The following is a 115,343-nucleotide window of genomic DNA, read 5'->3' on the forward strand; positions in this document are numbered from 1 at the left end:
CGGGCGGTTCAGGGAGAATCCGGCGTGGGGACCCAAGCTACTTCTCGGTCGCAAGACCTGGATCCACACGGTCGCCCACGCCGGGCTCTCGGCACCCAAGGTGCCAGATCGGCAAGAGATAAGATCCACGCCATGCGTGGAGGGCGGATCTACGGTTCCTCCAGCGCCTCGAAGCGTTCGGCGAGGTAGTCGATCAGCGCACGCACCGCAGGCAACAGGCCGCGTCGCGACGGGAACACTGCGTGCACGATGCCATGCTTTGGCGCCCACTCCGGCAGCACCGGCACCAGCGCACCGCTGGCCAGCTCGTCGCTGATCATCATCCGCGGCAGCATCAGCAGGCCCACCCCGGCCACCGCAGCGGTGCGCAGCGCGATCATGTCATCGCTGACCAGCCGGGGACGATGGTGCACACTCGCCTGCACGTCCTCCGGCCCGGTGTACTCCCATACATGCTGCTGGCTGGGCGATGCCAGATCCACCGTCGGCATCATCGCCAGGTCAGCCGGCACCTGCGGCGTACCGAGCCGCTGCAGCAGCACCGGACTTGCACTGGTGCACCAGACCCGCCGCGCCAGAACCCGCACCACCAGGTCGCTGTCTTCCAGTGGAGGTGGCCGCACCCGGATCGCCAGGTCCATGCCCTCGCCCACCACGTCCACGCGGCGGTTGGTGGCATCCAGCTGCACCGTCACCTGCGGGTGCAGGGCCAGGAAGTCGGCCAGCATCGTGCCGATGCGCGCATGCAGGATCGCGATCGGGCACGCCAGACGGATGGTGCCGCGTGGTTCGGCGCGTGACATCGCAATCGCTTCTTCGGCCGCTTCTGCCTCGACCAGCATCGCCTTGCAGTGGCGGTAGTAGTCCTGGCCGACCTCGGTGACCGAAAAACGCCGGGTCGAGCGCTGGATCAGGCGCACCCCCAGCCGTTCCTCCAGCAGCGCGATGCGCCGGCTCAGCTTCGACTTCGGCATGGCCAGTGCCCGGCCTGCCTGGGAGAAGCCGCCGTGCTCGACCACCATGGCGAAGTAGAACAGGTCGTTGAGGTCGCAACGGCGGATGTCAGCGATGAACACGGGGCGATCTCCTACGGCGCAAGGCCCCGCCCATTGTTCACCAGATAGGACTATGACGGCAAATACTGGCGTCTACCGGGCCAATTGTCACGACGATATCGTCTTCGCAACGAAGAACAGCGGCCGGCAGCCCCGGCCAGGAGATCGCCATGAAGCGTGTTACCGGTACCTACAGCGCGCCCCGCCCGCACTGGGTGGGCGACGGATTCCCCGCCCGCTCGATGTTTTCCTACAACACCCACGGCCAGCACCTGAGCCCGTTCCTGCTGCTGGACTATGCCGGCCCCTACAACTTCGCGCCCAGCGATACGCCGCGTGGCGTCGGCCAGCATCCGCACCGCGGTTTCGAAACCGTCACCATCGTCTATGAGGGCGAGGTCGCCCACCGCGACTCGACCGGTGCCGGCGGCACCATCGGCCCGGGTGACGTGCAGTGGATGACCGCCGCCTCCGGCATCCTCCACGAAGAATTCCATACACCGGAATTCAGCCGGCGTGGAGGCACCCTGGACATGGTCCAGCTGTGGGTGAACCTGCCGGCGCGCGACAAGATGGGCGCACCTGGCTACCAGACCCTGCTCGACGCAGAGATCCCCTCGGTTGAACTGCCTGAAGGCGCCGGCCGCGTGCGTGTCATCGCCGGTCGATTCGACAGCCACGCCGGTCCAGCGCGTACCCACACGCCGATGGATGTCTGGGACATCCGCCTGCAGCAGGGCCACCACGCCGAGCTGCCGGTGGCCGACGGCCGCACGCTGGCGCTGGTGGTGCTGAAGGGCGTGGTCCGGATCAACGGGGGCCAGCCGGTCGGCGAGGCACAGCTGGTCACCTTCGACCGCAGCGGTGAAGACGTGTTCGTCGACGCCGACAGTGACGCCACCGTGCTGCTGCTCAGCGGTGAGCCGATCGATGAGCCGGTGGTGGGCTATGGCCCGTTCGTGATGAACAGCCAGGCCGAGATCGCGCAGGCGGTCAACGACTTCAACAGCGGCCGCTTCGGCCAGATCGCGCACTGATCGTTTCAAAGCGGCGGGCACTGGCCCGCCGCACCCTCCGGGCCATCGCCCACTTTTTCCAGGAGACTGACCATGAGTACCCCCGCCAACTTCAACGGTGCCCGCCCGGTGATCGATCCGGACAACGCTGCGATGCTGTTGATCGACCATCAGAGCGGCCTGTTCCAGACCATTGGTGACATGCCGTTCACCAGCGTGCGCGCCCACGCCACCGCGCTGGCGAAGATGGCCACGCTGGCCAGGATGCCGGTGATCACCACTGCCTCGGTTCCGCAGGGACCGAACGGCCCGCTGATCCCTGAGATCCACGACGCGGCCCCGCATGCGCAGTACGTGGCGCGCAAAGGTGAGATCAACGCCTGGGACAACCCGGAATTCGTTGCTGCGGTGAAGGCCACCGGCCGCAGGCAGCTGATCATTGCCGGCACCATCACCAGCGTGTGCATGGCCTTCCCGTCGATCGCCGCCGTCGCCGATGGCTACCAGGTGTTCGCGGTCATCGACGCGTCGGGCACTTACTCGAAGATGGCCGAGGAAATCACCCTGGCCCGCGTGGTGCAGGCCGGCGTGGTGCCGATGGACACCGCTGCGGTGGCCTCGGAGATCCAGCGCAGCTGGAACCGCGACGATGCCCAGCAGTGGGCCGAGGTCTACACGAAGATCTTCCCGAACTACCAGCTGCTGATCGAAAGCTACCTGAAGGCCCAGGACGTGCAGAAGAACCAGGAGCAGCTGGATTCGCAGCGCAGCTGAGCTGCCCCCCGGGGGTGCCGGCCCGCTGCCGGCGCTCCTTCCAACCGGAGACCTACCATGTCCAGTGAACCGATCCGCGACCCGGCCAGCGACCACCTGCTGACCCCGCAGAACTCCGCTTTCATCATCATCGACTACCAGCCGGTGCAGGTGAACTCCATCGCCTCGATGGACCGCCAGCTGCTGGTCAACAACATCGTCGGCACCGCCAGGGCTGCGGTGGCTTACGGGCTGCCGATCGTGCATTCGACGGTCAACGTCAAGACCGGCCTGAACAAACCGCCGATTCCGCAGCTGCGCAAGGTGCTGGGCGACCATCCCACCTACGACCGCACCACCATCAACTCCTGGGAGGACGTCGAGTTCCGCAAGGCGGTGGAAGCCACCGGGCGCCGCAAGCTGATCATGACCGCGCTGTGGACCGAGGCGTGCCTGACCTTCCCCGCCCTGGACGCACTGAAGGAAGGCTACGAGGTGTACGTGGTGGTCGACGCCGTTGGCGGCACCTCGCTGGCCGCGCACGATGCCGCGCTGCGCCGCATCGAACAGGCCGGTGGCCAATTGATCAGCGTGCCGCAGCTGTTCTGCGAGCTGCAGCGCGACTGGGCCCGTTCGGAAACGGTTCCCGCCTTCATGAACCTCTTCATTGAAACCGGCGGTACGGCGGGCATCCAGTTCTCGTACGATCGTACCGAGTGATTGCGTGGCGGCGCCGGCCCTGGCTGGCGCCGCCCTTGGGAACGGTCGAGCATGGCTCGACGCTATAGACAGATGGAGAACATGATGGCCTACGCACGCATTGTTTCGAGCGCCGACAACTACCTGCACCACATCAGCAATGGCACATTCGATGTGGATGCGGATGAGCCTGCCTCGCTGGGCGGCCGGGGCAAGGGCTTCGCGCCGTTCGATCTGTACCTGGCATCGCTGGCGGCCTGCACCGCCATCACCCTGCGCATGTACGCGCAGCGCAAGGGCTGGGAACTGGGCGAGTTCCATGCCGAGCTGCGCTCGGACCGTGACGAGGATGGACGCTTCCATGTGCACCGCGTGCTGCATGCCAGTGCCGAGCTGAGCGATGCACAGTGGCAGCGGTTGCTGGAGGTCGTGGAGAAGACCCCGGTGACCCTGGTGATGCGCGAGGGTGCGCGCATCACCAGTGAACGCGGGGCCGCCGCGTAACCCCATCCACGCATGGCGTGGATCTACTGGCGACGCTCGCCGGGCATGGCCCGGCGGCCACTCAGCGCCGTGAATGCAGCACGGTGCGCTGGCGCATCGCGTTGAACTCCTGTTCCACCTGCTGGATGTCCTCGGCCTGGAAACCGGCCGCATCCAGCAGCTGGTCGGCGGCAGCCGCCGCCAGCGGATCATCGTCACGCTGGCGCCAGCAGCGCGCCGGCAGGAAATAGCCCACTTCGCTGCGCCCACGCATGATCACCACCGGCCGTCCCGCATACAGCAGGAACTCCGCCAGGTGCTGGCGCAGCCCCTCCACCGAGACGTAGGCCGGCCCGATGCCCAGCGACTGGCTGGACGGTTCGGGACTCTCGAACAGCTTGCGACGGCTCATCCACTCCTCCTTATGTGCAACGCGTGGTCTCCTTTCCTTAGACGGGCGCATCGCTGCGCCCCCGCCACGCACTACGTGATCCGCATCACGCCGGCCACTCAGAACCCGGTGTTGAACTCCAGCTGGAACACGTCGATCGACAGCGGCGCACCGGACACTTCCTTGGCCGCCATCCACTTGCCGCTGATCCAGCTGCGCGCGTCCAGCGCGTAGGCACCGCCCACGTAGTAGCCGCGGGCGTTGGTGCCGCCGAGGTGGAAGTTCGGGTCGTTGTAGGCGTCCGGCAGCGCATCGGCCGCGATGTGCTTGTAGCCCAGCAGCGCCTGCCACTGGCCCTTCTCCTTCAGGTCAGTGGCGCCGAAGGTGGCCTGCACCATCCAGGCGGTGTCGCCACTGCGGAAGGTATCGATGCCGACAGTATCGCCGGCGCCGTAGTTGTTGACGATGCCGTTCTGGGCGCGCCTGAACATGGCCTGCTTGTCGTAGGCCAGGTTACGGATGTAGTCGCCATCCAGGCGCAGACCGATGCCCTGCGCCAGCTGCGTATCCCAGCGCAGGTTCAAGGTGGCCAGGCGGAAGGCCGAGGCCAGGCCGACATACTGCGGGGTCGGCGTACCGGCCGGATCCTCCGGGTTGCGCGCGATGTTGCGGATCAGCATCAGCGTGTTGCCCTTCTGCATGAACGCCGGGCGCGACCAGTCGGTGTCGCAGCCTACCGCGCCCGAATACAGCGAGCACGTTGAGGACAGGCGACCGCTGATGTTCTTGAAATCGTAGTAGCCCAGCGCAGCACGCAGCGCATTGTCATCGTTGAAGCGCCAGTTCACGCCCACCTGTGCACCCGACAGCCACTTGTTCTCGTTCGGAGTCTTGACCTTGCTCTGGCTCGGCGAGCTGTCGGAGGTGTACTCCAGCGGCACCACCGCGAGGTTGCCGAACAGGTCGACGTCCCCCCCGTTGAAGTCGTACTTCAGGTTCGCGGCCAGGCCATCGAAGTTGAGGTCGTTGGAGAACAGCGTGTCGCTGGTCCAGAAGGGATTGCTGAAGCGGCCACCACGCACTGTCACCCAGTCGGCCGGGCTGTAGGCCAGCCAGGCCTGGTCCAGCCACACGTCCTTCTTGCTCAGGCCACCGCCCAGCTGCTCGGTGGTCGACACCGGGCCATTGCTGCTGCCGCTGGCCAGGCGTACGCCGGCCGTGGTGTGCTGGCCTATGGTTGCCTCGATGCCAAGGCGGGCACGGATGCGCCACAGGTTGCGACGGTCCTGGCGGGTGTTCAGCAAGGGCGGCAACTGCAGATTGGTGTTGGTATTGGTGTCGAAGCCGTTGCCGGAGTTGATCGATGCCCAATTGCTCACGATGTCGCTGTTGCGCTCGGAATAGAAGCGCGACTCGCTGCGCACGCGCATGTCCCCGGTGACCTTGATGCGCTTGGTCCATTCGGCCACTTCGTTCGGTGCCGCCCAGCCTTCGGACTTGGCCTGCGCCATCACGTCCTGGCGCACTTCGTCACGAATGCCATCGCGCACGCTCTGCGGCACGTAGGGCACGCGCACGTCGCCGGCTTCCAGGGCCACGCCGCCGCTGGCGGCCGAAGGTGCAGTGGTCGCGGTGCGCGATGCGGCCGCTGCTTCAGCCTCGGCCTGCACCAGCAGTGCCTGTCCATCTTCCGGCTTCAGCGCGCCGCTGGCGATCAGGCCCTTGATCAGCTTGACCATGGTGGTTTCAGCGGCCATCGCACCGGCCGGGGCAGCCAGACTGAGCAGCACGGCGCAGCACAGCAGCGCCCGTCGGGCCGGCCGCGGGCGGCGGGAATCGGTTCGTGCGCGGTCGTGGTCGTTCATCACGGTTCTCATCCAAAGAAGGGAAATCACGGAAGTCGGGAATCAGGCGCCGGGACGGCGGCCCTGGATCAGCACGCGGGCGGGGAAATCGAGCGACGGTGGCGGTGCCTGGTCAACCTTGCCGATGCGTCGCAGCGCATCGAGCACGGCAGCGTCGGCCTCCTCGTTGCCACTGCCGCGCACCAGCTCGACCTTCTCCAGGCGGCCATCCGTGGCCAGCCAGACGTTCACCTGCAGCTGGAAGGCCAGGCGCTTGACCTTGTCGTCGCGCGAGATCGCCTGCTGCATCAGGTAGCCGAGGTAGCGCCCATACGTCGCATTGCCGGCGCCACCACGGCCGACGCCGGATGAGCCGCCGCCGCTGCCGGACTGGATGCCGAAGTTGTCACCACCGGCCTGCGCATCGGCATTCATCGTTACCGGGTCTGCATTGTCCGGCGTCGGCGTCGGCTCTTCGGCCGGCGTCGGCTGATCCAGCGGCTCCGGTTCGGGCATCGTTTCTTCCGGCGGCGTCTCCGGCTCCGGTGGCTTTTCCGGCGGCGGTGGTGGCGGCGGAGGTGGTGGCGGCAACGCCAGCATCGGCGGCTGCACCACCGGCCTGCGGGTGCTGGCGGTGTCCTTGAACAGCATCCACCACACGGCAATGCCGAGCACCAGCAACGCGGCCAGCACCAGCGCGACGGTCACCAGCAGCTGGCGACCGCGCATGCCGGGTTCCGGCCGAGGGGGTTGATGGGCCGTCATGCCTCAGCCCTGCGCCTTGCCGGTGACCAGGCCGACCTGGGCCAGCTCCAGCCGCCGCAGCAGGTCCAGCACCTCGACCACACGGGCGTACTGCACCTGCGCATCACCGCGCACGATCACCGGGAAATCCGGCGTGGTCGCACGTTCGGTGCGCAGGCGGTCTTCCAGCTCGGCCATCGTCACCGGGTAGGCATCCAGGAACACCTGGCCGCTTGGGTCGATGGTGATCGCCTTGGTCTTCGGCTTCTCCAGCGCGACGCTGTTGCTGGCCTTCGGCAGATTGACCTCGATTCCGGGGATGGAGGCGTTGCTGGTCAGGATGAAGATCACCAGCACCACCAGCAGCACGTCGACGAAGGGCGTCACGTTGATGCCCTTCTCGCGCTTCTTGATGCCGAACTTCGCCTTCAGGCCCATGGCGCGCCCCTCAGCCCTGGACCGCGGCCGGGCCGCGCCCGTCCTGCTCTTCGGCCAGGCGCGCGGCGAACTCGTCGATGAAAACCGCCATGTCGGCGCCGATCGCCTCGGCGCGTGCGCCCAGGTAGTTGTAGCCGAACAGCGCCGGGATCGCGACACCGAGGCCGGCCGCCGTACACAGCAGCGCCGCGGCCATGCCTGGCGCCACCGAGTTGATGTCCACCGCGCCGGCCATCGCCGCCACCACGAACACCAGCATGATGCCGATCACGGTACCGAACAGGCCCACATACGGCGCCCCCTCAATCGTGGTCGACAGCCAGTTCATGCGCCGCGCCATCGCCTCCTGCTCGCGCACCATCACCGCATCCATCGAGGCGCGGATGGCGGCGATGGTGGCACCACTGAGGTAGCCACTGTTACCGTCGCGCTGGTGACGCTGCTGCATTTCATCGATGGCCACCTGGTAGATGCGCCACAGCGAACCGTCATGCATCGCGGTCGGCGCCTTGCCCTGGCGGTCCATGTCGGACAGCGTGCGCAGCGGCACGCCCGACAGCTTGCCGAAACTCTCGGTGAACACCGCATTGGCCTTGCTGGTGCGGCCGAAGTGGCGACCCTTGGCGATCATGATCGCCCACGACAGCAGCATCATCAGGCCGAGGATGGCCACCACCACCCAGGCGTCGAACGGCATCGCCTTGAGGATGAAGGCGAAGTGGCTCTGGCCCGCCGACTGCTCGTCGGCGCCGTAGCTGATCAGACGCGAATCGGCGCCCTGTGCAGTGGCATCGGCCAGCAACAGCGCTGCCGGACGCGCCACCCGCGAGATGCGCAGCTCATCCAGCGCGCCCTCGAAGTTGGCCAGTGGCTGCGCCGCGCCCGGGGCATCGGCGCCCACCACCGGGGCGGTGCTCATCGCTGGCAGCTCGCCGCTCAGCTGTGCGACCACGCGACCGTTCAGGTACAGCTGCACTGCGCCCTTCTCGGCGGACAGTGCAACGTGCGCCCACTGCCCTTCCGGGATCGGCTGTGCCGGCGTGCTGCGCTGGCCATTGAGCTGCACGAACGGGACCCGGTTCTCGATGCCCAGCACCAGTTCGGAAGCACCGTCACGACGGGCATAGATTGCCTGTGCGGCGTTGTTGCTGCCGGGCTTGATCCAGGCCGAGACGGTGAGCGGCGCTCCTGCTTCCTGCGCAAGCGACGCGCTGGCCGGCAACGGCAGCGGGCCTGCGCCCAACTGCACGCCGCGACCGATCACCGAACCCTCGGCAGGCGGCACAACGGCACCGGCATTGTTGCCGTAGGCGGTGGTATCGCGGGCCGGGGCATTGGCCTCGGCAAAGTGGTAGACCAGCGTGTAGTCCGGGTCGAACACCTGCTGGCCGTTGCCGCTGGCCGGGGCCTTTTCGTTGCCGTAGTACATCCAGATCGTCTGCGGCGCGGCGGCGCTGACCGCCGGCACGTCCACCCAGACCAGAGCCAGGCCCAGCTTGGGATCGAACTGTTCGATCTGGTGGGCCAGCACGGTACGGCCATCGCCCGAGACGAAGCGCAGGTCGTTGCCCGCATCCTGGGTGCCATCGAAACCGAAGTTGCCGGTATGCAGGCGCAGCAGCAGCGGCGTGCGGCCCGGGTCACCGGCCAGGCCTGCGCCCTGCGGGCCAGCGTCGACGGTGATCGGCTTGCGGTACTTCCATTCGGCCTGCCACCAATTGGCATCGGCCGCAGCAGCGGGCAACGCAACCAGCGCGGCCAGCAACAGCAACACTCGGGAAAGCAAACGGTCCATGCGAAGGGTCTCCGGAGAACGCATGTTCAAGGAAAGGGTCAGTAACTGGTGCTGATGTTGAAATGCAGGCGCGGGTCGTCCTTGCGCGTGACCGGGCCATCGGCGTAGGGCCAGGCGTAGTCCAGGCTCAGTTGCAGGTGTTCGCCCAGGCGCAGCTGCGCGCCCAGGCCGACCGAGGCCAGGTTGTACTTGTCACGCTGCTCGGGCAGCGGCTGGCGCAGGCGCAGATAGGCCGCGTCGGCGAAACTGTAGACACGCAGATCGGTACCGCTCCACAGCGACCACGCCGGGGTCCGCCACTCCAGGCTGGCCAGCCCGCCGTAGTCGCCGATCGCCTCGGCCGACAGGTAGCCGCGCACGGTGTACATGCCACCGGCGGCGAACTGCTCGGCCGACACCAGCGGCGCATCGGTCACCTGCAGCGAGCCGCGCGCATACCACTGCCAGTCGCTGCCGAAGGTATGGGTGTTGGCCACGTCGGCCTTGAAAGCGACGAAACTCGGATCGGCCCAGTAGCGCTTCTGGCCGAACGCGGTGGCATCGCTGCCGTAGCCGAACAGGCGGCGGGTACCGGCCACCAGCTGGGTGTTGATGCTCAACTGGTCCTGCTCGCCCTGACGCACGCCAACGAAGGCCAGAGTGATCGGCGCGTACTTCAGCGGCGTCTTCAGGCTCTCCTTGCCCATCTGCGTGTCTTCCTCGGTGTCCTTGAAATCCACACCGAGGCTGAGCTGGCGCCACCACTGGCTGCTGCCCGCCAGACGGTAGTTGAGCTTGACGCCGATCGAATGACCATTGCCGATCACATTGGTGCCAGTGCCGCTACCGACCTGCCCACCTGCGTTCAGCACGCGGCTGTCGGACTTGTAGCCAGACGCTTCCAGGCTCCACGGCGTGCCTTCGAACGGCATCGTGTACGAGGCCGAGAACACCTTGGCCTGTTTGGCGTCTTCCGGCGCCAGGTACACGCCGATGTTCGCGCTGTGGCCACGCTTCCACAGGTTGTCGTAGGCCAGCGATGCACTCAGGCGCAGCTTCTCGGTGTCGGCGCTGTGGTCGTTGTTGAGTGACGCGCTGGCACGCCACGGCGACTTCTCTTCAACCTGCAGGTCCACATCCATCGTGCCCGGCACCTGGCCCTCGCGCACCAGTGGCATCACCTGGCGGCGGCCACCTTCGTTCAGCGCGGTCAGTTCCTTCTGCGCCTGGTCGAAGTCCGGCACCTTGCCCTCGGCCAATGCCGGCACGCGTTCGCGGATGCGCTCGGGCGATTCATGCTTCGTGCCTACTACCCGCAGCTGGCCGATCGGCGTCTGCTGCACCTTCAGCAGCACCACGCCACCACTGACCTGCTGCTCGGGCAGCTCGACGTAGACCGACTGGTAGCCGGCCTGCTGGTACAGCGCATTGACAGCATCGCGTGCCTTCTCGACATCGGCCAGGGTCTTGCCCGGGCCCAGGAAGGGCTCCACCGCGCGTTCGATCTGGCGCGGATCGAGCACGGTATTGCCGCGCACGATGTATTCATTGATGTTCACGCTGGGCGCAGGCGCCGCCTCCTGCGCGAACAGCGGCAGCGGCAACGCGGCCAGCGCCAGCACCAAGGGATGCAGGCGCAGCGGAAGGCGGACGGCTCGGCACGGAACAGGATTCATCGAAGGCATCGCGTCGTATCGAAGGAAATGGCCAGGGAGCGGCGCGTGGGTCTACCAACAGGACGTGTACGCCGCGTCAAAGCCGCCAACAGTTTTGTGACAGCACTGTCATCTTCTGACAGCGACGAAACGGCCGTCGGCGGAAGCTTCCCTCGCCACACGTCTTCTTTGCAGAACGTCATTTGCAGCGGGAGAATCACTATGCGTGCGCCATTGAAGGCAGCCGTCCGCCCTACCCTCGCCCTGGCACTGCTGCTGGTGCTGCCATCGGTTCGCGCCGAGGAAGCAAAGAAGCAGGTAGATGCCGTGCCCTGCATCGAGGTGCAGGTCAACGGCGAGCGCATACCGGCCTGGGACTGCCTGCAGCGCAAGCTGGCACCGGCATCGAAAGCGGCAAAGTCACCGGCGCTGCCGGAGGCCGAACGGCTGATGCGACAGCCCGGCAACCAGCTGATGCAGTACAACCTGGAAGGCACACGACAGCGCATGGGCGATGCCTTTGGTCGTTCCGTGGTGCCACAGCGCCCGGCGCGCTGAGCCAGCGCCTTTGTAGAGCCGATCCCATGCTCGGCTGTCTTTGCATTCATCGGCGATGCCGCACAGGCGCAGCCGAGCGCGGGCTCGGCTCTACAGGGCGGCCGGTACGATGCCCTCGGTCGGCATCGGTGGCAGCTCGGGCACTGGCAGGCTGCGCGGTTGACCGGCCTGGTTCAGTTCCACTGCGCTGGCACTGATGCTGGCCAGCACCGTGCAGGGTCCGAGGCGTTGACCTGGTGCGTACGCCTCCGCGGGTCGGCCATCCACCGACAGCAATGCCAGCGGCGCGTGTTCACCGGCCATCACGCCGAGCACCACCACATCGGTCTGCACTGCCCCAGGGGACAGCAGCCGTACCAGCGGCAGGCTGGCCACCGCGTCGAACATCGGACGTACCGGTGCCTCTGCATGCGCTTCACTGGCCACCGCCGCTGGCGCCACCGCAGACAGGGTGACGCTCCAATAGGCCACCACCGCCAGCAGCAGGGTCGCCGCCAGCAGGGTCAACATCCGATTGCGATCCCAGCGCCTGCCGTCCATGTTCCGCACCACCGCCACGTTCGTGTCTGCCCACGCTAGCAGCTGCCGCTGACGCTTTTGTTTCATCATGCCGGCCTACGCTGGCAGGCATCGACCCGGACAGGAGGCAACGTCGATGCAGCGCGTGCCGCGTGGCTTCACCCTGCTGGAACTGATGGTGGTGCTGGTGATCATCGGCATCTGCACGGCAGGTATCGGCCTGGGCCTGGGCAGCCTGCTTGATCCGGGTCGGCAGCTGCGACAGGAGGCCGAGAGATTGGCGCAGCGCCTGCAGGTTGCACGCGACGAGGCTCGTATCGATGGTCGCCCTCTGCGCTGGCAGGCTGACGCCAACGGCTACCGCTTCAGCCGCCGCGAAGGCAGCCGCTGGGTGACTGTCGAGCGTGATGATCTGTTGCGTCCGCAGCACTGGCAGGTCGGGGGCATTGTGGTGCAACCCGCCGGCGCCATCGAACTGAGCCCAGAGTGGATCGGCACCGCCTGGGATCTGGGGCTGTCGCTGGACGGCCGCACACTGCGTCTTCGTGATGATGGCAGCGGACAATTGCAGGTCGTGCAGTGAAGCAGAAGGCACACGGATTCACCCTGATCGAAGTGCTGATCGCGCTGGCGATCGTATCGATTGCACTGGCGGCGGTGATGCGTTCGGTGGCAGTGGCGACCGACGATCAGTCACGGCTGCGGGATCGCCGGCTGGCACTGATGTGCGCACAGGACCGCTGGCAGGAGCTGCGCCTGGCCGGGCTGCCCCCGCAGGATGCGCGGCAGCGCTGCGTGCAGGGACGCGGCAGCTTCCTGGTGATCCAACACCTGGGCACAGGCAGCGACGGTCAACCGCAACTGGAGATGAGCGTGGTGGCCGAGGATGCACCGCGGCAGTCGTTGGCGCGGATGCAGGTGCCGTGGACGGCGGCGCCGTGAAGCACGCGGCCCGGGGCTTCACCCTCATCGAGGTGATGATTGCGATCACCATCATGGGCGTGCTGGCGCTGATCTGCTGGCGTGCGCTCGACAGCGTGGCCAGCAGCGATCAGCGCCTGCGCCAGGCCGATGCCGAGACCACGACGGCGCTACGCGTGCTGCAGCAGTTCCAGCGTGATGTCGAGATGCGTGCGGATGATGCGCTGATGAATGGCGCGGTGCGCCCGGCAGATCGTCCGCAGCGGTTGCTGCCGCCGTCGCTGGTGAGTGAACGCCATCCGGATGGGAGTTTTGCGCTGGAGATCACCCGCAGTGTCGGCAGTGATGGACTGCGTTGGCAGCGGGTGCGCTGGTGGCGGCAGGGGAACACGCTGTGGCGAGCCAGTGGTGCGGCCACGGACCGCTATCCGCTGCCGGCGCCGGAGTTGTCGAAGGGGATTGTTGTTGCGCGCGAGGTGCAGCGGTTCGAGGTGCGGGCCTGGCAGCCCGGTGCAGGCTGGGCAGTGTTGCCGAGCGACGGCGAGGTGCTGCCGGCTACCGGGCTGGAGCTGCGATTGGGGCTGCGCGATGGGCGTGGGCCGTTGAGTTACCGGAGGGTGCTGGCGCTTTAGCGCGGCACCGGGTGTTTCATCCACGCATGGCGTGGATCTACCGTGGGTGCCGGCCATGCCATGGTGGGTGCCGACCGTTGGTCGGCATTGTTGTCGGCCGCCTCATCCACGCATGGCGTGGATCTACTGCCGGGTGGGTGCCTGCATCCACGCATGGCGTGGATCTACCGCGCCTGCCGCCGGGTGCGCTCCTGCACCCGGCGGCGCCGTGTCGGTGGTCCTCACCGCGGATGGCCGCTCCCTGCCCTCGGTGCCGTCCTGGCTGGGGCCGCCACCGTTCCGTGGCGGCTGGCCCGATGCTGTCCGTTCTTCCGGCCTGGTCGCATCCACGCATGGCGTGGATCTACACCGACCAAGGTGGGTGCCGACCGTTGGTCGGCACGGTTGCAAGATGCCTACCGGCGCTGCGTGCCCTCGTCGCGACTTGCCTGCGGGAACTGGAAGGCACTGTTGGCGTCATAACCGCTGTTGGCAGTGTTGCCACGCGCCGGCGGATTGATGGCGCTGGTGCCACTGCCGAAGCCGAGGATCTGCACGCTGATCACCGATGGCTGGTTGCGCCGTGCATCGTCCTGGCTCTTGCGCATCACATCCTGTGCCGCTTGGCTGGCGCTGTTCGCTGCCGCACTGGCCGAAGCCAGCGCATTGACGTTCACCGTGGCCAGCACCGGCAGGCCCCTGCTCTCACCCTGCACCTGGATGTTGGCGGCGTTGAGCACCTGCAGTGCGGCCAGGTTGATGTTGCCCGAGACGCGGATGCCCGCCTCACCCGCGTCGATGGTGCCCAGCGGTGCGATCAGGTCGACATCGCCCGGCGGCACTTCGGGAATCGGGTCCAGCGTGGCGAAGCCGGCGCCGCTGACCGGTGCAAGCGGTGACAGGCTGACGTTGCCCCAGCGGTCGTACAGTCGGCGTGGCGGGGTATACACCAGCGTGGTGCGCGAGCCCCGGCCCGCATTGATATCGCCCTGTTCGGACCAGGCCAGGATGTCACCACCGAAGGTGGTCATCACCCGTGACAGGCCCAGCAGCACGCTGTCCTGGCTGAACAGCCGGATGTCGCCCTGACCTTGGGTCACCAGGCCTGCACTTGCCGGCGGCGCCTCGCCCACCACGCCCACCACGATCTGCCCGCCCGGCGCCATCAGCTCGATGTTGCCACCGGCCTCGGTGCGCACGCCGGCGCCGCCATACATCACGATATCGCCGGTGCGCTGGATCGTCGTGCCCGCTGCATCCTTGTCCGGCATCAAGGTGGCGATGGCCTCGCGGCCGCGCAGGTAGGAGCCCACGCGCGGGCCATCGGCATCGGTGTACTCGCGGCCACCCTCGCGCAGTTCGGCGTAGTAGACCTGCCGCAGGAAGATGCGCTGCTGCTCCTGCGGCAGCGTGTCGAACAGGGCCAGTGCCTGCGCGCCGTCAGCGCTGATGTTGAAACGCTCCAGCAGCCACTGCTTCAGTTCCTTGTCATAGACCTTGACCACCTTGCCCGGCTGCGACGCCAGTGTCTGCGCGGGATCGGCCAGCCGGGTCGCATCCAGGTAGCGTGCACGCACGGCGCCGAAGTCGATCTGCTGGTTGCCGGCGGTCATCGCGATGCTGGCACCGGGGCGCGTGTCGCCCTGCACCAGACCGCCGCGGCTGACGATGCTGCCGCGGTCTTCCTGGCGCAGCTGACGGCCGGCGCTGACATCGACATTGCCGCTGCCGTACACGGTGACGTTGGCATGCACGATGTCCCGCCCGGCCTGCAGCACCGTGACATCGCTGGCACTGTTGTTCAACGCAAGGACGGTGCTGGACAGGATGTCCTGGCCCGCACGCAGCTGCACCGGCGCAGCCACATCCATCCACTCGCGAACGGTGCGGCTGCTGCCACTGGCGGCGTTCAGCATCCATCGTTCGCCCGTGCGCAGACCGATGATGTCGCCCGAGCCTGCGTAGAAGCGGTTCGGCGTGCCACCGCCGGTGCGTGCCACCGCCAGCATGGGACGGTTCGGCCCAAAGGCGAACAGCGGTATGGCATCGCCCCATGTGGGTACCCGCGCATTGATGCCATCGGGCGAACTATTGCCGAGCAATTCGGTGCCCTTCGCGTCCCGTGCGGTGAACACCGGATCGAATGGGGATGGCAGGCGCGTGTCCGCACCGGAGCTGCTGATGTACGGCGACCGATCGCCGGCGATGATCGAATCGCCCGCCAGCAACTGCAGGCTGCCCGTAGCGGAGGGAGCGGTAAGCAGTACGTTGTTCTCACCGCCTTCGCCCAACTTGATGTCGCCGCTGGTGGCCTGTACCTGCAGCCTGGAGGGATAGATCCAGTAGGCGAAATTGTCGCCGGTGGATTCCGATCGCAGATTCTGCCCCGGGCTGCTGGCATGCGCTGTCAGCGGGGTGGCGTCGCCGCCGAACGAAACCAGATTTACTGCCGTGGCCGCGGTCCACAGCGAGAAGCCGGTAGTACCCGCCGCAAGACCGCCTCCCGCCAGCGCCACCTGCGGCGCATTGAATTGCACCACACGGCCAGCATCGGCTACGCCGCCCAGGATGACGTCGCCCCGGGCCTGCAGGTTTGCCACAGCGTCGCCCAGCACCAGCACCGGGCCACCCATCGCCTTGCCACCGAAAGCGCGGAACGGATCGCTGGGACGCAGGCCACCGCTGGGATCAGCGTACTGGGAGATGCCCACGGCACTGCCACCAATGCGGGAAGCCTCAAGACTCAGGCTGCCGCGCAGGTTCGTGAATGTGCCATTGAGTTCCAGGTCCTGCTCGTTGCTGACGTGATTGATCGTAGTGGCCATCAGGTTCGGGTTGAGAGCACCACTGGCGCGCAGGCTCAGATCGCCACCACCGGTCAGCACCAGCCGCCCATCATCGACACGTCCGGTCGAGCCCACGGCTGCGTTGATCGCGGTGGAGAAACGGGTGCTGCTGGTGTTCTTCAGCGCATCACCCTTGGCCTCGGTCACACCGGCATGCCTGCCCGCATCAATCTCCAGATTGCCGCCCCCCAACGTACCAAAGCCGGTGAAGCCAATCATGCGTGGACTGGGGTTGGAGAAGGTGGACGCATTGGCGTAAGTGCCGAAGTTGATCCACCAGGCGACAGGCTGCTGCTCGACGCCCGCAGCCGCACCTGTGCCCTGGCGCCACAGCCAGTTGGCAACCGCGCTGCTGGCGTGGTTGGCCAGGTCACCCGCCGCCGAGCCGGCCGACGACAGCGCACCCCATGTTGCCCCCGTCACGTCGCGGCCGGCCGCGATGCTCAGGTTGCCGCCGTGATCCGGATACCACGCGCGATAGGCGGCAAGTGCGGCGTCATAGTCACCGCTGGACTGCTGCAGCCCGAGCAGCGCCTCGCGTCCAGACGCCGGCGCGCGCTCGGACTGGAAACGGGCATCGAGGCCATCACCCAGCGCGGTCGGCGTTCCCGCGGTATAGACGCCGTACACCGAGCGCATCGACAGATCGCGGCCGGCCATCAACTGCAGGTCGCCACTGCCGGTGCGCAGCACGCTCCACAGCGGCGTGCCATGTTTCGGTTGACCCACGGTCGCCACGTCACGCATCTCGCCGGGCATCACGCAGATGCCCGAGCTGACCGAACCGCACAGCTCCTCCTCGGTCATCCCGAACATCTCGGCGATTTCCTTCACGGGCATGCCGACCAGCGACGGATCGCCCATTTCATCGGCACCTTGCGCCGTGAACAGGTAAGGTGCCGCCTCGCAGCTGCTGCCAGCCGCGCAGATCGCGGACTCGGACTTGCCCAGGTGCTCGGCCAGTGCCTTCACCGGCTTGCCGACCCAGCTTGCATCCACACCTTCGCGCTGCGCGCCCAGGGCGGTCACGCGCTGTTCGCGCACGAACGTGGAGACCATGGTCGCCGCACGCACAACGCCGTAATGGGTGTCAGCCAGTACCAGATCGCCGCTGCCATTACGCCGCGCACGCGGGTCGGCCGCCTCGGTATCGGCACCAGCGACAGCGGTCAGATCCCATGAGGTAGTGCCCTCGGGCAACATCTGCGCCAACGCCCAGTTGCGCCCCTGTCGGCCATCGCTGCCCACCGGGCGCAGGTCGATCGGTTGCCCGCCGGCCAGCTCCAGCGTGGTCATTGCCGGAATCAGCGAACCTCGTGCCAACGGCGTGCGCGCCGCCAGTCGCAGCTCCGTCGGCAAACGCGCGCCGGCCGGCCAGGTCGTGGCCCTTACGTTGGCCTCGCTGCGCAGCTGGAAGCCCGCGCCCAGGCGCGAACCGGCGGGCAGTTGCAGCGCCTGCGCCAGCACGCTGCCTGCGGCATGCACCTGGCCATCGGCCAGCGTAACTGCGGCCGGCAGCAAGTAACCTGCCGGCAACGTAAGTGCCTGCCCCAGCGTCATCTCCACCGGCAACGTAGTGCCGGCAGGCAGGACCGCATCGCGGACCGCAATCGCGTAGTTCAGCACGGCACCCGCCGGGAAGCGCGTGCCTGCCTCCAGTACGACGTTGTCATTGGGCACCAGGATGTCACTGCCGAACGGGGTCATGCCGGCACCGAAACTCTGTCCGGGCACCAGCTGCCAACCGCGATCATCCGGGCTGGCCGGTGGCGGCGCAAAGCCGTCGTTGATGCTGCCATGGACGAACAGGTCGCCGGCTGCGCGCAGGCGCAACGCACCCGCTTCACCGAAGCCGCGTCGCGCCGGGTCCTGTCGATTGGCCTGCGGCCCGTAGCGATAGCCGGAAAGATCGATGTCGCCGCTGACGGTCAGATCACCATGCGGATTGCTGGGCGAGATCGCGCCGACGACATCCACGCCGGGACGCAGGCGCACGGTCCCCAGTGTGGCCAGTCGTGCCGACAGCCCGGCATTGCCCAGCGCGGCGTTCATCCATGCACTGTTGGCCGGGTCGACCACTGTATCCAGCCACGACTGGGTAACCAGCTGGCCGCGTCGGCCGTTCACATCCGCTGTGTCAGCCAGGGGTGCGTCGTCATAGCGGCGCACGCCGGTCACGAAGATATCGCGCGCGCCGAGCACCTGCACTCCACTGCCGGTAGCGACGCCGGCATCGTCGCTGCCCACTCGCGGCACGTTCAGCACGAACGTGCCGCGGGTACGTCCATCGTTCTGCCCTGCTCCGGTACCGACGGCCACGCCGGTGCCACTGCGCAGATCGATCCGCGCCGCCGAACCCAGCTGCACGCGTCCATCGCGGCTTTCCAGCTCGACGATGGCGCGGTTCGGGCTGTCGATGATCTTGCCATAGCTGTCCACACGCAGTGCCGTGCCGTGGGCGTCCAGGCTGCCGTCCACTTGCAGGCCATCGCGCGCGGCCAGGCGGATACTGCCGACCTGGTCGCCACTGGCGTCGATGCGCCCGACCACCCGCAGCGCGCCGCCGTCGACGCTGATATCCACCTTGCGCGCTTTCACTTCGTCACCGATCAGCAGATCGCCCTGCTTGATCTGGAAGCTGCGCGCGCCGGTGACACCGTCGCGGGTGAGGCGCTGGTTGAGGCCACTGAAGTCCGCCAGTTCGCGCGCGCGCACCACCAGCTCACCGTTCTCGTACGGCACCCGGCTGCCACCTGCATCCTGCGTACCGCTGGCCTGGCCCAGCAGCTGGCCCGCCAGATCGACACGCCCGCCGGCAGTGCCGAGCGCGGTCACGCTGAGGCGACCGGCGCGGTTGTTCTGTGCCGACAGGTCGATCCGCGAGGCGGCGTCACTGCGTACGTCGCCGTCCGTTGCGGTCAGCGTGACGTCACCGCCGACACTGTAGGTATCCACATCGAACAGGCTGACCTTGCGCCCGGCCAGATCGAGATCGGCGCGGCTGCCAAGCTGCACCGAGCGGGCCGCCGTGGCCGCCAGGCGGCCCGAGGCGAGGGCGATGCGGGTGTCGAGGAAGATGTCGTCGGCGTCCAGCGTCAATTCTGCGCCCAGTGCATCGGCCGCCGTGGAGGCGCCCGCACCGTGCACGCGCAGCGTGCCACCCGCAGTCACCGCCAGCTTCGCGCCTGCTTCCGCCGTCACCAGCGGCGCCTGGATATCCAGATTGCCACCGCTGTAGGTCCAGCCCTTGGCGGGATCATAGGCGCCCTGGAACTGGTGCACATTCAACGCACCATTACCGGCGAAGACCACCTGCTGCGCGGCACGCAGGTTCACTCCGGAGAAGCCGAGGACCTGTCGCCCGGCCACCACCTCCGAGGCGGGCCACGACTGTGGCGCCGGGCCGAGCCGCAATGTATCGGCAATGATGTCCAGCTGACCGCTGCCAAGGCGGTCGACCATCGCCGCGCCGCCGGGCTGCGCGGCATTCGAATCGGCCAACCCAGTTGCGGCGAGTGCACCGGCCCAGGTGAGGTTGCCGGCGAAGATGCGGGCACGGTCGCTGCTGTTGCCATAACCATGGATTGCCGGTGCGCCCAGCACCAGCGTGCGCAGGCTCGACTTGCCGGTCGCGCTGTCGCGCGTATCCAGATCGACACTGCCGAATACATTGATCGACTCGGCCGCCGAGAGCTTCAGCGTCTCCAGTGCCGGTGCGCCGGTGGCAGTATTGCCGCGCAGCAGGGTCGTCAGCACCTGCTGGTTCATCATCATGCCCGGCGGCAACGCAGCGGCCGCGGCGGCCTGCGCGATGGCGTCGTCGCTGCCCAGATTGATCGCGGCCACACTCACGCCGAGCTGGCGGGTGCCATAGCTGGCCGCATCGCGCAGCTGCAGGCTGCCATTGGTGGCGACGTTGATGCTCCCCTCCGACACCAACCGTGCCTGCCCGGCACACTGACGCCCTGGATCACAGGTGCCGATATCGAAGCTGACCAGCGACGGATCGGTTCCCTCGCGCAGCGGCGCGGCCAGCAGATCGGTGCGCCCGTTGGACACCACCATCACCCCGCCCTCGGCCTGGTAGTAGAACCCGGCGTCGGCGGGCAAGGGAGCGGCGCCGCGACCCAGCGTGTCGATGCCTGCGCCGGCTTCCACGCGCACACCGGTGCCACCGGCAACCGCCCCCAGAATCACCTCCGGCGCGCGCAGGATCGCGCCGTCCCGCAACACCAGGTTCTGTCCGACACCGGCCACCTGCAGGCGCTGGTTGCTGGTAGCGCGGACCTGTGCGTTGAGCACAAGGCGTGAGGGCTGCAATGCGTTGAGCACGTCGGCCTCGATGGTAGCGCCAGTGCCGGTGGAACCGGGCGTGCGACCGGCCGCCACCACTTCCAGCTCGCCCAGCCGGTTGACCAGGTTCACCTCCACCGAACCGCCGATGCCCGCGCTGCCCGCTGCCGGCGCAAACCGGGTCTGGCCCTGGAAACTGAAAGCCGGCGTGCCGTCCCTGCCGGCGCCATTGCCAAGCCCGAGGCGCAGCGTGCCGGCATCGACGGTCTGCCAGCCGCGCGGCGTGCCCAACCGTTGCGCCGACGCGGTCACGAATGCGTTGTAGCTGGTCTCGTTGTAGCTGGAATGCCGGCGCACGGTATCGGCCGGGGTCAGCAGCAGCGTGGTCAGCAAGGGCGAACGCAGGCCACCCAGCGTCGACCCCGTATGTCCGCCGACCATCCAGGAGCCGGTGCCGGTGGCCAGCGGTGCACCGATGCCAAGCGCGCCGGTGCGCCCCAGCTCCACCCGGAACGCGCCCTGCTGCAGCGCGAAGCTGGCCGGCAGCAGGGTGTAGGTGCCGGCCGGCAGTCCAGGCACGCCTGCGGGAATCGTGATCTGCTGGCCAATGCCGGGGTCCAGCGAGCCGTCACTCAGCCCCAGCGGCGCCGCACTGCCGGTGTAGCCCGGCAGGATCGCGTACACCGGGCTGGCCGATTCGCTGAAGCCGTAACGTGGATTGGCATCGGCCAATGCATGGCGCAGGATGTCGACCGAGCCACCGCGCCCGCTGACAAAGGCGGCACCGGTCAACTCACCACCGCCGGAGAGATCCAGCAGCGCCCCTTCGGCCACCTGGGTACGGCTGCTGATGATGGCGATGCCCTTGGGGTCCGCGCCGGCCCCGGCACCGCCTACCGGCAGTACGGCCTGGACGTTGCCGTCCCTGCGCCAATCCACGCCATCGACGGTGCCACCGAACGGCACACTGAGCCCCGCGCCGCTGGTGGAGGTCACGCTTCCGGGCAGCAGCGCCACCGAGCCGGCCCGGCGCCCGTCGGCATCGGTACCGCCCAGGGTGATGGTGCCCAACGGCGCCCGGAGGATGCCGCCCTGCTCGATGGTCGCCGCCACCACGGACAGGCCGCCGGACACCGACAACGGCAGGGCCGGAACGGCACCGCCAAGACCATGGATGCGCACGATGCCGTCGGCATCATCCCAGCGGCTGATCGCACTGCCCGGCTGCGACACACCGGCCGCCAGCAGGCCGCTCGCACCGGCCACCGGGTACAACTGCGCTGCGGTTACGTCCAGGCTGCGCGGCGCGACCAGCTGCGCGCCGGTGCCGCCGATCGCTGCACCACTGCCCAGGAAACGCATATCGCCACGGCTGCGCAGCTGCACGTCGTCGAATCCCGCCAGCCAGGTGGTATTGCGCAGGTCGATCAGGTCCGCGTCCACGCTGAAGCGGTGCTGGCGACCGGTATCCACCGCCACGACAGCGGTATTGACCCGGTTGTCGCCTTGCATAGGCAACCAGCTGCTCTGCGCAAGCCGCACGTAGGGCGCGCTCAGCGCCAGCAGGCCGCCAGCGCTGCCGCCCGGCAGCATGCCCAGCCCATCCTGTTGCAGGCCGTGGAAGCGCAGGCTCTGGCCGAGGCGCACTTCCACATCGCCTTCGGCGCGCACGTTGCCGAACAGCGACAGATTGTCGAAGCCACCGGCACCGACCTGCGCCGCCGACAGGCGTGCGTGGCCGTACTGCAGCTGGGCCGGTACGGTCTGCTCCCGATCATCCTGGCTGAGCACGATGGCGCGCGGCGCCAGCACCTCCTCACTGGCACCACGCGCATGGCTGCTGCCACCGAAGGCGATGCCCAAGGTGCCGCCCTGCGCGCCGGCGCCGCCTGCAGCGGCCTGCAGAGCGCCCTGCAGGTACAGCGCGTTGGCCGAGCGCACCACGATGGTGCCGCCATCGCTGGCCACGTCCTGGCGGCCGCCGCCATCGATGTCCAGCGGCACCGAACTGCCATTGGCCAGCAGTTTCGCACCGCGCTCAACCACCACGAATGCATCGACCGGCCGGTCAGGCACGTTGTCCTGGCCGTCCCAGTCGAGCGCACCTCCAACCTCGATGCTGCCCCCCTTGCGCACCTGCCCGCGCAGGCGTCCACCGGCATCGCGCGCAGTGAAGGCGTCACCACTGACGTCGAGCACACCCTGCGCACCGATGCGGTAGGTGCGCTCGTTGCGCTGCGAATCGAACAGGCTGGTCGGTTCGCGAACATCGTCCAGGCGGATGCGGCCACCCGCCGCTTTCAGGCCGCCTTCTACCGTGATGCTGCCCGCCCCGCGCAAGGTAATCGACTGGCCGGCATCCACACTGACCAGTGCGTCGCGACCGATACGCAGATCGCCGCCGGCCTCACCCTGCTGCGACCGCAGCGTCAGACTCGCGCCGTTGCGCTGGCTGAGCCGGCCGGTGATCGGGTCCGCGCTGTACAGCGGTGCCGACCAGGCCTGCAATGCGTCGTGCCGGTCGCGTGCCTGCATGGCTGTTTCGGCCAGGCGCACGCCAGGCATGCCTACGGCGACGATGGCCCCGTCCGCCACCTCCACGCCTTGTTGGCCATTGATGTCGTAGCTGCCGAACCCCCTGTTGAACAGGGTCTCCTGCAGGGTGAGCGCAGCGTCGACCGGCTGACCGCCGATCACGATACGTCCGCCATCACCCAGCGACAGCACGCCGCTGCCGGCGCCGAGCGCGCTCAAGCGTGCATCGGCGGACAGCTGCAGGCGGCCGACCCGTCCACTGCTGTCGGCCACGCTCGCCGCCTGCAGGCTGACGTCGCCGCCCTTGCCGATCGTGACCTTGCCCTTTGCATCAACGCGACCGCCGCCATCGACGTGCACGTCGCTGTCCGGCACCACGACATCGTGACTGTTCTGCAATCGCAGCTTGCCGCCGTCGGTCCACGCCATGCTGGGGCTGGCCGCCGGTTCCAGCAACGCATTGACCCAGCGGCCACTGAGATCGATGTGCGCGCCCTCCGCCAGGGCCACGCGTGAACGGCCCGCCTGCAGAAGCCACGCAACCGGCGCGCCGACGCGGCTCAGCTCATTGCCCGCCTGCACCTGTCCACCTGCGATCTGGATGTCACCACCCAGCAGTACATCGGCGGCAGTGAGCACCAGCTGGCCACCGTCCTGCAGACGCAGCGGACCCTGCACCGCGATGCTGCCACCGCTGGCCAGGTCGATGCGCCCCCACTGCTGCGCGCTGAGCTGGTTGGCATCCAGCCATAGCGCATTGCGTTGTTCCGCCTGCAGCGGTGCCTGCAGGGACACGTCGGCGGCTGGCAAACCACCATCGACGATACGCACCTGGGTGTCGAACACCGCGTTGCGCCCGTTGCCATCGTAGCGTCCGAGCCACAGCTGGGCATTGCGCGCCACGGCGGTCTGCGCCTGCGCGTAGCCGTCGCGTGCAGCATCGGGCGTCTTCGACTGCTGCGCACCTTGGAACGTATCGGTGATCACCTGGCCCTGCAGTACCGCACTGGGCGCGGACACCAGCAGACGGCCAGCGTCGCGACCCACGGTATAGCCGTTCTCCACCCGTTGTTCGGCACCGATCAGCGGATTGCGGAACACATCGGTGGTTCCCCAGCGCTCCTGCTTTACTTCAAAGCCCCGATACAGGCCGTCGTAGCGCATCTCGGCCGGCGCATCGTCCAGCTGGTACAGCTGACCGTCGGTGCCACGCAGCCAGCTCTGCTTGATGGCACCGCTCTGCACATCCAGGCTGCCGCCGGCCAGGTTGATCCTTGAACCCGCACGGGTGACCACTTCGCTGCCGGACAATTGCACGGTACCGCCCTGCGCGGCCCATTCGCCAATGGAATGGCCCTGGTTGTCGAGATACCCCCCGACCTCCAGCAGGCCACCACCGGCATACCAGCGCTCGGCGGTGTTGCCACCGGTGCCTGCGGCCACATGCTGCAGCTGGCGGCGATCGATCCAGACCTCGCTGCTGATCAGCTTGCCGCTGTCGCGGTTGTCGGGCGAATCACGCAGCTCGTTGCCCTGCACCTTCACCTGGACGTTGTTGCTTTCCATCGCAACCCGCACGCCCACCGCACCGGACACATCGATGCGCGCGGCATTGCCGGCGTACGTCCGGCGCGCGGCTTCGGCCACCACCTGACCGCCGGTGGCCAGGGTCAGCGAGCCATCCTGGAAGTTCACGTCGCCGCCGGAAACGATTTCCACGCGTGACTGGTCGCGCCGGTCCTGCATGCGCGAGAGGTTGTCGAACGTGCCGGTGCTGCTGGCGCCGCGCAGCAGGTCCTGCTCCGCAGACGCCTTGACCAGCGCATCGCGGCGGCTGTCCAGTGCCGTGTTCTTGCCATCGTCTTCGATCAGCACGGCCGTGGTCGCGCCGCTGGCCAGGGTGACCGTACCTGCGCGATCGCTGATGGCGTTGAGCAGGTGCACCGTGCCGCGCTGGTCCAGGGTGGTGGTGGCCACGGCTACGCCGGCCTGTTCCACCGTGCGCCCGGCGAGCGTGATGTCGCCCTCGCGCGCCTGGATCAGGCCGCTGTTGCGCACGCTGCCGGCATTGCTGCCGGCGGTGATGCGCGGCGCGATCTCGTTGCCGGCCGTGGTCGATGCGGTGTTCTGCGCGGTACCGACGCCGCGGCGAATCACGAATGAGTCGCCCGCAGCCAGCTGCGTCTGGCCCTTGCGCGTCTCGATCTGCCCTGCATTCTCCACGGTGTGGCCGGCCAGCAGCACATAGCCACCGCCGCGGGTGGCAGAGGCGGGCGCCTGCGTGGTGATGCGCGCGCCCTGCTCGACCAGCACCTTGCCGAAGGCATCGGTAAGCGCGGCGCTGTTGTTGTCGGCACTGTACAGGCCGTTGTCACGGAACTGGCCATCGCTGATCCGTGTCGCTGCCGCGACCAGATTGCCGACGTTGACCTGGCTGTTGTTGCCGAACACCACGCCATTGCGATTGACCACGAACACGGTGCCGTTGGCCTTCAGCTGGCCGAGGATCTGGCTGGGACGCGCGCTCGGATCATTGACCCGGTTCAGCACCGCCCAATCCGCATTCTGTTTGAAATCGAGCGTGGTGTTGCCGCCGATGTTGAAGGTCTCCCAGTTCAGGATGGCCTTGTCGGCGGTCTGCTCGATGCTGACCTGCACCTTGCCGTCGCTGCCCTGCGACTGGATCGCTTCACGCGCATTCACCCAGCCACGGGTCAGCGGACTCTCATCCACCTTCAGGCCATCCTTGCCGAGACCATCGGCCACCACGAAGCCGGATGCACGCTGCTGCGTACGAGCCTGTTCCTGCAGGCGCTGCTGCAGCGCAATGGCCTGCGCAGCCGTGCCCAGATTGTCGATCGACTGCTGCAGTTTCTGCCGGGCGGCATCCTGCTGCTGGGCCGGCAACTGGAACGGGATCGGCACACCGTTGGGCATGCGCCCGCTCTGCGCGGCTGCGCCCTGCGCCGCCCCACGCTCGGCGAACCAGCCCGGCGAAAATGCCTGCTGCGCCTGCGCAGGCAGCATCGGCGTGGCGCCCAGTGCAAGCGCGATGGCCCAGGCCATCGGATGGCGGTGCGGCGCAGTGTGCGGAACAGGCGTGTGCGAGTGCGACATCAGGACCTCGAGCGACCGACGGACGGTCTGCGGCATAGGAGAGATTCGACTGCCCGCAGGCACGGCCGGGCGCTACCAGATAGACGGCCCCTGCGCCGGAAAAACGACAGTGTCTTCACAGACCGCGGAACCAAAAAAAAGGCGCCGACCTCACGGTCGGCGCCCTGTTCAGCAGGTACGGAGGATCAACGGCCGATGCCGGCGCAGGTGCTGGCGTTGCCCAGACCGGTGGCCGGGGTGGCCGAGATCAGGTTGTTGGCAACGGCTTCACGCCAGGTCTGGGTCAGCGGGATGAAACCGTGCGCACGCACGGCGGCATCGTTGTTGCCATCCACGCCCAGGTTGTAGTGCTTCTCCAGGAAGGTACGCACGGCCTGGCGCTGCGGCAGGGTGCGGTAGCACTGTGCGAACAGCAGGTTGGTGTAACCGGCGATCGGGTAGCCGGCGGTCGGGTTGGTGAACACCGGCACCCACTTGGCCGGGTTGGAGATGTCGGCACCGGTCGGCGGGGCGATGGTGTTCAGGGTGGCGGCAACGCTCACTTCATCCGGCGAGAAGCCCTTCACCTTGGCAATCTTGGTCGCGTCCTGCAGGTTCGGGATCACGTCCGGGCCGACATAGCCGATGGCGCCGGCAACCTGGTAGACACGGTTGTACAGCGAGGTGCCGCCGGTGGCCGGAGCCGCTTCCAGGAAGGCCGGCAGGTTGTTGTTGGCATCACGGGTGAACAGATCGGCGAAGGTCGACTTGACCTGGAACTTGCCGCCGACCAGGCGGGTGGCGCTGAGGTCTTCGTTGACGCAGGCGGCGGTCAGGAAGCGGGTCAGCAGCTCGCTGGTGCCGCTGCTTTCACCGCGGTAGATGACCTTGATGGCGCCGCTGCGGGCGCTGTCCAGCTGCGACCAGTCGTTGATCTTGCCCGAGAACACGCCGCAGATCTTGGCCACGTCCAGGTTCAGATCGCCACCGGCCTTGTTGTACGGCACGGTGACCGAGGTGGCGACCGACGGCAGCTGCAGCACCGGGCCGAGCGTGCCAGCCAGCGCCGAGCCGTTGTAGTTGGTGATCTCGGTGCTGCTCAGCACGGAGTCGCTGCCGGCGAAATGCACGTTGCCGGTGCCGTTGGCGATGAACAGGCCGATGGTGTTCTCGAGGAAGGCCTTCTTGCCGGTGCCCGAGCCGGTCACGGCGTAGCTGAAGTTGGCCGGCAGGATGCTGTCGGCCTGGCCCTTGTACAGATCGGCCGGCAGCGAGGCGCCGCCACCGTTGATGAGCGACTGCTGGGCCGAAGCGGCACCGGCGGTGGCGAGCAGCGCGGTGGCAACCAGCGCGGCCAGGGTCTTGTACTTGTTCATGATCTTCTCCTGAAGGGTTTACTGCGAAGGGAAACACCAAGGGAGGAACGGTCACTACACGCCTGCTGCCGCCGAGGGCCTCCCAGCCCACTCTGCGGCGACGTGGCTATGCTGGTCGCCGCCGATGACAGGCCGCTTAAGAAACCTGTGGAAGATCGAAAAAAGGTGTGGAGGATTGTGTGGAGAATCGGCTGGATGGAATCGACTTGATGGAATCTGTCGGGTAAAGCCGACTGTGTAGAGTCGACTGTTAGTCGACTACCCTTCACACGCAGTAGCAGTACGAAGCACGCGCTCTGCGCGCTAGTCGACTAACAGTCGACTCTACCCGTGATGCGCGTTGCGCATCACTGCACCAGCTGATTCATTTCCATGATCGGCATCAGCACGGCCAGCACGATCGTCAGCACCACGCCGCCCATCACCAGGATCATGGTCGGTTCCAGCAGCGCGGTCAGCGCCATCGCACGACGCTCTATCTCGCGCGAGATCGTCTGCGCGGCGCGATCCAGCAGCGGCGCCAGCGATCCAGTCTTCTCGCCGCTGGCCACCAGGTGCACCAGGATCGGCGGATACACCTTCTGTACTTTCAATGCAGAACCCAACGCAGCGCCTTCGCGTACGCGCGCGGACACGTCATCGGCGCAGCGCGCCAGCAGCGCGTTGCCCAAGGTCTGCCGCGCCGCCTCAAGTGCACGCAGCAGCGGCACACCGGCATCCAGCAGGATCGCCAGCGTCGAGGCGAAACGCGCGCTGTTCACACCCAGCACGAAGCGCCCGACCATCGGCGCCCGCAGCAGCATCGCGTCCCAGCGCAGGCGAAGCTCGGGCGTGCGCAGGGCCAACCGCCAGGCCACCACCAGCGCCGCGATGCCCAGCCCCACCCACACGCCCCAGCTGCGTACGAAAGCACTGGCCGCCAGCATCACCTGCGTGAGCATCGGCAGCGTCTGCCGCGCCTGCACGAACGCGGTCACCACCTGCGGCACCACGTAGCTGAGCAGGAAGATCACGATCGCCACCGATACCAGGCTGATCGCCGCTGGATAGATGAAGGCGGTCAGCACCTTGGCCTGCAGCGCATTGCGTTCTTCGATGTAGTCAGCCAGGCGCTCCATCACCCGCGCCAGATCGCCGGAGTCTTCACCTGCACCCACCAGTGCTCGATAGATCGGCGGGAAATCACGCGGCCGCGCGGCGAGTGCCACGGTCAGGCGCTGGCCAGCACGTACATCCGCACGCACGGCAGTAAGTGCATGCGCAACATGCGGGCGCTCGGCCTGCTCGATCACCGCGCTCAAAGCACCTTCCAACGGCAGGCTGGCGGCCAGCAGGCTGGCCAGCTGGCGCGTGGCCCAGGCCAGCTCGCTGGCGGACAACCGGCGAGCACCCCAACCATGGCCGGCACTGCGCGCCGCACTCACCTGCACAGGGGTCAGCCCGCGCCCGCGCAGCAGCTGACGCGCACCGCGCGGGCTGTCGGCGTCCAGCTGTCCTTTCTCGATGCGGCCCTGCGCGTTGGCAGCCTGGTAATCGAACAGTGCCATGCAGACCTCAGTCGTCGCCGGTGACGCGCAGGATTTCTTCCAGCGTGGTCACCCCGCTGTCGACCCAGCGCTGGCCGTCCTGCCGCAACGTCCGCATGCCGGCGCGCCGCGCGGCCTCGCGCAGCGCGGGCTCGCCCTGCCCTTCATGGATCAATGCGCGCACGCGGTCGTCGACCACGAACAGTTCGTGGATGCCGGTACGACCCCGATAGCCGCTGTTGGCGCAGGCCGCACAGCCCACCGCGCGCCACACGGTTCGGCCTTCGCCATCCACCTCGGCACGCCGGCACTGCGTGCACAGCCGGCGCACCAGCCGCTGCGCCAGTACGCCGCGCAACGACGAGGCCAGCAGGAACGGCTCCACGCCCATGTCGGCCAGGCGGGTCACCGCCGAGATCGCATCGTTGGTGTGCAGCGAGGCCAGCACGCCATGCCCGGTCAGTGACGACTGCACGGCGATCTGTGCGGTTTCCAGGTCGCGGATCTCGCCGATCATGATGGTGTCCGGGTCCTGGCGCAGGATCGCGCGCAGCGCGGTGCCGAAGCTCATGCCGATGCGTGCATTCACCTGGATCTGGCCGATGCCAGCGAAGTCGTACTCCACCGGATCTTCCACGGTGAGGATGTTGCTGGTGCTGCTGTCGAGCTGGCCCAGGGCAGCGTACAGCGAGGTGGTCTTGCCGCTGCCGGTCGGTCCCGTCACCAGCACGATGCCATGCGGCTGCCGGATCAGACCGGTGAACGTGGCCAGCGTATCGTCGGCCATGCCAAGGCGCTGCAGCTGGAGGCGACCGGCATCCTTCTCCAGAAGGCGCAGCACGGCACGCTCGCCATGCCCGGTCGGCACGGTGGAGACACGGATGTCCAACGGCCGGCCGCCCACGCGGATCGCAATGCGTCCATCCTGCGGCAGGCGCTTCTCGGCGATATCCAGGTGCGCCATGATCTTGATACGCGACACCAGCGCCGCGTGCAGTGCGCGCCGTGGCTGCACCATGTCACGCAGCGTGCCGTCCACACGGTAGCGCACCACCGAATGGGTCTCGAACGGTTCGATATGCAGATCGCTGGCGCCATCGCGCGCGGCCTGTGCCAGCAGTGCATTGATCATGCGGATCACCGGTGCATCGTCCTGTGCATCCAGCAGATCGGTGACCTCCGGCATGTCCTGCATCAAGCGGTCCAGATCGACTTCGCTTTCAGCGGCACCGACCACGGCAGCGGCGTCGCCGCCGTCACGGTACTGCTCCCCCAACCGCTGCTGCCAGGTCGCGGCATCCAGTGCCTGGAATGGCAGCGGGCCGTGCCGGCGCCGCAGTTCGGCCACGGCCCACGCCGCAGTGTCGGCGGTGCCAAGCAGTACCGGCTCGCCGCCAGCCTCGGACAGCATCACGCCATGGCTGCGCACCCACGCGTACGGCAACGGCGCGGCGGCGCTCACGGCCCGATCACCAGTTCCGGCGTGTAGCCCAGCCCGCGCAGCTGCTGCAGCGCTGGGTCCAGCGTCGCCGGATCGCGCGGCAATCGCACGCGTAGGCGTTGCCCACTCTCACCAGGCGTCGCCTCGGCGTAGGCCTGCAAGCCCAGCGCACGTACCTGCGCTACGCCCTGACTGGCACGCGCCGGGTCCAGCCCCTGCGCGAACTGCACCAGCTGCGCGTCGCCGTCACCGGCCGGATACAACGCCGCCAGGCTGGTGTTCTGCAGCGGCTGGCCCTGTCCATCGCGTGCATTGCCCTGGCCGAGTACGGACAGGTCCTGCGGTGGCAGCTGCGGCGCCGACAGCGCGGGCAATGCCCAGCTCTGCACCGGCTGCGCGCCGGCCTGCGCATTGCGCATGTAGTCGTAGCGGTCCCGGGTCAAGCGCTGTCCGGCGGCCGGGTCGCGTACCACGTGCGGGCGCAGGAATACCATCAGGTTGGTCTTGGCGCGCTTGCGAGTGTCGCTGCGGAACAATGCCCCGAGCACCGGCAGCTTGCCCAAGCCTGGCACCGCATCGCGCCCGTGGCTGACGCTGTCTTCCAGCAGGCCGCCGAGCACCATGATCTGGCCATCATCCAGCAGCACGCTGGTGTCCAGTGCGCGCTTGTTGGTGATGATGCCGGCGGTGCTGTTCGCGCTCTGCGCATCGATGCTGCTGACCTCCTGGTAGATGTCCAGCTTCACCGTGCCACCTTCCGAGATCTGCGGTCGCACTCGCAGCTTCAGGCCCACATCTTCGCGCACGATGGTCTGGAACGGGTTGTTGCTTCCGCCGCCACCATCGGTCACATAGCGCCCGCTGACGAACGGCACTGTCTGGCCGACCATGATGCTGGCCGCTTCGTTGTCCAGCGTCATCAGGTTCGGGGTGGACAGGATGTTGGCACCGCCCTTGCTCTGCAGCGCATTGGCCAGCGCCTTCATGTTGAGGATCTGGCCGACACCGGGCAGGTTGATGGTGCCGTCGATCACGCCGATCTTCAGGCCATCCTTGGGCAACACGTCCAGGGTGGTGCGCGCGCCGGTATTGAGCCCGCTGCCGCCGGTGGCGCCGCCGAAGTGGGTGCCGCCGAAGGTGCGTCCGTTGCCCAGCATCCACTGCACGCCCAGCTCGGCGGCGTCGGTCTGGTTGACCTCCACGATCAGGCTTTCCACCAGCACCTGCGCACGGCGCTGGTCGAGCTGGTCGATCACCCGTCGCAGGTTGCGGTACACCGGTTCCGGCGCCGAGATCAGCAGCGTGTTGGTGGCCACGTCGGCCTGTACCGAGATGCCGTTCTGGCTGAAGCCGGTGCTGCCGGCGTCGATCGGGTCACGCCGGCTCGGGTCCAGCCGCTGCGATTCCAGTGCGTTGCCGCCGGTCTTGGCCTGCTGCGGCTGTGACGGCTGTGCGGGTGTGGAGCGGTTGGCGTCGCCAGGCAGCGGCGTGATGCCTTCGTTGCTGCCCATCGCCGGTGCATCGCTCTGGCCGGCCACCACACCGCGCAGCACGCCGGCCAGCTGGTTGGCCTGGGCATTGCGCAGATAGACCACATGCAGGTTGCCGGACTCGTCCTGGGCACGATCCAGCTTCTCCACCAGCTGCCGCGCCAGGCGCGTGCGGCCGGGGCTGCTGGAGCGCAGCAGCACGCTGTTGCTGCGTGGATCCGCCATTACCACCACCTTCTGGCTGGGCTCGGCGCCCTGGGCATCCAGCAGCGGCGCGACCATCGCCGCCACGTCCACCGCGATGCCCTGCTGCAGCTTCACCACGTCGGTGTCCATGCCGGCCGGCGTATCGACACTGGCGATCACCCGCGCGATGCGCTCCAGGTTGTCGGCATAGTCGGTGATCACCAGGGTGTTGTTGCCCGGATTGGCGGTGATCGGGTTGTCCGGGCTGATCATCGGCCGCAGCACCGCCACCAGCGCGGCCGCGTTCTCATAGCGCAGCGCAAAGGTGCGCGTGGCGACCTCGCCCCCTGCACCGCCGCTACCGACCCGGCCACCGAGCAGCTTGGCGTCGGCCTGCGGCACCACCCGGCTGACCCCGCCGTTCTCGACCACCGCGAAGCCGCGCATGCGCAGCGCACCCAGCAGCAGCTGGTAGGCCTGGGTCCGGCTGACCGGGCCATCGGAAACCACCGTCATCTTGCCGGTCACCCGTGGGTCGACCAGGAACTGACGCCCGGTGAAGCGCGCCGCCATGCGCAGCACGCCGCCGATATCGGTGTCCACCAGGTTCAACTGCACCGGCTCATCGCGGGCGTCCTGCGCCAGTACCGGCGCAGGCGCGTGGGTCACGCAGAGGATCAGGGCCAATGCGCTGCTGCAGGCAAGGCTGCGCATCGCCCTCATGGACGGGCACCCGCGGTGGCCACCATCACGATGTTTCCGGAAATCCGTGCCGCCGGCATGTTCGCGTCCCCTGTCCGTGTCAATTGCAGTTGCTGCAGTTCGATGGCCGGATCGGCCAGCACCGGCAGCAGCCAGTTCCATAGCGCGTCGGCGGGCACCGCCTGCACCTGCAGGTGCCAACGCCCGTCGCGCGCTTCGATATGCAGGCCGCCGGCAAGGCCGGCGGTCTTGATTCCATCGCGCACCCCGGCCAGTGTCGGGTGCTGGCCCTGCGCCTGCTGCTGGCGCTCACGGGCGCGCAGCAGCGGTGCCAGTGCGCGCGATTGCGCCTGCAGGCGAGGTAGCTCGGCCTGCCAGTGCGTTCGCTGCTTCAGCAGTGGCTCCAGCCACAACGACCACAGACCCGCCACCAGCAGCGCCGCCACCATCACCCACAGCATCAGCCGGTCGCGCGGGGGCAGGCGTTGCCAGCGCTGCCGCAGGCCCGCCAATCCTTCGCCCAGTCGCAGGGTTCGGCTCGTCATTGTCCGGCTCCGCTGACCCGCAAGCGTCCGCCGGCGTCGCGCGCCAGTTGCAGGCCCTGCGCCCGCACTGCTTGCTGCCAGTGTTCGAGCCGCTGTGGATCATCGGCCAATGACTGGGCATCGGCATCCAGCTCCATGTCCAGCTGTCCGGGCTGGTAATGCAGGCTGCGCACCTGCCCCGCCAGCTCCGGCACCGCCTGCAGCGTGCTGGCAACCTGACGCTGCAGCGGCGGCAGCGGCGGCGCCGGTGGTGGCACCGCAAGTGCTCGCCTCGCCTGCAACACCGGGTCCACCACATCGGTGACCTCCGGGAAGCGTGCGCTGAACTGCCGCGCCATGTCCTGTTGCAGCGCCTCACCTTCGACCTGCCAACGCGAGACCTGCAGCTGCAGGCCGAGCGCGGCCAGCAGCACCGCCGCAAACGCCAGGCCGATCGCCAGTCGCGGCGCTTGCCGATCCGCACCGGGCAGCGGCAATGACCATCCCGGCAGGGGGCCACAGGCCTGCCGTGCATGCGTGACAGCGGTGGCCGGCACGCTGTCCGGCCACGCCGGTGGCACGCTGTCGATCCATTGCACGGCCCGCACGCCGGCCTGTTGCAGGCGCACGGCCAGCGCCTGCATCACCGCACACGCATCGCGTCCGCCATGCCATTGCACGAACCCCCGATCGCGCCCACTGCGCACCAGCAGGTGCTCGCCGCTGACCTGCAGCGTGGCGTGGCCGTCCTGCCACGGCAGCAACAGCGGCGTCGGGTACAGTGCCTGCAGTTGCAGCGCACACGCACCCAGCAGCTGCTGCGCCTGCACGATCGCCTGCTGGCCGAGCCAGGCCACCGGAACCGTGCCGTCCGCCGCCTGCGCACCGTGGGCCAGCGCCACCTCCTGCAGGTCATCCAGCAGCATCGCCTCCACCTCACCCTGCAGTGCCGACTGCAGGCGGCGCCCGGACAACGGCGGCAGCTGCAGTTCCAGCAGGATCAGGTCGTCCGGATCGAGGCAGGCACGCACCGCGGCCTGCGGATGCCGCAGGCCCAGCGCCGCCAGCGTGTCGCGGCCGTGCGCCAGCACCTCGCCCCTGTGCAGCTGGGCCCAGTCCACCGCGCTGTCGGCGCGCAGGCGCTCCAGCGCCGGCAGGCGCACCCGAAGCTGCACGTTCATGCGCCGATCCTCGTCCACACGCGTTGCACTCGCACCCCATCGTCGCGGTACTCGCGCCAGAGCAGCGCGCGAAAATCAACCGCGCTGCCGTCAGCCTGCACCTGGCCGACGGCCAGGAACCACTCACTATGGATACCCAGGGGAAGCACGGCCATCTGTTCGTTGCTCAGTTGGAGGCGGTTGGCGATGTCGCCGCGATTGAGCAGCCAGTGGCCAGCGTCGCGCTCACCGAGCAGCGCCTGCAACCGTGCCGGCTCGACCGCAGGCGTCACCGCCTGCAGAACGCTCAGGTCGCTGGTGTTGGCGTTGACCAGGGTCTGCGCTGGCAGCACCACGGTGCGTCGCACCAGCGCCTGCAGCGCCATCGGGTCGGCACCAGGCAGCGCCTGCTCGATCAATGATTCGCGCGGCAGCGGCGCCTGCGCCTGCATGTCGCCATCGCGCAGGCGTGCCTGGATGTGGTCCGCCGCGGAGGCACAGGCACCCTGCCCCAACCCCTGCCCGGCGCACAACGCAACGAAGGCGCGTCGCGCTTCGGGATCCGGCTGGCCATGGGCCAGCAGATTGCGCAGGTTGAACATCGACTGGGCATCGACCAGCTGCAGCTGCACCGGCAACGGCGCCTGCAGCTCCAACGGGCGTGCCCAGCGCCCGCCGCGCACCGTCGTCAGCTGTTCCTTTACATCCTCACGCAGCTGCTGCGCTGCACGCTCCAGCGTGGCGTCCACCGCCATGCGCACCTGCGCGCGCAACTGGTCGCCACGCAGCGCTCGCAGCTGCGCCGCCTGCCGGGTCAGCAGTGCGGTGGCAATCACGGCCACCAACGCCACCACCAGCAGGGCGACGATCACCGCCATGCCACGCTGGCGGATGCACGAGACCGAACGCGCCCGGGTTGCCATCGGTACGCCTCACAACTGCCAGGAGCCGATGTCCGCGTTCCCGGCGTCGCCCCCGGGCTTGCTGTCCGCGCCCAGCGAGAACACGTCGATGTCGCCGTGCGTGCCGGGAATCTGGTACTGGTACGGGTGGCCCCACGGATCATTCGGGAGGCGGTCCAGATAGGGCGTGACCGGCATCGCACCGCTGCCCTGCGGTGGTTTCACCAGAACCTGCAGGCCCTGCTCGGCACTGGGGTACTTTCCGTTGTCCAGCTTGAACAGCTTCAACGCCTGCATCAGCGCCGCGATGTCCTGTCGCGCCGCGACAACGCGTGCCTGGTCGGGGCGATCCATCAACCGCGGCACGATCAACGCGGCGAGGATGCCGATGATCACCACCACCACCATGATCTCGATCAGGCTGAAACCCTGCTGCCGAGCCCTGCGACCACGAACCTGCCTTGCCATTGTTCCGCCCTCGTCATCCTGGAAGAGACCGCCGCACCATGGTCAGCGGTGCATGTGTCAGTACGATAAACAACCGCCGGCAATTCGCTGCGCGCGCTCCTGTGCAGGCACGGCACGTGCAGCCGGTGCACATGCAGCCTCGAACAGATGGCGCGGGATGGCGGCCAGAGTGTCGTCGATGCAGCCACGCAGCAGCGGGTTCGCGCAGGCCTGCAGCAGCCGCACGCACTGCATGGGCGTCCATGCCGTCCCATGATCGAGGCCGATGAACGACCTGTATGCCTGGTGGTAGCGCAGGTCGTCGTACACGCGTTGCGGACTGTTGAGGTCACGCACGACCACCAGCAGCGCTGCACGTTGCACCAGCCGCGCGTCGACTGCTTCAAGCGGCAGCAGGCTCATGGCCGCTTCGGGCCACGGCCGCAACTGCAGATCGAGCGCCCTGCGCAGCGCCAGCAGCGGGTGTGCGCTGCTGTCCAGCGCAGCCCAGCGCGCCGCGTCCGCCCACGCATCACTGGAAAGAACCCAGACCCATGAATGTCCATAGCGCTGCACGTTCAGGGGGGTGTGCCGCGCCTGCTCCAGCGAATGGCTGAGGTGGCGATCCAGCTCCAGCATGCTGATCCTGCGACTGTCTGCCATCTGCGTCGCCTATGCTCCGCGACGCGTGGTGCGTCGTACTCTGGAGAAGACGTCAGCAAGGCAGGTGAAGCGACACCGCGAACACAACTCTGTGCGCTGCGTAGTGCTTCATCGGCAACGTCATCGCAGCGTCATCCGCTTGCAGGCTTCGCGCTGCAGGCGCGGCGCGTCGCCGCCGCAGCGGCGGGCCAGCATCGCCACGTCGCTGCGCGCGGCGAACGCGACCAATGCATCGGTCATGTCCACGTCATCGCACCATGACGCCATCGCAACGCGCACCGCCGGCAGCTGCCAGCCCTCCATCACGCCGTGGCTGCCTGACACGAACCAGTGCCACAGCCGGTGGTGCAGTACCTGCTCGTGCAGCTGCACGAGATCGCCAACGCCATGCATGTCCATCAGCAGCAACGCGCGCGCAAGCGCCGCAGGTGGCAGTGCCCCGCTTTCAGGCAGCGGCAACAGCTGCTGCTGCAGCCGCAACAGCATCGCCAATGGATGCGATTGCGGATCGAAGTCCAGCAGCACCGCCTGTTGCTGCCACTGCGCGTCGGACACCACGCACACCCACGGCGAGCCATACCGGTGCACCATCAAGGGCCGCCGCTGCGTGGTTTCCAGCAGCGCCGACAGATTGCGACGCAGATCCAGCACGCCGATGGTCTCATTGCGCATCCTTGGCCTCTCCTTGCTTGCAACAGCCCTGCGCGGTGCGCATGGCCAGCGTCTGCATCTATCCAAGGACGGCGATGCCACCCGGAAAGCGACGCAGATCCAGCGACATCGTCAGACGCAGCTGCTCCAGCGCCGCATCCGGATCATCGATGCGGAAGCGGCCGCTCACCGGGGCACGCGCCAACGCCGATTCGCCCAGCAACACCTTTCCGCGGCGGTAACGATTAATTTCGTCGACCACCTCGCGCAGTGGTGCTCTGCGGAACACCAGCATGCCCTCGGTCCAGGCGCTCACGTCCGAGGCCACAACCTCGGCCACCACGCCGCTGAGGCGCTCGTCGTACCGGGTCTGCTGGCCGGCCTGCAGCTGCAGGCGGCCCTGCGGGTGCTCGATGCGGGCACTACCGTGCAGGCAGGTCACCCGCACCTGGCCCTGGGTGTTGCGTACGTCCAGGCGCACCGCACCTTCATCGGCAATCACGCAGCCCGCCCCCGCGAACAGCGCCAGGCGCAGGCCGGTCCGGGTCTCGATCGCGGCCTGCCCCTGCATCAGCTCGAAGCCTTCGCCCTGCGCGTCAGCGCGCCGGCGCAGGCTGCTCTGCGTATCCAGTTCTATCTTCAGCTGAGGCGAAGGCGCGATCTGCAGCCGTTCACCGGTTCCGGTATGGAAATCGGCCGCCATGGCCGTCACCGATGGCCACAACCCCAGCGGCGGGCGGATCGCCGCCACCACCACCAGGCTGGCCGGCGCCGCAATGGCAGCACCGAGGAAGGCACGGCGACTCCAGCGCTGGGCCGGCGTCGGTGCAACAGGCTGCCGTGCCTCTGCAGGCAACTGCTCGCCCGCCAGACGGACCTGCTCCCATTGCCGGCGCGCACGGCCGAACGCCTCGCGATGACGGGTGTCTGCCTCACACCACGCGCGGAACCTGTCCCCATCGGCGGCAGTGGCTTCGCCCGAGGTCAACCGCACCACCCACGCGTGGGCCTGACGCTCGACGGCATCCAGCGGGCGTTGCGGGCGATCGTCAGGATCCATGGGGACTCATGCCGGACCCGCACGCTGCGGGGTTCTGCTCGGCGTCAAAGTGTAGACGGATGCCGCCGCTCAGAACCGCACCTGGCGCCCCTGCCCACTGCGTTCGGCCAGGTAATCCTGGGCCGCCTTCAGCTCGCGCTGCACCAGCCGCAGCGATACACCGAGGTGATCGGCCACGTCGCGCTGCTGCAGGCCGTCGACGCGGATCGCCAGCAGGATGCGGCGACGGCGCTCGGGCATGCGCTGCAGCAGCCCGACCATGTCTTCCAGCGCGAACTCCAGCTCGGCCGCCTGTGCCGGGCCCGGTGACGGATCGGCCATGTCCATCAGCGTGTCCACTTCTTCCAGGCTGAGCAACCGGTGGTCGGCACGTTGCCGATCGATCACGGTGTTCATTGCCATGCGCAGCAGGTAGGCCGCGGGATTCTGCACTGCGTCCAGGCGGTCACGGCGCGCGCTCAGGCGCATCCAGGTGTCCTGCAGCGCATCGCCGGCCAGCTCCTCCGAACCCAGCTTGCGCACCAGCCTGCGCTTCAGTTCGTCATAGGCGCCCAGAAGGTGGTCCATCAGGTCAACTGCCCCAGCCGTACCGTTGCTCATGTTCGAATCCTTGAAATCATGGAAGGGGCGCGCGCCGGCCACAGTCGTGGTCGGTGCCGGAAGGGCGGATCTGCAGCGTCACCGGCTGCGGCAGCGCGGCGGCTTCGGCTGCCAGCACCAGGCCCTGCAGCGCCTGCAGCAGGCGCGCGTCGCGACTGGCGCTGCCACTGCCGGACAGCAGTTCGGGGTCATGCACCTGGCCGTCTCTGCCAACGCTGAAACGCAGGGTCGCGGCATAGCGACCCGGAGCCAGCTCGGGATCGTCACAGAACGCTGCGCGCAGGCGTTGCTGCAGGCCACCGTAGCGACGGCGCCGCTCGGCATCGGGCAGTTCCGCGCCAATGCCGGGCTCGGCCGTGGAGGACGCGCTCCGACGCAGCACCACGCGCTGTTCGCCGATCACCTCGGCCTCGACACCGGAATCCTGCAGCAGAACCTGCAAGGCAGGCAGCGGCGCCAGGCTGGCGCGCAGCACATGGCTGCTGCGGCCCGCGGCAAGGTCGCCCGGGTACATCACCGACCACCCACTGATGACACTGAAGCGCTCGACCGCCTGTTCCAGCGGCTGCGCAGGGATGTCGTAGGCATGAACACCGTCCTGGGCGGCCGCGGCAAAGGCCAGCAGCAGCCATCCGGCGATGGCCAGCCTCCACGTTCTGATCGCATGGTGTCCATTCAGCCCCCTGACGTAGAACACATGACCCTCGGCAGCGACAGCAGCTGCAAGCGGATCAAACCGTACCGGGAGCACATGTCATTGCGATGACCGCCGCGCACGGCCAACCGTTGGGCCAGCCCCCTGGAGCCAGTCACTAATCAGGAATCAGGAATCAACGAATCGAACAGACATGTTCATCTGCTCCTGGAGTCAGAGCCCGTTGCGCAGCAACGGGATCCGACCCCGTGCCGACCAAAACGTGTCGACCAAGGTCGACACCCACCAAGAGCAGCTCATGCCGTTCCGGCAGCCTGCCTGGCCATACCGCCACGCCGCCCCAAGCAGCATCGCCGTCGCTGTTGCTGTTGCTCCTGAGGTTGCCGGCCAGCGGCCGTCACTACCGCGGGTGCCGGGTGCAACCCGGCCTTACCTCTCAAAGCGGCAGCTGGGTCGTCTGCTTGATCCGCTGCATCGGAATCTCGGTCTTGGTGTTCTGCACCCCGGCAATGCGGTTCAGGTGCTGCATCTGGAACTGCCGGTAGGCATCCAGGTCGGCGACCGCCACCCGCAGCAGGAAATCGCAGTCACCGGCCATCAGATGGCATTCAAGCACTTCCGGGAAAGACTTGATGCTGTTGATGAAGTGATTGGTGGTGTCCTCATCCTGCCCGCGCAGCCACACCCGCACGAACACCGTGAAGCCACGGCCCACCTTGGCCTCGTTCAGCAAGGCCACGTAGCGGTCGATATAGCCGCCCTCCTCCAGGAGCCGCACCCGACGCAGGCAGGCCGAGGGCGAAAGGCCTACCAGCCGGGCCAGCTCCAGGTTCTGCAGGCGGCCGTCGCGTTGCAGGGCGTCGAGGATGCGCCGATCGAGGTTGTCGAGCTGGTACTGCATGGAATTTCACTCTTGGCGACCCTGGCCGCACGGAACATCAATATTCCCGAATCCAATGGCATCAACGCAACCCGATTTCGTGATCGGACCGCTAGCATGGGCTACCCCCACCCTTGTTGCAGCTCCATGGACGCCCGCACCACCCTCCCCCTGCCAGACACCTGCGATACCGCGCCGCGCGCCGAATTCCTGCGCGGCCTGCGCGCCGCCGTACCGGTAATGATCGGCTTCATTCCCTTCGCCCTGGTACTCGGCGCCCAGGCGGCCCAGAAGGGCCTGAGCGCACTGGAAGTGCCGCTGATGACCGGCCTCAACTTCGCTGGCGGCTCGGAGTTCGCCGCCGTCGAACTGTGGACCTCGCCACCGCACATCGCGTTGATCGTGGCGATCACCGCGCTGGTCAACAGCCGCCACCTGCTGATGGGCGCCAGCCTAGCCCCGCTGCTGCAGCACCTGCCACGCCGCCGGGTGCTGCCGGCCCTGTTCTTCATGTGCGATGAAAGCTGGGCGATGGGCGTGGCCGATGCGCGCCGTCGTGCGCTCGGTTTCAGCCTGGCCTATTACCTGGGCGTGTCGGCCGGCCTTTACACGGTCTGGGTAGCCTGCACCGCATTGGGCGCGATCATCGGCCCGATGCTGGGCGACATCCACGCCTATGGTTTCGACATGGCCTTCCCCGCCGTGTTCCTGGTGCTGCTGCGCGGCATGTGGCAGGGCATGAAAGCGGCGCGGCCGTCGCTGGTCAGCCTGGTGGTGGCCGCTGCCACCTACCTGCTGATCCCGGGCGCGTGGTACGTGGCCAGCGGCGCCCTGGCCGGCCTGGCGGCTGCCTGGCTGCTGGCGGAGGACGCAGCATGATCTTCAACGGCCTGATCCACTGGACCTCGGTGCTGACCATCGTGCTGATGGCTGCCGCCACCTACCTGACCCGCATCGTCGGCTTCCTCGCGCTGCGCAACCGCACGCTGAGCAAGCGCGCGGTAACAGTGATGGAAGCCGCACCGGGCTGCGTGCTGATCTCGGTGATCGCCCCGGACTTCGTTGCCGACAAGCCCGCCGATCTGGCCGCGCTGGCGATTACCCTGCTGGCCGCCACACGCCTGTCGATGCTGCCGACCGTGCTGATCGGCGTGGTTTCTGCCGGTGCACTGCGCTACCTGATGGGCTGACGCCTCTTCGCCGGGCATGGCCCGGCGCTACCCTTGTACCGCTACCCTGGTAGCGCCGGGTCATGCCCGGCGGAACACCCCTGCGACACCCGGTCGCAGGCCATCGCGCGCCCCACTTGACCAATGTCAAACCGCCCGCCGCCGTGCGGGCGTATCTCTATGCAGGACCCGAACACGCCGGCGTTACCGGCATCCACAAGGACCCTGCGATGAGCTACACCCCCGACAACGCCCAGCTGCTGAACGCCATGCAGAACGTCATGGTGATCTCCACCACCGACCTGCAGGGCAACATCACCTACGCCAACGACCTGTTCTGCACGCTCACCGGCTTCGCCCGCGAGGAGCTGATCGGCCAGCCGCACAGCATCGTGCGCCACCCGGATGTGCCCAAGGCGGTCTACAAGGACATGTGGGACACCATCAAGGCCGGCAAGACCTGGACCGGCATCGTGCCCAACCTCGGCAAGGGCGGCGTGCTCTACGTGGTCGATACCACCGTGCAGCCGCTGTTCGACGCCGACGGCAACATCACCTCCTACATTAGCATCCGCCGCGTGGTGAACGACCTGATGCAGAACTACGACCTGGTCGAGTTCAGCAAGGAAAAGTTCGACGACTTCTACGAGGCCGCGTGAACGCTCTCCCGACCAGTACGCCCTTCAGCCGCCTGCTGGTGGGTTTCGCGTCCGAGTCGGGCAATGCCCGCGCCCTGGCCCAGCGCCTGGGCGCGGACCTGCAGCCGCACGGGCCGCAGGTGCTTCCGTTCAACGACATCGACGTGGCCAGCCTCGGCCACGGCGATGTGCTGCTGGCGATCTCCAGCTCCTTCGGTGATGGCGAGCCGCCAGCCAACGGCGAGCAGTTCTTCGAAACGCTGCGCCAGACCCCGACGCTGAGTGGCCTGCGCTACGCGGTGTTCGGCCTCGGTGACACCGGCTACCCCAGCTTCTGCGGCTTCACCAAGGCACTGGATGCCGCACTGAGCGAGCGCCAGGCGCAGCCGTTGCTGCACCGCGTGGATGCAGACCTGGGCTACGAGCAGTTCTTCCAGCAATGGCAGCCGGTGCTCGGCCAGGTGCTGGACGGCGACCTGAGCGCTGGCCAGGACCTGCACCTGCAGGTCACCGCCTATGGTGAAGACAATGCGTTTGCCGCGCCCATTCTTGAACGCCGCCGCTTGAACAGCAGCGATCCGGCGGCCTGGCATCTGCGGCTGGACATCAGCGGTAGCGGCATGGCCTACCGTGCCGGCGACACGCTGCACGTGGTGCCGGAAAACGATCCTGCCCTGCTGCAAGCGCTGGCCACCTGGTATGGCGACACCGCCGCCGTGGCCGCCCTGCATGACCGCGAGCTGCGCCTGCTCAGCAAGGGCGTGCTGCGCGAACTGGCCAAGCTGGGGGGCAGCGAGCTGCTGAAGGGCCTGTTGAAGGTCAGCCAGAAGCGAGAGTTGGAAGCCTACCTACACGGCCTCGACCTGCTGGACGTGCTGCAGGACCACGCCACGCCGGACAGCGTGCCGCTGGCCCGGTTGCGCGAACTACTGTCACCGCGGCTGCCGCGCGCTTATTCCATCGCCTCGCACCCGTGCGACGACCAGTTGAGCCTGTGCGTGCGCGAAGTGCGCTACACCCTGCGCGGCCGTGAGCGCTTCGGCACCGCCACCGGCAGCCTGCTGTACGGCGGCGACCACGCCCGGGTGTACTCCCGCTCCAACCCCGGATTCCATCTACCTGACACCGGCGAAGCGCCGCTGCTGCTGGTCGGCACCGGCACCGGCATCGCACCGCTGATGGGCCTGATGCAGGAGCTGCAGGCCAATGCCTGCGAACGCGAGGTGCACCTGGTGTTCGGCGAGAAGCACCGCCAGCACGATTACCTGTACCGCGAACAGCTGCAGGACTGGCACACGCGTGGCGTGCTGGCCGGCCTGCATACCGCGTTCTCGCGCGATGGCGCCGAAAAGGTCTATGTGCAGCACGTGCTGCAGCAGCGCGCCAGCGAGGTGCGCGACGTCCTGGCCCGCGGCGGGCATCTTTACCTGTGCGGCAACAAGAGTCATCTGGAGGCTGCGGTGCGCGAGGCCATCGATGCCATCGGTGGCGACGGGCATTGGGACGCGCTGCGGGGTGAAGGCCGCATCCATTGCGAACTGTACTGACCCGTCCATGGGGTAGTGCCGGCCGCTGGCCGGCTGTCCGGATTTTCTTGGTTGCCGGCCAGCGCCCGGCACTACCCCGCCGGTCAATCGCCGACGATAAGGCCGGCGCCGCCCCCATCGGTCAATCGCCGACGATCCGGCCGTCCATTACGCGCGCTACCTGCTGGCCGAACATCGCCACGTCCTGCGGGTCGTGGCTGATCAGCAACAACGGGATGCCGGTCTTGTCCAGCACGGCCTCCAGCTCCTGCCGCAGGTGCTGGCGCAGGTCATGGTCCAGCGCGGAGAACGGCTCGTCCAGCAGCAGCGCCTGCGGCTGCGTCACCAGGGCGCGCGCCAGGGCAGTACGCTGGCGTTGGCCACCGGATACCTGCGAAGGCAGCAGATCACCCACCGTATCGATGCGGAATGCGTGCAACCACTGCTCCACCGCATCGAAGCGCTGGCCGATCCGCGGATTCAACCAGCCCTTCTCCAGACCGAACGCCACGTTCTGGCGGACGCTCAGATGCGGGAACAACGCGTAGTCCTGGAACACATAGCCCATCCGGCGGCGCTGCGGCGGCAGGTCCACGCCGGTAGCCGCATCGAACAGGGTCTGTCCCTGCAGGTGCACATGGCCCTGACATGGCCGCAGCAACCCGGCCACCGCTTTCAGGGTCAGGCTCTTTCCGGAACCGGAGGGTCCGGACAACACCACTTGCCGCTGCGTGCACTGCAGCGATACGTCCAACACGAAATCCTGGCCGGCCGCCTGCAGGCGACGCTGCACCTGCAGATCAAGCCACATCGCGCAGCTCCCTACGGCGTCCGCCCACCAGCCGCGCGGCCAGCAGCAGGATCACGATGCACACCACCGATGTCAGGATCACCAGCGCATTGGCCCGGCCGTCCTGCCCGGCCTGCACCGCCTCGTAGATGGCGATCGACAGCGTCTGCGTGCGCCCCGGAATGCTGCCGGCCACCATCAGGGTGGCGCCGAACTCCCCCATCGCACGTGCGAAGGCCAGCAGCAATCCAGCGAGGATGCCGCGCCAGGCCAGCGGCAGTGTGATGCGGAAGAACACCGCCGCCTCGGAAACCCCCAGCGTGCGCGCCGCCTGTTCCAGCTGGCCATCCACCTCCTCGAACGCCGCGCGCGCAGGCTTGAACACCAGCGGCAGCGAAGCCACCGCCGCAGCAATCACCGCGGCCTGCCAGGTGAACACCAGGTTGATGCCGAACCACGACTGCAGCCACGCGCCGATCGGGCCATTGCGGCCGATCAGTACCAGCAGGTAGTAGCCCAGCACCGTCGGTGGCAGCACCATCGGCAGGGTCAGCAGCGAATCCAGCAGCTCACGGCCTGGAAAGCGCCGGCGCGCCAGCAGCCCGCCCAGTGCCACGCCCAGCACCAGATTGATCGCCGTGGCCCAACCGGCCACCTTCAGCGACAACCCCAGCGCGCTCCAGTCCAGATCCATGCCTCAGGGCTTGCCGAACCCGTGCTTGGCCAGGATCGCCTGGCCCTGTGCCGAGCGCACGAAAGCGGTGAAGCGCTTGGCCTCCGCCGGCTGTGCACTGGCCTTGATCACTGCCAGCGGATACGCGATGCGACCGGCCACCGGCACCGCAAAGGCGCGACGCACCCGGTCAGGCATCGCCTGCGCATCGGTGGCATAGACGAAGCCGGCATCCACTTCACCGCGCGCCACGTAGTCCAGCGACTGGCGCACGTTCTGCGTGGTGATGACCTTGCCCTGCACCGATGGCCACAGGCCCGCCGCCTCCAGCGCGCCCTTGGCATAGCGGCCGACCGGCACGCTGTCCGGGTTGCCCAGTGCGATGCGCTGCACGCCGGCACCAACCAGATCCCTCAGGGTACGCGGCGCGGCCTTGGCCTGCGGCGGCACCACCACCCACAATGCGTTCACCGCGAACACCTCGCGGGTGCCCGCCGCCAGCAGATCCTGCTGCTGTGCCTGGTCCATCGTTGTTTCGTCGGCCGACGCGAACACATCCACCGGTGCGCCGCGGCTGATCTGCTGCAGCAGCACGCCGGACGCGGCGAAATTGAAATCGACCTTGGTTCCCGGGTGCGCCTTCTCGTAGGCGGTGCCCAGTTCGCGGAAGCTCTCGGTCAGGCTCGACGCCGCCGACACCGTCAGCTCGGCCGCCCAGGCCGGCATCGTGGCCAGCAGTCCCAGCAACAACAGCCCCGCTCGCTTCATGGTCGGCCCCTTGGTTGTCTGATCAGTCCAGTCCGGATTCCCGGGTCACGGCCAGTTCCGCCAGCCGCTCGGGTTGCAGCAACAGCATCTCACGTTGGTTCACCGCAATCACACCCTCGTCGCTCAACCGGCGCAATACCCGGCTCACCGTCTCCGGCGCCATCCGCAGGTAGTTGGCGATCTCGGTACGGGCCATGCTCAGGTTGAACCGGGTGGCCGAGAATCCGCGTCGTGCATAGCGCTCGGAAAGATCCAGCAGGAACGCCGCCATGCGCTCTTCGGTGCGATGGTTGGCCGCCAGCGTAGCGACCTTGCCGATCTCCGCACTGAGCAGGCTGAACAGGCGCGCCTGCAATCCCGGCATGCGGGTGGCCAGCAGGCTCAATCGCGGGAAGGAAATGCGACACAGATAGACCGTGTCCAGCGCCACGGCATTGCAGGGGAAGCGCGCGCCATGGATGGCATTGAGCCCGATCACTTCACCGGGCAGGCTGAAGCCCAGCACCTGCTCGTTGCCCTGGCTGTCATCGACGAAGGTCTTGACCATGCCGGCACGCACAGCGGCGATCGAGTCGAACGGATCGCCGGCGCGGAACAGGTAGTCACCGGCCTGGAACGGACCCACGTGGTCAACCAGCACGTGCAGCTCGCCCAGCGCGGTCTTGTCATAGCCCTGCGAGATGCAGGCATCAGAGAACGCGCAGGTGCTGCAGAAATGCAGCGCATCACCGTCATCGGCCGCCGCGGGATTGGGCGTGACCGGTCGCGGCGGAGAAGGAGCAGAGGGGTTCAGGGGCATTGCAGCGACGCAGGAACGAAGGCCCCCATCATACGACAGCGTGCCGCCCGCCCCTGCGCAATGCACCTACTCCGACGCAGGGTCCGAACGCCGTTGCGGGCCACGCTGCCGCACGCTGTCGCGCACATCCACGTCGAACTGGAGTTGCAGCATGCTGTCGTCATCCAATGCGATGCCGAAGCCAAGACCCTCACGGCACGGCAGGCGCGCTGCCAGTGCCTCCACTGCTTCGCGTGGCAGCACCAGCCGGCAGAACGTACCGCCATCGAGCAGCACCGCCTGATCGCCGGCATGCAGCGACAGTGCCACACCCCAGCCACCGCCGCCGCCAAAGCGTGTCAAGTTCTCCAACGACTCACCGGCCAGCAGCCGCGCCAGTTCCTCTTCATCCACGCGCAGGCGCATCGATTGCTGTTGCAGCTGGACTTTCATGATGCGGTGGACTCCCATTCCGACGGGGTATTGCAGTTGAGCAACAACGCCTGATCCCCTGGCGCCAGTGGCAACCGGGTCACGCCCAGGCGTTGCTGCAGGACGCGCAGTGAACGACGCGCGGTCGGATCTTCAATCAGCTCCTGCAGCACGCGCCGGCAATGATCATCGATCTGCAAGCGCATCGGCAATGGTTCGTCGGCAAACACCGCGCAGGCGGTGTCTTCTGCCAGGCACAGTCGCTGCAGCAGTGCGGCGCTCAACAGCGGCGTGTCCACCGGCACCACCCATGCCGGCCCATCAGGCATCTGCATCGCTACGCTGTAGAGCCCGCCCAGTGGCCCGCATCGGGGCACACGATCAGGGATCCCGCCGAAGGCCGGATAGTTGCCGCTGATCCAGACCACGCGCGCGCCGGCCTGCGTCAACAGGCCCCGCATGTGCTCCAGCAGGGTGCGGCCCTGCCACGGCAGCAGTGCCTTGTCGCGCCCCATCCGGCTGGACAGGCCACCGGCCAGCACGATGCCGTTGATGGTCCCGCTCACGGTAGAGCCACGCCATGCGTGGCTGCATCGGCCGGGTGCGCCGGGAGAGCCCCATCCACGCATGGCGTGGATCTACTGGCGTCACGGGCTGTGGCTGTGCCCATGCGCAGGCTCATCGTCCGCATGGCAGAGGCTGCAACCCTCGCTCCATTCGCTGTCGCCGTCCTCGTAATGCTCCTGCTTCCAGATCGGGCACTGGTGTTTCACCACCTCGATCAACTGCCGGCAGGCGCGGAAGGCCTCGTCACGGTGCGGGCTGCCGGCGGCGACCACCACCGCCACGTCACCAATACCGAGCCGGCCCCTGGCGTGGGCCACATACAGCTTCAGCCTCGGGCCGAACGTGGCCTCGACCTCGGCGGCCAGGCGCTTGAACTCGTTCAGCACCAGCGGCTCGAACAGGTCGTAGGTGATGCCGGTCACTGCGCGGCCGATGTTCACATCGCGCACCTTGCCGATGAACACATCGATGCCGCCGAAGCCCGGATCGGAGACCGCCGCGATGCCCTCGGCCGGATCGATCGCCGCCTGCGCGCGGTCCACCACCTTCGCAATGATCTTCCCGCTCATCGCTCAGCCCCCGCTCACCGGCGGCAGGATCGCCACCCGGCCATCGTCGGGCAACGCCTCGTGGTCGCGCAGCACGCGCTGCTGGTCGGCGAACGCCGAGTAATCCAGCAGGCCCGCACGGAAATCCGGCCAACGCGTCGGCAGCAGCTCGCGCAGCGCCTGGCGCAGGTCGGCCACGGTGCCACCGGCCACCTCCACGGCAATCTCGCGGCTGGCATCCAGATCGGAGAACGCGCCGAACAACTGCAGATTTACCTGTCTCATCATGACTCCTGGCTCGCCAGCTGCACCGGGTCCTGATGACCCCAGCCCTGCACGCGCACGTAGGTGCCAGCACTGGCCAGACCTCCCTCGCCTTCCAGCACCACCCAGGCGTTGGCCTGCAGCATGGACATCAAACGGAACGACTCCTGCCCGGCCAGCACGCGCGCACTCAGGCGCCCCTGTGCGTCCACCTCCACCCGCGCCCGCGCGTGGAAGCGCAGGCCGGGCGGCGTGCGCACGTCGGCCTGCAGGGGCAACGTCAGCACCGGCTCCGGTGCCAGCCCCAGCAGGCGGCGCAGCACCGGTTCGACGAAGAAGCGCTGGCCCACCGCAGCCGACACCGGGTTGCCGGGCAGGCCGAAATACAGCGCGCCATTGGGCAGCACCGCAAACAGCAGCGGCTTGCCCGGGCGGATCGCCACCTTGTGGAACACGATACGCGCACCGCGGCCGCGCAGCGCGTCGGGAATGAAATCGTAGCGGCCGGCCGACACCGCCCCGGTGCTGATCAACAGCTGCGCACCCGCGTCCAGCGCTTCATCCAGCACCGCGTTGAACGCGGCCACGTCGTCGCCCACCGTGCCCTGCCAGACCACTTCGGCACCGGCGGCCTGCAGGCGGCCTACCAGATACGGCCGGTTGCTGTCTCGGATCTGCCCGGATGCCAGCGTCTGCGCCGCCTCGGTCACCAGCTCCTTGCCGGTAGCAATCACCGCCGCCTTTGGCCGCGCCACCACCGCCACCTCGCCCACGCCGATCGCATGCAGCAGGGTGCGCGCGTTGATGTCCAGCACCTGCCCGGCCTGCAGCACGCGCTCGCCGTCGCTTACATCCTCGCCGCGCAGGCGCACGTTCTGGCCCGGCTTCACCAATGCCTTCAGGGCAATGCGGGTCGGGCGCCCCTCCTCGCTGGCGAGGATCTCCACGTTCTCGACCGGTACCACTGTGTCCAGCCCGGACGGCATGCGCGCACCGGTCATGATTTCCCAGGCACCCTCGCCGCCTTCGGCGCCGGCATCGCCGGCTGCCTGCCAGCCCTGCACCGCGAATTCGGTACCGGCCTCGAACGTCGCGCCGTTGGCACGCAGCGCGAAGCCGTCCATCGCCGAATTGTCGAACGGCGGCAACGACTGCCCGCTGTGGATGTCACTGGCCAGGGTACGGCCGCCGGCTTCATGCAGCGGCACGCGCTCGGCCGGCAGCGGCGTGGCCGCGTCCAGCAGGTGCTGCAAGGCTTCGCTGTAGGCAATCATCAGTGGCCACCACCATCGACCATCGCCAGGGCGTGGCCCAGTACCGGCGCCAGGATATCCAGGCACTGCGCCGCCGCCTTCGGGCTGCCGGGCAATGCGAACACCAGCATGTTGCCCAGCTGCACCACCTCGGCGCGGCTCAGCCAGGCCATCGGCGTGTGCTGTGCACTCAGTGCCCGCACCATCTGCGCCAGGCCATGCACCGGCCGCGCGTTCAAGGAACGCAGCGCCTCCGGGGTCAGGTCACGCGGGCCCAGCCCGGTACCGCCGGTGCACAGGCACAGGCGCACGCCCTCGGCGGCCAAGGCCTGCAGGCGGCCCGCCAATGGCTCGATGCCATCGGGCAAGACCTCGGCGGCCACCACCTCGCCACCCAGCTTTTTCAGGCCGGCCACCAGGGTTGGGCCGGACACATCCTCATAGGTGCCTTCGCTGGCGCGATCACTCAGCGTGATCACCGCGCAGGCCGCGCCCTGCAGGCCCTTCGGTGCACGCGGCTTGAAACGCGCGCGCTCGGCATCGTCCATGCCGTCGGGGTGCAGCCAGACACCGCGCTTGCCGCCTTCCTTGAACAGCAGGCGGATGCCTTCGATGCGCAGCGCAGGTTCCACCGGCTTGCTCAGGTCGTACAGGGTCAGCAGCGCCGCGTTGACGCCGGCCAGTGCCTCCATCTCCACGCCGGTGCGCGCCTCGCTGGCGCACTCGCACCACACGCGGATCGCCTGCCGCTCCGGCACCGGCGCGCAGAACACCTGCACCAGTTCCAGCGGTAGCGGGTGGCACAGCGGCATCAGCATCGAGGCCATCTTGGCGCCCTGCAGGCCGGCAATCTCGGCCATCACCAGCGCATCGCCCTTGGGCAGGCGGCGCTCAACGATCAGCGGATAGGCCACTGGACCGGCATGCAGCTCGCCCACCGCCACCGCACGGCGGCGGGTGATGCGCTTGTCGCGGACATCGGCCATATGGAAGGCCGCATTCAATTCCCCACTCATCGTGTTGCTCATCCTCCGATGGAGGCCAGGTGCGGGGTCAGCCCGGTCTGGCCCTGGTGCAGTCCATGCCCGGCCGCTTTCAGGCCAAGCTGTGTGGTGATGCGTGCCAGCAGCGCGTCGTGGTCATCGTCGCTCTGCAGCAGCGGGCGCAGCGGCACGCCGAACTCGCCGAACAGGCACAGCCGCAGGTCACCCTTGGCGGTCACCCGCAAACGGTTGCAGCCCTTGCAGAAGTCACGCGAATACGGGGCGATGATGCCGATGCTGCCGCGATGGTCCGGATGACCGAACTCGCGCGCTGGGCCGGCATCGGCCGCGCGCGGGCGTTCGCGCCACCCGGCAGCCAGCAGCTGCTCGATCACCACGTCGGCACGCAGGTGGTGGCGCTGGAAATAGGCTTCGTTGTCGCCCGTACGCATCAGTTCAATGAAGCGCACGCTGAAGGGCCGGTCACGCAGGTACTCCATCCACTGCGGCAGCTCGTCGTCGTTCAGGCCGCGCAGCAGCACTGCGTTGAGCTTGATCGCCGGCAGGCCCAGCGCCTGCGCCAGCGCCAGACCCTGCTGGATCTCCGGCAGGCGGTCGTGGCCGGTGATGGTGTGGAATCGCTCGCGTTGCAGGCTGTCCATGCTCACGTTCAGCGCGGTCAGGCCGGCCCGGTGCCAACCCGGCAGGCGCCGCGGCAGCAGCGTGCCATTGGTGGTGATGGCCACTTTGGCGATGCCCGGCACCGCCGCCACAGTGGCGATGATCTCGTCCAGGTCCTTGCGCAGGCTGGGCTCGCCACCGGTCAGGCGGATCTTGCTCATGCCCAGCGCGGCAAAGGCCCGCACCAGGCGGCCGATCTCATCCACCTGCAGGAAGCGCGGGCGACCATCGGCCTGGTAGCCGTCGGGCAGGCAGTAGCTGCAACGGAAGTTGCAGGCCTCGGTAAGCGACAAGCGCAGGTACGGAAAGCTGCGTCCGAAGTTGTCGGTGAGTTGGCTCATGGCTGTTCCACCTCCTGGTACCACCCTGCAGCCCTGCCCCTGAACGGGTTGTCGACCCCAACCCGCAGAGTGCGCTGGGGCGTTGAAAGCGTCAACCCGGGACAGCCCGCAGCCTGAATTGGCACCGCCTGTCGTGATAGGCCCTCCCCGCCCGTCCCGTTCGCCGTGACAACCTCGACACCTGTCGCAGATTGCACGCTGCGGGCGGATCACTACGCCAGCCAGCACTGGCGGGGCTTAACAGCGTGGGAGAATGCCGAAAGCGTCTCCAATCGAGTGATGTTTGCAACTCTTCTGATTGGCATTGCACAGCGCCACGGGCTCAGATGGCGTGCCACCGGAAAAGGGTGGCCGGGCTTCGAATCCCGAGTTGGCTTTGAGTAAGTGCGCTTGCCAGCCGGCGTCACCATGTGTGGCGCCGGCTGGCAATCCGTCTGCCGGCTATGGCGGGCGGTGCGTTGGGGGCGTTCGCGCCCGCCGGCTTGAGGCCAACCCGGATTCGAACCACGTACCGCCCGCCACCTTTCGGGTGGCGGCTGCCGATTGCCCTGCACGGAGCCTTGCCATGAACGAATCGGACTTTCCCCATCTGCACGCCTACCGCAGCACGGCCCGCGACGAGGGTTCGCCACCGGTTGCGACTACGGTTGACCGGAACACCTTCATTGCCAATCTCCACCGCATCGGCTCCGGTGCGGCGGCCGACGGACAACCCTGGCCGGAGCGGCATCAGCTGCCCGGCCGCTGCCTGGCCCTGGCCGATGCCGATTGCGCGTTGAGTGGATTGCGGGTGGTGCTGGAAATGCTCTTGGCGGCGGAACGCACCCGGCAGAACGGCGACCCCGGGCAGTACGTGGGCGACCGGGTGATGGAGGGATTGGTCATGGCCTGCCAGTCGTTGTGCGCCCAGGCGGTGGGACGATTGCAGCCAGAAGGGTGAATGCCATCTGCAATGCCATTCAACGAGGATCGCTTCCCGCCCGACACGCCGTCGGCGCAGCGCCCTTGTCCGGGGGAATCGCGTGTACATTCCAGCGCTCTGCCAAAGCGCGTTCGACGCGGAAAGAAAATGACCGTGCCTCGGCGGGCATCTTCCCTTCAGAGAAGCCAATAGCTATCTCGAAGCGATCCAATCCGAGGTTCCCCGCCTCCAGTCCAGAGCCATCTTCCCGCTTCACTCCGACGTAGACGACGGGGCGCTTCATGTCCACCTTTGCCCTGGCAAGCTGGCGATCCAATTCAGCGCTGCCATCAAAGAACTGCATTCCTTCGTCGTTGGCGATAGAGCTGAGGGTCTGCTTGAACCGCTTCAAGCCGTCTTGGTCATGCACGCAGAACTGGATCATCTTGAAGGGCCGCTTTCCTAGAGCCCATGCGCCGCCAGAGAATCCAAGTCCGACTCCAATCAGAAGTAGTGCTGTCAGGATCCTCACCATCATCAAGGCCCCAATATGCAAAGTGTGGCGGCCAACGCCGCCGCAGAGCCAAAAATCATGACTCCAAGTACATCTCCGCTCGGTCTTCTCAGGCAGCTTCCCCTGGATGAGGGAGACCTCGTCGGGGGTGAGGAATCGGGGCACGGAATGTCCTGTTGAACGCACTGACGTTCGCATTCACCACGGTCAACAGTTGCCGGATGGTGTAGCTGGCGGTACCTGCCGAGGTGGCCAGCGCGATGCGATTACCTGTGACGTCATGATCTCAAGCCCCCTTGCAAAGAGGGGGTTGAGAAGGCCCGCTACTCCGGGGACCCATCTGCAAAATGCTGCTTTCTCCTAAAGGCAACGAGAACGAAGGCTGTCGCAGCCAGGAAGGCACCACACGCATCCCAGATTCGGCCCAGCCACAGCATCAAAGCGAAAATGGCCAGCCACATTACAGATAGTGCAAGAAACCATCCGCGCGTCAGCTTCATAGGGCTCAATACACAGTTTGAATTCCAACCATAGCGCAGACGATAGCCAATGCAACCTAATAGATTGCCGGCATCCCTTCCTCCAAATGCTGCAACGCCGGCGACAAAGGGTAAAAGCAGCGTCAGATCCGACGCACCAGATGCCGGCAAGGTCAGCCGCGTTGATAGGCGGGCGGAACAACCCGCAGCACAGGCGCAGCGACCTCATGCACCATGACTTCCTGCACAGGGATTAGGTGTTATACATCACTACATTACCAGCACGACCTGTCGCGAGGTCGGCAGGCTGCGGCGCTCCGCTGCAGACCTGACCCATCGGAAGGGCTGGCACGCGTCACGGCCCAGGGGAATGGCAATGAAGAGCAGCCGAGTGATGTTGTGGGCGCTGGCCGCCATGATGGCCGCTGCAGGCACCGCCCACGCCGGGGAAATCCAGCTGGATCGGGGCGCTTACACACTGCAGGCCGAAGAGACCGGGGCAGGCCCGATCACCGTGGTCTTTGAATCCGGTTTCGGGCAGGGCGCGGGGGCCTGGAAGGAGGTGGTTGCCGGTCTGGGGCGCGACTACCACAGCATCACCTACGCCCGTGCGGGACTCGGCAAGTCCGGCAGCGACGGTCACCCCAAGCGCATCGATGCGCATCTGGCCGACCTCACGGCCGTGATCGATACGCTCGCTCCCGGTCGCCGCGTTGTGCTGGTGGGTCACTCCTATGGCGGCCTGCTGGCCACGGAGTTTGCACGCCGCCATCCGGAGCGCCTGCAGGGCCTGGTGCTGGTGGACCCGGCCACGATGGGTCAGCGCCATGCGTTCAAGCAGGCCGACAGTGCCCGCGTGCAGGCAGATGATGCCCAGCTGCGGGCGATGCTGCCGCCAGCCATGGCCGCCGATTACGCCGTGCTGACCGAACAACTGGATGCACCCGGTGCTGAAACCCCGCGCACGATGCCGGACGTGCCGGTGGTGCTGCTGACTGCAACCCAGCTGGCTGCCGAACCGTTGTTCTTCGAAGAAACCGCAGCGGGCAAGGCGCTCTGGAAAGCACAGCACGCCCTGCTCTTCTCGGGGTTCACGCGCGGCTCGCACCGCTACCTGGCGACCGGGCACACCCTCCAGCGCGAGGATCCTGCTGCGGTGGTGGCCGCGATTCAATCAGTCTCCGGCACCTTGAAGTAGCCGTTCCGGGCAACGACTTCCCCCGTTGTTCCCCGCTACTGCCCGCGCAGCCGCACGGCAAAGTACCGCGCCGGGGAAAGGCCAAGCGCCTTCTTGAACATCGTGATGAAGGCCGTCACCGACTCATAGCCCAGCGTCTCGGAAACGCGTTGTACCGGTGCGCCCGCGGCGAGTTCACGAATGGCGATGAGCAGGTGCAGCTGCTGCCGCCAGCGTCCGAAGGACAAGCCCGTTTCTCGCTCAATCAACCGGGTCAGCGTGCGCTCGCCCAGGGCCAGGCGCACGGCCCACTGGCTGATGGTGCTGCGGTCTGCCGGATCAGCCGACAATGCCGCAGCCAATGCACGCACCTTCGGGTGATGGCTGACCGGCAACGACAGGTGCTCGGCAGGCATCTGCACCAGCTCGTCCAGCAACACCCGCGCCAGCCGGTCGGTGTGGCTGCCATGCGGGTAGTCCAGCGGCGCGTCGGCCAGGTGCAGGATCATCTCGCGCAGCATCGGGGAGATCGCCAGCGTCACGCACTGCATGGGCAGATCGACGATGCCGGGTTCGACGAACAGATAGCACAGGCGGGCGTTCGCGGTGGCGCGGTTGCTGTGCGGCATGCCGCCCGGAATCCAGACGCCGCACTGGGGCGGCACAATCCACAACGCATTGGCCACTTCGCAGGTCACCGCCCCATGCAGCGCGAGAATGAGCTGGCCCTTGCGGTGCTCATGTACGGGAATTTCTGCGTCGTGCTCGGCCACCTGCAGGCGGCTGGCAACCGCCGGGCGATCGGTCTCGTCCGGGTCCAGGTCAAAGCCGGGGAGCGAAATGCGAGCCATTCTCACATTGACCGGTTTTAGCGATTGGTTGTCATTGTAGCGAAATTCGCCAGTGCGGCCGATCACTAGCATGAGCCGCATGCACTCCCCCACTCCTGCCCGTCCCCACGTGTTCCAGGCATTCGTCCGGTTGAAAAGCCCTGCCCTCAGGACCGATCAGGAGGCGGTGCTGTTCTCGCTCAAATGCCTGCTCGCCGCGTCGCTGGGGCTGTATGTCTCTCTAAGGGTCGGCCTGAATCGCCCGTTCTGGGTGATCGGCACGGTCTATCTGGTGTCGCAGCCCCTTTCCGGGGCGACACTCAGCCGCGGCCTGTTCCGTCTGCTCGGCACCGTGGGCGGGGCCTTCGCCACCGTCGCACTGGTGCCACGATTTGCCAATGCCCCCCTGGTGCTGAGCGCCGCGCTCGCGGCGTGGATGGCGCTGTGCCTGTACCTGGCGATGCTCGACCGCACGCCGCGTGCGTATGCGTTCCTGCTGGCCGGCTATACCACCAGCCTGATTGGGTTTCCTGCGGTGATGGTGCCGGGAGACGTGTTCACCATCGCCATCACGCGGGTGCAGGAAATCTCCATCGGCATCCTGGCGGCTACGCTGGTACATGGGCTGGTGCTGCCGCGCCGGGTCTCGATGCGCGTGCACGCGCGGGTTGCCGCTGTGCTGGATGATGCGGAACGATGGACACGCGACATGCGGGCCGGTGCATCGGACACGGTACTGGCGACGGACCGCTCGAAAGTAGCCGCCGACCTGCTCGAGCTGCACGTGCTGTCGATCCACCTGCCCTACGACAGCGCCCACGGCGTGGTGCAGGTGCAGATCCTGCGCGCCCTGCACGACCGGATGCTGGACGTCCTGATGCTGTCCAGCGCGGTGGAAGATTCCATCGACCGGCTGCGTTCACCACAGGCCGGCGCGATGGATGCAACGGGCTGGCGCGATCTGCTGCAGGCCAGCCTCGCCGCACAACAGGCCGAGCTCGACCTCGCCCACGCCGACTGCCGCGTGCTGCAGGCACAACTGCGCACTGCCCGCTCCGACTGGCGCCGGCATGTACCTGCTCGCCTTGTGCGACATGCGCAGGGTGCGGTACTTCACCGGGATCATCGGCTTGCCCTGCGTAGCGCGCTGGGCGCGTTCGTCGGCATCCTGCTGAGCTGCGTTCTATGGATCGCTACCGGCTGGTCGGACGGCGCCACGGCGGCGTCCATCATCGGCACGGCGTGCGTGCTGTTCGGCACGATCGAAGCGCCGGCACCGCATGTCATGCGCTACCTGGTGGGATCGTGCATCGGCGTGGCCGTCGGCCTGCTCTACGGTCTGCTGATCTTCCCCGCGCTGTCCGATTTCGTCGGCCTGCTGGCCGCGCTCGCGCCGGTGCTGCTGCTGTGCGGATCGTTCCTTGCCCGGCCGCCCTTCATCATGGCCGCCCTGGGCGTGGTACTGACCTTCCCGCTCATCGCGGGCCTCGGTGCGACCAGCACGGTCAACATCGTCGGCGCACTCAACAACAGCGTTGCGTTGTTCGTGGGTACGACGGTGGCACTGTGCAGCATGCAGCTGTTCCAGACCGCCGATGCAGGCCGCAACCGCGCACGGCTGGAGCGTTCGATCCGCCGGGACATCGCACGACACGCCGCCGGACGAGGTGATGTGACCCGAGCCTGGCTCAGCCGCATGCTGGATCGCATCGGGCTGCTCGCTCCCAGGTTGCAGGGCCGTGCCAGCGCAACACACGACCTGCGGGCATTGTTTGCGGACGTTCGTGCGGCACATGCATCCAACCAGCTCCGCGATCTGGAAGAGTATCTGGACAACCCATACGTACGGCCGCTTCATGCGGCGCTGATCGAACGCGTCGCCGCACATTTCAGGATCCGCGCCCACGCGGCACGCAGTGTCGACACCCATCTTCTGGAACTGCTGGACCGCATGCGCGAGACAGCGGTGGCCAGCAGCGGGGCTGAGCAGGAGCATCTGTCGCACCTGCTCTGTGGATTGCGCCGCGATCTGCTCGTTTCCCCGCTTACCCATCGGCACTGACCTCATGCCTTCTGATCTTTCCATTGATGGCGTGCTCATTCCCGGCCTGCTCGCCGTGGCCGCTGCCGCCTTGGCGCTGTCGATACTGACTTCACGCCTGCTCGCCAGCCTCGGTCTGTACCGGTTGTTCGCCGCGCGGCCCCTGGTGGGCCTGTCCCTGTTCGTGATCCTGGCGGAGCTGATGGTCCGGCTCTCGCCCCTGCTCGAGAAATGAAATGAAACACCTGCTTGCTGTCATCGGCCGCTGGAGCGCAACACTGGCCGTGTGTGCGCTTGCCGCGACTGCCGCGCTCTCCCTCTGGAATCGTTACGAAATGCGCCCTTGGACGCGGGACGGGCGGGTGCGCGCCGATGTGGTGCGCGTTGCGTCGGACATGGGGGGACTGGTGACCCAGGTGCTGGTGCACGACAACCAGCGGGTCAGCGCCGGACAACTGCTGCTGGTGCTCGATCAACCGCGCTTCGCTGCCGCGCTTGAGAAGGCCGACGCAGCGGTCAGCAGCGCTCGCGCCACGCTGGCGCTGGCCCGCCGCGAATCGACACGGGACAACGCACTGGGCAACCTGGTCGCCTCGGAAACGCGCGAACGCAATGCCGCCAAGGTCGATACCGAGCTGGCTGCCCTGGCGCAGGCACGGGCCGAACAGCGCGTTGCCCAGCTCAATGTCCAACGCACCGAAGTGCGCGCAACCACCGATGGCATCGTCACCAACCTGGACCTGCATGCGGGCGACTACCTGCAACCCGGTGCGCAGGCGCTGGCGCTGATCGACACCCGCAGCCTGCGTATCGAGGGCTACTTCGAGGAAACCAAACTGGCCTGCATCACCGAGGGCGATGCCGCGGTGGCGCGGCTGATGGGCGACACCCGCGATGTCCGCGGACACGTTGACAGCATCGCCGCCGGCATTGCCGACGATCAGCGCTCAAGCACGCACAACCTGCTGCCCGCCGTGGCGCCGACCTATACCTGGGTGAGGCTGGCACAGCGCATCCCGGTACGCATCCGTATCGATGATGCGCCGCCGGATACCCGGCTGATCGTAGGTCGCACTGCGAGTGTGACCATCACCCCCTCGGCGCAGGGAGCCTGCAAGTGAGCGTGCGGACAGTACGTGGCGGGCTGCTTGCCCTGCTGCTGCCGATGACGGCCTGCGTGTCCGGCCCCGACTATCACCTGCCGGCGAGCGCTGTCGCAGCCTCCCCACGGGCGGCGCGGGCGTTCGTCTCGGGCCAGGACGCATCGTTCAGCCACGACGCGCCACCGGATCGATGGTGGCACCTGTATGGCGACCCCCGGCTTGACGCCTACGTACGCGAAGCACTGGCGGCCAATACCGACCTGCGCGCCGCCGATGCCAACCTTCGGCGCGCCAGCGCAACCGTGCTGGAGTACCGTGCGCGCGGTGCCGTGCAGGCCGACGTGGATGCATCGGGCACGCTCACCCATGCCGGTGGTTACACTCAGGCGTCGGCCGCACCGCAATCCTATGCGCTGGGCCTCCACCTCTCCTATCCGCTGGATCTCGCAGGTGGCATCCGCCGCGGCATCGAAGCCGCCAACGCGGACACGGAGGCGATTGCTGCGGCACGCGACCAGGTCCGCGTGGTCGTCGCTGCTGCCGTCACCCGTGCCTATCTCCAGGTGTGCGCCAGCAATCACACGCTCGCCGCAACCCGGCAGGTGCTGGCGATACAGCGCGCCACGCTGGAGGCAACCCGTCGCCTGGCTGCGGGCGGGCGCGGAACGGACTTCGATGTCAGCCGCGCCGGAGCCGCAGTCAACCGGAGCGCGGCGGCGGTACCGCATCTGACGGAGGATCGCCAGGCCACCCTGTTCGAGCTGGCCGCACTGATGGGCAGGGTCCCGGCAGACTATCCCAGGGAGGCGGAAACCTGCTCCCAGCCCCCTGAGCTGGAGCAGGCGCTGCCGGTCGGTGACGGCTGGCAGCTGCTCCAGCGGCGCCCCGACATACGTGCCGCGGAGCGTAGCCTTGCGGCGGCCACGGCGATGATCGGCGTGGAGACCGCAGACCTCTATCCGCGGGTCACCTTGGGCGCATCCCTGGGCACAGCAGGCACGCGAGGGCAGCTGCTTTCGGCCGACAGTTTCGGGGCGAGCGTCGGGCCGCTGCTGTCATGGCACTGGCCCAACCGCCGCGTGGCCAAGGCCCGCATCGCGGCGGCCGGCGCAAATGTGGATGCCGCTCTTGCTTCCTTTGACGGCATCGTGCTGCACGCACTGCGCCAGACCGAGACCGCGCTTTCTGCCTGCACGCAGGAGCTTGAACGCGAGCGCAGCCTGGCGCAGGCGCGTGGGGACGCGGCGCGCGCCGCCGGGCAGGCACAGCAGCTCTACCGCTTCGGCAGGATCGATTTTCTCGACGTGCTTTCGGCCCAGGCCGCGCTGGCAGATGCGGAGTCCGCATTGGCCGCATCCCGCGCGGAGCGCATTGACCGGCAGATGGATCTTTTCCTGTCGTTGGGCGGAGGCTGGGCCACAACGGATTCGGCCGCGGGCCGGGCCCGGTGACCCGTTCGGGGCAGCGACTGCATGCCGCGCGGTCTGTTCAGGTACGTGCCGCCCACACCCGTATTCATTCACTCGGACTACCCTATATTCACGCCACAGCGCCGCATGCTGCGGCGATGACGGAGGGCTTTCCATGACAACCATGCGTCTGCTTGCCATCGCGTTGACCACCGCCAATGCCCTGGCGGCGGCACCCGCCTTCGCCGATCCACCACACCACGCCCGTGGCAATGGCCCACCGCCGCACGCCGGTGGCCCGCACAACCGTGATGCACCGCCGCCGGGCTGGCAGAAGAAGGCCTGGCGTCGTGGCGATCGCCTGCCGTGGGCTGAAGTGGACCGCCGTTACTGGGTGAACGATTACGCGCGCTATGACCTGCGCGAGCCGGGCCGCGACCGGCGTTGGGTGCGCCAGTCCGACAACGAGTACCTGTTGGTGGAGATCGCCACCGGGCTGATCATCGACGCGCTGCATCGCTGAAGCGACCTGCAGCGTCCCACATGGAGCGATTTACCCCGGTGCAGACACCTTACGACCGGGGTCGCTCCGGTCGGCGGTCTTTGCGCCCACCGCGCCCCGCCTACCTCCGCTGCCGCCCGGCATGCATGCCCTCCCGCAGTGCGATATGCCCGAACATCAGTGCCGCGGCAACGAGCCCCATCGCCACCAGTATTTCGAATCCCCGATCACCGAAGAGCAGGCGGATGGAGATCTCCAGTGAGCACAGCCTGCCGCAGCGCAGACCGTGCTCGTTGAAGCCATAAATGAGCACCAGTACGCCCATCAGCCCGCACAACGCCATCAGGGCCAGGCTTGCGATGAAGATGAAAGGTCGATGGATACGCATGCGCTTGCTGCGGTCCTCTACGGTAATGTCAGGCGCGACGTTGCGATCACGCGATCGGAAGCATCCAGTTCCACCGACCAGGCTTCGGTATCCAGTCCCAGCCGGTTCTCATACCACCATCGCTGCGCACAGCGACCACCGCATCCACGGCTGGCATAGCGGGTAAAGGCAGCACCGGCATGCTCCACCACGTCAGGTTGCCCCAGCGCCCGCAGTACCTCGGCCCTGCTCGCCCCGACCGGGACCGAGGCAAGCGCGTGGGAATGCCACGCTGAGATCGCCGAGCAACCGGCCACGTACGCCACGAACAGGCCGACCAGCCCCCACATCAGTGTCCTCATTGACAGATCCCCTCCTGCGCCGCGCGCCCGCGCATCATCCGCGCAGACTCTCTTCGACGTCAAACCTCGACACGCGGGCCTGTTGCAGCGCCCGGCATCCGTGCTAGCGTGCGCCGTCAAACTCTCCATGGGGTGCAGGATGCGCAATGGAATGGGACGGAATCTGGTGATCGCCTGCATGGCCCTGGCTGTTGCCCCAGCGGCCGCAACAGCGGCCGCACCACCGGGTGATCGTGGGCAGGATTTCGTGCAGACACAGGCGATCGCCGCGCGCTGCCAGAAGAACCTGCCCGGCCTGGAACTGCAGTTGCAGGAGGGCCGCAAGCACTGGCTGTCGACACTCGACGCCGCGCAACTGCAGGCCGCCGAGGCCTATGCCAGCAGCAAGGAAGGCAAGACTCTGGGAAAGAGTGTGGAGCGGGATGCCTCCCGCGCCTTCGGTCGCAATACCTTGTCCGCCGCAGCGACCTGCGTTGGCCTCCTCGCCGAGTACGGCCCGGCCCACCCGCTGCCTTCCGGCACGGCAATGCCGGCCGACCGGGTGCAGCACTACATGCTGCACTTTGCACCGATGGTGCTGGCCCGGCTGCAGTGCGCGCGCCTGGACGGCATCGACGTGGCCGCCCAGCCCGATGGCTCGGAAACCTGGCAGTACCGGGCCTGTGGCCAGACCGAATCCGTGCGCATGACCCCGCTCGGGCAGAGCTGGTCGATGAGCGATGTGGACCGCAATCGCCTGTTCGACGCACTGACCCGATAGGTCGGACGGCATTCCTCGGGGTAGCAGGAACCATGTTTCCACCCACCACCTGGATCAAGTTGCGATCTGCCTTTCCATTGGCGGCCTGCACGGTGCTATGCGCCTGCGGCCTGGTGATGGACAGTTCGTTCGACACTCTGCGCGAGGCGCTTGACTCCGACATGGTGAACAAGGGATGGATTCCCGGCTGGGTGCCGCAAGCGGCGACCGACCTGCGGGAGGTACATGACCTCGACTCGAACACCAGCGCGCTGGCCTTCACCAAGCCCCCTGCGGTACTACTGCAGCTGCCTGCGGATTGCCAGGCAACGACATTCAGTAACAGCGATCCTGTTGCGTTCGATCGATACTGGTGGCCGGGCGACGGGACGCTCAAGTCGTCGTACCGCGTCTTTCGCTGCGCGCCCGAATCCGGAAAATCAGTCTTCGTCGCCATCAACAGGACCGAAGACCGCGTGCTCTTCTGGCGAACCTACGCGCGGTGATGCGCCCGCACCGCCGCCCCTCTTCTCAGGAACCCATGATGCCCAACGCACGTGCACGCTTCGCCGCCCTCGCCCTCTCTCTCGCGGCGTTCCTGCCGGCCTACGCCGCGCAGAACGCCCCCGCCGACGTCAAGGCCATCGAACAGGTGGTTGAATCGTTCCGTACTTCGCTGATCAACAAGGACAAGCCGACCTACATGGACCTGTTCTTTTCGGACAAGCCGGAAGACATCGGCTGGCAGCATGTTTCCGAGGACGCGCGCCTGCAGGACATCCGCAAGGCCAAGCCCGATGCGATCAAGGCGCGGCAGATTCCCGCCAACAACTTCATCGCGCTGATCGATGGAGCGGTGGCCTCGCCGAAGCCGAAGGAGGAGAAGTTCTCCAACACGAAGATCGAGACAGACGGCGACGTGGCCTCGGTGTCGTTCGACTACAGCTTCCACGACGATGGGGTGAAGACCAACTGGGGCAAGGAAATGTGGCAGCTGATCCGCACCGAACAGGGCTGGAAGATCTTCTCGGTGATCTACTCGGTCCGCGATTCCCGCAGCCCGGCCGATTGAGCAGGGCTTGATGCGGGCGCCCTCACCCGCGATCCATTCAGCCAGGGCATTGGCATCCGGCAAGAGATCGGGCAGAGTTCGGCCACGCGCAAGGACGCACGCCATGACCCGCCTGCTGATCATCGAAGACAACCCCGAGCTGGTTGCCAATCTGTATGCCTTCTTTGAACCGCTGGGCTACGTACTGGACGACGCCCGCGACGGCGCCAGCGGACTGCGCCGGGCCACGCAGCACGACTACGACGCCATCCTGCTGGACTTGATGCTGCCGCGGCTGGACGGCATGACGCTGTGCCAGAAGCTGCGCCAGGAGTTCCAGAACCCGGTACCGATCCTGATGCTGACCGCGCGCGATCCGGTCGAAGACCGCGTGCAGGGCCTGGCCCTGGGCGCGGATGACTACCTGGTCAAACCGTTCTCGCTGACGGAACTGGATGCGCGGATCAAGGCCCTGGTACGACGGGCGCAGGGTCGCCAGGTCCAGAGCGTGCTGGCGTGGAAGGACCTGCAGGTGGACACGCGCTCGCCACAGGCCTGGCGGCAGGGTCGCTGCATCGCACTGACGCCTACCTCGCACAAGCTGCTGATGTGCCTGGTGCGCGCGGCGCCGGCCGTGGTACGCAAGCAGGAGATGGAATACCTGGTCTGGGGCGACGAACCACCGGACAGCGGCGCGCTGCGAACACACATCCATGAACTGCGCCTGCAGGTGGACCGCAGCTTCGATACCGCGCTGATCACCACGGTGCACAGCGTCGGCTGGCGCATGCAGACGTGAGCCCTGCCTCCCTCTACCGCCGCCTGAGCCTGCGTACACGCATCACGATCTCGTTCGTGCTGTCGATGGCCGGCGCCATGGGTTTCATCGTTCTGGCCGAACAGGTCGACTACGATCAGGTGCGGGCTGCTGTCGTCGCGCGGACACAGCACGGCGAAGTGCAACGGCTGCAGGCCGCGCTGGCTCGCGGCCAACGCCCCGCCCTGCCACCGGGGACCCAGCTTTTCGATGCCCACGACGTGCCTGTCGTGCTGCGCCAATACGGTCCGGGCTATCACGGCGAAGAGGCGCCCAACGAGTGGCACCTGCGCGTGTTCGATAGTGGCGGCCAACGATATTACCTGCTGCAGGACGCGGCACCCTATGGCTACCTGGAACACCTGATCAATGCCTTTGCGGCACTGGTCATTTCGATCTGCGTGCTCGGCGCCTTCCTGATCGGCCGCAAGGTAGCGACGCACGTCATCGCACCCATCACGCGATTGGCGGACGCGGTGCAGGACGGCCAAAAGCCTTTTCCCTACCAGGACGCGCGCGATGAGATCGGTGTACTCGCCCGCGCCTTCGCCCGACACAGTGACGAGCTCGAACGGTTCCTGCATCGCGAACAGTGCTTCAGCGGCGATGCCAGCCACGAGCTGCGCACGCCGCTGGCCATCATCGGCGGCGCTGCGGAGACGCTCGCCTGCCAGCTTCCGGCCGACAGCCACCTGGTTCCCAGCGCCGAGCGCATCCTGCGCACCACCCAGGAGATGCAGCGCCAGCTGACCTGCCTGCTGCTGCTCTCACGCGACCCCAGTACCGTGCCGCACAACAAGGTGGCCCTGCGCCCGCTGATCGAATCCTGCATGGAGCGCTGCCAGCCCTGGATTTCCGGCAAGCCGGTGATCATTGCGCTTGATGGCCAGCACGAAGCCGTGCTGGACACCAACGCCGATCTGGCGCACAGCGTGATCTGGAACCTGCTGCGCAATGCCTGCCAGTACACCGATCGGGGCGAAGTACGGATCACCCTCCACGACACCGCACTCGTCATCGCCGACACGGGACCCGGCCTGCCGTCCAGTATCGACCCACAGCAGTTCCAGCGTTTCCTGCCCGGCAGCCCGCACAGTGGCGAGGGACTGGGGCTGTCGATCGTACAGCGCATCGTCGGGCACCTGGGCTGGAGGATGACGGTGCATTCCTCGCAGCGGGGATGCCGGTTCAGCCTGGAGTGGCCGCTCTGACGGTTTCCTGACGCACGCGTGCACATGCTGGGGATTGCTTACTTCACGGCGGAAACAGCATGCAGCACCCCAAGGACAGCGGCAAGTACCCGCACGGCAAGACCGGTCTGAGCCGCATCTTCCACACCCTCATCCATTCGCGCGATGGTTTCATCGCCACCTTCCGCGGGGAGGCCGCCTTTCGTCAGCTGCTGCTTCTGCACGCGCTGTTGATCACTGCAGCGTTCGTACTGGAAATCAGCACGGTCGAGCGCGCGATAGTGCTGGCGGTCTGCTTCATCAGCCTGCTGGTGGAACTGCTGAATTCCGCGATTGAGGCTGTGGTTGATCGCATCTCGCTGGAGCAGCACCCGCTGTCCAAGAACGCCAAGGACATGGGCAGCGCCGCGCAGACCACCGCGTTGTTGATGGTCGGCGCAGTGTGGGGCGTGATCCTGCTGGGCTAGCCCGGCAATCCTGACAACTTCCTGATAAAGCCGTTTCGATACTGCGCGCACTCCTGTTCTGCGGAACCTGCTCGTGCGTCAATGCCTCCGTTTCCCCCGGCCCCATCCGATCGTTCTGGTCTGGGCCGCCGCACTGTTCTTCACCACGATTGGAAACATCGCCCTCTGGAAGACATTGTGGGGGCTGATCGACCTCAACAGCCTGCGCGGCGCGCTGTTCCTGGCCAGCCTGCCGGTGGTGCTGTTCTGCCTGTTCAACCTGCTGCTGACGCCACTGCTGGCACTGCCGTTCCTGCGCAGGCCGCTGCTGGTGCTGCTCGTTGTCATCAGCGCCGCCTGCAGCTACTTCATGCTGCACTACAACGTGCTGATCGACCGCAGCATGGTGCAGAACGTGTTCGAGACCAACCAGGCCGAACTGAACGCCTATCTGTCGCTGCCACTGCTGCTGACCTTGCTGGCGCTGGGCGTGCTGCCCGCGACCGGGCTCGTCCTGATGCGCACCGCCAGCGGGGCGGGCTCGATACGTTCGCTGCTGGTGTGGCCAGTCAACGTCCTGGTCTCCATGATGGTGCTGCTGGCGATCGGCTTTGCGTTCTACAAGGACTATTCGTCATTGCTTCGCAACAACCGCTACATCCGCGACCAGGTGCTGCCGTTGAACGTGGTGCGGCATACCCACGGTTACCTGAAGAGCCTCTACAGCACCCGCCAGCAACCGCTGCGCGCGATCGGCATGGACGCACGGCGAATGCCGGGCCCGCGCCCGAAGCTGGTGATCCTGGTCGTCGGCGAGACCGCGCGATCACAGAACTTCCAGCTCAACGGCTACCCACGCGCGACCAATCCCCGGCTCTCGCGCAAGGAAGGCGTCATCAGCTTCAATGATGTCTCCTCATGCGGAACCGCCACGGCCATCTCGGTGCCGTGCATGTTCTCGCAGATGACCCGAGGCCAGTACGACGACGTGCGCGCCGCAACCGAGGAGAACGTGCTCGACATCCTGCAGCGCACCGGCATAAGCGTGCTCTGGCGCAACAACAACAACGGCGGCTGCAAGGGCGTGTGCGAACGCGTACCGACCGAGGACATGCCTGCGCTGAAGGTGGCCGGCCAGTGCGTCAACGCCGACGGCACCTGCTACGACGACGTGCTGCTGCACCAGCTCGGCGCACGCATCGATGCCATCAACGGCGACGCCCTGATCGTGCTGCATCAGCTCGGCAGTCATGGGCCGACCTACTTTGAACGGTATCCCGCAGCGTCGCGGGCCTTCAGCCCGACCTGCGACAGCAACCAGATCCAGCATTGCAGCAACGAGGCGCTGGTCAACACCTACGACAACACTCTGGTCCACACCGACCAACTGCTGGGCAAGGCCATCGACCTGCTGCAGGGCTATGCGGACCAGCGTGATGTCGCACTGATCTATGTGTCCGACCATGGCGAGTCGCTGGGCGAACGCGGGATGTACCTGCACGGCACGCCCTACTTCATCGCCCCGCGCGAGCAGACCCAAGTGCCGATGGTGATGTGGTTCTCACCGGAATTCAGCCGCAACGCAGGCCTGGAACTGGCCTGCCTGCACCAGAATGCCCTGCACCGTGCGCACAGCCACGACAACCTCTTCCACTCGCTGCTGGGCCTGTTCGCGGTCAACAGCGGGGTGTACCAGCACGATCTGGATGTGTTTGCAGGTTGCCGCGCGTCGGCTTCGCCGGCTGTGGCCACCTCACCGGCGAAAGAAAGGCGCCGGCTGATGCCGGTCGCTGCCCGGAACGTGGCGCGCTACTGCGCCGCCAGGGCGAAATCCAGGCCCGCGCACACCGCCGCCACCTGGGCGTCGTTGCATTCCTGCGGGTTGGTGCGCGGGCTGTCCGGGTAGACCTCGGTGGTGGTGGCAAAGCGCGCGTCGGTGAAGCCGGCGCAGGCGCCGATCGAACGCGATTCACCCCAGACCACGCCCGGCGACTGCAGCGGCAGGCCGACCAGGTTGCCTTCGGCATCGGCCGGGGCGATATGGGTGACCGGGGCCACGGCGGTGATCAATGCCTTCTGGAACTCGGCCTGCGGATCTTCGCTGTTGCCGATCACGTAGAAGCCATCCGGAATGGTGTCGCGCTCGAACGGCTTGCCATCGCGGGCGCAGCGGGCCGGGTCGAACTCGTGCAGGTCGCTGTCGGTGGTCTCGTGCAGGTCCAGGTGCACCAGCAGGTTCGGCCTGCGCTCGGCCACCCACGCCATCAGGGCGGCCGCTTCCTCGATCTGGCCTCCGTCACGGAAACTGCGGTTGGGATCGATCGCATCCGGGTTCCAGCGCTGGATGCGCTCGTAGCCCCACGGGCTGACGCACGGCGCCACGATCAGGTTCAGCCGGCCCAGGTAGCGCTCGGCCTGCTGTTCCAGGAACTGCAGGGCGCCGTGCACGCCACTGGTCTCGTAGCCATGCACGCCACCGGTGATCAGCGCGGTCGGCAGCGCCGGGTTCCAGTCGTGGTTGACCACGGCGAACAAGGGGTAGTGGTCCGGTGCATAGTCCAGCTGGCCGTACTGGATCACGTCGAAGACGCTGTCATCCAGGCGCTCAAGCGCGGCCACCACGTCCTCCTGGTAGCTGCGCTGGCGCTGCTGGCGCGCCCGCCACTGTGCGCGTTCCGCGTCGCCCCAGGGCTGGCCGGGGGTGCCGATCGGGTAGAACTGCGCAACAGTCATGGGGTACTCCAGGGGTCGAACGGATGGGTGCAGCCGGACATTCTAAGCCCTGTCGCGCCTGCGGGTGCCCTCCCCCGGCCCCGCCTTCATCCAGGCCGGGTCATCTGGTTGTAAAATCAACGGTTTTTGGCCCCTCACCCCTTGATGGCGAACGCAGCGCAGCCGGTCCTGGGTGGACCGGAATTCCTCCGCCTGCTCGCCCGTCTCAGCGACGGCGCGATGCCGGCCAGCAGTCCCGCCCTGACCGATCGCCTCGGCCAGTGGGTGGATTGGAGCCGTGCCGTGGCCCTGTCCGGGGCGCTCGGCGGACGCCTGCCCGAGCCGGGCGAGGCCGCCGAAGCGGCCGGGGATGTGCTGGACGACTGCGCCCAGGCCCACGCCAGCCTGCTGGCCTCGATCCGCGAGGATGCCGAGGCCGAGCGCCTGCTGGACCTGGCCGAAGCCGCCGCCGCCCCCAATTTCGCCTCGCTGCGCCAGCGCTACCGGGTGCTGCAGCAGGCCATCCAGACTGCCACGGGGCGCCTGCGCGGCCGCCTGCGCGATCAGCTGGTGCAGGTTTCACCCGAGCTGGCACGACTGGCCGAGGTCGATGCGGTAATGGAACAGACCCTCACCCCGCGCGAACACAGCCTGCTGGCCACTGCGCCGGCGGTGCTCGGCGCCCGTTTTGAACGCGTGCACGGCCAGCCCGGCTGGCGCGCGGCCTTCCGCCATGACATGCGCACCCTGCTGCTTGCCGAACTGCAGCTGCGCTTCCACCCGATCGAAGGGCTGCAAGACGCCCTGCGCTCCCACTGACCGGAACACCATGTCCAGAACTGCTTTCCATGTCGTTGTTTTCCTTGTCGGCCTGCTGGCCGTGTGCTGGATCGGCATTGGCTACGTTTCGGTGCATCCGCTGGGTGCAGCGGTGGCGGCGATCATCGCGGCCTGCTACATCGCCGGTGGCGTGGAGCTGTACCGCTACCGCCAGGCCAGCAACGGCCTGCGCACCGCACTGAGTGATCTGTCCGGCGCCAGGGAAAGCCTTGCCCCCTGGCTGGAGCGCGTGCCGGTGGGCCTGCGCAACGCCGTGCGCCTGCGCGTGGAAGGCGAGCGCACCGCCCTGCCCGCGCCGGTACTGACCCCCTACCTGGTCGGCCTGCTGGTGCTGCTGGGCATGCTCGGCACCCTGCTGGGCATGATGGATACCCTGCGCGGCACCGGCCTGGCCCTGCAGAGCGCCACCGACATGGCCGCCATCCGCGGATCGCTCGCCTCACCGGTGCAGGGCCTGGCGGTAGCATTCGGCACCTCGATCGCAGGCGTGGCCAGCTCGGCCATGCTGGGCCTGCTGGCGGCGCTGCTGCGCCGCGACCGCCTGCAGGCCGTGCAGCAGCTGGACCGGGCGATTGCCGGTGACCTGCATCCCTACTCGCAGGCCTGGCAGCGCGCCGAGTCGCTGCGCCTGCTGCAGGTGCAGTCCGCCGCCCTGCCGGCGCTGGTCGATCGCCTGCAGGCGATGACGCAGACCTTTGAACAGCACAGCACGGTCGCCAACGAGCGCCTGCTCGCCGGCCAGGCCGAATTCCTGACCCAGAGCCAGGCGCTGCAGGAGCGCCTGGCGGCCTCGCTGCAGCAGTCGCTGCGCGAAGGCGCCGAAGCCAGTGCCGCCGCCATCGGTGGCGCGCTGCAGCCGATGGCCGAAACCACCCTGGCTGGTCTGGCTCACCATGGCGAAGCGCTGAACGCCCGCGTCGAGCAGGCCGTGCAGCAGCAGCTGGCTGGCCTGAGCGACGGTTTCGAGCGCAGCCGCGTTGCGACCGAAGCCAGCTGGGCCAAGGTGGTGAGTGAACAGAGCCAGGCACAGCAGGCCCTGGTGGACGATCTGCGCCGGCACCTGCAGGCCTTCAGCGATGGCCAGGGCACGCAGGCCGAAGCACTCGTCGCGCGCATCGGCGAGCGCCTGCAGGCCGATGCCAGCGGCAACGCCGACGCCTGGCGCGCCGCCGTCGAGCAGCAGCAGGCACTGAACAGCGCGCTGGTCGAACGCCAGCAGCAAGCGTTGCTGGACGCCAGCGAGCATCTGGACGCGCGTGCGCAGGCGTTGCTGCAGGCGCTGGACCAGCGCCACAGCGCCAGCCAGTCGCTGCTGCAGGACCACGAACAACAGCGCTTGCAGGATTGGCAGGCCGCGCAGACCGCTACTGCCAACGCGCACGCCGAACTGCAGGCCAGCCTGGACAGCCGGGAACAGCAGCGCCAAGCGCGCTGGGACGCGGTCAGTGCCGAGCTGCAGCAGGCCCACGCCACGCTGCAGGCTCAATTGCAGGCCGGCGACGAACAGCGCCTGCAGCGCTGGAGCGATGCCCTGCAGCACGTTTCTTCCGACCTGGCCGAGCGCCTGCAGGCCAACGGCGAACGCCTGGCTGCGCAGCAGCAGCAGGTCTGCGACACGCTGGCGGCGACCGCACAGCAGATCGGCGAGAACGGTCGTGCACAGGCCAGCGCAACGCTGGCCGAAGTCTCCACCCTGCTGCAGACCGCGGCAGCCGCGCCGAAGGCCGCTGCCGACGTCATCAACGAACTGCGCAGCACCCTGTCCGAAAGCCTCGTGCGCGACAACGCAATGCTGGAAGAGCGCGGTCGCCTGCTGGCCACCGTGCAGACCCTGCTCGATGCGATCAACCATGCTTCGCACGAACAGCGCACCGCGGTGGACGCGCTGGTCGGTGGTTCGGCCGAGCTGCTGGAACGCGTCGGTAACCGCTTCACCGACCATATCGCCGCCGAGACCGGGAAGCTGGACGGCATCGCCGCAGCGCTCAACGGCAGCGCCGGTGAAGTGGGCCAGTTGGCCAGCACCTTCGGTTCCGCTGTCGAGCAGTTCGGTACGGCCTCGGCCGAGCTGTCCGGCCGCCTGGAGCAGATCGGCGGTGCACTGGATGCATCGCTGGCGCGCAGCGATGAGCAGCTGGCCTACTACGTGGCGCAGGCGCGCGAGGTGGTCGACCTCAGCCTGCTGTCGCAGAAGCAGGTAATGGAAGAGCTGCAGCAGCTGGCCACGCGCCGCGGCAAGGCCGGCAGCGCATGAGCGACGAGCTGGAGGTCGATGGCGGCTCACACGCCCCGATCTGGGCCGCCTTCGGCGACCTGATGTCGGTGCTGCTGGGTGCGTTCGTGCTGATCCTGGTCGGCGTGGTCGCCGTGCAGCTGGAGCTCTCGCAGCGGCTGGACCAGGAAGTGAAACAGCGGCAGGCCGAAGCCAAGCGCCTGCAGACCCTGGAACAGGCGCTGGCCGGCCCGCTCGCCGCCGGTCGCGTGACGCTGGTCGATGGCCGCATCGGCATCAGCGGCAGCGTGCTGTTCGCACTGAACTCCGACCAGTTGCAGCCGGAAGGCCAGGAGCTGCTGCGCAGCCTGGCCGCACCGCTGGCCGCTTACCTGGGCAGCCGCGAAGAGATCCTGATGGTCAGCGGCTTCACCGATGACGCACCGGTGCGCGAAGGCAACCGCCGCTTCGCCGACAACTGGGAGTTGTCGGCGCAACGTTCGCTGACCGTGACCCGCACCCTGATTGCCGACGGTGTGCCCGCAGACGCCGTGTTCGCCGCCGCCTTCGGCAGCGAGCAGCCGGTCAGTTCCAATGCCAATGAGGAAGGCCGCGCACGCAACCGCCGCGTGGAAATCGCCCCTATTCCCAAGCCCAAGGCGCCGGATGGCAAGTAAGCCGCCCGCCCTGGAAGGATTGCGCGCACTGGTGCGCGACCTCGATGCGGGGTCGCGTTCGCTGCCGCACTACCCGCAGGTGCCGATGCTGCAGCAGGTACAGCGCGAGTGGTCGGAGCTGCGCAGCGAACTGCAGGTGCGCCGCTCGCTGCGCACCGAGGCCCCGGCCGACGGCGGCCCGCTGAACTCGGCGGTACTGGTGCAGCGCATGCTCGACATGATGCAGGCGACCAGCCCTGGCTGCCTGCGCCATTTCATCGACTACGTGGACACCCTGTCGTGGTTGCAGGCGCTGCAGGATGGCGCCGCCAGCGGCAGTGACACCGCAAAGCCGAAGCGCACGCGCAAGCCGCGCCAAACGCCCAACGTGTAGTGCCGGCCGCTGGCCGGCAATTGATTGACAGCCGCAGGTTCAACGGGCTGCCGGCCAGCGGCCGGCACTACCCATCCTGCGTGTGCCGTCGCGCGCCCCGCGCAATGTATGAACATGTCACCAGACAGTCATCTGTCTAGCGCACCATTTTCACGTTGACCCACGGCGCCTGCAGCGCCCGCAGTCGCATCGGCTGTCCCTCCTTTCGAATTCCATGAGCTCCGCGCCCACGCGGTGGCTCGTGCCTGCCTGAGTGTCCGCAACATGACCAAGACTTTGTTGGCCGCCGCGCTTTCCATCGCGCTCGCCCCCGCGGCCTGGGCGCAGGATGCTGCCCCGACCTCCACTGGCACGTCCGCCACCGACCTCGACGCGGTTTCGGTGATCGGCAGCGGTGAAGCGCGCCAGGTGCAGCGCATCACCCGCGAGAACCTCGACATCCTGCCGCCGGGCACCAGCCTGCAGAAGACCCTCAACCTGCTGCCGGGCGTCAACGCGCAGTCGGCCGATGCGCTGGGCACCAACGAGCAGTCGATGACCCTCAGCCTGCGCGGTTTCAACTCCACCCGCCTCGGCTACACGCTTGATGGCGTGCCGCTGGGCGATGGCGCGTACAACAACTACAACGGCCTGACCATCAACCGCGCGCTGATCAGCGAGAACATGGCCGGCGCCGAACTTGCGGTGGGTATCGGCAGCCTTGGCACGCCTTCCACCAGCAACCTCGGCGGCACCATTTCCTATACCTCCGACCGCCCGGCGCAGGAACTCGGCGGCCGCGTGGTGCAGACCTTCGGCAGCGATGCCAACCGCCGCACCTTCGTGCGCGTGGACAGCGGTGATTACAACGGGTTCTCCGGCTATGTTTCCGGCATGAACGCGGTCTCCGACCTCTGGAACGACCAGACCGCCTACAACAAATCCACCACCAAGCAGTTCAACGCCAAGGGCGTGTGGAACTTCGGTCGCGGCCAGATCACCGGTTTCGTCGATACGTCGCGCACCACCCAGGCCGATTACTTCTACCTGTCCAAGGACGAGATGTCGCGCGGCCTCGGCTGGGACTGGGGCGGCTACGCGCCGGACTGGAACAAGGCTGTGGCCAAGGCCTACTGCAACACCGCCAGCTTCAATGCGAAAAAGTGCGACAACAGCGGCCCGGACAAGGATGCCGACGGGGCGTTCACCGCAGGGCAGATCCTGCGCGATGACAACCTCTACTACCTGGCGGGCGACTTCTTCCTGGCCGATGGCTTCAGCCTGCGGGCGCTGGCCTATCACCACGACGATCGCGGCGAAGGCCACAACTGGAACAGCGGTGCGTGGTCGAACAAGGGCACCGCGCAGGAAATCCCAATCATCTTCCGCAACACGATCTATACCATCGACCGCGATGGCGGCACGCTGTCATTCGATTGGGAACTGGGCGCGCACCGCATCGAGGGTGGCGTCTGGTACGAGCGCAACACCAGCAGCGCCGAACGCTACCAGACCGCCGTGGACGGCCCGCGCGACCTGAGTGGCATGAACACCCTGCCCTCCGATGTCGGCGTGTTCGCCCAGCGCACGCGCTGGAAGACCCATCAGTTCTTCCTGAAGGACACCTGGCGCCTGCTCGATGATCGCCTGACCCTGGAGTTCGGTGCCAAGAGCCCGCATGCCACCTCCGACGCACAGGCGCTGCCGGGCGACGCGAAGACGCCGATCTCGCCGACCTCCAACAACCAGTTCGCCACCGGCTCGCTGAAGGCCAGCAAGAACTTCCTGCCAAGCGTGGGTGCCAACTTCCGCCTGACCGAGCATCACGAAGTGTTCGCCAGCTACGCCGAGAACATCGCCATGTTCCAGGGCGGCTTCAAGCTGGGCCCGCAGGCGGTCAGCCAGGCCACCTGGAACGCACAGGACGACCTGAAGCCGGAAGAATCCCGTTCGCTTGAGGCCGGCTACCGCTTCGTCACCGACACCCTGCAGGCCTCGATCGCGGCCTACAGCGTACGTTTCGACAACCGCCTGCTGCAGTACAACCCCTGTGACTCGCGGCAGCCGGTCGGTCCGACCTGCGGCAACCGCTTCTACAACGTCGGCGGCGTCGACAGCCGTGGTGCCGAGCTGACCGTGCTGTGGACCCCGAACGAGCACTTCAGCTGGTACACGTCGGCCTCGCTGAACCGCTCGACCTATGCGTCCAACTACGTGCAGGCGGGCGTCGAGCAGCAGATCAAGGGCAAGATCCAGACCGATACGCCCAAACAGCTGCTGGCCACCGAGATCACCTGGCGTGACAACGGCTGGTTCGCCAGTCTGCGTGGCAAGTACACCGGCGAGCGCTTCTACACCTACACCAACGACCAGGGGTTCGGCGGTTTCACCGTGTTCGATCTGGCCGGTGGCTATGACTTCGGCCAGGTCGGTTTCGCCAAAGGCATGCGCCTGTCGTTCAACGTGACCAACCTGACCAACAAGCGCTACGCCAGCAACCTGGATTCGAGCGTGTTCGCACCGAGCGATCCGTCCGGCAAGCTGTACGTGTTCCATGCCTCGGCACCGCGCCAGGTGTTCGGTACGATCGACCTTCGCTTCTGATCGAACGCCCGGAGTCCACCGATGCTCGCGACCGCCCTGCTGCTTGCCTCCCTCTCCGCCAGCGGCTACTCCGCCCCGCACGAGGCCAGTGGTGCACCACCCCGCACGCTGGAACTGAGTGGCCGCACCTACGTGGACAAGGGGCTGGTCGCGGCCGGGCGGCTGCCGGCCGGCACGGTGGACTTCCTTGGCGACACGCTGGGATCGTTCTCGTCGCTGGCGGTGCAGCCCGGCACCTGGAAACGGACCGCCAACGGCTACGAAGGCGTGTTGTGGACCCTGCCCGACCGTGGCCGCAACGATCCAGAAGCCGGCCTGTTCTACGACTACACCGGCCGCGTGGAGCGCATGCAGCTGCATATCGACGTCATCCCGGGCAAGCCCGGTGCGCTGGGCACGCTGACGATGGTGCCGGACAAGGGCGTGGTGCTGAAGGACTTCAACGGCCGGCCGTTCACCGGCGCCGACCCGGGCGACCACACGATCACCCAGCGCGAGGTGGTGCTGCCCTCGCCGGCCAGCGGCGCCGGTGCGGGCAAGGTTTCGCTGGACGCGGAATCGCTGCAGTTCACCGCCGATGGCCACTTCTACATCGGCGACGAGTACACCGCCAACGTCTACTACTTCGATGCACAGGGCCAGCTGCAGGGCGTGATCGTTGCACCGCCTGCGATCCGTCCCCAGCGCGATGGCAAGCCCGCCTTCGGTTCGCTGGCGCCGCCGCAGACTGGGCGCCGCAACAACCAGGGCGTGGAAGGCATGGGCCTCTCGCCCGACGGCAGCCGCCTGTTCGTGGCCCTGCAGAGCGCGACGCTGCAGGACAGCGCACAGGGCAATGCGGCCGGTCGCATCAACACCCGTGTGCTGGTCTACGACGTGACAGCCTCGCCAACGCCACAGCAGCCGATCGGCCATTACGTGATGGCGTTGCCTGCCTATGCACACGATGGCAAGGGCAAGCTGGACCGTACCGCTGCGCAGAGTGAGCTGCGTGCGCTGGATGCCACCCGCTTCCTGCTGCTGGCCCGCGATGGCAATGGATTGGGCAAGGACGGCGACGACCCGATCGTCTACAAATCGGTGCTGCTGGTGGATGTGACCGATGCCACCAACCTCGCCGAAAGTGCGTATGAAACCGGCACGGCCTCGGTGCTGGCCAACCCGACCGGTACTGCACTGAAGCCGGAGATCATGCCAGCCCGCAGCGACGAACTGCTGAACCTGCTCGACCGCCCGCAGCTTGCGCGTGCCGGGCTGGACCTGGACACGAAGCGCGGCCCGCATGCCGGGCTGCTGTCGGAAAAGTGGGAAGCCATGGATGTGCTCCCGGCGCTCGACCCGCAGCATCCGAACGACGTGCTGCTGCTGATCGGCAACGACAACGACTTCATCGCCCGCCATTGCCGCATGCAGGGCCAAGCCTGCGACAGCCCGTACGACAACGACAACCGCGTGCTGGTGTACCGCCTCACGCTGCCCTGACCGCCCGCCAAGAGTCACCCGCCATCTCCCGGTAGTGCCGGCCGCTGGCCGGCATCACAGCCAAGCCGACCATGCAAACGGATACTCCCCGATCGCTTCGGTGAGCCCGGCCCGGATGGGATTCCCCATGATGTACAGGGCCTGCAGCTCAAGCGACTCCGCGCGGCCCTCACCGCATGGTCGTAATAGCCAGACTGCCATACCACACCCCGACGATCCGCCAACCGGTTGAACGCCAGCGAGCTGGACTACTTGAGCCGGCGTGCAACATCCGCCAAGTTCGCAGACGTCAGCTCCAGCATCCAATGCACGTGATCCGGCATCACAACCCAGGCCAGCGATCGTACGAGTCCTCGTCGTTCGATGTAGTGGAATTGATGGATCACGCAGCCAGCGGTGGCTCTGCTTTCAAAAAGCCGGCGGCGCTGATGCGTCGTTGTGGTCAGAATGTAGGCCTGCCCGTTGATCGAATGCCGGCCCAGACGTAGGCGATAGCTGCTCATGGCCCATGGTGGATCGGGCGACTGAGCTTGGATGTCGGAGCATGCCTTGCTGGAGGCATGGCGATTCCCGAAATCTGGCTGAGGTGGCCGGCCAGCGGCCGGCACTACCGGGCGTCAGCGGATGTCGCGCGATCAGGGTTCAGCCGCGCAGGGTGGCGCCGCCGTCTACGTACAGGTCACTCATCGCCACGTGGCCGGCCTGCTCGGACAGCAGGAACAACACCGAATGGGCGATGTCGTCAGGCGTGGCCAGCTTTCGCAGTGGAATGCCGGCCTTGTAGGTCTCCAGGCTGCCGGCGATCACGCGTTCTGCGCCATGCGCGTCCTGCCACATGCCGGTCTGCATCGGGGTCAGTGTTGAACCCGGAGCAACGATGTTGCAACGGATGCCCAGCGGCGCCAGCTCCAGCCCGAGGCAGCGGGTGAACATCGTGGCCGCGGCCTTGGACGCCGCATAGGCCGCCATCCCGTGCCTTGGTACACCGGCGGCATTCGAGCTGACCGTGACGATCGCGCCCTGGCGGCGCGGTGACATCACCCGCGCCAACGCCCGTCCGACGTGGAATACACCATCGGCATTGACCGCGAACACCCGCCGCCAATCGTCATCGTCGGTCTCGGTGACGCTGCCCACATGCAGCACACCGGCTACGCTGGCCGCCAGCGCGATCGGCCCGACGCGCGTCTCCACCTGATCCACCAGCGCGTCCACGGCAGCACTGTCGGTCACGTCCAGGGCGAAGGCCTGTACCCGTGCGTCGGCCACGCATGGCACGTCGCGGTCAGTCGCCACCACCGTGCAGCCGGCCTCGGCCAGCAAACGTACCAGTGCCTCACCGATGCCGCCGGATGCACCGGTGACCAGCGCTACGCGGCCTTCAAAACCGGTCAACTGCATGTTGCGATCTCCTGTTGCTCGTCCCATTGGCGCAGCCGCGCCGACAACCACGGTGCCAGCTGCGCCACCGCATCGCGGCCGGTCAGTTCGGCATGCAGGAACGGCAGTTCCAGCGCCTGGACCTTGCGCGCATGCGTCCGCCACAACGCCGACTGCAGCTGTGGCCGTGCCTGATGATCGCGGCCAGCGCGGACGTGCACCAGCGTGCCGTCGAACGTCTGGTGGATGTGTTCGCGGATCAGTCGATTGGTCCCGGTCACCGCACGCACCACGCCGTCCAGCACCACGTCCGGCAGGCTGCCGAGCGCACTGCCGCCACGACGCAGGAAGCCGAGAATGCGCTCGCGGCTGTCCAGTTCCGGATGTGCGTCCGGATCATGTCCGGCAATCGCCAGCAGTGCGCGCAATGCGGCGATGGCATCGGGCTCCGGCTCGGCCCGCCAGCACTCGCTGGGATAGGCGTCCAGCAGCACCAGCTCGCCGACCTCGCGCCCGATCTCATGCAGGCGCACCGCCATCGCCTGCGCGAGGATGCCCCCCACCGACCAGCCCAGCAGGTGCACCGGCCCCTTCGGCTGTAGTGCAACCACGCGCTGCACGTAGTCGTTGGCCATCGCCTCGATGCTGCTCGGCAGCGGCTGCCGCGCGTCCAGTGCCGGCGACTGCAGGCCATACACCGGGCGTGCCGGCTGCAGTGCCCGGGCCAGGGTGCGGTAGTTCCAGGCGATGCCACCGGCCGGGTGCAGCACGAACAGCGGCGTGGTCCCGGCCGCTTCGGTCGCGGCCAGCGCGATCACCGGCCCCAGCGCGTGATCGGCCAGCGTGGGCGGCTCGGCAATACGAACCGCCAGTGCTGCCACGGTCGGCTGGGCAAACAAGGCCCCCAGACCGAGATCGCAGCGCCAGCGCTGCTCGATCGCCAGCAGCAGGTGCACCGCCGACAGCGAGTCACCGCCGAGACTGAAGAAATCCGCATCCACCGCCACCGGTGCCTGGCGCCCAAGCGCCTGGGCGAACAGCACGGCCAGCTCCTGTTCCAGCGGCGTGCGCGGCGCCAATCCGGCAACCTCATTCTGCGGCGGCTTCGGCAGCGCGTTGCGGTCGAGCTTGCCATTGGCGGTCACCGGCCAGTGGTCCACACCGACAAATGCCGACGGCACCATGTAGTCCGGCACGCGCGTGGCCAGATGACTGCGCAGCAGCACAGCGTCGGCAAGCGCGGCTGGCACATAGGCCACCAGCCGGGCATCGCCGGGAACGTCCTGGCGCAGCAGCACTTCCACGCGCTCCATGCCGGGCAGTTCGCGCAGTGCCGCCTCGATCTCGCCCAGTTCGATGCGCAGGCCACGCAGTTTCACTTGATGGTCGCTGCGGCCCAGGTACTCGACCGCGCCATCGCCACGCCAGCGCGCCACGTCGCCGGTACGGTAGATGCGCTCGCCCGCCAGGAACGGATCAGCCAGGAAGCGTTCGGCGGTCAGGTCGTCGCGGCCCAGGTAGCCACGCGCCAGCTGGACGCCCCCCAGGTACAGGTCACCGGGCACGCCCACCGGCACCGGCTGCATGCGGGCGTCCAGCACGTACAGGCGGGTATTCCAGACCGGGAACCCGATCGGCACCGGCCGCGAACGATCCTGCACCGACGCCGGCCAGTAGCTGACGTCCACCGCAGCTTCGGTCGGGCCATACAGATTGTGCAGTTCGGCGTGCACGCGTGCATGGAAGCGCTCGCGCAACGCTGCATCCAGGGCCTCTCCGCTGGTGAACACCCGACGCAGCTGCAGTCCCGCCGAAGCCGGCGCAGCGAGGAAGGCATCGAGCATCGAAGGCACGAAATGCGCCGTGGTGATGCCCTGCTCGCGGATCAGCCGGGCCAGTTCAGTGGGATCGCGATGCGCGTCCGGCCCAGCGACCACGAGGGTGGACCCGCACAGCAGCGGCAGGAAAAATTCCCAGACCGAGACATCGAAGGTCGCCGGGGTCTTCTGCAGCACGCGATCATCGGCACGGAAGCCATAGTGCTCGCGCATCCACAGCAAACGGTTGACGATGGCGCGGTGTTCGATGACCACGCCCTTGGGCTCACCGGTTGAGCCCGACGTATAGATCACATAGGCCGCATCGCTGGGCGCAGGATCGGCCCACGGTGCGGCAAAACTCAGCGCAGTCCATTGCTCCGGCGCAAGCACCGGCACATCGGCCAGACGCGCCGAGACGTCCGCAGCGGCCAGTACGCACACCGGCTGTGCCGAGGTGAGAATACGCGCCAGGCGCTCATCGGGATGGGCAAGGTCCAACGGCAGGTAGGCGGCTCCGGCACGCAGCACCGCGACCAGCGCGATCACCAGCTCCAGCGAGCGCGGCAATGCCACCGCCACCACGCTGCCCGGGCCGACGCCCATCGCACGCAGCTGTGCGGCCAGTGCGAAACTGCGCGCTTCCAGTGTTGCGTAGTCCAGCGTGGAAACACCAAAGACCAGCGCGGGTGCGTGCGGATCACGGTCCATGCCCTGCTGCAGCAGTTCAACCAACGTTGTCGGTGGCAGCGCATGCGCGGTGGCATTGAAACCATGCACTACCCGCTGCGCTTCTTCGAGGGTGGCCAGCGGCACGGCCGCGATGTCTTCAGCCTGCAGTGCCGCCGACACGAAATGCAGCAGCCGCGCCGCGTGCGCCTGCACATCTTCGCGACCGTACAGCGCGGGGTTGGCCTCGATCTCCAGATCCAGCAGGCTCTGGCCATCACCACGGAAGCCCAGCGTCAGGTCATCCACCGGGCCGGTGCACAGCACCTCCAGTGTCGCCTGCACGCCTGGCAGGGCCAGTGGCCTGTAGAACGGCTGCACATTCACCAGCGGACCGTGCAGGCGCTGCTGCGCGCCCACCAGGCCCAGGTCCCGGCGCAGCTGTTCGCCTCGGTAACGGCCGTACTTGCGACCCTGGCTGAGCTGCCGGCCCAACCCGCGGGTAAAGGCCTCGACACTGCCCTCGCTGGCGGCCACGCGCAGTGGCAACACATTCATCACCATCGCCGGCACCCGCGCCGACGCATTGCCGAGCCGCCCCATGTAGGGCACGCCCAGCACCACTTCATCGGCGGCGCTCATCCGTCGCAGGTACTCGGCCGACAACGCGGCCAGTACGTCCGGCCAGGGCTGAAGCCAACGCACCGAGGCCTGCAGCAGCTGCCCACGGAACGCCGCATCGAGCGGCTGCACCCAACGCACCGCGTCGTCGCTGGCCGCATGCGTACCGGCCAGGCCCACGCCTGCCGGTGCGCCCTGCATGTGCTCGCGCCACCACTGCCCGGCCTGCGCGCGACGCGGATCGGCACGATAGGCGACGTCATCGGCCAGCACGCCCGCCAGCCCTGGCAGCGGCTCACCGGTACGGCCGGCATACAACGCGCACACGCGATCCGTGAACAGCGCCATGCCGTAGCCGTCGGCGGCCAGATGGTGCACACGCAGGTACCAGACCCAGCGCTGCCCGCCCAGATCAAGCAGCAGCTGCTGGCTGATCCGATCGCGGGTGGGATCCACCGGGCTCAACCGGTCGGCCTGCATCAGGCCACGCGCCGCAGCTACGGGATCCGCTTCGGCGGAAACGTCTCGCACCGAAAGCCGTGGCACATGTGCCGGGTCGTACCACTGCAGGGGCTGGCCGTCGTCGCCCTCGGCAAAGCGCAGCGCGAAGGCCTCTGCCTCAACGGCGGCCTCGTCTGCCGCTGCGACGAACGCAGCCACATCCAATGGCCCATCGATCCACACCGCATGTGCCGTGTTGAACGACGGATTGTCCGGTGCCAGCCGCTGTGCGAACCACAATCCCGCCTGCGCCTCGGTCAATGCCACCGGCGTGGCCAGCGCGACGGCGTTCATGCGCTCTGTGCGGCCTGCAGCTTCTGCACCACGCCCCACCACTGGCGCAGCGTGGTGTGCTCGGCAAGCTGCGAAAACTCCAGCGGCAGGCCGGTGTTGCCCCACGCCAGGACCAGCCCGAGCATGCGCATCGAATCCAGGTCCAGGTCGATCAGGTTGTCGTCGTCACCGATCTCGGCCGGTGTGCACTCCAGGACACGCGCCACGTCGGCACGCATTCGCTCCAGATCCAGCGCCTCACCGGTGGCAGCCATCACAGCACCTCCAGCAGCTGGTCGGTGGTCATCGGCACGCCACTGGTGCGCGCAATCCAGTGCAGCGCCTGATCGTGATCGGCACGCGAAAAATCCGCCACCGCATCGGCGGCAATGAACGCTTCGATGTCGCGCTGGAAGGCTTCCACCACGGTCGCGGTGCAGCCGATATGGGCGTACACGCCGGTGACCAGCAGCTGGTCACGGCCGCGCACCCGCATCAGCGTTTCAAGGTTGCTGCGCTGGAAGGCACTGTAGCGGTGCTTGACCAGCACGTGCTCCCCCGGCTGCGGTGCCAGCGCCTCGATGATCGGCTCGTGGTCAGCACTGCGGCGCATGCCCGGCCCCCACAGGTCGGCCTGCAGGCCACGGTCGCGGCGGTCCTGGTCGCCATGCTGGGCGGTGTAGAACACCGGAATGCCGTGCGCGCGGCAATGCGCCAGCAGGCGTGCGATGTTGTCCACGGCCGGCCGCAGCGGTGCATTGCCGGCGTCGAATGCGGCCAGGAAGTAACGCTGCATGTCGTGCACCAGCAGCGCGACACGATCGCGCTGCGGGCGCCACGGTCCACGCGCCTGCGGCAGTTCGGCGGCGGTCGGCAAGGGATAGTCGGTGATACGGGGCAGCGCCATCAGCGCGTTCCTCCTGTCTGTTGCAGATGACGCGCGCGCAGCTGCGCGCGCAGTTCGCGGCGGCTGATCTTGCCGACCGCAGTGGTATCGAAACTGTCGACGAACACGACCTGGTCGGGCACCTTGAATGCGGCCAGGCCGCGCCCGCGCATCCAGGCTTTCAGTGCCGGGGCCTTGAACGGTTCGCCCTGCGGGATCACGAAGGCGCAACTGCGCTCGCCCAGGTACTCGTCGGGAATGGAGACCACGGCCGCATCGAACACGCCCGGATGTGCCAGCAGGTGGTCCTCGATCTCCTCGGCGGAGATCTTCTCGCCGGCGCGGTTGATGTGGTCACCCGCACGGCCCTGTACGACCAGGTAGCCACCGGGCAGCTGCTGCACACGGTCACCGGTACGGTAGAAACCGTCGTCGGTGAACGAGCGCGCATTGGCCACCGCATCGTTGTGGTAGCCGCGGATGGTGTAAGGGCCACGCGTCAGCAGATGCCCCACCTCGCCCTCGGCCACCGGCTGGTCATGGTCATCGACCACGCGCACTTCGTCGTCAGGACTGATCGGTCGCCCCTGGCAGGCCACGATCAGTTCTTCCGGATCGTCCAGGCGGGTGTAGTTCACCAGCCCTTCGGCCATGCCGAACACCTGCTGCAAGGTACAGCCGAGGCCGTCGATCACCCGCCGCGCGGCTTCCGGCACCAGCTTGGCGCCGCCCACCTGCAGCACCTGCAGGCTGGACAGATCATGCTTGCTGGTTGCGGCCGCCTGCGCCCACAGCAAGGCCAGCGGCGGCACCAGGCCACAGCAGGTCACCTGCTCCCGCGCGATCAGCGGGAAGGCCGCATCCGGGCCGGGGCCCGGGCTGAGCACCACGCGGGCACCGGCGTACAACGCGCCGAAGAAGCCCGGCGAACTCATCGGGAAGTTGTGCGCGGCCGGCAGCGCAACCAGATACACGCTGTCGCGGTCGATGCCACAGATCGCATTGCTGGCGCGGAACGAATAGATGTAGTCATCGTGGGTGCGCGGAATCAGCTTGGACAGCCCGGTGCTGCCACCGGAAATCTGCAGGAACGCCACCGACTGCGGGTCCGGATCGGCCGGCAACTGGCCGCGATCGCCCTGCAGCGTCTCCAGTGCGGTGAACTCCTGTGCATCGCCATCAATCACCACCTCGCGTATCGCGGGCACTTCAGCCTGCAGCGGCCGCGCCAACGTACGATGATCGAAGCCGTCATGCACGTCGGTGGTGATGTAGGCACTGGCCTCCGCCTTGTTGGCGAAATGCACCAGTTCGGTGATGCGGTGCGCAGGCAGCGCGTACACCGGCACCAGCCCAGCGCGGAACAGGCCACAGACCGTAGTGATGAACCCTGCGCTGTTGCCCAGCTGCACCAGCACCCGCTCGCCCGGCTGCAGGCCGAGTGCCAGCAGGCCGGCGCCGATGCGTCCGGCCTCGTGCCATAGCTGCGCGTAGCTCAGGCGGACATCACCGGCGACCACCGCGATATCGTCGGCGTAGCGCTCCGCGCGCTCACGCAGGAACGCCGGGAAGGTCTCGCCGCGCCAATGCCCTGCCTCGCGATAGCGGGCGACCAGGTCATCAGGCCACACCTGCTGCAGTGGCAGGCGGGAAGAAACAGAAGAAGCGTTCATGCAGCAGGCTCGATGGTGGGCGCCGGCTCATGGACGCCGAGCGCATTCAACAGGGCAGCGAACTTGGCTGCGGTTTCGGCAACCTCTGCCTCGGGTTGCGAATCAGCGACGATGCCAGCACCGGCATACAGGCGCAGCTGCGCGCCCTGCAGTCGTGCACAGCGGATCGCCACATACCAGTCGCCGTCACCCTGTGCATCCAACCAGCCCACCGCCCCGGCATAGAAGCCACGCGGCACCGGCTCCAGCTCGCGGATGCGTTGCAGCGCCGCCAGCTGCGGCGTTCCGCAGACCGCTGGCGTGGGATGCAGCTGCGCCAGCAGTTCAGCGGCGGACGTCTGCGGATCCTTCAGGGTGGCGTGGATGCGGGTACCGAGGTGCCACATGCTTGCAGTGGCATGCAGCACCGGGCGCGGCTGTGCATCGATGTGGCTGCAGTAAGGCGCCAGGCCATCGACGATGGCCTCGACCACATGCCGGTGCTCGTCATGGTCCTTGGTCGAGGCCAGCAGCGCCTGCGCGGCACGCTCGTCCTCTGCGGCATCGGCGCTGCGCCGGGCGGAGCCCGCCAGCGGGTGCGACAACAGCTCGGCGCCGCGCTTGCGCAGCAGCAGCTCCGGGGTTGCCCCCACCAGCCAGGCTGGCGCCTGACCCGGCTCCACCGGCAGCGGCACAGCATAGGTTGCCACCGAGGGATCTGCGCCAAGGCGTGCCAGCAGCACATCCGGAGACAGTGCCTGGCGGGTGCGGGCCAGCAGGCTGCGCGCCAGCACCACCTTGTGCAGATTCTGCTCGGGCGCACGCAAGGCCTGCACAGCCGCAGCGACTGCGGCGGCATAGTCCTGCGGCGCAGGCTCGGCCAGCAGGGCGCCGTCCATCGGCGGTGCGGCCTGCGGCTGCAATGGCAGAGCCGGCAGCAGCCGCTCAGGCTGGTAAAGCGCATCGTCCGCACGCGGTTCGAACGGCACCGCGCCAACCAGCAGACCCGGACCGCCGCGCTGCTGCGCAAAGAACTCCGAAACGCGTTCTGCCAATGTTGCCAGTGCACCGGCCGGCAGCGTGGCGCGGCAACCGCGGGCGTGCACGTGCTGGCCGGCATGCTGCAGCAGGAACAGCGACGCGTCGTCACTGCTCTCCAGTGGCACTGGCGCTGCTTCCGGCCACGCCCCCTGCATCAGGGAATCGTTCATGGGGTCTCCTTCATCCGATGCGCTGCGGCCAGTGCGCACAGCAACAGCAGCAGCGCACCGACCAACAGGTAAGGCAGGCTGTGCCCGCCGCGATACAACAGCGTGCCGAGCATCGGCCCGGCCACCATGCCCAATCCCTGCGCGGCAGCGACGGTGCCAGCGGCAGCCCCCTGCTCGTGCGCTTCCACCGCGTCAGCGGCCAGCGCCTGGAACGAGGGGAATACGAAGCCCATGCCAAACGCCGCCAGCGCGTACGCCGCTGGCAACTGCCAAGCCTGCTGCACGCCTGCCACCGAAGCGAAGCCGATGCCGGAAATCAGGGCACCCACGACGATCCAGCGGCGTGGATGTACGTCCAGCTTCATCACCAGCGCCTGCGCCAGGATCAGGCCGACCCCGACCGCTGTGAGTGCAATGCCGGCCATGCGCGCGCCCGCCGCCGCATCCAGGCCCAGGCGATCGATCGCGAAGAAGCCCACCGTGACCTGCGCGATGGTCACCGAGACCATCGCGATGAACGCCGCCAGCTGTGGCAGGCGCAGGCGGGGGTCGAGGCGACTCATCGGCGTGCGACGCTGTGCGTTGCCAGCGGCCACCGGGGGCGTCGCCGGCAGTCGCCAGGCCAGCAGCGCCAACGCCACCAATGGCAGCAGTGCAGCCACATACAGCGCCAGCGAGAGATTCGTATAGGCCAGCCAGCCAGCGGCGGCCGGACCCAGCACCATGCCCAATGCATTTGCGCTGCCCAGCCGCGCGAGGAAGCTGGCACGCTGTCCAGTTGGCGCCTTGTCGGCGATCAGAGCCGCAGCGGTAGGCGGCACCGCGGCGTAGAACAGGCCGATCAGGCCGCGCGCACCTACCAGCACCAGTACCGATACCAGCACCGGCGGCACCGCCTGCAGGGCAACGTCGATGAACACCGCCAGCGCGATGTAGACCACGGTGTAGGCACTCATCGCCAGCATCAGCACGCGCTTGCGGCCGATGCGGTCGCTGAGCTGCCCCCACGGGCGCGCGGCCAGCATCCACAACACGCCTGCAGCGGTGACTGACAGCCCGGCATGCCACTCGGACAAACCGAGCATGCGGACTACCGGGCCGATCACGGCGACGAAGGACATCATCGCCATGGTGCCGATCAGGGCAGCCAACACCAGCGCCGGCAAGCCGGGAACGACGGGACGTGCGTGCATGAAACACCAGCCGTAACAGGAAAGGATGGCCGGGCGCACCTGCGCGCCCCACCCGGCACCGGCCCTGCTCAGGACCGGATGCCACCCTCAAATGATAACGGCTCGTATTTGCATTTGATACCCATTCTCTTGAATGGGCGCGCAACAGTGGGTTCAGCGCATTGCACGCAGGCCCAGCAGGCCGCGACGCTTGAACCACCATTCCAGTGGCAGCGTCACCAGCGGCGGGATCGCTGCCAGCAGTGCCAGGGCGCTGGCCCACCACGGCCAGCGCAGGCGCACCGCTGCGAACAGGGTGACTGCCACGTAGACCAGGAAGGCCACGCCGTGCAGGGGCCCGAACAGCTTCACCAGCGCCACGTTGGCCATGGGGCCGTACTTCATCCACATGCCGATGAGCAGGCCGGCCCAGGTCACGGCCTCGATGAAAGCGACCGCGGCGAACAGGCGTCCGGTCGGGTGCATGGGGGAACGTTGGGTCACATGGGGCTCCGGCATCGGGATATCAAATGCGAATGATACGCAGATGCGAACATTCCGGACACCGGCGGGTAGCGCCGGGCCATCCCCGGCGAGCGCAGCGGTGGCAACGATAGAGCGTGTCCACCAAGGTGGACACCTACCGGAGCATATGCGGCAGCACCTGCTCTCCAATCTCGCGCAGCACCGCGTCCATCGGCCGCCCGTTGTCGACCAGGTTGAACATCACGTGCCTCACGCCCTGCGCATGCACGCGCAACAGATAGTCGCGCAGGCCGTCGCGGCCGACCTTCAGCCCCAGCGGCAACGGCTCGGGCGGCGCCTGCGGATCGGCCTGCAGATCCAGCAGCATCGACTGCACGAACGGCTTGGCTGGCCCAGCGCCTTGCGCCTGCGCCTGTTGCCACAGGCCGATGCGTCCTTCCTGCGCGGCCTCTTCGCGGTGATAGGTGGCCCAGCCTTCGGCTTCGCGTGCGATCCACTGCAGGCTCTGCCGCGCAGTGCCCACCACCAGCATCGGAATGCGCGCGGCCGGGGCCGGCAGCACGTCGAAGCCACCGGTGGCCTGCACTACCGCGGTCCTTTCTTCGGCCTCCGGTGACAACGCCGCGCGCAACAACGTCCAGCGTTCGCGGAACGTCGCCGCCCTGCCCTGCAGATCCTCGCCGAATGCGGCGAACTCTTCCGGGCGATCGCCCGAACCCAGGCCCAGCACGAAGCGGCCGCCACTGATCCGGTCCAGGCTCAAGGCCGACTTCGCGACCTGCAGCGGCTGGCGCAACGGCAGCACAATGGCCGCGCTGCCAACCACGATGCGCTCGGTCGCCGCGGCCAGCATGCCCAGCCACAGGAACGGGTCATCCAGCGCGCTCGCTGTCGCGTCCGGACCCTGCGGCACCATCAGTGGCACATCACGCGTCCACAACGCTGCAAAGCCCAGGTCATCGGCCAGCCGTGCGATGCGCCTGGCGTCATGCGGATCGGCCAGCCCACGTGTGGCGACAGGCGTCATCAGGCCCAGGCTCAGGCCCTGTTGCGGAAACAAGGCAGCGTAAGCAGGATTGAAATCACTCATGCCCGCAGCTTAGCGTGCAGGCATGGGGCAACGATGACGCGCCGCCCACCACCGGAAGAACACTGCATGCCGAAGATCCGCCCCGCACGTGTCGATGACCTGCCCGCGATCAGTGCGGTGTGCCTGGCCGCGTTCAACGCGGCGGTAGCACCGACGCTCGGCGCGGACGGCATCGCCACGTTCGCCAGTATCGCCGCCGCCGACGCATTCGGCGTGCGCCTGCAGGGCGACAACCAGATCCTGGTCGCCGAGCAGCAGGACCGCGTCGTCGGCGTGATCGAACTGAAGGCGGGCCGGCACCTTGCGATGCTGTTCGTCGATCCCGCCTGCCAGGGTCAGGGCATCGGCCATGCCTTGTTCGAGGCGGTGCTGCCGCAGGTGCGCGAGCCGGTCCTGACCGTGCGTGCTTCCCTCAATGCAGTGCCAACCTACCTGCGCTACGGCTTCGTGCTGGACGGCGATGTCGGCGAGTTCAATGGGCTGGTGTATCAGCAGATGGTGCGGGCAGCGGCCTGAGGGCATCCGCCCGGCAATGCCCGGCGGGCGTCATGCCCTGCTGCACGTCCGTCATGAGCAAACTGAATCAGCAGGCTCCCCGGCCGTTCCTACAATGGCCTGTCACCCTGCCCTTCGAGATGCTGCCGATGCGCGTCGCGCTTTCCGTGTTGCTGCTGGCTTCGGCGCTGAGCGCCTGCACCCCGGCCCCGGTTTCCACCGCCAACTCCGCCGAGGCACCCGCACCGGCCACGGCCATCGCCTGGCGGCAGGGCGATGTGGACGATGCCTTCGCCGAGGCCGCCGACAGCGGCAAGCCGGTGCTGCTGTACTGGGGCGCGGTCTGGTGCCCGCCGTGCAACCAGCTCAAGGCCGGCCTGTTCAAGGACCCCGCCTTCATCGCGCTGACCGGCAAGTTCGTGCCGGTCTATCTGGATGGCGACGAGGAAGGTGCGCAGGCCTGGGGTGAACGCTTCGGCGTGCGCGGCTACCCGACCCTGATCGTGCTCGACCCGGAGCGCAACGAAATCACCCGTGTGGCCGGTGGCAACGATGCAGCCGAACTGACCCGCGCACTGACCGTGGCCGCCGGCCGTCGCAGCGCGGTCGCCGCTACGCTGGCCACCGCGCTCGCCACGCCGGACAGGCTGGCCGCCGAGGATTGGCAGGTGCTGGGCGACTACGGCTGGGAAGTGGACGCCAATCGCCTGGCCGGTGATCGCAAGAGTGCCGACGTGCTGCGCCAGCTTGCCAGGACCGCACCGGATGCCGCCCTAAAGCGTCGCTTCGCCCTGCTGGCATTGGCTACCGCGGAAAAGCAGGATGCACCGCCCACCGAGGTCCGTGAGCTGCTGCAGGCCGTGCTGGCGCAGCCGGCCGAAGTCCGCCGCAACCGTGAGTTGCTGGGCTATGCAGGCGCACAGCTGGTCAAGCAGGCCAGTGCTGGGCCGGCTACCAGTAATACGCTGGGCCAGCAGCTGCTGGTCGCGCTGGAGCGCGCGGATGCCGAGCGCGGCGACCGCGCCGACGACGCATTGTCGCGTGCGCTGACCGAAGTATCCCTTGCCCGCCAGCAGCAGCCGAAGGGTGCACTGCCCGCCGCGCTGGTTGATCGGGTCAAGCAGCGCGTGGCGGCTGCCGATGCTGCCGCCACCGATGCGCATGCGCGCCAGGCCACGATCAGCAGCGCGGTCTACGCACTGCGCCAGGTCGGCGACGACGCAGGCGCCGAGTCGCTGTTGCTGGCAGAGCTGAAGCGCAGCGAGCAGCCGTACTACTACATGCCCGAACTGGCCGAACTGGCCGAGCAGCGCGGCGACACCGCCGGTGCGCTGGAGTGGCTGAAGCGCGCCTACGACGGCGCGCAGGGCCCGGCAACCCGGGTGCAGTGGGGCGTGCTGTATGTGGAAGGCCTGCTGAAGCTGGCACCGGACGATGCACCACGCATCGAGCAGGCGACCGCCTCGCTGATCGCCGAGCTGGAGGCACAGCCGTCGGGCTACCACCAGCGCACCCGCCAACGCTTCGAGCGCCTGGCCGGGCAGTTGAAGGCGTGGAGCGGCAAGCACCAGGGCGCGGAGACGCTGGCGCGGTTGCAGCAGCGGATGCAGCAGGCGTGTGGGGAGCAGGTGGATGGCGCCTGCAAGGATTGGTTGAGTTGAGTTGATGAAAACGCCGGCGGCTGGTTCGCCTGCTGGCGTTTTTGTTGATAAATGTGGGAGGGGGCGGGGGCCGCACATCAGCGCGCCGGTGAGGTTCGAAAAGCGGGTTCTGGTAGTGCCGGCCGCTGGCCGGCAACCCAACCTTCGCTGATTGCCGGCCAGCGGCCGGCACTACCATGCCGCTCTTGCTCTCCTTCGCGCATGTCAGTCCCGCCCCTTGACCTCAACCAATGTTGAGGTGCGATAACGATCTCCCCACGGCCAGCCTCTCTGGCCTTCCCCACGGAGATTGCTTCGATGTCGTACTCGCTTCCCCCGCTCCCCTATGCCTATGACGCCCTCGAGCCGCATTTCGATGCGCGCACGATGGAGATCCATCACAACAAGCACCACCAGACCTACGTCAACAACCTCAATGCCGCCATCGAACAGGCCGGCCTCGCCGATCAGCCGGTCGAGGCACTGATCACCCAGCTCGATACCGTGCCCGAGGCGCAGCGCGGCGCCATCCGCAACAACGGCGGCGGCCACGCCAACCACAGCCTGTTCTGGACCGTGCTCAGCGCCAGCGGTGGCGCACCCGATGATGAACTGGCAGCGGCCATCGACCGCGACCTCGGCGGTTTCGATGCCTTCAAGGACGCCTTCACCAAGGCCGCGCAGACCCGTTTCGGCAGCGGTTGGGCCTGGCTGACCAGCGATCGCGACGGCCGACTGCAGGTGGAAAGCAGCGCCAACCAGGACAGCCCGCTGATGGGTGCAGCCGTTGGCCTGTCCGGCAACACCCCGATCCTCGCACTGGATGTCTGGGAACACGCCTACTACCTGCACTACCAGAACCGCCGCCCGGACTACATCGGTGCGTTCTTCAACATCATCAACTGGGCCGAGGTCGGCCGGCGCTACCGCCAGGCCCGGGCCTCATGAGCGGAGAGACACTGCCGTACGCCGGGCCGTGGGCGGGGGTGTTCCCTGCCCCGGCGCCGGTGCCGTCGGTCGAGATGCCGCCGCGTGCACTGCGGCGGCTGCTCGGCCACTTCCCCACCGGGGTGGCCATCGTCTGCGCGCGCGACGCACAGGGCAAGCCGGTCGGCCTGACCATCAACTCGTTCGTGCCGGTGTCATTGCAGCCGCCACTGGTGCTGTGGAACCTGGCGTTGCACGCACAGAGCCTGTCCACCTTCCAGCGCGCCACCCGCTTTGCAATCAGCGTGCTGGCAGCCGACCAGGAAGCGCTGGCCCGGCGCTTTGCCGATCCGCAGGTCCGCAACCGCTTCGACGGCCTGGCATTGCTGGATGATGACGAGGATGCCCCACCACGCATCGCCGGTGCGGTCGCCCACCTCACCTGTACCCGCCACGCGATGTGGCCGGTGGGCGATCACCTGCTGCTGGCCGGACGCATCATCGAGGTTCACGAGAACGGCGGCGCGCCGCTGCTGTTCCATCGTGGCCGCTTCCAGCCCGGCCCCACCGAACTGCTGGTGGAGGTGCGCTGATGAACATCGAAGCCCTGGAATGCATGTTGGCCAACGGCAAGGACGGCGCGCTGCTGCGCTTCGGCCTGGGCAAGGGCTGGCTGGATGCCGGCAACCCGGTGCGCGCGGCCACCCACCTGGGCCGTTGCGTGGCCCTTGATCCGCAGTACTCGGCCGCCTGGAAGCTGCTCGGCAAAGCCTGGCTCGCCGGTGGCCAGCCGCAGGCGGCGCGCGAGGCGTGGCAGCGTGGACTGAGCGTGGCCGGCAGCAAGGGTGACCAGCAGGCACGCAAGGAAATGCAGGTGTTCCTGCGCCGCCTGGACCGCGAACAGGCGGCCCTGGCGAAGGCGGGCTGAGTCGATCAGCCCGCGTTGGCCGATGCCGGTGCGGACATGATGTCCGACATCGGCAGGCGGCGCGGCTTGCTCGGGAACGCGTGGCGCAGGATGCGCCAGACCACCTGGCCGAACTGGCGCGGCAGCGAGCCGTTGTTGTAGTGCTGGCCGTAACGGCGGCAGATGTCCTTCACTTCCTTGGCGATGGCCGCATAGCGGTTGGCCGGCAGGTCCGGGTAGAAGTGGTGCTCGATCTGGTGGCTGAGGTTGCCCGACAGCACGTTGATCAGGAAGCCGCCGCTGATGTTGGACGAACCGCGCAGCTGGCGCAGGTACCAGTGGCCACGCGATTCATTGCGCAGGCACTCCTTCGGGAACGTTTCCGATTCGGCGGTGAAGTGGCCGCAGAAGATGATCACGTAGGTCCAGATGTTGCGCAGGCCGTTGGCCACCATGTTGCCCAGCATCACGGTGAGGAAGAACGGGCCGGCCAGCAGCGGGAAGAACACGTAGTCTTTCAACACCTGGCGGGCCATCTTCCGTGCCACCGGGCGGGTCTGCAGCCACATCGCACGGGCACTCATGCGCCCCTTCAGCCAACGGCCCAGGCGCAGGTCCTGCGCGGCCACGCCCCACTGGAACAGCAGCGCGAAGATCGGCGCGATGATCGGCTGCAGCAGGTAGAACGGCTTCCAGCGCTGTTCCGGGAAGATGCGCAGCAGGCCGTAGCCGATGTCATCGTCCATGCCGCGCACGTTGGTGTAGGTGTGGTGGCGGAAATTGTGGGTCTTGCGCCAGTTGTCGGCGGTGGCAACGATGTCCCACTCGTAGGTGTTGCCGTTGAGCTTGGGGTCGCCGGTCCAGTCGAACTGGCCGTGCATCACGTTGTGGCCCAGTTCCATGTTCTCCAGGATCTTCGACAGCGCCAGCAACAGCGTGCCGGTGATCGCGGCCGGCCACAGCAGCGGCATCCAGAACAGCGGCGAGAACGCCGCCAGGAACAGCAGGCCACGGCCACCCACGCCGAACCAGCGCACGGCGGCGGCCACGCGGCGGATGTAGCGGGTATCGGAGGCGCCGAGGCTGTCGATCACACGGTCGCGGATCGCGTCGAGTTCCTCGCCGAAGGCATGCATCTCGGCAGTACTCAAGGCACGGTCGGTAGCGCGGGTCATGGCAGGCGTCCTCAGAGATCCAGGGTCAGGTCGGTGGTCGGTGCGCTCACGCAGATCCGCACCGGCTGTGCCGATTCGGACTGCAGGTCGCCGGTGCGCAGGTGGCGGGTGGCGCCACTGACGCGATCACAGGTGCAGGTGTTGCAGATGCCCATGCGGCAGCCGTGCCTGGGCTTGATGCCATGCGCTTCCAGGCTTTCCAGCAGCGAGCGGCCACGCGGCACGCTCAGCTGGCGGCCGCTGCGGGCCAGGGTCAGCGACACTTCGCCCTCACTGCTGGCATCGCGGAGCGGCGCCGGCGGGGTGAACGCTTCTGCCTGGAAGCCGGCCACCTGGTGCGCCAGGCGTTCACGCGCGGCGGCAACGAACCCATCCGGGCCGCAGGCCAGCACATGGCGCTGCGCCAGCGGCGTGTCATCGCCTGCCACCTGCAGATCGTGGGTATCGATGCGCGCGGCCGGCGCCGCGCCCTCGCGGGTGGTCAGCAGGTGCACGCGCAGGTTCGCGTGCGCTGCGGCCAGCGCCTGCAGCTCATCACGGAACTGCAGATGGGCGGCGGTGCGCTCCCAGTAGAACAGGTCCACCGGTGCTGCCAGCGGGCGCTGGCAGGCGTCGCGCAGCAGGCTGCGCATCGGCGTGATGCCACTGCCGGCGGCCAGCAGCAGCACTGGGGCGGCGGCCGGCATGTGGAACTCGCCGAAGGCGGCATCGAGGCGGAACAGTTCGCCCGGCTGCGCATGGTTGACCAGATGCTGGCTGACCCGGCCGCCGTCGATCGCCTTGACGGTGATCGCCAGCTCGCGCGGCCCAAACGCGGTGGGGCTGTAGCTGCGCTGCCACAGGCGTCCTTCAATCTCGACGCCAAGGGTGACGTGCTGGCCGGCGCGCATGCCGGCCCAGTGCCGGTTGGTGCGCAGGACCAGGGTCGCCGCGCCCTCGCCGGCCGGCTCGCGCCGGACCAGGCGGGCCATTGGCTCGCGCAGGGTCCACAGGGGATTGAGCTGGCCCGCCCAGAAATCGAACAGCGACGGCGACACCCAGCGGTACGGAGAGAACAGGGACGGACGGACGACAGCGCTCATGGGCGCACTATACGGGCGCACATACACCTGTGTATACATGTGTATATTGAACCGGATTGGGTATGATTCAGCCTCGCCCCACCGGAACCCCCATGGCCGCCGCCACCGCCTTGTCGACGCCCGAAGATGCCAACAGCCCGGCCCGCCGTACGGTGAGCCGCGAGGATCTGCTGGCCGCCGCCCTGAAACTGATCGGGCCGCACCGCAGCCTGTCCACGCTCAGCCTGCGCGAAGTGGCACGTGAGGCCGGCATCGCGCCCAACAGCTTCTACCGGCAGTTCCGCGACATGGACGAGCTGGCCGTGGCGCTGATCGATGCGGCCGGCCGCTCGCTGCGCACCATCATCGGCGAGGCGCGCCAGCGCGCCACCTCCACCGCCACCAGCGTAGTGCGCGTTTCCGTGGAGACCTTCATGGAGCAGCTGCGTGCCGACGACAAGCTGCTGCACGTGCTGCTGCGCGAAGGTGCGGTCGGCTCGGACGACTTCAAGCATGCGGTCGAACGCGAGCTGCACTACTTCGAGGAAGAGCTGCAGCACGACCTGGTGCGCCTGGCCGCACTGGATGGCGCGGTGCTGCACGCCCCGGAACTGGTGGCCAAGGCCATCACCCGGCTGGTGTTCGCGATGGGCGCCACTGCCATGGACCTGCCGCCGGAGAAAGATCCGGAACTGGTCGAACAGATCTCCACGATGATCCGCATGATCATCGTCGGCGCCCGTACCCCCGCCGCATTCCGCCGCGGCTGATCGACCTTCCTGGGTCAGAGCCCTTTCCAGAGGAAAGGGCTCCGACCCGTCCCCGACTCCATGAAGTCCGCGACGCAGCGCCGCGGCGCCGATGAACTGCGTCCGCCATCACAGATTTAGATTGCAGCTGCGCGGCTTGGACATCCTGCACGCGCCATTCACTGCGTTCTCACGCACGCTGAATTATCCAGACCGCGCACTCCATTCAGTTTAGTGAGTAATTAAACGGGGTTTGAATCCGGTAGGTGTCGCTGCAGTCGTTTCAAATTAGTTGCATGGCCCAGGCAAGACCCGATCCGCACAGTGCCGCCTTTGGCCCTGCGGATGGGGGTCACACCCAACTGCTTCAAGGAGAAACACCCATGCGCATCATGCAGTTCACGCCGAAGTTTCCTTCCAGCCTCACCCCTTCACGGCTGGCGCTTGCACTCGCAGGGCTGATTCTTCTGCCCTCCATGGAGGCCGCCGCCGTTGATCTGACCAACGGCGCATCCGCTACGATCGTCCCGGGCCATCCCTGGGCTGGCCAATCGTTCAGGCTCAGCAATGCTGCCAGCCTCACGGTGCGTGGTGCTGCCGTGGCAACGGTGGACGCAAGCAACTCGACCGTGGCGCTTGAGGGCGCAATGGCTGGAACCACTATCTTCAGCGACAGCCGCGGCACCATCCAGAACAGCACGCTGCAGTCGCTGCGAACATCTGCAAACCTCGTCGACACCGACTTCGCCTCCCGCAGCAGAGTGACCATCACCAACAGCCACGTGGAGGGGGGCAGCAATGCACTGCAACTCTCTGGCGATGGCCGGGTCCGGGCGGACAACACCTCTTTCAGCGGCAGCGCGACTGGTGCGCAGTTGCTCGCCGGCAACCTCGAACTGAGGAACGGCTCTTCGGTGACGGGGGGAACGAACGGCATCGTGAGCCGCTTCAACGCAGGTGGCCAGCCCACTATCGGGCCTGATGGCTGGTACGTGCTGGTGGATGGCTCACACGTGGAGGGGCTAAATGGCAGCGCCATGCTGGTAGATCGCTCCGGCAGCAATCCCCAGGTCAACCGCATCGTCCTGCAAAACGGCGCCACGCTCGTCGGCGGCAACGGCAACATGATCGAGGTCGGTGCCGGCGCGCAGTACGACGTGACGGCACGCACTTCCACACTGGCTGGCGACATCGTGGTAGACGATAGTGCCACCGGCACCCTGCGCTTCCTCGACGGCCTGGACCTTACCGGCCGCATCCTCGGCCCGGCCGACGTCATCGTCGACCAGGGCGGTCGCTGGACGCTGTCCGGCGACAGCAACACCGGCAACCTCACCCTGGGTGCAGGCAGCAACATCTTCCTTGGTGCGGCGGGCACTGCGGCCTATCCGCAGCTGACCGTCAACGGCAACTACACCGGCAATGACGGCACCCTGCACTTCAACACGGTGCTGGCCGGCGACGACGCGGCAAGTTCGCGCATGCACGTCACCGGCGATACGAGCGGCACCACCCAGGTCACCGTCAACAACATTGCCGGCGCCGGTGCCCAGACCGTCAACGGCATTCCGCTGGTGCAGGTGGACGGTGCCAGCAATGGCCACCTCGCGCTGCAGGGCCGCGCCATCGGTGGCATGTACGAGTATTTCCTGCGCAAGGGCACTCCAGGCGCCAACAACGGCAACTGGTACCTGACCTCGGCCTACACCGGCGATCCCTGCGACATCAATCCGTCGCTGCCGGAGTGCAAGCCCGTCGATCCGGTCGACCCTGTGGACCCTGTGGACCCGGTCGATCCCATCGATCCGGTCGATCCGGTCCCCGTGCTGCGTCCGGAGCCGGGCGCGTACCTGGCCAACCAGGCCGCGGCCGTGCAGATGTTCCAGCTGCGTCGCCACGACCGTGGCGAGCCCGGTTTCGACCGCGCCCGCATCGGTACCTGGGTGCGGGCCGGGCGTGACCAGCTGCAGGCCAACGTGGCCGGTCAGGTCGATGCCCGCACCCACATCAACACCCTGCAACTGGGCAGCGATGTCTGGCGCTGGGCCGATGGTCGTGGCCAGGTCGGCGTGATGCTCGGCAGCGGCGAGGCGACCACACAGGCGGTGTCGACGCTGAGCGGTTATGGCACCCGCGGCAAGGTCAAGGGCAAGTCGGCCGGTGTCTACCTGGGCTGGGTGCAGGATGCACAGAGCAGTGCCGGCCTGTATGTGGACGGCTGGCTGCAGGCGGCGCGCTTCGACAATGAAGTACAGGGCGAAGGCATCGCCCGCGAAAGCTACGACTCCAGGACCCGCAGCGCGTCGCTGGAAGCCGGCTATGCCTGGGCCATCCGCAGCAGCGAGGCCAGCACGCTGTACCTGCAGCCGCAAGCACAGCTGACCTGGACCGACTACGACGGCGACAGCCTGGTCGAGGCCAATGGCACCACGGTCGAAGACGGTCGCGGCGGCGGCCTCAACAGCCGCCTCGGCGTGCGCCTGTTTGGCTAGGGCACGCTGCAGGGCAACCGCGTGCAGCCGTTCCTGGCAGCAAACTGGCTGCGTGGCCAGCGTGACGAGTCGATGCGCTTCAACAGCGAGTCGTTGAGCGCGAAGACGCCGGAGAACCGCTACGAAGTGCAGGCCGGTGCCCAGCTGCAGCTGGGCCAGCGCTGGAGCGCATGGGGTGACCTGCGCGCGCAGCGTGGCGACAGCGGCTACCGCAACCACGGTGCCCAGGTGGGTCTGCGCGCCGCCTGGTAAGGCCAACGCCGCCCCGGGCCCAGGCCTGGGGCGGCGTTCCTCAACTCCTCTCGCACCCTCCCGTGCATGACATCCGGCAGGGTTCTGGCGCTTATTTGTAATGTTATAACACAGTCGTCCGCGATGTCCTGATCCCGCTCTCGGCTTTGTGATTGCACCGACTTATTTATATAGCCTTTGCTATATCTATAACCCTCTGCTTTCATATGCGTCAGCCAGGTCGCCCTCGCCGCCTTTCTTCCCCCAAGGACGACGCCCCCATGCCCGTTTCCAATCCCCTCTTCCGTCGGCTGCCCTTGGCCGCCGCCATCGCCCTGACCCTGCCGCTGCCCGCACTGGCAACCACACCGAAGCCGACCGAACTGGACCGCGTGCAGGTCAAGGTCAGCACCGCCACCCGCAGCGAACGCCTGCTGTCGGATGTCCCGATCCGCACCGAAGTGCTGCGCAAGGAAGACATCGCGCTGCGCGCGGCCACCGACTTCTCGCGTGCCGCCGAGCTGATCAACGGCCTGCGCGTGGAGAGCAACTGCCAGAACTGCAACACCAGCGAAGTGCAGTTGCTGGGCCTGCCCGGCGCCTACAACCAGCTGTTGTTCGATGGCATTCCGCTGCTGTCCACGCTGGGCAGCGTCTATGGCCTGGAACAGATTCCGGCCGGCTTCGTCGACCGCATCGAAGTGGTCAAGGGCGGTGGCTCGGCGCTGTACGGCCCGGGCGCGGTGGCCGGTGTGATCAACCTGATTCCGCCGCTGCCTGCACGCAGCGGCGGCCATGTGCAGGCCGGCGTGGACGTGCTGAAGGGCACGCCGCAGAAGAATGCCGACGTGCGCCTGGACCTGGTGGCGAAAGACGCCGACGCAGGGCTTTCAGTGATTGCCCAGCGCAACTGGAACAGTGGCATCGACTACAACGGTGACGGCTACACCGAAATCACCCGCAAGAACCTCAAGGTCGGCGGGCTGCAGGCCTGGTATGCGCCCACGCCGGGCACGCGGCTGCGCCTGGACCTGCAGGTGACCGATGAAACCCGGCGTGGCGGCAACCGACTGGACCAGCCGGAATACCTGGCCAACATCGCCGAATCGCTGGATACAAAATACCGCCGCGGCAGCGTGTCGTGGGACCAGGAAATCAATGCCGACGTCGATTTCCGCCTGGCTTACGCCTTCGCCGACATCGACCGCGACAGTTTCTACGGCGGTCTGGGCGACGTCGTTACCGATCCCTCAGCGCCCGGCTATGACCCGTCGCAGCTGGACCACGACGTAGCCGGCAGCGCGGCCTCGCGTTCGTGGCGCCAGTACGGTCGCACCCACAACCCGCTGCACTACATCGACAGCCAGTTGAACTGGCGGCTGGGTGCGCATGCGCTGGCCTTCGGCGTGCAGTACAAGCACGAGGCGCTGCGCGACGACAACCGCACCGGTGACGGGCAGCGTATTGCCGTGCTGGAGGATGCCACCTTCCACAACCTGGGCGCCTTCATCCAGGACGAGTGGAGCCTGCGCGACAACGTTGACCTGGTGCTGGGTGCGCGCGTGGACAAGAGCTCGGAGCTGGACAACGCGGTGTTCTCGCCGCGCATCGCGCTGGCCTGGCAGGCCACGCCAAACCTGAAGTGGCGGGCCGGTATCGCCACCGGCTTCCGCGCACCGGAGATCTTCGTCGAGGATGTGCATGTCGATACGCTGGGTGGCGAACAGGTGCGCGTGCGCAACACCGACGGTCTCAAGGAAGAGCGCGCGTTGACCACCCTGTTCGGCTTCGACTGGCGATCGGACCCGGCCAATCCGGTGTGGAGCTGGGATGCCACCGCCTCCTATGCACGAATCCGCGACACCTTCGCACTGGGCGAGATCCAGCGCGGCGATGACGGACAGTTGAGCCAGCTGCGCTACAACGCTTCCGGCTCCAACGTGCTGGGCGCGGAAACCAATCTCGGTTGGCAGCCATCGCCGCAGTGGCGCCTCACCGCGGGTGCATCGTGGTACCGCTCGCGCTTCCGCGAACCGCAGCGCATCTTCGACGACACCGGCGACGGTGGCGACACCGTCATCGAAAGCCGCGACTACCTGAAAACCCCGCGCTGGACCGGCCTGGCCCAGCTCAGCTGGATGCCCGCCGAGCCGTGGGAAACCTTCGTCGCGCTGCGCCATACCGGCCCGATGTCGGTACTGAACAACCGGCTGGGTGAACTGCACCGCACACGTTCGTTCCTGGTCACCGATCTTGGCGCGCGCTGGCACCGGCATCTGGGCGCACAGGCACAGCAGGAAGTGTCGGTGGCCGCGGGCGTCAAGAACGTGTTCGATCAGCGCCAGAAGGATCTGGAGGTAGGCGCGCTGCGTGACAGCGACTATGTCTACGGGCCGCGTTTCGCGCGCTCGTGGTACGTCAACCTGCGCTATGCGTTCTGAGCCACTACGAGCGCTGTTGCTGGCCTGTGCCCTGCTGCTGGGCGCGCCGGCGATGGCTGCGGACCTGCACGCGCAGGTCTCGGCCTCGCTGATGCGGCCGGAACAGCGCTCGCTGCGGCCGATGCAATGGTCACCACCTCCAAAACTGGTGGCACTGTACTTCGGCGCCGACTGGTGTGCGCCGTGCCATGCCTTCGTACCCACGTTGCGCAGCGTACGCGACGCGCTGCGCGAGGCCGGCGCCGATACCGAAGTGGTGTACGTCAGTCTGGATGAGAGCGAGAGTGCGCTGCGCCGCTACATGCACGCGCAGGACATGCCGTGGCCGGTGCTGGACCCGCGCCGCGCCGCGCGCATGCCAGCGCTGCAGGCCCTGGCTGGGCTGGCACCACCGAACCTGGTGCTGATCGATGCCGACGGCAAGGTTCTGGCCAATGGCTGGCAAGGGCGACGCTACGAAGGCCTGCAGCCGGTGTTGAAGGAATGGGCGAAACGCGCGTGCGCGCAAGCGCAGGCGCGCTGCCCCAACGGCGCCATCCAACCACGGTAGCGCCGGGCCATGCCCGGCGAAAGCCATGAAGGCGGCGACGCGCCCGCCGGGCATGGCCCGGCGCTACCGCTACGGCGCCCCGCGCTCGGCCTTGCGCACGAACGCCTCGAACAGCGCCAGCGTCTGCTCGCTCACATGGTGCTCGATGCCCTCGGCATCGCGCCGCGCGGTATCCGCGTCCACGCCCAGCGCCAGCAGGAAACGCTCCACGGTCTGGTGCCGCTGGCGGCTGGCATGGGCCAGCGCCTCGCCTTCCGGGGTCAGGAACACGCCACGATACGGGCGCTGCACCACCCAGCCATCACGAGCCAACCGCCGCAGCATCTTCGCCACGGTGGGCTGGGCCACGCCCAGGCGGGTGGCGATATCGACCTGGCGGGCCTCGCCGCCATCGGCCAGCAGGTCCGAGATCAGCTCGACATAGTCCTCCACCAGCTCCATCCGGTGCGCCTCGCGCACTTGCCGGAAGCTCTCGACCTGGCGCTCGGCCTCGATCAAGGGGGTGCTTTTCAGCGATGTCGAATCGTCGGTCTTGCCCACGCCTGCGCCTGTCCTTCCGGTCTACTCCGGGTTTGAAACTGAATTCTGGACCAGTAACGCGATAAAGACGATTGTTTCACATTGCTAATGACTATAGCAGGAGCTATATTCGGATCCATGAACACCCTGGCGCCCCGCGACCCTTCGGCCCCCACCCCGGCCAGCCTGGGCGCGCTCAATGCCTCGGTGGCGGTACCCGACAAGGGGCACTGGTGGTTCCGCCTGCTGGCCTTCCTCGGCCCGGGCTACATGATCTCGGTCGGCTACATGGACCCGGGCAACTGGGCCACCGACCTCGCTGGCGGTTCGCGCTTCGGCTACCTGCTGCTGTCGGTCATCCTCATTTCCAACCTGATGGCGGTGATCCTGCAGGCACTGTCGGCACGGCTGGGCATCGCCACCGGAATGGACCTGGCCCAGGCCTGTCGCGCGCGCTACCCGAAGCCGGTCAATCTGGCACTGTGGGCGCTGTGCGAGGCGGCGATCATCGCCTGCGACCTGGCCGAAGTGATCGGCACCGCGATCGCGCTGAAGCTGCTGTTCGACCTGCCCCTGCTCTGGGGCGCGGTGATCACCGCGCTGGACACGCTGCTGGTACTGCTGTTGATGAACCGCGGCTTCCGCGCGCTGGAAGCGTTCGTGATCGCGCTGCTGATGGTGATCTTCGGCTGTTTCATGGTGCAGATTGCACTGGCCGCGCCACCGGTGATGGAGGTGCTGGGCGGGTTCATTCCGCGCGCCCAGGTGGTGACCGATCCGCACGCGCTGTACATCGCCATCGGCATCATTGGCGCCACAGTGATGCCGCACAACCTGTACCTGCATTCGTCCATCGTGCAGACCCGCGCGTATCCGCGCACCGATGAGGGCCGTCGCAGCGCCCTGCGCTGGGCAGTGACCGACAGCACCCTCGCGCTGACCCTGGCACTGTTCATCAACGCCAGCATCCTGATCCTGGCGGCGGCGGTGTTCCATGCCAATGGCCGCTTTGACGTGGAAGACATCGAGCAGGCGCACCAGCTGCTGGCGCCAATGCTGGGGGTGGGCGCGGCGGCGACACTGTTTGCGATTGCGCTTCTGGCCTCCGGCCTGAATTCGACGGTGACCGCCACGCTGGCCGGCCAGATCGTGATGGAAGGGTTCCTGCACCTGCGCCTGCCGCCGTGGCTGCGACGGCTGATCACGCGCGCACTGGCGATCATTCCGGTGGTGGTGGTGATCATGCTGTTCGGCGACCAGGGTGCGGTGAAGCTGCTGGTGCTGAGCCAGGTGGTGCTGTCGATGCAGCTGCCGTTCGCGATCATTCCCCTGGTTCGGATCGTGACCGACAAGGTGACGATGGGTGCGCTGGTGGCCCCGCGCTGGCTGGGTGCGATTGCCTGGGTGATCGCACTGGTGATCGTGGCGTTGAACGTGAAGCTGCTGGTGGATACATTCAGCGGCGGGTGACGCCAAATGCGCGGCCCCTGCCCCGGTAGATCCACGCCGTGCGTGAATGCCCTTGTAGAGTCGAGCCATGCTCGACTCATCGCGCACCGCGCGAACGGCAGCCGAGCATGGGCTCGGCTCTACAGAAATCAGGATCACACGAACGGTCGCCGGGCATGGCCCGGCGCTACCGATGCAACCACCCTGGCCTTATAGGTACAACGCGATCGCGGCCTCGATCTGCTGCGGTGACTGGAAACCGGCCAGGCGCGTGCGTTCGTCACCGTCACGGAACAACGCCAGCGTAGGCGTCTGCCGCAGCCCCAGCTCGCGGAAGAACGCCTCGCCCAGTACCTCCAGCTGCACGCGCAGCAGGGTGGTGCCCTGCCCCGCACTGCTGGCAGCCACCCGGTGCAGCGACATTTCCAGCATCCGGCAGCCGGGGCACTGGTCCTTGTGGAAATCCACCAGCACCCGCGGGTGTGCGGCCAGCAGCTGCTGGAACTGCTCAGGCGTGGTGGCGTCGATGATCTGCATCGGTGTTGCTCCAGTAGTGGGCCAGGACCGCATCGGTCCAGGCATTGATGGCCTCGGCGTGGCGAACGCCATGCGGCATCTGTTCGATCTCCAGCGGCGGGTAGTCGCTGCGGAAGTAGCGGATCAACCGGTGCACGGCGCCGCAGTAGTACTCCTGCCCCCATTGCGTCTCACCGGTGCCGAACACCGCCAGCTGCCGCGGCCGTTCGCCACGTTCGGCGATGCCGGCCACCCATGCCTTCATCTCCGACGGCGTGCGGCCGGCGTTGTCGGTCCAGCAGCCAAGCAGCACCAGGTCGGCCTCGTCGGCCGCCAATGGGGGTGCCTGGCGCAGGTCGTCGGCCTCGTGCCAGTGCACCGCATGGCCGGCCGTACGGCAGCGCTCGGCGATCAGACGGCCCAGCTCACGCGTGTTGCCGCTCAGCGAGGCGACCACCAGCAGGATGCGCAACACCGCGCCCGGCTCAGAGGTCGTCGAAGCCGTTGTCGACGTTGGTCTTCTTGTAGCTTGCATTGCGCATCTCGAAGAAGTCGGTCTTGGTCTCGGTGAAGTTGTCGGCGTAGGCCTTGATCCACGGCATCACGTTGTCGGTGGTGTCGCTGTACAGGCGCTCGATGCCAAGCATGCCGGCCATCTTGTTGGCCCGGTACTTCACGTAGCGCGTCATCTCCTCGACATCGATGCCGTCGATGCCGTCCAGCACTTCCGAGGACCACTGCGTCTCCAGTTCGATCGCATGCTCGAACGCCTGGTGCACGTACGCGGTCAGTTCATTGGTCTGCAGCTCCGGGTTCTCACCAATGATGGCGCGGATCAGCTCGCTGATGAACTTGGTATGGGCCAGCTCGTCACGGTTGATGAAACTGATGATCTTGCCGGTGCCGGTCATGCGGTTCTGCCGCACCATGTTGTAGAAGTAGGCGAAGCCGGAATAGAAGTTGATGCCCTCCAGGATCGACGACTGGATCAGCGACTTCAGCAGGGTCTCGGCGGTCTTCTCGCGCATGAAATCGTCATACGCCCCCATGATCGGCGCGTTGCGCTTGATGATGGTCGGGTGGGTACGGGCGATCTCGAAGATGCGGTTCTGGTTCGGCAGGTCGGTGATCGAGGCCAGCACGTAGCTGTAGCTCTCGTTGTGGATCACCTCCTGCTGGCCGATGATGGCCGCGTTGGCATGTGCAGCCGGGTCGGTTATGTACTCGGCCACGTTGTAGATGAAGCGCGTCTGTGGCGAATCCAGCGTGGCCAGCAGGCCGATGATCGAGTCGTAAGCATTCTTTTCGCGCCCGGACAGCTCGCCGTACTGGCGCGCATCCAGCTTCATGTCCACCTCGTCGGGAATCCAGAAGTTGGTCGACAGCTCCTTGTAGGCCCGATAGAACGAGGGGTACGGAATGTCGTTCCAGTTCAGGATGCCGCTGGTGCGGCCGTTGATGATGCCGGTGCTGCGGTTCGGATGGCGCGGTTCGAGGATCTTGATGCGGTCGAGGGGGGTTGCCATGGTGTTACCTGCAGGGGGTAGCGCCGGGCCATGCCCGGCGGAATGTGCGACGGCCGCGCAATGCGCTCGCCGGGCGTGGCCCGGCGCTACCGTGGATGGTCAGCTCGAGCACCACTCGCATTCGCTGATGTCGATGTCGTTGGAGCGCACGTAGTAGGTGGTCTTCAGGCCTTCGCGCCAGGCCGTCAGATGCAGCTCCAGCAGGGTGCTGGCGCGGATGGTGCTGGGCACGTACAGGTTGAAGCTGATCGACTGGTCGACATGGCGCTGCCGCCGCGCGTTCTGGCGCACGCTGGCAAACTGGTCGACCTTGTAGGCGCCCTTCTCGTAGTACGGCCAGGTTTCCAGCGACAGGCCCGGTGCGGCGACCGGCCGCCGGAAGTCCTTCTTTTCCTCGTAGTAGAACGCGCTGTAGATCGGGTCGATGGAGGCCGTGGAGCCGGCAATCTGCGCGGTGCTCATGTTCGGCGCCACCGCAAGCAGCCAGCCATTGCGCAGGCCGTGCGTGGCGACCTCGTGCGCCAGGCTGTCCCACGCGGCGCCGCTGTAGTCACGGTCGAGGAAGTAGCGGCCGTTGTGCCAGTCGCTGCCGGCGAACATCGGGTAGCTGCCCTTCTCTTTGGCCAGTTGTGCGCTGGCCTGGATGGTCAGGAAGTTGATGCGCTCGTACAGGCGGTCGGCCAGCGCCTCGGCGTCCGGCGATTCCCACTGGATCGCCTGCTGTGCCAGCAGGTGATGCCAGCCGAACGTGCCCAGGCCGATGGCGCGGTACTTGCGGTTGGTGATCGTGGCCTGCGGGACCGGCAGTGCGTTGAGGTCGATCACGTTGTCGAGCATGCGTACCTGGATCGGAATGAGCCGCTCCAGCACGTCGGTGGCCAGCAGGTCATCGGGCGCACTGATCGCACGTCCGAGGTTGATCGAGGACAGGTTGCAGACCACGAAGTCGCCGGCGCGGCGTGTGGTGACGATCTGGTCACCGCTGACGATCTCCTGGATCATCCGCGTCGGGCTCATGTTCTGCAGGATTTCGGTGCACAGGTTGCTGGAATAGACCATGCCCGCGTGCTTGTTCGGGTTCCTGCGGTTGACCTCGTCGCGGTAGAACAGGAACGGGTTGCCGGTCTCCAGCTGGCTGAGCATGATCCGCTTGAACAGATCGATGGCCTTCACCGTGCGACGGCTGATGCGCTCGTCGGCCACCAGCTCGGCGTAGCGGTCGCGGAAGCTGCCAGAGCCACGCTTCTCGTCGTAGAAGTCCTGCAGGTACCAGCCCTTGGCGCTCTTCACTTCGTGCGGATCGAACAGGTACCAGTCGGCGCGGCGCTCCACCGCCTCCATGAACAGGTCCGGCACGCACACCGAGGTGAACACATCATGCGCGCGCAGGCGCTGGTCGCCATTGTTCAGGCGCAGGTCGAGGAAGGCCTCGATATCGCGGTGCCAGATGTCCAGATACACCGCCACCGCACCCTTGCGCTGGCCGAGCTGGTCCACCGACACGGCGGTGTTGTTGAGCTGCTTGATCCACGGCACCACGCCGCCGGAAGAGTTGGGCACGCCCCGGATCGGCGCACCGCTGCTGCGCACATAGCCCAGGTAGGCACCCACACCGCCGCCGTGCTTCGAAACACGGGCGATATCGGTGTTCGAGTCATAGATGCCCTGCAGGCTGTCATCCACCGTGTCGATGAAGCAGCTGGACAGCTGCCCGCCCACCTTGCCGGCGTTGGCCAACGTCGGCGTGGCCACCGTCATGTAGAGGTTGGACAGCGCCCAGTACGCCTCGCCGACCAGCTGCATGCGGCGCTCGCGTGGCTTTTCTTCCTGCATCAGGTACAGCGCGATGGTCAGCCAGCGCTCCTGCGGCAGTTCGTAGACCTCGCGGCTGCGGTCGCTGGCCAGGTAACGCGTGGCCAGCAGGTACAGGCCGTTGTAGGCGAACAGGCGGTCGCGCTCCGGGTCGATCATCTCGCCGGCCTGCTGCAGTTCTTCCTTGGAATAGCAGCGCAGGATGTCGTTGCTGTAGATGCCGCGGTCAGCCAGGCTCTCCTGCAGGCCCACGTAAGAGCCGTACTTCAGGCTGACGTCGTAGAAGCGATTGCGGCTGGCACGCTTGTACAGGCGCCGCAGGTAGATGCGCGCGGCAAACTGTTCCCACTCCGGCGCGACCAGGTCCACGCGCGACTCGGCCTCGCGGATCAGCAGATCGACCAGATCATCGGCACTGAGGCTGGGCTTGCGCTCGACCATCGCCTGCACCACGCGGCGGTAGTCGCTCACATCCAGCTGCGGGAACTCGGCATGCACGGTATCGATGCTGCGTTGCAGGCGCTCGGCGTCGAACGGCAGGCGGCGGTTGCCGGCCTCCTTGGTGATCCAGGTCGGCACACGCTCGCCGCCGGCGCGCAAGGCGTCGCCAGCGCCGGCCAGGTCGGCCACGCGGAAGGTACTGTCGGTCATGGTGGTGGAACTCCAGGCTCGCACGCGCGTTGGCGGTCGATGCCGTGGCGGCCCTGCACGCGATACCGGCGCACGGGGCGGTCGGGGTGGGATGCCATAGCGCGGGAACACCAGGTCGTCGGCAATTGCCTGCGCCTGCGGCCGGTATCCGGGCCGTGGGGGCGATCTGGGTCCGCGCGATGGCGGCCGCGTCGACACGGCAAGCCTTCAGGGGCGGGCCGCGGGACGTTTGCTGCATGTCCGGCGGCGGCGGCTGACCGGGAGTGACGGCCACAACATAGTGGGGATATCCCGAGCCGTCAACACAAGATGCGGTAATCAGCACATGTCGCGACGATCAGTCGCAGGATGCCGTGTTGCACCTGCGGCGCCTTGTCGACATCGCGCGCGTCCCCAGTTCGGTACAACATCAACTTTCCCCGGAACACCGCCCATGCGCGCTGCCCTTTATTCCTCCTTCGGCGATCCGGCCGATGTCCTGGCCGTCGGCGAAACGGCCCTGCCCGAACCCGGCCCGGGCGAAGTGCGCATCCGCACCGTACTGGCCTCGATCCACAACCACGATCTGCTCACCGTACGCGGCCTGTACGGCTACAAGCCGACGCTGCCGGCGATCGCGGGCAGTGAAGCGTTGGGGGTGATCGATGCCCTTGGCGAAGGTGTCGACGGCCTGCAGATCGGCCAGCGCGTTGCCGCCGCCTCGGTACACGGCACCTGGGCCGAAGCGTTCATCGCACCGGCGCGCATGGTGATTCCGATGCCGGAGGTGATCCCCGATGAAACTGCCGCGCAGCTGATCGCGATGCCGCTGAGCGCGCTGATGCTGCTGGAATTCCTGCATGTCGAAGCGGGGCAATGGGTCGTGCAGAACACCGCCAACGGCGCGGTCGGCAAGTCGCTGGCGATGTTGGCAAAGGCGCGAGGCGTGCACGTGGCCAACCTGGTGCGCAACGCCGCTGCCGTGGCGCAGTTGCAGGCGCTCGGCATCGATCATGTATTCGACACCTCGGCAGAAGGCTGGAAGGATCGCGTGCGTGAAGCCACCGGCGAAACCCAGGCCGCAGCCGCGGTGGATTCCATCGGCGGCGACGCCAGCGGTGACCTGGTCGACCTGCTCGGGCACCACGGCACGCTGGTGTCGTTCGGTGTGATGAGCGGCGAACCCATGCGCATTCCCGCTGGCGGCCTGATCTACAAGGAAGCCACGGTGAAGGGCTTCTGGGGCAGCAAGGTCAGCCAGGCGATGGCGGTGGAGGACAAGCGCCGGCTGGTTGGCGAGCTGCTGAAGCGTGCGGCGCAGGGTGAATTGACCCTGCCGGTGGAGCGGGTCTTCGCGCTGGACGATATCGCCCAGGCAGCGAAGGCCGGTGCCGGTTCGGGGCGCAATGGCAAGGTGCTGCTGCGGCCGTGACAGCCGGGGTCAGATCCCTTTCCGTTGGAAAGGGATCTGACCCCAGGAGGAGTGATGCGGCAGCAGACGGCGCCGCCCCGGCAATGGCGCCGCCCCGGTAGAGTCGACTGTCAGTCGACTCTCGCGCGTAGCGCGGGGGGATGAGGTTTCCGGGGAGGGGCGGAAGAGCAGTCGACTAACAGTCGACTCTACCCAGTCGACTCTACCGCTTTGTCGGTTCCGGCGATGCCTGACGCAGTTCCATCCCAGAACCAGGACGCGCACGAACGGCGCATCCCGGTCGTTAAGAACCTGTGATGTATAACTGAATGCGCTTTCGTCATTGGAAGGCGCACGCGGTCGCATGCGGTACTGACGGCTCCTCCCCCGTTCGGCGTTGTCGCTTCCATGTACCGCACCACCCTGAACCTGCTTGCCGGCGCCATCGCGCTGGGCCTCACCGCTGGCACTGCCAGCGCCGCTGAAACCGCCGATGCCGGCAAGGACAGCACCACCCTCGGCGCCGTGCTGGTGACCGGCTCCAACATCAAGCGCAGCGATACCGCCGGGCCGAACCCGGTGCAGATCGTCAGCCGCGAACAGATCGAGCAGACCGGCCGCTCAACACTTACCGACGTGCTGCGCAACCTGTCGGCCAATGCCGGCAACAGCTTCGACGAGCAGTACACCGGCAGCTTCGCCGCGGGCTCGGCGTCGATCGGCCTGCGTGGCCTGTCGCCGAAGAACACGCTGGTGCTGGTCAATGGCTACCGCGTATCCAACTTCGGCTTCGCGCTCAACACCCAGGACACTTTCGTCGACCTCAACGCACTGCCGATCAGCGCGGTCGAGCGCATTGAAGTACTCAAGGATGGTGCCTCGGCGGTGTACGGTTCCGATGCCATCGCAGGCGTCATCAACATCATCCTGCGCAGGAACTTCCAGGGCGTGGAAGTCGGTGGCGGCTTCGGTACCGCCACCCAGGGCGGCTTGAACGAGCGCAAGGCCAACCTGCTGGCCGGCTTTGGCGACCTGGAACAACAGGGTTGGAACGTGCTGTTCGGGCTGGACCTGCTCAAGCGCGACCGCCTGGATGCCGACCAGCGCGCCTACACCCGCAGCGGCGATTTCCGCGACAAGCCCGGCGGACGCCTGGCCGGCTGGTCCACCGCCGGTGGCAACTGGCTGTCCAACCCACGCGCGCCGCAACCGTTCGCCAACTGCCCTGATGGCAGCCAGCTGCGCCCGTACAGCGACTTCGGCAGCACCCTGCCCGGCCAGGCCTGCGCCTTCAACGCGCAGCCATTCAAGACCCTGCAGCCCGGCGCCGAGCGCCTGCAGGCCTCGCTGAGCGCGACTTACCGCTTCAATGACAGCGTCGAGGCCTTCGCCGACGTGCTGTACAGCCACAACAAGGCCGACCAGATCTTCAGCGCGCCGCTGACCGTCGGCCCCGGCCTGCGTGCCTACAACCCCGCCACCGGTGCGCTGATCGATGTGCCGGCGGTGCTGCCGGTCGGACACCCGAACAATCCGGGCAGCACGCCGCTGCCGTTCGAATACACCTTCTTCGACCTCGGCCCGCGCCTGAAGGACAACACCCAGGTGTTCTACCGTGCCCTGGCCGGCGTGCGCGGCAGTGGCGAGCGCTGGGACTGGGAAGTGGCGGCGCTGACCTCGCAGAGCGCGCAGCGCGAATACGTCGACAACTTCGTCAACCGCTATGCGTTCGAGCAGATCCTGCGCGACGGCAGCTACAACTTCCTCAACCCGTCCAGCACGCCGGGCGCGCTGGATGCCCTGCGCCTGCAGACCAAGCGCCCGGGCTGGTACAAACTGCACGCGTTGAACGTGAAGGCCTCGACCTCGCTGTGGGAGCTGCCGGCCGGTGCAGTCGGCTTCGCCTGGGGCGCTGAGTTCCGCAAGGAATCACTGGATGCGCGCACCAGCGCCCAGGTGCTGTCGGGCACCGAACTGCGCCCGGCGATCAACGTGGTCAACGGCGAGCGCCAGGTCAGTGCTGCCTACGCCGAGCTGAGCGTGCCGCTGCACCGCACGCTGGAACTGCAGGTGGCCGGCCGTGGCGACCACTACGACGACTTCGGCAAGGCGTTCTCGCCGAAGGTGGCGCTGCGCTGGCAGCCGTTGGACAGCCTGCTGCTGCGTGGTTCGTTCTCGCGCGGGTTCCGCGCACCTTCGTTGCCGGAGATCGCGCCCGGCCAGACCGTCAGCTATGGCTCGGTGATCGATCCGCTGGATCCGCTGCAACCGGGTGGCAGCCGCGGCGTGACCAACATCCGCACCGGCAACCCGGACCTGAAGGCCGAGCGCTCGCGCAATTTCAACGTGGGTGCGGTGTGGTCGCCCGATGGCGATACCAGCATCGGCCTGGACTGGTACCGCATCGAACAGGACAACCTGGTCAAGCCGGACAGCGCGCAGTTCATCGTCGACAACCCGACCCTGTTCCCGGGCCGCGTGCAGCGTGACGCGCAGGGCCGCATCCAGTTCATCACCAACCAGTACGCCAACCAGGGTGAGCTGACCACCTCGGGCCTGGACCTGGACGCCAGCCGCACCTTCCGCACCGACGGCTGGGGCAACTTCACCGTGGCCGGCAGCTGGACCCACCTGCTCAGCTTCAAGCAGCCGCTGGTGGCCGGGCAGGCGCCCTATGACGGGGCCGGCAACAACCGCCACGGCGCGCTGCCTCGCACCCGCGGTACCACGTCGCTGAACTGGGCAGTGGGCGACTGGAGCAGCACGCTGAGCCTGCAGTACGTGAGCGGCTACGACCAGCGCGTGGCGACGGCGACCAGCAATCCTGGCCTGCGCGACCGCATCAAGCCGTATCAGCAGCTGGACCTGTACGTAGCGTACGAGGGAATTCCGAATACCACGCTGTCGCTGTCGGTGCTGAACCTGACCGACAAGGACCCGCCGTTCGATCCGGCTGGCGGTTCCAACGGGTTCGACATCAGCCAGTACAACCTGCGCGGGCAGTTCGTCTCACTGGGCGCGCGCTACCGGTTCTGATGCGGCAACGGGGCGGCGATGATGCGCCGCCCCTCCCGGTGGAGTCGACTGACAGTCGACTCTACCCATCCAAGCACATCCAAGCACATCCAAGCGTTCCTGCATCACCGGCCCAGGTGTACGCCCTCTCCCCGGTAGAGTCGACTGTCAGTCGACTCGCTCGCGAAGCGCGGGCTTTTCGATGTCCGCAAGCAGGAGCAGTCGACTAACAGTCGACTCTACCCATCCAAGCACATCCAAGCACATCCAAGCGTTCCTGCATCACCGGCCCAGGTGCAGGCCCTCTCCCCGGTAGAGTCGACTGTCAGTCGACTCGCGCGCGGGGCGCGGGCTTTTCGATGTCCGCAAGCAGGAGCAGTCGACTAACAGTCGACTCTACCCATCCAGGCATTCCTGCACCACCCATCGAAGCGTTCCCGCATCACCGGCTCAGGTGCAGGAACTGCAGGTGCCGTTCGTACTGGCTGATGATGTCGTTGATGATCTGCTTGCGGCTGTAGCCGACCAGGTCGTAATCCTGACTGCCTTCGAACAGGTGCACCTCGGCGCGGTAGTAGCGCTGGTTGCGCAGCTGCTGCGCGGCGAACGACGGGGTCAGGTAGCCGCTCAGGATCACCCGGTACAGGAAGTCCTGCTGCTCGCCGTGGTTGACGGTCAGCTCCATGTCGCCCGCTTCGAAGCGCGTGGCAACATCCCAGCCCTGCCCGCGCAGCTGCTCGGCCACCGCCTCCATCGCCGGCTTCACCGTGTCATCCATGAAGCGGTAGACCTGGTCGCGCACCGGGAAGTGCATGGCCTGGCTCAGGCGCTGGCGCCAGCCCTGGTGGTGGCGATCGTCTCCGATCAACGGCGACGGCCGGTACTGCAGCGCGCGCTTGCGGTGCGACTCGTCACTGAAGGCGCGGGTCAGCCCCCACATCATCAACAACAGGATCGCCGAGAACGGCAGCGACGCCAGCACCACCGCGGATTTCAGTGCGTCGATGCTGCCGGCCAGCAGCAGGCCCGCCGTCAGCACTGCGATCACGGTGCCCCAGAACACCCGCAGCCAACGTGGGCCGTCGTCCTCGGGTGCGCCGCCATGCGACGACAACGTGGACAACACCACCGCGCCCGAGTCGGCCGAGGTCACGAAGAAGATGAAGCTGACCAGCACTGTCACCGTGATCACCGCGCGGCTCCAGGGGTAGCCGTCCAGCAGCGCATACAGAACGGTCGGTGGATCATCCACCGCCAGCTGCGCCAACTGTTGCTGCCCGTGGTGCAGCACCTGGTCCAGCGCGCTGTTGCCGAAGATCGACAGCCACGCCAGGGTGAAGCCGAGCGGGATCAGCAGCACGCCGAACACGAATTCGCGGATGGTGCGGCCGCGCGAGATACGTGCAATGAACAAGCCCACGAACGGTGCCCAGCCGATCCACCAGGCCCAGTAGAACACCGTCCAGCCACCCAGCCATTCGGGGCGGCCGCCGTAGGCATACACATCGAAACTCTTGCCGACCACGCTGCCCAGGTAATCGCCCAGGTTCTGCATCAGCGTGCTGAACAGGTACTGCGTCGGCCCGGCGAACAGCATGAACAGCACCAGCGCGATCGCCAGCAGCATGTTGATGTTGGCCATCCAGCGCACGCCCTTCTCCACGCCGGAGACGGCCACGGCCACCGCCGCGCCCATCATCGCCACCACCAGGATGATCTGCACCAGGTTGGAATGGGGGATGTTGAACAGGTGCGCCAGTCCCGCATTGAGGTGCAGCACCCCGAAGCCCATGTCGGCGCCGATGCCGAACACGGTGGCAACGATGCCCAGCGCGTCCACGGTGTAGCCGATCGGGCCGTTGATGCGCTTGCCGATCAGCGGGTACAGCGCCGAGCGCAGCGCCAGCGGCAGGTTGTGGCGGTAGGCGAAGTAGGCCATCGCCATCGCCGCCAGCGCGAACACACCCCAGCCGTGCAGGCCCCAGTGCAGGAACAGCAGCTGCATGGCCTGGCGCGCACCGGCCTCGCCCGCCGCCGGATCGCCCTGCGGCGGCTGCAGGTAGTGGGTCAGCGGTTCGGAAACGCAGAAGAAGAACAGCGTGATGCTGATGCCCGCCGCGAACAGCATGCCGGCCCAGGACAGGTAACTGAACTCCGGTTCGTCATGGTCGGCGCCGAGCTTGATGCCACCGTACTTGGACAGCGCCACGCCGACCACGAATACCAGGTACAGGGTCATCGCCAGCAGGTAGTACCAGCCCACATTCAGTGCGGCCCAGTCCTGTGCCTTGACCAGAAGGCGGCCCGCACCGAGCGGGAACAGACTGACGAACAGCGCGAACGCCACGACAACGATCGCCGCGAAGGCGAACACAGGCCGAAGGGTGCGCACCGGGGATTGTTGCGGCTCCAGTACATCCATGGGGCGGCGTTCTCCGGTAGATCAGGGAATTAGCCGACCGATTCTGGCTGAACCGCAGTGGACAGAGCATGAAGTTGCGGCCTGCGATCACGGCCTGCGCGCGTGGTTTCGTGCTATCACGCGCGCGCCGCCCTGCCCACAGTGCGTCACGACATCACATGCACCGCGCACAGCTTGTTTCCATCGGGATCGCGCAGGTAGGCCAGGAACAGCTGGCGCCCGGCCATGTTGCGGATGCCGGCCGGGTCTTCGATGGCGGTACCGCCCTGGGCTACACCGGCATCCTGCCACTCACGCACGGCCTCGACACTGTCAAGGGTGAAGCCGATGGTGCCGCCGTTGGCGTGGCATGCCGGCTGCCCATCGATCGGCGCGGTGACGATGAACATGCGGCCATCCTTGAAGTACACCAGCCTGCCCTTGTCATCGAAGACGCCGGGGCGTGCGCCCAAGGCGGTGAACAGCGCATCGTAGAAGCGATGCGCGACATCCATGTTGTTGGTCCCAACGGTTACGTGGCTGAACATGCGGGCACTCCCTGTGGAAAACCGCAGTGTCGGCGAGCGCGCCGGGCATCGCAAATCCGGCCATCTCCCTCTGCTGCGAGCGCAGGATTTGTCGTGCGCCGCTCGATCACCCTATAATGGGAATCATTCTCATTAATGATCCATGCCCATGGCCGTGCCCGCCACCTCCAGCACTGCGCTGGCGGGGTTCTACCGCGAACACCATGGCTGGCTGCTGGGCTGGCTGCGCCGCCGCACCCCCAATGCCGACTGCGCCGCCGACCTGACCCAGGACACCTTCCTGCGCCTGCTCAGCCGTCGCGTCGATCCGTCCGAACTGCGGCTGCCACGTGCTTATCTCAGCACCATCGCACACGCCCTGCTGGTCAACCACTGGCA

At 67.2% G+C, this 115,343-nt stretch carries 101 protein-coding genes and 2 pseudogenes (1 of these 103 running past the window's edge); 45 read left to right on the forward strand and 58 right to left on the reverse strand.

What is annotated here, in order from left to right; genetic code table 11:
* Positions 1-149 precede the first annotated feature (149 nt).
* On the reverse strand, positions 150-1,076 hold the full coding sequence (locus AC5P88_RS08945; RefSeq protein WP_106548631.1) for a LysR family transcriptional regulator: 927 nt from the start codon (positions 1,074-1,076) through the stop codon (positions 150-152).
* 149 nt (positions 1,077-1,225) lie between these two features.
* Here AC5P88_RS08945 and AC5P88_RS08950 point away from each other — a divergent pair, with 149 nt between their 5' ends.
* The 4 genes from AC5P88_RS08950 to AC5P88_RS08965 all read left to right on the forward strand — a co-directional run bounded on the left by AC5P88_RS08950 (position 1,226) and on the right by AC5P88_RS08965 (position 4,027).
* Positions 1,226-2,092, forward strand: a complete 867-nt coding sequence (locus AC5P88_RS08950; RefSeq protein WP_106548632.1) for a pirin family protein — start codon at positions 1,226-1,228, stop codon at positions 2,090-2,092.
* A 72-nt stretch (positions 2,093-2,164) separates the two neighbouring features.
* Positions 2,165-2,845 carry a hydrolase gene (locus AC5P88_RS08955; protein ID WP_495224818.1) on the forward strand — a complete coding sequence of 227 codons (681 nt, stop codon included), beginning with the start codon at positions 2,165-2,167 and terminating at the stop codon, positions 2,843-2,845.
* Positions 2,846-2,902: 57 nt separating this feature from the next.
* Positions 2,903-3,544, forward strand: coding sequence for a hydrolase (locus AC5P88_RS08960; protein WP_106548634.1), 642 nt, complete (start codon positions 2,903-2,905; stop codon positions 3,542-3,544).
* 84 nt (positions 3,545-3,628) lie between these two features.
* Positions 3,629-4,027: an OsmC family protein gene (locus AC5P88_RS08965; RefSeq protein WP_106548695.1), complete on the forward strand. Its 399-nt coding sequence runs from the start codon at positions 3,629-3,631 to the stop codon at positions 4,025-4,027.
* A gap of 61 nt (positions 4,028-4,088) precedes the next feature.
* Here AC5P88_RS08965 and AC5P88_RS08970 read toward each other — a convergent pair whose 3' ends face one another.
* From AC5P88_RS08970 to AC5P88_RS08995, 6 genes are all read right to left on the reverse strand, one after another.
* Positions 4,089-4,418, reverse strand: coding sequence for a hypothetical protein (locus AC5P88_RS08970; protein ID WP_049409507.1), 330 nt, complete (start codon positions 4,416-4,418; stop codon positions 4,089-4,091).
* Between the two features lie 98 nt (positions 4,419-4,516).
* Positions 4,517-6,262: a putative porin gene (locus AC5P88_RS08975; RefSeq protein WP_106548635.1), complete on the reverse strand. Its 1,746-nt coding sequence runs from the start codon at positions 6,260-6,262 to the stop codon at positions 4,517-4,519.
* 42 nt (positions 6,263-6,304) lie between these two features.
* Entirely contained in the window at positions 6,305-6,970 is a 666-nt protein-coding gene (gene tolA / locus AC5P88_RS08980; protein WP_106548636.1) for a cell envelope integrity protein TolA, read from the reverse strand.
* Between the two features lie 39 nt (positions 6,971-7,009).
* Positions 7,010-7,423 carry an ExbD/TolR family protein gene (locus tag AC5P88_RS08985; RefSeq protein WP_495224819.1) on the reverse strand — a complete coding sequence of 138 codons (414 nt, stop codon included), beginning with the start codon at positions 7,421-7,423 and terminating at the stop codon, positions 7,010-7,012.
* 10 nt (positions 7,424-7,433) lie between these two features.
* The gene (locus tag AC5P88_RS08990) at positions 7,434-9,218 is read right to left on the reverse strand and encodes a DUF2341 domain-containing protein (RefSeq protein ID WP_106548637.1); all 1,785 of its coding nucleotides are present in this window, start codon (positions 9,216-9,218) and stop codon (positions 7,434-7,436) included.
* Between the two features lie 38 nt (positions 9,219-9,256).
* Positions 9,257-10,873: a ShlB/FhaC/HecB family hemolysin secretion/activation protein gene (locus AC5P88_RS08995; RefSeq protein ID WP_495224820.1), complete on the reverse strand. Its 1,617-nt coding sequence runs from the start codon at positions 10,871-10,873 to the stop codon at positions 9,257-9,259.
* 201 nt (positions 10,874-11,074) lie between these two features.
* Here AC5P88_RS08995 and AC5P88_RS09000 point away from each other — a divergent pair, with 201 nt between their 5' ends.
* Positions 11,075-11,410: a hypothetical protein gene (locus AC5P88_RS09000; protein WP_106548639.1), complete on the forward strand. Its 336-nt coding sequence runs from the start codon at positions 11,075-11,077 to the stop codon at positions 11,408-11,410.
* Between the two features lie 90 nt (positions 11,411-11,500).
* On the opposite strand, the gene AC5P88_RS09005 is transcribed toward AC5P88_RS09000, so the two are convergent.
* Positions 11,501-11,950, reverse strand: a complete 450-nt coding sequence (locus AC5P88_RS09005) for a general secretion pathway protein (RefSeq protein ID WP_106548640.1) — start codon at positions 11,948-11,950, stop codon at positions 11,501-11,503.
* Between the two features lie 115 nt (positions 11,951-12,065).
* Between AC5P88_RS09005 and gspH the strand changes: the two genes are divergently transcribed.
* From gspH to AC5P88_RS09020, 3 genes are read left to right on the forward strand one after another with little or no spacing between them, the layout of a single operon-like run.
* A complete protein-coding gene (gene gspH / locus AC5P88_RS09010) occupies positions 12,066-12,512 on the forward strand; it encodes a type II secretion system minor pseudopilin GspH (protein WP_495224821.1) in 447 nt (148 codons plus the stop codon).
* Entirely contained in the window at positions 12,509-12,871 is a 363-nt protein-coding gene (gene gspI, locus AC5P88_RS09015) for a type II secretion system minor pseudopilin GspI (protein ID WP_495224822.1), read from the forward strand. The genes gspH and gspI overlap by 4 nt, the downstream gene beginning before the upstream one ends.
* Positions 12,868-13,482, forward strand: a complete 615-nt coding sequence (locus tag AC5P88_RS09020; protein ID WP_495224823.1) for a prepilin-type N-terminal cleavage/methylation domain-containing protein — start codon at positions 12,868-12,870, stop codon at positions 13,480-13,482. Before gspI ends, AC5P88_RS09020 begins: the two co-directional genes overlap by 4 nt.
* Positions 13,483-13,877: 395 nt before the next feature.
* On the opposite strand, the gene AC5P88_RS09025 is transcribed toward AC5P88_RS09020, so the two are convergent.
* From AC5P88_RS09025 to AC5P88_RS09095, 15 genes are all read right to left on the reverse strand, one after another.
* Positions 13,878-26,252, reverse strand: a complete 12,375-nt coding sequence (locus tag AC5P88_RS09025; RefSeq protein WP_495224824.1) for a filamentous hemagglutinin family protein — start codon at positions 26,250-26,252, stop codon at positions 13,878-13,880.
* Positions 26,253-26,437: 185 nt separating this feature from the next.
* Positions 26,438-27,607 carry a substrate-binding domain-containing protein gene (locus AC5P88_RS09030; protein WP_106548643.1) on the reverse strand — a complete coding sequence of 390 codons (1,170 nt, stop codon included), beginning with the start codon at positions 27,605-27,607 and terminating at the stop codon, positions 26,438-26,440.
* Between the two features lie 347 nt (positions 27,608-27,954).
* On the reverse strand, positions 27,955-29,154 hold the full coding sequence (gspF, locus tag AC5P88_RS09035; protein ID WP_495224825.1) for a type II secretion system inner membrane protein GspF: 1,200 nt from the start codon (positions 29,152-29,154) through the stop codon (positions 27,955-27,957).
* A 7-nt stretch (positions 29,155-29,161) separates the two neighbouring features.
* The gene (gene gspE / locus AC5P88_RS09040; RefSeq protein WP_495224826.1) at positions 29,162-30,595 is read right to left on the reverse strand and encodes a type II secretion system ATPase GspE; all 1,434 of its coding nucleotides are present in this window, start codon (positions 30,593-30,595) and stop codon (positions 29,162-29,164) included.
* Complete coding sequence (gspD, locus tag AC5P88_RS09045; protein ID WP_106548646.1) at positions 30,592-32,973, reverse strand: type II secretion system secretin GspD; 2,382 nt, start codon at positions 32,971-32,973, stop codon at positions 30,592-30,594. Before gspD ends, gspE begins: the two co-directional genes overlap by 4 nt.
* Positions 32,970-33,497, reverse strand: coding sequence for a type II secretion system protein M (locus tag AC5P88_RS09050; protein WP_106548647.1), 528 nt, complete (start codon positions 33,495-33,497; stop codon positions 32,970-32,972). Before AC5P88_RS09050 ends, gspD begins: the two co-directional genes overlap by 4 nt.
* Positions 33,494-34,657 carry a type II secretion system protein GspL gene (gspL, locus tag AC5P88_RS09055; RefSeq protein WP_495224827.1) on the reverse strand — a complete coding sequence of 388 codons (1,164 nt, stop codon included), beginning with the start codon at positions 34,655-34,657 and terminating at the stop codon, positions 33,494-33,496. Before gspL ends, AC5P88_RS09050 begins: the two co-directional genes overlap by 4 nt.
* Positions 34,654-35,559, reverse strand: a complete 906-nt coding sequence (gspK, locus tag AC5P88_RS09060) for a type II secretion system minor pseudopilin GspK (protein ID WP_495224828.1) — start codon at positions 35,557-35,559, stop codon at positions 34,654-34,656. The genes gspL and gspK overlap by 4 nt, the downstream gene beginning before the upstream one ends.
* A gap of 9 nt (positions 35,560-35,568) precedes the next feature.
* The gene (gene gspG / locus AC5P88_RS09065; RefSeq protein WP_106548649.1) at positions 35,569-36,006 is read right to left on the reverse strand and encodes a type II secretion system major pseudopilin GspG; all 438 of its coding nucleotides are present in this window, start codon (positions 36,004-36,006) and stop codon (positions 35,569-35,571) included.
* Between the two features lie 57 nt (positions 36,007-36,063).
* The gene (locus tag AC5P88_RS09070) at positions 36,064-36,624 is read right to left on the reverse strand and encodes a hypothetical protein (RefSeq protein ID WP_495224829.1); all 561 of its coding nucleotides are present in this window, start codon (positions 36,622-36,624) and stop codon (positions 36,064-36,066) included.
* 144 nt (positions 36,625-36,768) lie between these two features.
* Positions 36,769-37,320 (reverse strand): hypothetical protein, encoded by a 552-nt coding sequence (locus AC5P88_RS09075; RefSeq protein WP_495224830.1) that lies wholly within the window; start codon positions 37,318-37,320, stop codon positions 36,769-36,771.
* A 58-nt stretch (positions 37,321-37,378) separates the two neighbouring features.
* Positions 37,379-38,359, reverse strand: coding sequence for a FecR family protein (locus tag AC5P88_RS09080; protein ID WP_495224831.1), 981 nt, complete (start codon positions 38,357-38,359; stop codon positions 37,379-37,381).
* 69 nt (positions 38,360-38,428) lie between these two features.
* Positions 38,429-38,959, reverse strand: coding sequence for an RNA polymerase sigma factor (locus AC5P88_RS09085; protein ID WP_111111120.1), 531 nt, complete (start codon positions 38,957-38,959; stop codon positions 38,429-38,431).
* A 16-nt stretch (positions 38,960-38,975) separates the two neighbouring features.
* The gene (locus AC5P88_RS09090) at positions 38,976-39,656 is read right to left on the reverse strand and encodes a TonB-dependent receptor (RefSeq protein WP_495224832.1); all 681 of its coding nucleotides are present in this window, start codon (positions 39,654-39,656) and stop codon (positions 38,976-38,978) included.
* Between the two features lie 394 nt (positions 39,657-40,050).
* Complete coding sequence (locus tag AC5P88_RS09095; RefSeq protein WP_005413654.1) at positions 40,051-40,515, reverse strand: Lrp/AsnC family transcriptional regulator; 465 nt, start codon at positions 40,513-40,515, stop codon at positions 40,051-40,053.
* Between the two features lie 126 nt (positions 40,516-40,641).
* Between AC5P88_RS09095 and AC5P88_RS09100 the strand changes: the two genes are divergently transcribed.
* The 4 genes from AC5P88_RS09100 to AC5P88_RS09115 all read left to right on the forward strand — a co-directional run bounded on the left by AC5P88_RS09100 (position 40,642) and on the right by AC5P88_RS09115 (position 43,848).
* Positions 40,642-41,373: an AzlC family ABC transporter permease gene (locus AC5P88_RS09100; RefSeq protein WP_495224833.1), complete on the forward strand. Its 732-nt coding sequence runs from the start codon at positions 40,642-40,644 to the stop codon at positions 41,371-41,373.
* On the forward strand, positions 41,370-41,684 hold the full coding sequence (locus AC5P88_RS09105; protein WP_100440855.1) for an AzlD family protein: 315 nt from the start codon (positions 41,370-41,372) through the stop codon (positions 41,682-41,684). The genes AC5P88_RS09100 and AC5P88_RS09105 overlap by 4 nt, the downstream gene beginning before the upstream one ends.
* Positions 41,685-41,893: 209 nt before the next feature.
* On the forward strand, positions 41,894-42,322 hold the full coding sequence (locus AC5P88_RS09110) for a PAS domain-containing protein (protein WP_005409905.1): 429 nt from the start codon (positions 41,894-41,896) through the stop codon (positions 42,320-42,322).
* Positions 42,319-43,848: a diflavin oxidoreductase gene (locus AC5P88_RS09115; RefSeq protein WP_495224834.1), complete on the forward strand. Its 1,530-nt coding sequence runs from the start codon at positions 42,319-42,321 to the stop codon at positions 43,846-43,848. Before AC5P88_RS09110 ends, AC5P88_RS09115 begins: the two co-directional genes overlap by 4 nt.
* Before the next feature lie 121 nt (positions 43,849-43,969).
* Here AC5P88_RS09115 and AC5P88_RS09120 read toward each other — a convergent pair whose 3' ends face one another.
* From AC5P88_RS09120 to moaA, 11 genes are all read right to left on the reverse strand, one after another.
* Entirely contained in the window at positions 43,970-44,638 is a 669-nt protein-coding gene (locus AC5P88_RS09120) for a sulfate/molybdate ABC transporter ATP-binding protein (protein ID WP_495224835.1), read from the reverse strand.
* Positions 44,628-45,311, reverse strand: coding sequence for a molybdate ABC transporter permease subunit (modB, locus tag AC5P88_RS09125; protein ID WP_495224836.1), 684 nt, complete (start codon positions 45,309-45,311; stop codon positions 44,628-44,630). Before modB ends, AC5P88_RS09120 begins: the two co-directional genes overlap by 11 nt.
* A gap of 3 nt (positions 45,312-45,314) precedes the next feature.
* A complete protein-coding gene (modA, locus tag AC5P88_RS09130; protein WP_495224837.1) occupies positions 45,315-46,058 on the reverse strand; it encodes a molybdate ABC transporter substrate-binding protein in 744 nt (247 codons plus the stop codon).
* A 22-nt stretch (positions 46,059-46,080) separates the two neighbouring features.
* Complete coding sequence (locus tag AC5P88_RS09135) at positions 46,081-46,857, reverse strand: helix-turn-helix domain-containing protein (protein WP_495224838.1); 777 nt, start codon at positions 46,855-46,857, stop codon at positions 46,081-46,083.
* Positions 46,858-46,923: 66 nt separating this feature from the next.
* Entirely contained in the window at positions 46,924-47,289 is a 366-nt protein-coding gene (locus AC5P88_RS09140) for a hypothetical protein (RefSeq protein ID WP_111203798.1), read from the reverse strand.
* A complete protein-coding gene (gene mobA, locus AC5P88_RS09145) occupies positions 47,286-47,834 on the reverse strand; it encodes a molybdenum cofactor guanylyltransferase (protein ID WP_495224839.1) in 549 nt (182 codons plus the stop codon). The genes AC5P88_RS09140 and mobA overlap by 4 nt, the downstream gene beginning before the upstream one ends.
* A gap of 81 nt (positions 47,835-47,915) precedes the next feature.
* Complete coding sequence (locus tag AC5P88_RS09150) at positions 47,916-48,404, reverse strand: molybdenum cofactor biosynthesis protein MoaE (RefSeq protein ID WP_495224840.1); 489 nt, start codon at positions 48,402-48,404, stop codon at positions 47,916-47,918.
* Positions 48,405-48,407: 3 nt separating this feature from the next.
* Positions 48,408-48,668 (reverse strand): MoaD/ThiS family protein, encoded by a 261-nt coding sequence (locus tag AC5P88_RS09155; RefSeq protein ID WP_134972884.1) that lies wholly within the window; start codon positions 48,666-48,668, stop codon positions 48,408-48,410.
* Complete coding sequence (locus AC5P88_RS09160) at positions 48,668-49,921, reverse strand: molybdopterin molybdotransferase MoeA (protein ID WP_495224841.1); 1,254 nt, start codon at positions 49,919-49,921, stop codon at positions 48,668-48,670. Before AC5P88_RS09160 ends, AC5P88_RS09155 begins: the two co-directional genes overlap by 1 nt.
* Positions 49,921-50,916, reverse strand: a complete 996-nt coding sequence (moaCB, locus tag AC5P88_RS09165) for a bifunctional molybdenum cofactor biosynthesis protein MoaC/MoaB (protein WP_495224842.1) — start codon at positions 50,914-50,916, stop codon at positions 49,921-49,923. Before moaCB ends, AC5P88_RS09160 begins: the two co-directional genes overlap by 1 nt.
* A gap of 8 nt (positions 50,917-50,924) precedes the next feature.
* Positions 50,925-51,905: a GTP 3',8-cyclase MoaA gene (gene moaA, locus AC5P88_RS09170; protein ID WP_495224843.1), complete on the reverse strand. Its 981-nt coding sequence runs from the start codon at positions 51,903-51,905 to the stop codon at positions 50,925-50,927.
* A 565-nt stretch (positions 51,906-52,470) separates the two neighbouring features.
* Here moaA and AC5P88_RS09175 point away from each other — a divergent pair.
* A complete protein-coding gene (locus AC5P88_RS09175) occupies positions 52,471-52,845 on the forward strand; it encodes a hypothetical protein (protein WP_495224844.1) in 375 nt (124 codons plus the stop codon).
* A 19-nt stretch (positions 52,846-52,864) separates the two neighbouring features.
* Here AC5P88_RS09175 and AC5P88_RS09180 read toward each other — a convergent pair whose 3' ends face one another.
* Complete coding sequence (locus AC5P88_RS09180; RefSeq protein WP_286073705.1) at positions 52,865-53,485, reverse strand: hypothetical protein; 621 nt, start codon at positions 53,483-53,485, stop codon at positions 52,865-52,867.
* Between the two features lie 690 nt (positions 53,486-54,175).
* Here AC5P88_RS09180 and AC5P88_RS09185 point away from each other — a divergent pair.
* Positions 54,176-54,997, forward strand: coding sequence for an alpha/beta fold hydrolase (locus AC5P88_RS09185; protein WP_495224845.1), 822 nt, complete (start codon positions 54,176-54,178; stop codon positions 54,995-54,997).
* 35 nt (positions 54,998-55,032) lie between these two features.
* Here AC5P88_RS09185 and AC5P88_RS09190 read toward each other — a convergent pair whose 3' ends face one another.
* Positions 55,033-55,827 (reverse strand): AraC family transcriptional regulator, encoded by a 795-nt coding sequence (locus tag AC5P88_RS09190; RefSeq protein ID WP_049426760.1) that lies wholly within the window; start codon positions 55,825-55,827, stop codon positions 55,033-55,035.
* Positions 55,828-55,993: 166 nt separating this feature from the next.
* On the opposite strand from AC5P88_RS09190, the gene AC5P88_RS09195 reads away from it, so the two are divergent.
* From AC5P88_RS09195 to AC5P88_RS09215, 5 genes are all read left to right on the forward strand, one after another.
* Complete coding sequence (locus AC5P88_RS09195; protein ID WP_495224958.1) at positions 55,994-57,868, forward strand: FUSC family protein; 1,875 nt, start codon at positions 55,994-55,996, stop codon at positions 57,866-57,868.
* Between the two features lie 4 nt (positions 57,869-57,872).
* Complete coding sequence (locus AC5P88_RS09200) at positions 57,873-58,082, forward strand: DUF1656 domain-containing protein (RefSeq protein WP_019659903.1); 210 nt, start codon at positions 57,873-57,875, stop codon at positions 58,080-58,082.
* Between the two features lies 1 nt (position 58,083).
* Entirely contained in the window at positions 58,084-58,968 is an 885-nt protein-coding gene (locus AC5P88_RS09205) for an HlyD family secretion protein (protein WP_495224846.1), read from the forward strand.
* A complete protein-coding gene (locus AC5P88_RS09210) occupies positions 58,965-60,401 on the forward strand; it encodes an efflux transporter outer membrane subunit (RefSeq protein WP_495224847.1) in 1,437 nt (478 codons plus the stop codon). Before AC5P88_RS09205 ends, AC5P88_RS09210 begins: the two co-directional genes overlap by 4 nt.
* A 133-nt stretch (positions 60,402-60,534) precedes the next feature.
* Positions 60,535-60,882: an RcnB family protein gene (locus tag AC5P88_RS09215; protein WP_495224848.1), complete on the forward strand. Its 348-nt coding sequence runs from the start codon at positions 60,535-60,537 to the stop codon at positions 60,880-60,882.
* Between the two features lie 100 nt (positions 60,883-60,982).
* On the opposite strand, the gene AC5P88_RS09220 is transcribed toward AC5P88_RS09215, so the two are convergent.
* Positions 60,983-61,249, reverse strand: coding sequence for a hypothetical protein (locus tag AC5P88_RS09220; protein WP_111203814.1), 267 nt, complete (start codon positions 61,247-61,249; stop codon positions 60,983-60,985).
* A 17-nt stretch (positions 61,250-61,266) separates the two neighbouring features.
* The gene (locus AC5P88_RS09225; protein WP_495224849.1) at positions 61,267-61,590 is read right to left on the reverse strand and encodes a hypothetical protein; all 324 of its coding nucleotides are present in this window, start codon (positions 61,588-61,590) and stop codon (positions 61,267-61,269) included.
* Between the two features lie 178 nt (positions 61,591-61,768).
* Here AC5P88_RS09225 and AC5P88_RS09230 point away from each other — a divergent pair, with 178 nt between their 5' ends.
* The 7 genes from AC5P88_RS09230 (at position 61,769) to eptA (ending at position 67,739) form a co-directional block, all read left to right on the forward strand.
* Entirely contained in the window at positions 61,769-62,350 is a 582-nt protein-coding gene (locus AC5P88_RS09230) for a hypothetical protein (RefSeq protein WP_495224850.1), read from the forward strand.
* A gap of 32 nt (positions 62,351-62,382) precedes the next feature.
* Positions 62,383-62,835, forward strand: coding sequence for a YbbD-related protein (locus tag AC5P88_RS09235; RefSeq protein ID WP_495224851.1), 453 nt, complete (start codon positions 62,383-62,385; stop codon positions 62,833-62,835).
* Between the two features lie 35 nt (positions 62,836-62,870).
* Complete coding sequence (locus AC5P88_RS09240) at positions 62,871-63,401, forward strand: Cif family virulence factor (RefSeq protein WP_111203818.1); 531 nt, start codon at positions 62,871-62,873, stop codon at positions 63,399-63,401.
* Positions 63,402-63,504: 103 nt separating this feature from the next.
* Positions 63,505-64,179 (forward strand): response regulator transcription factor, encoded by a 675-nt coding sequence (locus AC5P88_RS09245; protein ID WP_111203819.1) that lies wholly within the window; start codon positions 63,505-63,507, stop codon positions 64,177-64,179.
* The gene (locus AC5P88_RS09250; protein WP_111203820.1) at positions 64,176-65,408 is read left to right on the forward strand and encodes a HAMP domain-containing sensor histidine kinase; all 1,233 of its coding nucleotides are present in this window, start codon (positions 64,176-64,178) and stop codon (positions 65,406-65,408) included. Before AC5P88_RS09245 ends, AC5P88_RS09250 begins: the two co-directional genes overlap by 4 nt.
* A gap of 59 nt (positions 65,409-65,467) precedes the next feature.
* A complete protein-coding gene (locus tag AC5P88_RS09255) occupies positions 65,468-65,854 on the forward strand; it encodes a diacylglycerol kinase (protein WP_111111375.1) in 387 nt (128 codons plus the stop codon).
* 73 nt (positions 65,855-65,927) lie between these two features.
* Positions 65,928-67,739: a phosphoethanolamine transferase EptA gene (gene eptA, locus AC5P88_RS09260; protein WP_495224852.1), complete on the forward strand. Its 1,812-nt coding sequence runs from the start codon at positions 65,928-65,930 to the stop codon at positions 67,737-67,739.
* On the opposite strand, the gene AC5P88_RS09265 is transcribed toward eptA, so the two are convergent.
* On the reverse strand, positions 67,643-68,566 hold the full coding sequence (locus tag AC5P88_RS09265) for a M14 family metallopeptidase (RefSeq protein WP_495224853.1): 924 nt from the start codon (positions 68,564-68,566) through the stop codon (positions 67,643-67,645). The genes eptA and AC5P88_RS09265 overlap by 97 nt on opposite strands.
* Positions 68,567-68,710: 144 nt before the next feature.
* Between AC5P88_RS09265 and AC5P88_RS09270 the strand changes: the two genes are divergently transcribed.
* The 6 genes from AC5P88_RS09270 to AC5P88_RS09295 all read left to right on the forward strand — a co-directional run bounded on the left by AC5P88_RS09270 (position 68,711) and on the right by AC5P88_RS09295 (position 76,712).
* Positions 68,711-69,364, forward strand: coding sequence for a DUF3348 family protein (locus tag AC5P88_RS09270; protein ID WP_495224854.1), 654 nt, complete (start codon positions 68,711-68,713; stop codon positions 69,362-69,364).
* A 10-nt stretch (positions 69,365-69,374) separates the two neighbouring features.
* Positions 69,375-71,639 (forward strand): DUF802 domain-containing protein, encoded by a 2,265-nt coding sequence (locus AC5P88_RS09275; protein ID WP_495224855.1) that lies wholly within the window; start codon positions 69,375-69,377, stop codon positions 71,637-71,639.
* Positions 71,636-72,274, forward strand: coding sequence for an OmpA family protein (locus AC5P88_RS09280; protein ID WP_099553377.1), 639 nt, complete (start codon positions 71,636-71,638; stop codon positions 72,272-72,274). Before AC5P88_RS09275 ends, AC5P88_RS09280 begins: the two co-directional genes overlap by 4 nt.
* On the forward strand, positions 72,264-72,647 hold the full coding sequence (locus tag AC5P88_RS09285) for a DUF2894 domain-containing protein (protein ID WP_495224856.1): 384 nt from the start codon (positions 72,264-72,266) through the stop codon (positions 72,645-72,647). The genes AC5P88_RS09280 and AC5P88_RS09285 overlap by 11 nt, the downstream gene beginning before the upstream one ends.
* 264 nt (positions 72,648-72,911) lie before the next feature.
* Positions 72,912-75,230 (forward strand): TonB-dependent receptor, encoded by a 2,319-nt coding sequence (locus tag AC5P88_RS09290; RefSeq protein ID WP_495224857.1) that lies wholly within the window; start codon positions 72,912-72,914, stop codon positions 75,228-75,230.
* Positions 75,231-75,251: 21 nt separating this feature from the next.
* Positions 75,252-76,712, forward strand: a complete 1,461-nt coding sequence (locus AC5P88_RS09295) for an esterase-like activity of phytase family protein (RefSeq protein ID WP_495224858.1) — start codon at positions 75,252-75,254, stop codon at positions 76,710-76,712.
* A 54-nt stretch (positions 76,713-76,766) separates the two neighbouring features.
* Here the strand turns inward: AC5P88_RS09295 and AC5P88_RS09300 are convergent.
* From AC5P88_RS09300 to AC5P88_RS09345, 10 genes and pseudogenes are all read right to left on the reverse strand, one after another.
* Positions 76,767-77,215: pseudogene (locus tag AC5P88_RS09300) on the reverse strand (REP-associated tyrosine transposase).
* A gap of 139 nt (positions 77,216-77,354) precedes the next feature.
* Entirely contained in the window at positions 77,355-78,113 is a 759-nt protein-coding gene (locus tag AC5P88_RS09305; protein WP_495224859.1) for a 2,3-dihydro-2,3-dihydroxybenzoate dehydrogenase, read from the reverse strand.
* Positions 78,104-81,994: an enterobactin synthase subunit F gene (locus AC5P88_RS09310; RefSeq protein WP_495224860.1), complete on the reverse strand. Its 3,891-nt coding sequence runs from the start codon at positions 81,992-81,994 to the stop codon at positions 78,104-78,106. The genes AC5P88_RS09305 and AC5P88_RS09310 overlap by 10 nt, the downstream gene beginning before the upstream one ends.
* A complete protein-coding gene (locus AC5P88_RS09315) occupies positions 81,991-82,248 on the reverse strand; it encodes a phosphopantetheine-binding protein (protein ID WP_106550551.1) in 258 nt (85 codons plus the stop codon). Before AC5P88_RS09315 ends, AC5P88_RS09310 begins: the two co-directional genes overlap by 4 nt.
* Positions 82,248-82,880 (reverse strand): isochorismatase family protein, encoded by a 633-nt coding sequence (locus AC5P88_RS09320; protein ID WP_024958585.1) that lies wholly within the window; start codon positions 82,878-82,880, stop codon positions 82,248-82,250. Before AC5P88_RS09320 ends, AC5P88_RS09315 begins: the two co-directional genes overlap by 1 nt.
* Positions 82,880-84,532 (reverse strand): (2,3-dihydroxybenzoyl)adenylate synthase, encoded by a 1,653-nt coding sequence (locus AC5P88_RS09325; RefSeq protein ID WP_495224861.1) that lies wholly within the window; start codon positions 84,530-84,532, stop codon positions 82,880-82,882. Before AC5P88_RS09325 ends, AC5P88_RS09320 begins: the two co-directional genes overlap by 1 nt.
* Positions 84,529-85,722: an isochorismate synthase gene (locus AC5P88_RS09330; RefSeq protein ID WP_111111971.1), complete on the reverse strand. Its 1,194-nt coding sequence runs from the start codon at positions 85,720-85,722 to the stop codon at positions 84,529-84,531. The genes AC5P88_RS09325 and AC5P88_RS09330 overlap by 4 nt, the downstream gene beginning before the upstream one ends.
* Positions 85,719-86,915 carry an MFS transporter gene (locus AC5P88_RS09335; RefSeq protein ID WP_111111970.1) on the reverse strand — a complete coding sequence of 399 codons (1,197 nt, stop codon included), beginning with the start codon at positions 86,913-86,915 and terminating at the stop codon, positions 85,719-85,721. Before AC5P88_RS09335 ends, AC5P88_RS09330 begins: the two co-directional genes overlap by 4 nt.
* Before the next feature lie 153 nt (positions 86,916-87,068).
* The gene (locus tag AC5P88_RS09340) at positions 87,069-87,380 is read right to left on the reverse strand and encodes a DUF3817 domain-containing protein (RefSeq protein ID WP_032129991.1); all 312 of its coding nucleotides are present in this window, start codon (positions 87,378-87,380) and stop codon (positions 87,069-87,071) included.
* 154 nt (positions 87,381-87,534) lie between these two features.
* Complete coding sequence (locus AC5P88_RS09345) at positions 87,535-88,470, reverse strand: TIGR03571 family LLM class oxidoreductase (RefSeq protein WP_495224862.1); 936 nt, start codon at positions 88,468-88,470, stop codon at positions 87,535-87,537.
* A 66-nt stretch (positions 88,471-88,536) separates the two neighbouring features.
* Here AC5P88_RS09345 and AC5P88_RS09350 point away from each other — a divergent pair, with 66 nt between their 5' ends.
* The 5 genes from AC5P88_RS09350 (at position 88,537) to AC5P88_RS09370 (ending at position 92,460) form a co-directional block, all read left to right on the forward strand.
* Positions 88,537-88,986 (forward strand): GNAT family N-acetyltransferase, encoded by a 450-nt coding sequence (locus AC5P88_RS09350; protein ID WP_106550546.1) that lies wholly within the window; start codon positions 88,537-88,539, stop codon positions 88,984-88,986.
* Between the two features lie 119 nt (positions 88,987-89,105).
* Positions 89,106-90,626 (forward strand): thioredoxin family protein, encoded by a 1,521-nt coding sequence (locus AC5P88_RS09355; protein ID WP_495224959.1) that lies wholly within the window; start codon positions 89,106-89,108, stop codon positions 90,624-90,626.
* Positions 90,627-90,923: 297 nt separating this feature from the next.
* Positions 90,924-91,553 (forward strand): superoxide dismutase, encoded by a 630-nt coding sequence (locus tag AC5P88_RS09360; protein WP_495224863.1) that lies wholly within the window; start codon positions 90,924-90,926, stop codon positions 91,551-91,553.
* Positions 91,550-92,125, forward strand: coding sequence for a flavin reductase family protein (locus AC5P88_RS09365; protein ID WP_286073722.1), 576 nt, complete (start codon positions 91,550-91,552; stop codon positions 92,123-92,125). The genes AC5P88_RS09360 and AC5P88_RS09365 overlap by 4 nt, the downstream gene beginning before the upstream one ends.
* Positions 92,125-92,460: a tetratricopeptide repeat protein gene (locus AC5P88_RS09370; protein WP_106550542.1), complete on the forward strand. Its 336-nt coding sequence runs from the start codon at positions 92,125-92,127 to the stop codon at positions 92,458-92,460. Before AC5P88_RS09365 ends, AC5P88_RS09370 begins: the two co-directional genes overlap by 1 nt.
* Positions 92,461-92,465: 5 nt before the next feature.
* Here the strand turns inward: AC5P88_RS09370 and AC5P88_RS09375 are convergent, their stop codons facing one another.
* Both AC5P88_RS09375 and AC5P88_RS09380 read right to left on the reverse strand, forming a co-directional pair.
* Positions 92,466-93,614, reverse strand: coding sequence for a fatty acid desaturase family protein (locus AC5P88_RS09375; protein WP_106550541.1), 1,149 nt, complete (start codon positions 93,612-93,614; stop codon positions 92,466-92,468).
* A gap of 11 nt (positions 93,615-93,625) precedes the next feature.
* Complete coding sequence (locus AC5P88_RS09380; RefSeq protein ID WP_181358229.1) at positions 93,626-94,696, reverse strand: ferredoxin reductase; 1,071 nt, start codon at positions 94,694-94,696, stop codon at positions 93,626-93,628.
* A gap of 92 nt (positions 94,697-94,788) precedes the next feature.
* Here AC5P88_RS09380 and fabR point away from each other — a divergent pair, with 92 nt between their 5' ends.
* From fabR to AC5P88_RS09400, 4 genes and pseudogenes are all read left to right on the forward strand, one after another.
* Positions 94,789-95,445, forward strand: a complete 657-nt coding sequence (fabR, locus tag AC5P88_RS09385) for an HTH-type transcriptional repressor FabR (RefSeq protein WP_005409961.1) — start codon at positions 94,789-94,791, stop codon at positions 95,443-95,445.
* A 1,103-nt stretch (positions 95,446-96,548) separates the two neighbouring features.
* Positions 96,549-98,168, forward strand: a pseudogene (locus AC5P88_RS09390) (autotransporter family protein).
* Between the two features lie 260 nt (positions 98,169-98,428).
* Entirely contained in the window at positions 98,429-100,588 is a 2,160-nt protein-coding gene (locus AC5P88_RS09395) for a TonB-dependent receptor plug domain-containing protein (protein ID WP_495224864.1), read from the forward strand.
* On the forward strand, positions 100,578-101,138 hold the full coding sequence (locus tag AC5P88_RS09400; protein ID WP_495224865.1) for a thioredoxin-like domain-containing protein: 561 nt from the start codon (positions 100,578-100,580) through the stop codon (positions 101,136-101,138). Before AC5P88_RS09395 ends, AC5P88_RS09400 begins: the two co-directional genes overlap by 11 nt.
* 69 nt (positions 101,139-101,207) lie before the next feature.
* Here AC5P88_RS09400 and mntR read toward each other — a convergent pair whose 3' ends face one another.
* Positions 101,208-101,678, reverse strand: coding sequence for a manganese-binding transcriptional regulator MntR (gene mntR / locus AC5P88_RS09405; protein ID WP_495224866.1), 471 nt, complete (start codon positions 101,676-101,678; stop codon positions 101,208-101,210).
* Between the two features lie 117 nt (positions 101,679-101,795).
* Here mntR and AC5P88_RS09410 point away from each other — a divergent pair, with 117 nt between their 5' ends.
* Complete coding sequence (locus tag AC5P88_RS09410) at positions 101,796-103,127, forward strand: Nramp family divalent metal transporter (protein WP_495224867.1); 1,332 nt, start codon at positions 101,796-101,798, stop codon at positions 103,125-103,127.
* Between the two features lie 189 nt (positions 103,128-103,316).
* Here the strand turns inward: AC5P88_RS09410 and AC5P88_RS09415 are convergent, their stop codons facing one another.
* From AC5P88_RS09415 to AC5P88_RS09430, 4 genes are all read right to left on the reverse strand, one after another.
* A complete protein-coding gene (locus AC5P88_RS09415) occupies positions 103,317-103,643 on the reverse strand; it encodes a thioredoxin family protein (protein ID WP_106550534.1) in 327 nt (108 codons plus the stop codon).
* Positions 103,615-104,094 carry a flavodoxin gene (locus tag AC5P88_RS09420; RefSeq protein ID WP_495224960.1) on the reverse strand — a complete coding sequence of 160 codons (480 nt, stop codon included), beginning with the start codon at positions 104,092-104,094 and terminating at the stop codon, positions 103,615-103,617. The genes AC5P88_RS09415 and AC5P88_RS09420 overlap by 29 nt, the downstream gene beginning before the upstream one ends.
* Positions 104,095-104,107: 13 nt before the next feature.
* Entirely contained in the window at positions 104,108-105,148 is a 1,041-nt protein-coding gene (locus AC5P88_RS09425) for a ribonucleotide-diphosphate reductase subunit beta (RefSeq protein ID WP_049428423.1), read from the reverse strand.
* Positions 105,149-105,247: 99 nt separating this feature from the next.
* Entirely contained in the window at positions 105,248-107,611 is a 2,364-nt protein-coding gene (locus AC5P88_RS09430; protein WP_286073729.1) for a ribonucleoside-diphosphate reductase subunit alpha, read from the reverse strand.
* Between the two features lie 433 nt (positions 107,612-108,044).
* Here AC5P88_RS09430 and AC5P88_RS09435 point away from each other — a divergent pair, with 433 nt between their 5' ends.
* Both AC5P88_RS09435 and AC5P88_RS09440 read left to right on the forward strand, forming a co-directional pair.
* The gene (locus tag AC5P88_RS09435) at positions 108,045-109,022 is read left to right on the forward strand and encodes a zinc-binding dehydrogenase (RefSeq protein ID WP_495224868.1); all 978 of its coding nucleotides are present in this window, start codon (positions 108,045-108,047) and stop codon (positions 109,020-109,022) included.
* A gap of 387 nt (positions 109,023-109,409) precedes the next feature.
* Positions 109,410-112,037 carry a TonB-dependent receptor gene (locus tag AC5P88_RS09440; RefSeq protein WP_495224869.1) on the forward strand — a complete coding sequence of 876 codons (2,628 nt, stop codon included), beginning with the start codon at positions 109,410-109,412 and terminating at the stop codon, positions 112,035-112,037.
* 421 nt (positions 112,038-112,458) lie between these two features.
* Here AC5P88_RS09440 and betT read toward each other — a convergent pair whose 3' ends face one another.
* Both betT and AC5P88_RS09450 read right to left on the reverse strand, forming a co-directional pair.
* Positions 112,459-114,438: a choline BCCT transporter BetT gene (betT, locus tag AC5P88_RS09445; RefSeq protein WP_106550530.1), complete on the reverse strand. Its 1,980-nt coding sequence runs from the start codon at positions 114,436-114,438 to the stop codon at positions 112,459-112,461.
* Positions 114,439-114,584: 146 nt separating this feature from the next.
* A complete protein-coding gene (locus AC5P88_RS09450; RefSeq protein WP_106550529.1) occupies positions 114,585-114,965 on the reverse strand; it encodes a VOC family protein in 381 nt (126 codons plus the stop codon).
* Between the two features lie 148 nt (positions 114,966-115,113).
* Here AC5P88_RS09450 and AC5P88_RS09455 point away from each other — a divergent pair, with 148 nt between their 5' ends.
* Positions 115,114-115,343 carry the beginning of a sigma-70 family RNA polymerase sigma factor gene (locus AC5P88_RS09455; protein ID WP_495224870.1) on the forward strand. 289 nt of this gene lie beyond the right edge of the window, so only the first 230 of its 519 coding nucleotides appear in the window; its start codon is at positions 115,114-115,116; its stop codon lies beyond the right edge, outside the window.

The sequence above is a fragment of the Stenotrophomonas sp. YJH_SMC_8 genome, from assembly GCF_059371315.1.

Bases quoted from the DNA above. Each gene is read 5' to 3' on its own strand.
- AC5P88_RS08950 (WP_106548632.1), top strand. From the start codon at position 1,226: ATGAAGCGTGTTACCGGTACCTACAGCGCGCCCCGCCCGCACTGGGTG.
- AC5P88_RS08955 (WP_495224818.1), top strand. From the start codon at position 2,165: ATGAGTACCCCCGCCAACTTCAACGGTGCCCGCCCGGTGATCGATCCG.
- AC5P88_RS08960 (WP_106548634.1), top strand. From the start codon at position 2,903: ATGTCCAGTGAACCGATCCGCGACCCGGCCAGCGACCACCTGCTGACC.
- AC5P88_RS08965 (WP_106548695.1), top strand. From the start codon at position 3,629: ATGGCCTACGCACGCATTGTTTCGAGCGCCGACAACTACCTGCACCAC.
- AC5P88_RS08970 (WP_049409507.1), bottom strand. From the start codon at position 4,418: ATGAGCCGTCGCAAGCTGTTCGAGAGTCCCGAACCGTCCAGCCAGTCG.
- AC5P88_RS08975 (WP_106548635.1), bottom strand. From the start codon at position 6,262: ATGAACGACCACGACCGCGCACGAACCGATTCCCGCCGCCCGCGGCCG.
- tolA (WP_106548636.1), bottom strand. From the start codon at position 6,970: ATGCGCGGTCGCCAGCTGCTGGTGACCGTCGCGCTGGTGCTGGCCGCG.
- AC5P88_RS08985 (WP_495224819.1), bottom strand. From the start codon at position 7,423: ATGGGCCTGAAGGCGAAGTTCGGCATCAAGAAGCGCGAGAAGGGCATC.
- AC5P88_RS08990 (WP_106548637.1), bottom strand. From the start codon at position 9,218: ATGGACCGTTTGCTTTCCCGAGTGTTGCTGTTGCTGGCCGCGCTGGTT.
- AC5P88_RS08995 (WP_495224820.1), bottom strand. From the start codon at position 10,873: ATGAATCCTGTTCCGTGCCGAGCCGTCCGCCTTCCGCTGCGCCTGCAT.
- AC5P88_RS09000 (WP_106548639.1), top strand. From the start codon at position 11,075: ATGCGTGCGCCATTGAAGGCAGCCGTCCGCCCTACCCTCGCCCTGGCA.
- AC5P88_RS09005 (WP_106548640.1), bottom strand. From the start codon at position 11,950: ATGGACGGCAGGCGCTGGGATCGCAATCGGATGTTGACCCTGCTGGCG.
- gspH (WP_495224821.1), top strand. From the start codon at position 12,066: ATGCAGCGCGTGCCGCGTGGCTTCACCCTGCTGGAACTGATGGTGGTG.
- AC5P88_RS09025 (WP_495224824.1), bottom strand. From the start codon at position 26,252: ATGTCGCACTCGCACACGCCTGTTCCGCACACTGCGCCGCACCGCCAT.
- AC5P88_RS09030 (WP_106548643.1), bottom strand. From the start codon at position 27,607: ATGAACAAGTACAAGACCCTGGCCGCGCTGGTTGCCACCGCGCTGCTC.
- gspF (WP_495224825.1), bottom strand. From the start codon at position 29,154: ATGGCACTGTTCGATTACCAGGCTGCCAACGCGCAGGGCCGCATCGAG.
- gspD (WP_106548646.1), bottom strand. From the start codon at position 32,973: ATGAGGGCGATGCGCAGCCTTGCCTGCAGCAGCGCATTGGCCCTGATC.
- AC5P88_RS09050 (WP_106548647.1), bottom strand. From the start codon at position 33,497: ATGACGAGCCGAACCCTGCGACTGGGCGAAGGATTGGCGGGCCTGCGG.
- gspL (WP_495224827.1), bottom strand. From the start codon at position 34,657: ATGAACGTGCAGCTTCGGGTGCGCCTGCCGGCGCTGGAGCGCCTGCGC.
- gspK (WP_495224828.1), bottom strand. From the start codon at position 35,559: ATGGCAACCCGGGCGCGTTCGGTCTCGTGCATCCGCCAGCGTGGCATG.
- gspG (WP_106548649.1), bottom strand. From the start codon at position 36,006: ATGGCAAGGCAGGTTCGTGGTCGCAGGGCTCGGCAGCAGGGTTTCAGC.
- AC5P88_RS09070 (WP_495224829.1), bottom strand. From the start codon at position 36,624: ATGCTGGAGCTGGATCGCCACCTCAGCCATTCGCTGGAGCAGGCGCGG.
- AC5P88_RS09075 (WP_495224830.1), bottom strand. From the start codon at position 37,320: ATGCGCAATGAGACCATCGGCGTGCTGGATCTGCGTCGCAATCTGTCG.
- AC5P88_RS09080 (WP_495224831.1), bottom strand. From the start codon at position 38,359: ATGGATCCTGACGATCGCCCGCAACGCCCGCTGGATGCCGTCGAGCGT.
- AC5P88_RS09085 (WP_111111120.1), bottom strand. From the start codon at position 38,959: ATGAGCAACGGTACGGCTGGGGCAGTTGACCTGATGGACCACCTTCTG.
- AC5P88_RS09095 (WP_005413654.1), bottom strand. From the start codon at position 40,515: ATGCAGTACCAGCTCGACAACCTCGATCGGCGCATCCTCGACGCCCTG.
- AC5P88_RS09100 (WP_495224833.1), top strand. From the start codon at position 40,642: ATGGACGCCCGCACCACCCTCCCCCTGCCAGACACCTGCGATACCGCG.
- AC5P88_RS09105 (WP_100440855.1), top strand. From the start codon at position 41,370: ATGATCTTCAACGGCCTGATCCACTGGACCTCGGTGCTGACCATCGTG.
- AC5P88_RS09110 (WP_005409905.1), top strand. From the start codon at position 41,894: ATGAGCTACACCCCCGACAACGCCCAGCTGCTGAACGCCATGCAGAAC.
- AC5P88_RS09120 (WP_495224835.1), bottom strand. From the start codon at position 44,638: ATGTGGCTTGATCTGCAGGTGCAGCGTCGCCTGCAGGCGGCCGGCCAG.
- modB (WP_495224836.1), bottom strand. From the start codon at position 45,311: ATGGATCTGGACTGGAGCGCGCTGGGGTTGTCGCTGAAGGTGGCCGGT.
- modA (WP_495224837.1), bottom strand. From the start codon at position 46,058: ATGAAGCGAGCGGGGCTGTTGTTGCTGGGACTGCTGGCCACGATGCCG.
- AC5P88_RS09135 (WP_495224838.1), bottom strand. From the start codon at position 46,857: ATGCCCCTGAACCCCTCTGCTCCTTCTCCGCCGCGACCGGTCACGCCC.
- AC5P88_RS09140 (WP_111203798.1), bottom strand. From the start codon at position 47,289: ATGAAAGTCCAGCTGCAACAGCAATCGATGCGCCTGCGCGTGGATGAA.
- AC5P88_RS09150 (WP_495224840.1), bottom strand. From the start codon at position 48,404: ATGAGCGGGAAGATCATTGCGAAGGTGGTGGACCGCGCGCAGGCGGCG.
- AC5P88_RS09155 (WP_134972884.1), bottom strand. From the start codon at position 48,668: ATGAGACAGGTAAATCTGCAGTTGTTCGGCGCGTTCTCCGATCTGGAT.
- AC5P88_RS09160 (WP_495224841.1), bottom strand. From the start codon at position 49,921: ATGATTGCCTACAGCGAAGCCTTGCAGCACCTGCTGGACGCGGCCACG.
- moaCB (WP_495224842.1), bottom strand. From the start codon at position 50,916: ATGAGTGGGGAATTGAATGCGGCCTTCCATATGGCCGATGTCCGCGAC.
- moaA (WP_495224843.1), bottom strand. From the start codon at position 51,905: ATGAGCCAACTCACCGACAACTTCGGACGCAGCTTTCCGTACCTGCGC.
- AC5P88_RS09175 (WP_495224844.1), top strand. From the start codon at position 52,471: ATGAACGAATCGGACTTTCCCCATCTGCACGCCTACCGCAGCACGGCC.
- AC5P88_RS09185 (WP_495224845.1), top strand. From the start codon at position 54,176: ATGAAGAGCAGCCGAGTGATGTTGTGGGCGCTGGCCGCCATGATGGCC.
- AC5P88_RS09190 (WP_049426760.1), bottom strand. From the start codon at position 55,827: ATGGCTCGCATTTCGCTCCCCGGCTTTGACCTGGACCCGGACGAGACC.
- AC5P88_RS09200 (WP_019659903.1), top strand. From the start codon at position 57,873: ATGCCTTCTGATCTTTCCATTGATGGCGTGCTCATTCCCGGCCTGCTC.
- AC5P88_RS09205 (WP_495224846.1), top strand. From the start codon at position 58,084: ATGAAACACCTGCTTGCTGTCATCGGCCGCTGGAGCGCAACACTGGCC.
- AC5P88_RS09215 (WP_495224848.1), top strand. From the start codon at position 60,535: ATGACAACCATGCGTCTGCTTGCCATCGCGTTGACCACCGCCAATGCC.
- AC5P88_RS09220 (WP_111203814.1), bottom strand. From the start codon at position 61,249: ATGCGTATCCATCGACCTTTCATCTTCATCGCAAGCCTGGCCCTGATG.
- AC5P88_RS09225 (WP_495224849.1), bottom strand. From the start codon at position 61,590: ATGAGGACACTGATGTGGGGGCTGGTCGGCCTGTTCGTGGCGTACGTG.
- AC5P88_RS09230 (WP_495224850.1), top strand. From the start codon at position 61,769: ATGGCCCTGGCTGTTGCCCCAGCGGCCGCAACAGCGGCCGCACCACCG.
- AC5P88_RS09235 (WP_495224851.1), top strand. From the start codon at position 62,383: ATGTTTCCACCCACCACCTGGATCAAGTTGCGATCTGCCTTTCCATTG.
- AC5P88_RS09240 (WP_111203818.1), top strand. From the start codon at position 62,871: ATGATGCCCAACGCACGTGCACGCTTCGCCGCCCTCGCCCTCTCTCTC.
- AC5P88_RS09245 (WP_111203819.1), top strand. From the start codon at position 63,505: ATGACCCGCCTGCTGATCATCGAAGACAACCCCGAGCTGGTTGCCAAT.
- AC5P88_RS09255 (WP_111111375.1), top strand. From the start codon at position 65,468: ATGCAGCACCCCAAGGACAGCGGCAAGTACCCGCACGGCAAGACCGGT.
- AC5P88_RS09265 (WP_495224853.1), bottom strand. From the start codon at position 68,566: ATGACTGTTGCGCAGTTCTACCCGATCGGCACCCCCGGCCAGCCCTGG.
- AC5P88_RS09270 (WP_495224854.1), top strand. From the start codon at position 68,711: ATGGCGAACGCAGCGCAGCCGGTCCTGGGTGGACCGGAATTCCTCCGC.
- AC5P88_RS09275 (WP_495224855.1), top strand. From the start codon at position 69,375: ATGTCCAGAACTGCTTTCCATGTCGTTGTTTTCCTTGTCGGCCTGCTG.
- AC5P88_RS09280 (WP_099553377.1), top strand. From the start codon at position 71,636: ATGAGCGACGAGCTGGAGGTCGATGGCGGCTCACACGCCCCGATCTGG.
- AC5P88_RS09285 (WP_495224856.1), top strand. From the start codon at position 72,264: ATGGCAAGTAAGCCGCCCGCCCTGGAAGGATTGCGCGCACTGGTGCGC.
- AC5P88_RS09290 (WP_495224857.1), top strand. From the start codon at position 72,912: ATGACCAAGACTTTGTTGGCCGCCGCGCTTTCCATCGCGCTCGCCCCC.
- AC5P88_RS09295 (WP_495224858.1), top strand. From the start codon at position 75,252: ATGCTCGCGACCGCCCTGCTGCTTGCCTCCCTCTCCGCCAGCGGCTAC.
- AC5P88_RS09305 (WP_495224859.1), bottom strand. From the start codon at position 78,113: ATGCAGTTGACCGGTTTTGAAGGCCGCGTAGCGCTGGTCACCGGTGCA.
- AC5P88_RS09310 (WP_495224860.1), bottom strand. From the start codon at position 81,994: ATGAACGCCGTCGCGCTGGCCACGCCGGTGGCATTGACCGAGGCGCAG.
- AC5P88_RS09315 (WP_106550551.1), bottom strand. From the start codon at position 82,248: ATGGCTGCCACCGGTGAGGCGCTGGATCTGGAGCGAATGCGTGCCGAC.
- AC5P88_RS09320 (WP_024958585.1), bottom strand. From the start codon at position 82,880: ATGGCGCTGCCCCGTATCACCGACTATCCCTTGCCGACCGCCGCCGAA.
- AC5P88_RS09325 (WP_495224861.1), bottom strand. From the start codon at position 84,532: ATGAACGCTTCTTCTGTTTCTTCCCGCCTGCCACTGCAGCAGGTGTGG.
- AC5P88_RS09330 (WP_111111971.1), bottom strand. From the start codon at position 85,722: ATGAACGATTCCCTGATGCAGGGGGCGTGGCCGGAAGCAGCGCCAGTG.
- AC5P88_RS09335 (WP_111111970.1), bottom strand. From the start codon at position 86,915: ATGCACGCACGTCCCGTCGTTCCCGGCTTGCCGGCGCTGGTGTTGGCT.
- AC5P88_RS09340 (WP_032129991.1), bottom strand. From the start codon at position 87,380: ATGCACCCGACCGGACGCCTGTTCGCCGCGGTCGCTTTCATCGAGGCC.
- AC5P88_RS09345 (WP_495224862.1), bottom strand. From the start codon at position 88,470: ATGAGTGATTTCAATCCTGCTTACGCTGCCTTGTTTCCGCAACAGGGC.
- AC5P88_RS09350 (WP_106550546.1), top strand. From the start codon at position 88,537: ATGCCGAAGATCCGCCCCGCACGTGTCGATGACCTGCCCGCGATCAGT.
- AC5P88_RS09355 (WP_495224959.1), top strand. From the start codon at position 89,106: ATGCTGCCGATGCGCGTCGCGCTTTCCGTGTTGCTGCTGGCTTCGGCG.
- AC5P88_RS09360 (WP_495224863.1), top strand. From the start codon at position 90,924: ATGTCGTACTCGCTTCCCCCGCTCCCCTATGCCTATGACGCCCTCGAG.
- AC5P88_RS09365 (WP_286073722.1), top strand. From the start codon at position 91,550: ATGAGCGGAGAGACACTGCCGTACGCCGGGCCGTGGGCGGGGGTGTTC.
- AC5P88_RS09370 (WP_106550542.1), top strand. From the start codon at position 92,125: ATGAACATCGAAGCCCTGGAATGCATGTTGGCCAACGGCAAGGACGGC.
- AC5P88_RS09375 (WP_106550541.1), bottom strand. From the start codon at position 93,614: ATGACCCGCGCTACCGACCGTGCCTTGAGTACTGCCGAGATGCATGCC.
- AC5P88_RS09380 (WP_181358229.1), bottom strand. From the start codon at position 94,696: ATGAGCGCTGTCGTCCGTCCGTCCCTGTTCTCTCCGTACCGCTGGGTG.
- fabR (WP_005409961.1), top strand. From the start codon at position 94,789: ATGGCCGCCGCCACCGCCTTGTCGACGCCCGAAGATGCCAACAGCCCG.
- AC5P88_RS09395 (WP_495224864.1), top strand. From the start codon at position 98,429: ATGCCCGTTTCCAATCCCCTCTTCCGTCGGCTGCCCTTGGCCGCCGCC.
- AC5P88_RS09400 (WP_495224865.1), top strand. From the start codon at position 100,578: ATGCGTTCTGAGCCACTACGAGCGCTGTTGCTGGCCTGTGCCCTGCTG.
- AC5P88_RS09410 (WP_495224867.1), top strand. From the start codon at position 101,796: ATGAACACCCTGGCGCCCCGCGACCCTTCGGCCCCCACCCCGGCCAGC.
- AC5P88_RS09415 (WP_106550534.1), bottom strand. From the start codon at position 103,643: ATGCAGATCATCGACGCCACCACGCCTGAGCAGTTCCAGCAGCTGCTG.
- AC5P88_RS09425 (WP_049428423.1), bottom strand. From the start codon at position 105,148: ATGGCAACCCCCCTCGACCGCATCAAGATCCTCGAACCGCGCCATCCG.
- AC5P88_RS09430 (WP_286073729.1), bottom strand. From the start codon at position 107,611: ATGACCGACAGTACCTTCCGCGTGGCCGACCTGGCCGGCGCTGGCGAC.
- AC5P88_RS09435 (WP_495224868.1), top strand. From the start codon at position 108,045: ATGCGCGCTGCCCTTTATTCCTCCTTCGGCGATCCGGCCGATGTCCTG.
- AC5P88_RS09440 (WP_495224869.1), top strand. From the start codon at position 109,410: ATGTACCGCACCACCCTGAACCTGCTTGCCGGCGCCATCGCGCTGGGC.
- betT (WP_106550530.1), bottom strand. From the start codon at position 114,438: ATGGATGTACTGGAGCCGCAACAATCCCCGGTGCGCACCCTTCGGCCT.
- AC5P88_RS09450 (WP_106550529.1), bottom strand. From the start codon at position 114,965: ATGTTCAGCCACGTAACCGTTGGGACCAACAACATGGATGTCGCGCAT.